This is a genomic window from Sphingobacterium anhuiense (assembly GCF_042686355.1).
Taxonomy (GTDB): Bacteria; Bacteroidota; Bacteroidia; order Sphingobacteriales; family Sphingobacteriaceae; genus Sphingobacterium; species Sphingobacterium anhuiense.
On sequence record NZ_JBHUPE010000001.1, the window covers coordinates 488,304 to 603,646 of the forward strand.

The following is a 115,343-nucleotide window of genomic DNA, read 5'->3' on the forward strand; positions in this document are numbered from 1 at the left end:
CTAGGTGTAAAATATGTCGCATTAGAAACACTCTTTATGGAATCTGATATCATATCGCTACACTGCCCTCTTACAGCTGACAACCATTATCTAATTAACAAAGAATCTATTGATAAAATGAAATATGGTGTCACCATAATCAATACGAGCAGAGGTAATCTGATTAATACCAATGATGCAATACAAGCATTAAAAACTAAAAAGATAGGCTTACTTGGTATCGATGTTTATGAGCAGGAAGAGAAACTTTTCTTTAAAGATTTATCGGCAACAATTATTGACGATGACACCATTCAGTTATTGTTGAGCTTCCCTAATGTTTTAGTTACTGCCCATCAGGCTTTTTTCACAAAAGAAGCATTAGAACAAATATCTCAAAGAACACTGAAAAGTATTGATGATCTGATAAAAAAAGGAACAACTGATCCAGAAGTATTACTATAATTGATGAGCTCCTGTAAAAAAATCCCAAGCCGCTTTCGCTATATCTGAAATAATACGTTCGTTCGTTTCCTGATTTTCTTTCGAATGGGTTACAAAGACACTGATCACAAAGTACTCACCGCTTGGAAGTAAAACAATTCCAACATCATTGAGTGCAGCCGTTATTCCAGTTTTCTTATTAGTTCCAGATGAGCCCGTCTTATGTGCTACAACTGTTTGATCAGGAAGTTGTCCTTTCAATTGTTTAAGACCTGTATTAGTAGACTTCATGGTTGTCCACAAAAAATCATACATCGGCATCGAAAGCAAATTATTCTTGTTCACATAATAGGTCTGCAAAATTCGATTCATTTCTTTGGGTGTTGACCAATTCAAAAACTGTTTATCCCAATTACTTTGCATCGTCTTTTCATTAATTTTAATCGATATGTCTTTAAATCCTTTTTTTGCGAAATAGCTTTCTACAACCTGAGGTCCACCGAGAAGTTTTAAAAGAACATCACATCCTACATTGTCACTTAAAGTGATTGTATATTCCAGAATTTCCTTTATCGTAAGCGTTGTTCCGGTAGGATATTTTTCCCGAATTGGACTCCAAATTTCTGGTGTAAGATCACGCTTCGTAATTTCTATCTTTTGATCAAGTTTAAAATTACCCTTATCGATTTCTGTTAACATGACAATCGCCAATGGAAATTTAAAAACACTTTGCATAGGAAGTCGTCTATCGGCATTTACACCCAATGTATCACTATGATTAATGCCGTTTATTGCTACACCAACAACAGCATCTTTGTTCTGCATGATCTGCTGAATATTTTTTCTTAAACCCTCTATACTTTGTGCATGGGCAGTTATAGTAAATAGTAATGAAAAGAGTGCAATTTGTAAGCGTTTTCCCATGGGATTTAAATCATTTATGTTCTGATATTTTAGGAAGAATAGATAACAGTTAATCTATATATCCTCATTCATTTTGATTGCTGACTATTGATAATAGTACGCAATCACAGTCGGTCGAGCAACTGTAAAGTTAAAATTATTTTTTACTAATCACTGTTAACATCAAGTCAGGTTATTAAAAAAATAAGCCGTCTACACGAATGCAAACGGCTTTACTTATTATATATTGAGTTAGCTTCAATAAAATAAAGAAACAACAATCATTTACAACAATCTAATATACAAATAATTAACAAAATCATCGCAAAATTTTCTCCATTTTTTTCCCTTTTGCTAATTCATCTATGATCTTATCGAGATATCTAACTTTCTGTGTTAAAGGATTTTTAATTTCCTCTACACGATAACCACAGATTACACCAGTAATAAGATTGGCATTAACATTAAGATTTGCATTTTCAAAGAATGTTTCAAAATTTACTTTCTGATCAATTTGACCCTGCAACTGTTGTTCATCAAAACCGGTTAACCATTTTATAACCTGATGCAGCTCCTCTTTTGTTCTACCTTTCTTTTCAACTTTTTCGAGATAATGAGGATAAACCGATGCAAATATCATTTTTGCTATTCGTTCATCATGTCCAGCGATACTTTTCATACTATTATTTTATTTGACGATGCTATTCAAGATCCCCTATGGGTTCCCAGAGTTCAATGATATTACCTTCAGGATCTAATACATGAATAAATTTTCCATAATCATACTCCGAAATTTCATCTACGATAGTGACATTATCTTTTTTTAATTCCTCAACCAGCGCAACAAGGTTTTCGACGCGGTAATTGATCATAAAGGGCTTTATAGAAGGATTAAAATATTCAGAATCACGAGGAAATGTACACCATGCTGTTGACCCCTTAACCGATGGATCATCAAGGTCGCGCCATTTAAAAGTTGCGCCATATTCACCAGCTTCCAAACCTAGATTTTTGGCATACCAATCGTTCATCTTTTGAGGATCCTCGCATTTAAAAAACACACCTCCAAGTCCAGTTACTTTTTTCATATTTAGGATTTCAAATAGGGATAAAATTTAAGAAATTATCGCTCATTTTATTAGAATAAATATACTAAAAAAATAGGTCCAATAATATGTTTCGTACTATTTCTTTACTCAAATTGATCTCCGTAATTTATTGCAAGCTGTATACTGCTAGCTCATGTTCGTACAATTATAAAAATTTTCCCTTTCTTAAAATATATCCAATTTATTCTATATTTCAATTTTGACCAATATCAAGATGAGAACCCAGAAGTTTTATTTAATGCTATCACCAACTATAACCACTTGTTGGAAGAGAATCATTTTTTTAAGAAAAATGAATTTTCACAAATTATGTTAACGCTACAAGAAAATAACCTCAAAAAAACAAATAACCTCTAATTTCTTAAATTGTTTTCAAACTAAATATTATAGGGAGGCTTCATATTTGCATGCTTCCTCTATCAATCGTTCTATATCGTTTCCGCATATAAATGACTGTAAATGTTTAAATTTCACCTCATCCCAATCATAAATTTTTAAATCACGCAATGCAATAATCGTATCCGATTGAAACCTAAACTTAATATGCTTTGCCGGATTTCCAGCAACAACACTATAGGGCTCAACATCTTTTGTAACAACAGCTCCTGAAGCAATAATAGCGCCCTCTCCAATCTGAATACCCGGAAGAATCATGGCACGCATCCCTATCCAAACACCATCACCAATTATAGTATCTCCTTTACTTTGATACGATTCTAGGATAGACTCAACAAAAGGATATAAACTAAACCAATCAGAACGATGCGTATTATTTCCCCCCATCAATATTACAGCTTCAGCCGCAATACACACATACGAACCAATATATAACTGATCTATAACCCAGGCAGGTTCCCATTGATTTAAACTGTACACATCTCCATATAAATAACGAACAACACATTCTTCAAAATTTCCAGTCCAGGCGTTACTGTAATAACTTGTGTTGCCCTTAATATGAATATTGGGATTGGTATGAGTTTCGTGCAAATATTCAACACGGGACCAATGCTTAATCTGATCTTGTTTTGTACTCATTCTAAAATCTTTTTATGCAATTTATAAAATATTCTCAAATAGGGTACGATATGAATATGATATAGGAAGTAGTTCTAAAAAAAAGGAGTATCATTTCTGATACTCCTTTTTTTAGAACTACGCTAAATTTTATCCCGCTAAAGCTGCTTCGACAACAGTAGTCAGCGAAGTTGTTGGACGACCGATCAAAGTAGATAACTGTTTTCCATCATCATACAAATCACCATTTGCAGCTCCTTTATCAAAACTTGCGATAGCAGTTGCTAATCCTTCAGGTAAACCTGCTTCTATTAAAGCTTTCGCATAATCTGACTCACTTAAATTTTTATAAGGAATAACTTTCCCTGTTTGATTTGAAATCTCTTCAGCCAACTCAGCTAAGGTGTAAGCATAGTCACCTGCTAGCTCGTATACCTTATTTTGTTGATCTGCACTGGTTAAAACTACTGCTGCAGCTTCAGCATAATCAGCTCTCGCTGCAGATGCTATTTTCCCCTCTCCTGCACTACCAAATAACGCACCATTTTGTAAGGCTGCAGGAACAGAAGCGGTATAATTTTCAGTATACCAACCATTACGCAAAATAGTAAAAGGCACACCCGATGACTTTAGAATTTCCTCCGTTAATAGATGTTCATTTGCCAATACCAGTGAAGATGTATCAGCATGTAAAAGGCTCGTATATACAATCCATTCTACTCCCGCCTCTTTTGCAGCCTTGATAACGTTTTCATGTTGCGCCTGACGCTGTCCAATTTCATTTCCTGATATCAATAATAAATGATTAATTCCTTTCAATGACTCGACCAAAGTATCCGGTTTATTATAATCAAATAAGCGTGCTTCGATACCTAAGTCACGAGCTTTTTGAGTGTCACGCACTAATGCAACTAAATTGCTGCTTGCAGTTCTTTCTTTTAATTTTTCCACTACCAGACGTCCTAGATGTCCAGTTGCACCTGTTATTCCTATTTTCATAAATTCTATATTGTAATAAATTTTGTTACATTTAAAAGCAAAAAAAAACTAACGAAATTTCTTCGCGAAATTTTCCAATGTCAGCCCTTTTAACGAATTAATCACCAATTGATCGGTATCAGAATAGAGCTGATCCAACTCCTTATTAATCTGTTTACCGACTGGACATTGCGGATTCGTATTCAAATTCTTTTTACCTAGCACTTCAGTATTCTTCACTGCCACATAGATATCTGCCAATGAAATTTGGCTACTCGGCTTATTTAACCGAGAACCTCCCTCTTTGCCCTTACGTCCTATGACAAAACCTGCATCTTGCAATGCACTTAGTTCTTTCCGCACCATCGCAGCATTCGTGTTAATACTACCTGCAATCCAATCCGAGTTCACCCAATTTTCTCCACTATCAGCCAGCAATGTTAATATATGTATAGCTGTTGAAAATCTTGTATTATTCATATCGTCAACAAAGTTAGGAATATTTTTTATATTGTAACAAGTTTTATTACAATTGAATTTGAAATGACAATTCCCCTGAAAAAATCATAAAAATAGCATGAGCTCCACAACAAGACTTAGGTCTAGATTATCCTAATGAAATATGATTAGCGATAACCCGTTGTGCATTTTAAATAGTGCTAATTTTTAAATTATTGATATTGCTCTTAAAACTCCCAATATTCTTTCGTAATTTGCGAATAGGTTATTCATTCTAAATCGTTTTTTCGTAAAAACAATTTACTGATTATCAGAGTAATGAACAACTTATTTATAGCCCTAAATCATAATGCACAACGGGTTTCTTTAATTTATTAAATCTGTTTCAAAGGTCGTACCTCCAGTTTACATTCACCCTGGAATAATGACACCTGATACCGCTCAAACCTTTATCTTACCCAAGTGCATACTGTCTGTATTACCACCACCATAGCTCTCTACAAAAAATATAAACACTTCATAAGTCACTTCCTTTTTATGTTTCGGGATTTTAACATTTTGTTTGCCAGATATTAAGCAGTCTTTCGAGTCGTTCATCAAAAGTGGATATTCAACCCCATTATCTTCTGCATTATACAGGATTAAGAAGGAATCGTAAGACCTGGTGTTAAACTTCTTCTCCAGATAGACATCATATTCCCAAGTAACGCGAATCACTTGATTTTCTTGATCGAAATCCATCGTGTAGGAAGTGATGGGATTCGGGCTTCCTTTGGCAATCATAAATTTCTGCCAGTCAACTACAAAATCGTCTTCTTTCTGAATAAGTGCTTCGTTCAAATTATAAGACATCGCCACATCATATGCCCGCTTAGGATAGCTGTATGCCTTATAACCAATATTGATAACGGAATTTAACATACTAATATGCGACCTCACAATTTTGAAGCGTGTTCTACTGAGCTGTTGCTCAGGTGTAGGTGCCCGTTTTTTAACACGAGGGAGAGAACGCACATAATTTCCTGTTTTCGTTAAGACAAACACAACAGAACCTGCTTTCCCGGAAACAGTCCCATTAACGCCATTTTTGATGATTGCCATAATTACCTGATTAGTTTATAGATCATTAAGATAAATTATAGATAATTAAGATAAACATTAAAACGGAAACATCCTAATACCAAATTTTAAGTAATAGCACTTTTTAATCAATTTTTATACAGTAATCAGTCATTATTGATGCAGTCTACACTGAGTGATCACTGAGCAAGCACTGAACAAACACTGAACAAATAATGTTAAAAAGTATAATTTGGTAATCATCTGATCTTCGTTTGCTGCACCTAAAAATTAAAGAGAGGAACCTCCGTTTGTGTAACAAAAATATTCTGGCTGAAACTCATTGCACTTAGCAAAACTGATGAAATGGAAGAAATAAGCATGAGCCTGCTCCGGCTCGCATGAAAAAACAGTTTACTGATTATCAGCGTAATGAACAACTTATTTATCTTATTTATAGCCCTATATCATAATGCACAACGGGTTAGTGATATATTAAATCAAACTATTTATATTTTTTTATCAAGAATTTTGGCAAAATTACCCAGTTGTTTTAGTTTAAATTTCAATTCATCGTTCCAAGGAAGCCCATAACAAAGCCTCATACAGCTATTATATTGATCTTGGAGGGTAAACATCCGTCCTGGTGCAATACTTATATTGTGTTTAAGTGCAAATTCGTACAGTTCGGCCGTATCTATGTTTTCATTAAACTCAACCCATAATGCAAGTCCTCCTTGTGGACGACTTATTTTAGTTCCTTCCGGAAAGTATGAAGCGATAGTCTGGGCATAATGCTGAAAGTTGTCAGATAGTGTACTTCGAAGATGTCTAAGATGATTGTCGTACCGTCCAGATTTTAAAAAGTTTCCTACAGCTTCGTGGACCACGGATGTTGAAGATATAGCATGTACGAGTTTTAACTTTAAAATCTGCTCTTTATACTTACCCGGAGCAATCCAACCTACCCGATAACCTGGTGCCAAAGTCTTTGAAATAGAACTGCACCAAAGCACATTTCCTTCTGTATCATAAGATTTACAGCATTTAGGTCTTGTAGAACCAAAATACAAATCTCCATATACATCATCCTCTATTATTGGAATATGATGCTTTGATAATAAATTAACAATTTCATTTTTATTACTATCGGGAATACAGCTTCCCAACGGGGTATTATAATTTGGTACTAAGAGACATACATGAATAACTGGTATTATTTTTTTTAACGACTCGATATCAATTCCTGTAATCGGATGGGTTGCCACTTCAATAACTTGTAATCCTAGACTTATTGCAAGCTGTAAAATACCAGGATAACAGGGACTTTCTAATGCTAAAGTATCACCCGGTTTAGTTAATGCCATTAAACATAAAGATAAAGCATGCATACCTCCATTAGTCGTTACCAAATCACTTTCTTGTAACTTCCCTCCCCATGCTAATGATCGGATAGCAATCATTCTTCGTAGTTTTAAATTTCCTTCTATTGGTTCATATTCAGTTCCTCCTTCCTTTAATGCCCTTGTAGCGAGAATAAGTTCTTTTTTCAATTTTGCTAATGGTAACAAATTACCAGAAGGAATGCCAATAGAGAATAGTGTCAGATCTGATTTTCCCATATTTGCATATACACGACTAATAAGTTCCTTTGGCTCGACATTGTCAATGCCTAGCGAAGTTTTACTTACTTCCGTTAATGGAATCTTTAGGTAAGACGCCGGACTAACAAAATAACCCGACTGAGGCTTGGATTGAATAAGAGACTGTGCTTCTAATTCAAGAAATACACGTTTGACAGTGTTCACACTTACCCCTTGCTCATGACTGAACGTTCGGATTGATGGGAGACGATCACCAGGTTGCAATAAGCCACTTTTAATTTGATTACTGATTTTACGAGCAATTTCATCGTATAAAAAATCTCTTTTCATAATATAAATATAACTGTATCCATTAAATAAATCAAAACTGATACTGTGCTCATAAATGATGTTCATGTACTTTTGATCAAATGAAAATTTAATGAAAAAAACAGCTATAAATTATGGAACAAAAATTCGATCTAACGGATGGATTAATGGCATTATAGGCGTATTATTATTCAGTGGCTCTCTTCCTGCAACAAGAATTGCGGTACTAGATTTAAATCCTATATTTTTAACTGTTTCCCGTGCCACAATTGCTGGGGTACTTGCTTTAGGCGGATTAATAATTTTCAAAGAGAGAAAACCTACACAGAAACAAATTATTCCTTTGTTTATAGTTGCAGTCGGTGTTGTAATTGGTTTCCCTCTTTTAAGCGCTTTAGCATTACAATATCTGACATCCGCAGATTCACTTGTATTTTTAGGACTGCTTCCACTTGCAACCGCTAGTTTTGGCGTGCTTCGAGGTGGTGAAAAGCCGAAACCTTTATTCTGGCTATTCTCAATAATAGGTAGCCTTTTTATAATAGGTTATGCTATTGCACAAGGAATAACAACCTCACCACTTGGTAATTCATTGATGTTAGTTGCCGTGATACTGTGTGGATTAGGATATGCAGAAGGGGCGAAACTCTCAAAAACATTGGGTGGCTGGCAAGTAATTTCCTGGGCGCTAGTCTTATCACTGCCATTTATGATACCCCTAGTATTTTTTTACAGACCATCATCATTTGCAAACGTAGACATAAAGGCATGGTTCGGGCTAGCATACGTCTCTATTTTTAGCATGTTTATAGCTTTCATATTTTGGTATAAGGGATTAGCTCAAGGAGGAATTGCATCTATTGGACAGTTACAATTACTTCAACCGTTTCTTGGACTAGCCGTAGCATCAATTTTTTTGAATGAAAAAGTAAGTCTTAATATGATAGGAATAACGATGGCTGTCATACTCTGTGTTGCAGGATCAAAAAAATATGCTAAATAATAAATCCTATTTAAAATAAAATTATGTTTATACCCAATAATTTTAAAATTGAGCATGAAGCTGAACAGATTGCTTTCATGAAAAAATATAGCTTTGCCACCATAATTACAGCAAAGAATAATATTCCAATTGCTACACAGCTACCTTTTGTTGTAAACGACACTTCGGATAAACTTATTCTTACTGCCCATTTTGCAAAAAATAATGAACAAATCGCGTATATTTCAAAAAATACTTCGCTAGTCATCTTTACCGAGCCCCATGCTTATATATCTCCTCTACATTATGATAAAGTAGAAAGCGTACCTACTTGGGATTATATTGCTGTTCATGCTTATGGAAATGCAAAAATTATAACAGATGAAGAAGCTAAAATCAACGCTTTAGAGCAAATGATTTTATTTTATGAAAAAGATTACTTACAACAGTGGAATAATCTTTCTGAAAAATTCAAAAAGGGAATGATGCAAGGTATAGTAATCTTCGAGTTAGAGGTAACTGAGTTACAAGGGCAGAAGAAATTAAGTCAAAATAAAACAAAAGAAGAACGTCAACGAATTATACAACAACTAAAAAGCAGTCCAAGTAAAATAGATAACGATCTTGCTTCATACATACAAGATACTTTATAATTGAATAATAGATAAATCGACAGGTCGTTACTATGAGCGGTTAGTTATACGAAACTAAATAATGAACTCAATGATTAGATTTCTTACATTTTATTAATAAAAAGGGTTGACTTTCATCAATTTCCTCAATCTCAAATAGCCCAACATGCTTAAACTCGGATTCAATAGCATGCTCATCATAGAAAAAAAGCTTTACTCCTTCGAATACTTCATAACGATCCTTATCAATATATCTTCCTTTTTTGTAACTATCAGCCTTCTTAGAAATTGCCGTAAAAAACATATATCCGTTGACATGGAGTTGATCATAACAATCCTGAATTAGTTTAATTCTTTCTTGGCTGTCCAATAAATGAATTAAAGCATAACAAAATATACCATCATATTTATTTTGATCAAAAGGCATATCAGTAACAGATCCATTAAAAATCAGCATATCCGATCCATAATGAGCCCTCGCCATCTTGATTGCTGTCTTCGATATTTCTATTCCCGTAACAGCCATACCCTTATCTTTAAAAACCTGAGCATTACGACCATACCCTATTCCCGGGATAAGTACATTTTTAACAAGCTCTTTGATAAAAAAATCAGCCGTTAAAACCGCTGTTTTTGCTGGTTCGAAACCCCACATTTCACTTTTTTCAACAAAAGCAGATTCCCAAAATTCTGCTTTTTCTTCTTTATTTTTCATTTCTATCATCTAAATACCTCCGTAACTTGAAAAATAATACGCAATCCCCAAGTGACCAAAAGTAAAGTAAGAAAATTCTGTTAAAACATTACTGTTTAGTGAATTTTGGATTAATAAACTCCCATTCTTTTATATGTGCTGGTTGATGTTGATGATCTACTATAGTATCAAATTTTTTAATTAGTTCTGGATGCTGAGCAGCTAAATCCTGCTCTTCCTTTCTATCATTTTCAAGATCAAAAATCATCCAAGGTGTCCTACTGTAGCCTTTCTTACGGACATCTAATTTAACAGCTTTCCATTTCCCTAAACGGATTGCGATCTGTCCTCCGTTTTCCGGATATTCCCAATATAAAAAATCATGATCTTGTTGTTCATCTGTTTTTCCCAAAAGTGTTGGCAATAATGAAATACCATCGGTATTTTCAATTTTTTGACCAGTGACTGCAGCTATTGTGGCCATAATATCATACTGCGCTGATGCAAAATCAGATTTCACTCCCGCCGAAATATTTCCTGGCCAAGATGCAATAAAAGGCACACGGATCCCTCCTTCGAATACATCCATTTTTAGACCTCTTAAGTCACCTACGCTTCTAAAGAATTTTGGATTTACACCGCCATTAAATGTCGTGCCATTATCACTAGAAAACATAATAATTGTATTCTCATCAAGACCTAGCTCCGAGATTCGGTTCATTATTTTACCGACCTGAGCATCCAAATAAGTAATCATTGCAGCGTATGTTGCATAAGGATATTTAGTAGCTGCATATCCTTGCTGTCCATAGTAAGGTTTTTCATCAAAAACACCTTTGTACATATCAATATATTCTTGAGGTGCCTGCAATGATACATGTGGTTGCGTAAATGGCAGATAAAGAAAAAATGGCTGTTCCTTATTCTCTGAAATAAATTTGAGTGCTTTTTCAGCCATTATATCAGTTGCATATTCCTTCCCTATATAATAGTCAAAATCTGCGTCTGTCGCTGTAGCTGGATTAAGGGCCTTATGCACATCCATTACAGGGTTGTTCAATGTTAATCGCACATCATTTTCCCATAAGTGAGTTGGATAAAAATTGTGAGCTTGTTTCTGATCTAAAACCGAGATATAATAATCAAATCCCTGTCTCAAGGGGCTGCCTGGTGTATTATTCATACCTAATCCCCACTTACCCGCCATAGCTGTACGATATCCGATCTGCTTCAGCATCTTAGGAATGGTTAATGTGCCTTCCGGCAGGGGCATCTGCCCACCTTCAAGACTATCAGGAAATCCACCAAGTTCATAATTACCACGAATATAAGCATGCCCACCATGTTTACCGGTCATAAGCATAGCACGGGATGGTGCACATACCGGTGTACTAGCATAATGTTGTGTAAAAGTCATCCCCTTCTCAGCTAATTTTAATAGATTAGGAGTTTTTATTTTCTGCTGCCCATAAGGCTCAATCTCACCATACCCCAAATCATCTGCATAAATATATATGATATTTGGTTTAGTACTTCTTTGTGCATAAATGTTTCCAATAGCAAAAAATAGACTTACTAAGGTGCATATGTTTAAATTTCTAATCATCTTTATGGTTTTTTTTACAAAAACTACATTTGTAAAATGTCGTTAAGTATTTAATATAAAAGGTATAATTCAAATTTATTATTATAGTCACAAAATAATAAAAAATGAATACTTCCACCTAAAATACTTTTACTTTATCCTATACGATCATCAATAAAAAATATCAACTTCAATAGTTATTAAAAAAAAATCAGAATGAAGCTAAAGAAAAGATGCAAATGATTAGAAAGAATAAAGATTATCGAACTAAGTTGGAATACTGAGATCAAAAAAAAAAATAGCCCTAAGGCTATTTTTTTCAAGTAATTCACTGTTAAAAAACATATATCAACGATTTCCAGTAGTAATTACAATTTCATTACTATTAACAAGATCATGGTGAGAAATTTTAAAGCCCTTTACTTTTTTCCCATCAATTGAAATACCGTTAATAAACCCTGCATCACCTTTACGATCCCTTCTGATAATCAACTTATCTTTACCGTGATGATATTTTGCATCTAAATGTATCGTCACCTTATCGAATACCGGAGTTACAACCGTGTACTCCGGCCTCCCTGGACATAACGGATATATTCCCATCATATTCATAGATGCCCAAGTAGACATTGTGCCTGTATCGTCATTACCAGGTATTCCTCCTGGAGCATTCTTAAAATGAGTTTCTAAAATCTCCGTTACTAATTTTTGAGTACGCCACTCCTCCCCCTCGATTTCCGAAAAGATATGCGGATAAAGCATATCAGGTTCATTAGTAACGTCAAAATATCCTTTATCAAAAGTGGCTTGAAGTTTTTCCACAAAATTACGCTTACCCCCCATTAATTTCACTAGTCCAGCAATATCATGTGGAATGGCAAAAGTATAATTCCAGGCATTTCCTTCATGAAAACCAGGATTTGGTTCGAAATTAGCACCTTGCAAAGGATCAAAAGGGGTTAGAAATTTACCATCAGGAAGTATAGGTCTAAAAGTTCCATACTCTTTTGAATAGTAGTGCTTATAACCTTTTGCCCGCTCAGCAAACATTTTAGCATCTTCTTTCTTTCCTAGTGAAGCCGCGAACTGTGAAAGGTTCCAGTCCGCAAGGAAATACTCAATTGAATGAGACACTGAGTTATCAAATTTGGCACGTAGTGGTACGTAACCGTATTTTACATAATCAGCATTATCAGGACGAATTTTATTGGTACTATCTATAGTTGTTGCTGATTTATAAAACGCCTCATATGCAGCTTCATGATCATAATCTCGAATACCTTTCATCCATGCATCAACGATAACGGGAATTGCGGGATCTCCATCCATGGTATAAGATTCGCGACCATAAAGCTCCCATTTAGGCATCCATCCGCTTTCTTTATAAATATCGATCATAGAACGGATCATCTCTGTTTGTCGGTCAGGAAACAATAGACTCATTAACGGTTGGACATTGCGGTAAGTATCCCATAGAGAAAATACAGTATAACGATTTCCTGACGTTTTTAATGTTTGACGGGTCTCCATAGCGGGATATTGTCCATTAACATCCTGAAGAATATTTGGATGTATTAGCGCATGGTACAATGCTGTATAGAAGACTGTTTTCTGATCTTCAGTACCACCTTCGACTTCGATTTTCGACAAATCTTCATTCCATCTCTTAGAAGCGGCTAATCTGATTTGATCAAATCCGCCTTTGGGTTGTTCTTGATCTAAATTTTGTCTTGCATTTTCAATACTTACGAAGGAGACTCCTACCTGAACTTCAACCTGCTCGTTTTCAGAAGTTTCAAAGCTTAAATAAGCACCAATATCATCCCCAGACATTTCGTTATGATATGCTGTAAAAACTTTATACTTTCCAGCATCCTTATTCCAATCGTTTTCCCAAACTTCTCCTTGCTTCTGAAATTTCCAGTATCCCTTTTCCGAAGGTTTCTTACTCAACCTTAAGACAAAATAAATCGGATATACAGCTTGATTATTAACATAACAAAATGATCCCAATAACTTTGAACCTTCAATCTCTCGATCGTTAACAAATCGCATCGTAGCTCCCGTTTCATTCGTTAACCCTTCACCTAAATTAAGTAAAATATGGCTTTTCCCCTTCGGAAAGGTAAATCTGGAAATTCCTGTTCGTAGTGTCGCTGTAGCTTCAGTTTTCACACCATATTTTTCTAAAAAATTGGTATAGTAACCCGGTGCGGCACTTTCATTTTTGTAAGTACTTCCATAATTCCGATAATCGACATCAAGACGGCCTGTTGTTGGCATCAGCAAAAGACTCCCCATATCTGGACATCCTACACCGCTCAGGTTAACATGAGAAAATCCCGTAAAAAACTTATTATTATATTCATAGGGAGTAGACCACCATTGTGCATCCTTATTAAATTTGTTCAAAGATGACCCCATGACATTAAAAGGCGAAACGTTCATCAGCCCCTGCGGAACCTGTGCACCCGGATTAGTCGTACCATAGTTAGTTGTTCCAATAAATGGATTAACATATTCTACTGGTTTTTTTTGCGCCAATGTCGCATGCGAAAGAAAGAGAAAAATAAAACTATGACCGAGACTACGCCAATTTATAGTTTTATTTAAATTAAGTACTGTTTGTCGTTCTGGTAGAGACTCTGTACAAATACGACCAAATTTAATGGTTTTGTATGTACTATTTAACCATGATTTGACAATTCTAAAATCTTTCAAAGTAACTAAGCTTTTTATTTTCATTTATTTTAATAAATTATTATTGCGCCATTTAAATAGGAATGTCACAATCTTTTTAGCATTTAAATTATCGATCTACGTTATTAATTTGAGAATTACCCTAATCTGTCTCCTTCCCACGGCTTACTTTTTCATTCAGGTTTCCAGATCATTATATCAATTTTAATCATCTACATGTCAAGAAAAGATGACCTTGAGCTCTCTTCTCATAGGAGTGATCGTAGCATTCGAATAATTTCGTATAAAAAATCAATTGAATCCACATCAGATGTGTAGACTTATCTGTGAAATATGGATGCGCGCTCATCAAAGATTAAGAATGCACCTATTCTCATCAAATAAAAAATAAGGATTATCCTAGCTACAATAATACATATAATTAGAAGATCATACAATACAGAGACATTCTTAAACGAAATTCAGCACATACTTCTTTTTATTTAAGATGGAGCAGTATTATTTTAATCTTTTCTCTAATTTAAATCTTCACTTTTACTATTCAATACGCGTGTTTTTATTTCTTGTCCTATGGCAAGCAGTGCTAAACAAAATAAAGCTATAATTGTTAAAATTAATTATTTGAAATAGAAACAAGTATGAACGGTTTACCGTCAGGATCTAAAAAAATAAACTAGATAACAATGGAATTTGCACACTTCACCAATTTAAAAAAAATGAAAGTACTAATAAAATTTATGCTTGCACTAGGTGTGAGTATAACTCTTCCCTTTATCATGGCCAAAGCTGCTGATAAAATTGCTGTAATAAATAACGTTACGCGAATAACTGAACAAAACGCCCCTTCTGTCATTTTAAATCAGCAAGGAAATATTGATTCATTAATCCAATATTTTCAATACACAACGAAATCATTAAAAGATGACATATCAGGATTAAGTGAAGCACAACTACAATTTAGTCCTGGAGAAGGAAAATGGTCAATAGGTCAATGTCTAGAGCATATCATACGCTCAGAAAGTCTGTTATTTGAAATGGCAAAAAAAGAATTGGGAAAAGCGCCACAGCCTAACCGGAAAAATGAAGTCAAATCAACTGATCAAGGTCTCATAAACATGATGACTGATCGAAGTCAAAAATTTCAGGCGCCAAAAGAACTGCAACCCACAGGAAAATATAAAAATAGCCAAGTAGCAATAAAAGACTTTCTAGCGGCTAGAGAGCCTGTTTTATTATACATCAAAAATGCAAATATAGATGACCTTCGTAATCACATCAGTGAGTACCCAACAGGCGTAGTTGATGGTTATCAAAACCTACTTTTTATCGCCGCTCACTGTGCTAGACACACCAAACAGATTGAAGAAGTATTAGCAGATCCAAATTTTCCAAAAAAATAAATCATGAAAAACCAAACATATCAAATCGATATTCACGCACCAGCTTCTGTAGTATTTCACAAAATGCTAGATAAAGAAACCTATAAATTATGGACTTCCGAATTCAACCCTACATCAGATTATGAAGGAGGATGGAATAAAGGTGATAAAATTTACTTTATTGGACAAAATAAAGATGGTAAACGTGAAGGTATGGTAGCTAAAATTTTAGAAAATATCCCTAATGAATTTGTTTCCATTTATCATTACGGTATATTGGATGGAGATATAGAAATCACAGAGGGACCTGCAGTCGAAAGCTGGGCAGGTGGTACAGAGAACTATCATTTTAAAGAACATAATGGAATAACAAATGTAACTGTTAAAGTAGATACCACAGAAGAATACCTATCTTACTTTGATGAAACTTGGCCCAAAGCCTTATCAAGATTAAAAGAAATTTGCGAATAATATATATACTATTGATTATGTTTGAAACAATTGAGAATTACTATCACAGTAAAAAAGAACCAATAAAAAGTTGTTTACTAGCATTAAAAGAAATTATTCTCAGATTGGATCCGCTTATAACAGAAACGCAGAAATGGGGCATGCCCTGTTTCTGCTATAAAAATAGAATATTTTGTTATCTGTCAATAGATTCAAAAAAAGATATTCCCTATATCATGATGGTAGAAGGCAGACATTTAGATATTCCAGCTCTTGAATCGGGAAATCGTTCTAAAATGAAAGTTTTTTATGTTGATCCCAACGCAGATTTCGATTTAGTTACGATCAATCACATCATGCAAGAAGCACTGAATCTTTATAGAACCGGATTACTGAAAACAAATACAAAAAATACATAAACAAAAATCCTCAACCATGTAGCTACCCTATTATAAAGAATAACAATAGGTTAATCTAGGATCATACACGATCAATTCTATGAGCACACCCCCCACCCAAGTACAACCCTAGGATCATACAACAGGGACTATACGATCACACTTGCACCGCACAAGGACTAGCCTAGTATCATACAACATGAACTATACGATGATACTAGATCCACTAAACAAACAGGCCTTCTATACCTTTTCTATGCACAATATGCACATATCAAATAGCCAATGTAGCTTATTATATACCTATACGTTAAGCTATGATACATCACATAAAATCGTAATGAAATAAAAATTTTACATATATAAAGTAATTGTTGGTCTATAAATTGATTGTATTAAGTTATGGCAAGATTTTTAAAAGTAATATTCTTATTAGCTATTATTGCGGTCTTCGGATGGTTGCTATGGTCTAAGTTTGAAAACAAAACTACAAAAGTTACAACACATCAACTTTTGATCGAGCGAATAGAAGCAATGGGCAAGCTTGAATTGGTCAAATATAGATTTAGCGATGTTGTTGAACATAAAAATATTACAACATTTTTACCCGACGCAAGTGTACTACTGATCATAAAAGCAGATGCCGTTGGATGTATCGATTTAACAAAAGTTAAACAAGAAGATATTGAAGTTTTTGGAGACTCTGTTTCTATGCGTTTACCTTTACCTGAAATTTGCTACATAAAGATAGATCATAAATCTTCCCGAGTTTACGACACCAAAATGGCATTCTTTCGAGAAGCTGACCTTGTAGATGAAGCCTATAAAAATGCGGAAAAGGAGATTGCAACCGAGGTAAAAAAATCAGACATATTGCAACAAACCCGAGCAAATGCGCTAAATGTTTTCACCCCTTTACTTAAAGGACTAGGTTTTAATAAAATTAGTTTGTCTTTTGAATAATACATCGATTAACATATTTTAATTGTAATCAATAAACGCGCAAATCGGAAGTTATGATTAAATCATAACATCATAATTAGATCAAAATTTCACATCAAAAAAAATAAAACGAATTATTTTTTTTAGGAATCAACTTCATAAATAGTCATGATTATTTATGAAGTCGATAAACAGTTCTAAAACTTAAAATGAAATCAATCTATTGATATGAACGATCTAAATGCAATGCCATTTGTATATTACAACGTTTATAAGGCGTATTTCGTCCTGCTATTTTTTGAAATCCTAATTTATGATATAAATTAATTGCTGGCTTTAAAATAGTATTACTTTCTAAATACAAATTTTGCGCTCCTAATTCCTTTGCCTTCTTTAATACCGCCTGCCCCAGTAGAAATCCAATATTTTTCCCTTGTGCGCTCGGTGAAACTGCCATTTTAGCCATTTCATAATCATAATCTTCTTGATGCATTTTAATCAAAGCACAAACCCCTACAGGCTTATTGTTATAAAGTGCGACCAATATTACCCCCCCCTTATCCAAAATATAATCTTGAGGATTATTTAACGCTTTATAATCAGCCTCTTCCATTTCAAAATAAGTAGAAATCCATTCTTCATTGAGCGACCGAAAGGCCTCCTGATATTCCGGTTTATACGGAACAATTTCTACAGCTTGACTTTCCCGTATTTTTTTTTGTTCATTTACTCGCTTAAGCAGAGACTTTTGTTCCAAAAGAAACTCCCATTCTTCTATTGCTTCCCAAAGATTATGTGTTGCTTCCTCGATTATCATTTCAATTGCCGCATCGACATCTTGACATGAAACCCGTACCTTATCGTTCAACTTCTTTCCTTTTTCAGTCAAACCTACAACATTTCGACGCTTATCATGTGTCAATAAGTTATCTTTGACCAATCCCGCAGAAGTCATTTCTCTTATTATTTTCGTAACGGAAGGTTGAGAATGTCCAATTTCATTTGCTATTTCAGTTATTGTTTTTTCGCCTTCTTCAGCCAAAATAAAGAAAACAGGAAACCATTTCGGTAAAAATTCCACGTGGTAAAGTTCGTATATCTGTGCAGCATCTTCTGTTACTTTATTGGTCAGCAATCGAAGCCTGCTACCTAAAGCCATTTTACCTGTCTTGTTAAAAAAATCCATTCTATTTGTTTGATTTATAATTTTATACTTGCTTATCGCTAATAACTTTCGCTTTGATTGGGAAAAGAAACTGATTTGACGTCCTCAATATAATGACGGGTAGCTTCAGACATTACCGTATGTAAATCTGCGTATCGACGTAAAAACTTGGGCGAAAATTCATCATTCATTCCCATAACATCCTGTATAACCAGAACCTGTCCATCCACTCCAGAGCCAGCAGCAATTCCAATTGTTGGTATTTTTAGCATATCTGAAATCTTTGTTGCAGTATGTGATGGAATTTTTTCACCACGATCTTTCATCTGTTGTAGCGTTCTTTTTGTGTTTTTAGATGTTTTCTTTAAATAGTTTGACATATTGACAAAATAAATACTAAACACTATAACCAATTACATAACTGATTATGCAAATATATTAAAATATTTATTTTTCTAAAAATTTTTTATTTGTCACCTCTTAATTTTCCATTTCAAAACCTACCTATTTAATGATTTACTTAACTTTACGAATCTCCTTCTATCCGTTACGATATTACTCAAACAAATAACTATAATCAGTACAAGAACTTACCTTCAAAAAATAACAATTATTAATACACAAAAAACAAAATGAATAAACGTAAAAATAACTTTTATGTCATCACAGGAGGGCCTGGAGTGGGCAAAACTACCTTGATTGATGCTTTAAAGTCTAAAGGATATTCTACAGTTGCAGAAGATGCCCGATCAATCATTAAACAGCAGATTTTAAGAAAAGGAGATGCTTTACCTTGGAAAAATAAAGATTTATATGCTTTATTACTGCTTAACGCATCAATAAAAAGCTATCATGCAATATCCAATAAGAACGATAACATTTACTTCTTTGATCGTGGTATAGTAGACACCATTTGTTATGCAGAAATGATTAACTTCAAAATTCCCACTGAAACGCTTCAAAATGCAAAAACCCATAAATACAATAGCACTGTATTTATACTTCCCCCTTGGGCGCAAATCTATACAACTGACGATGAAAGAAAACAATCATGGGAAGAAGCTCTCTATACTTTTGAAATTATGAAAAAAACTTATTTTGATAATGGTTATAATGTAATAGAAGTACCTATAGGAGCTGTTGATCTAAGGGTAGATTTTATATTGAAGCATATATAGACTTTTCCAGATCTCAATATTTCTGAGCAGTCCCTCAAAATAAAAAAATTCATCTCGATCATTTGTCAAAATGAAAAAAAATTTCAACGATCAAAATTCGTAATAATAGTGCAGTTACATTTGACCAATCCTTGATACCTATCCAAATTTTGGTTAACTTAGCCATATTGACAGCATAGAGATATTTTTTTTGAAAAATAGTTTCTAGTCATTTACTTATCGCAACAAAGCATAAGTTGTGTATCTTATTGGCTTTTGCCATCTATTTTAGAGATTATAAAAAAATCTCTTCATCTGCATACTCATTTGGAAGTATGGTCTAGAATTAAAAATTCGATTTTAAAGACGAATTATTGCACTCATCTATTTTAGATGAGTATACATGTTAATTATATTATATGACAAATTTTAAAGTTGGAATTATTGGTGCTGGCCCCAGTGGGCTAGCTATGCTACGAGCATTTGAATCGGAACAGAAAAAAGGTAATCCCATCCCAGAAATTAAATGCTACGAAAAACAGGACAATTGGGGTGGAATGTGGAACTTTACCTGGCGGACAGGTGTTGGTAAATACGGAGAACCCCTACATGGTAGCATGTACAAATACTTATGGTCAAATGGTCCAAAAGAATGTCTTGAATTTGCAGATTATACATTCACAGAACATTTCGGTCAAACAATATCCTCCTACCCTCCGCGAGAAGTACTTTTTGATTATATCCAGGGACGTATCAATCAAAGCAATGCCAGAGATTACATCCAATTTAATACCGTTGCAAGATGGGTGGATTATATTGAAGACAAAAAACAGTTTAGAGTTATCTTTGATAATCTAAAAAAGAATGAAACTTTTGAAGAATTTTTCGATTATTTAGTTGTAGGTACTGGTCATTTTTCCACCCCTAATCTCCCTTACTTTAAAGGAATAGAGAATTTCCCCGGCGCAGTTATGCATGCACATGATTTTCGAGGTGCTGACCAATTTAAAGATCAGCGCTTACTCCTTATCGGAAGTAGTTATTCCGCTGAAGATATTGGCGTACAATGCTACAAGCACGGAAGTAAATCTGTGACAATAGCTTATAGAACAAGTCCGATTGGCTGCAACTGGCCGGATGGCATAAAGGAGAAAGCAAAATTATCTCATTTTGAAGATAGTATAGCGTACTTCGAAGATGGCAGTCAAGAAGAGTTTGATGCGGTCATATTATGTACTGGCTATCAACATAAATTCCCATTTTTACCTGATAATATGCGATTAAAAACCAATAATTGTCTATATCCAGATGACTTGTTTAAAGGAGTAATCTTTAATCATAATGAACGTCTAATATTTTTAGGAATGCAAGATCAATATTATACTTTCAATATGTTTGATACACAAGCTTGGTTTGCGCGTGATTACATGCTAGGAAAAATCCCGTTGCCACCTAAAAAAGAACGCATTAAAGAAATCAAAAAATGGATGGATGATGAAGCACTTACAAAAACAGGAGAAGATCATGTTGATTTTCAAACAAATTACATCAAAGATCTAATGAGTTATACAAATTACCCAAACTTTAATGTTGACAAAGTGGGCAGCATGTTTAAAAATTGGTTAAAGGACAAAGAAAATAATATTTTAAATTATCGAGATCAAATCTATACATCGGTCATAGATGGAACTCAAGCAGAAACTCATCATACAGCATGGATGGATGAACTTGATGATAGCCTTGAGAACTATCTTGAAGAAAGTAAAGAATCTGCTATTTAATAAAATTTCTAAACTGATATTTGAATACATTTTAATAAAAGGAGGAAGCTAAAGCTTCCTTCTTTTATTAAAATCAATAGTTATTAAGACTAACATATACGCGTGTCAATCCAAAAATTATCACGCATTTTCAAAATTGATTCTGGAGTGACCCTATTTAAAATATAGGATTGTTCTGCGTTTAAAAGGTCTTTTTGATCCTGTTCATCTTCAACAAAAAGCATTCGCAAAATAGCATCATTTTCCACTGCTTCTATATCAGACTCCACTACTTTTGTATCATTCGATAGAAACCAATTTTTAGCTTCTTCCTTATTTAAAAATTTTAAATACATTAAACAAGAATCAAACTCTCCTAATTCTTTTACTACTTTTTCTGGATATTGATTTCGAATGTATTCTTCATATAGTTCACGTCTATTATTACGTAAAGCATAATTTCTTATTACCAATCGATGTGGATCACTCTCTATGCTAAATTTTTGAGGATTTTCTAAAAATCCGTAATGCTTATTGTATCGAACAACACGCGCATTCAAACTTTTTTTATCATTCTCCATAAAAATCTCTTCATTACTTATATACATAACAATCAAATGCTTATAGTGTTTAATTATTGTATATAGGAATTCAAAGCAAAGAAATCTAAGAATAAATAATATAATTTAAAAACGATTGTCAATACTACTTACAAGGCTCATAAGTAAGGAAAATGACATCTTTTACAAAAAAGTAAATTCACCTTTAAAAACTATTTCTTTATCTACTAAACTATAATTTTCATCATATTCAGCTTGATAAAAAATGACGTAAATTGGTTGTGTTAAATCTGTAACTGATATCAATTTATCTGCTTCCAAAATATCGATTTTGTCAATAGTACGATTCCCTGTCCAGCTTTTAGCAGTACCTTTCGCATTGGGATCAAACCGATGATCTTGAGCTGATGTAAAATACCAGTAACTTGGTACATCGTTACTCAACGTTAAAGTTTGATTTGGATTAAATTGCTCATCTGCCATTCCAGTATTTTCAAACCATGAAACTTCATGATCAATAATGCCCAATGCTGCGAGATAAACATCCTTATCCAATGTTGCCCCTATTAAAAAGCCTTCCATCCCTTCTGAGTTTATTTGAAAAGTGAATGGAGATTTAGCAAGTTTATACTGATCAAAAGTGTTGGAGATTATTTCCCCACCTTGGATGATACTAACTTCCAGTTGTTGACAAAAACTCATTATAGAAGTAAATAATAAGCCCAAAGTCATAATCAATCTAGTCATGTAAAACGTGTATAATAAAATTTTAAATTAATAACACAAAGTAAAGTAAATCCTAAAAGACTAAAACCCCTGTTTTCCGCTAATTTTGAATGATTACATAGATTAAAATAAAAAAACACGATTATCACTTAAAAGCTATTTTATAATCTCGTAATTTTAACAATCTTTTTGTACTCTTATTCTGTCTTTGCAAAAACCAAAATAAGTGTCTTTAACACAATACAGCTATTGATGAAATACATTCAACTATTCATTGCGTTTATGTTTGCAGCAAATAACCTATCTGCTCAAAAAAACATTACGATCGGACAAACTGATCAGATATACTCTACAATACTCAAAGAAAATAGGACAATAAACATATATCTACCAGAAGGATATCATGTTGCTGATACAATTAAATATCCAATAATTTACATATTAGATGGTGGCATAGAAGAAGATTTTATTCATATAGTTGGAATCGTTCGCTATTATACACAACCCTGGATTGCGCAGTTTCCAAAATCAATTGTTGTCGGTATCGAAAATACGAACAGAAAGAGAGATTTCACATTTGCAGTGTCCAACTTGGACTTCCTGGAAAAAGAAGGTTTTAAAAAAGAGAATTTTCCACAATACGGAAAATCTGAAGCTTACATTTCATTTCTTCAAAAGGAACTACAGCCCTATATGGAAAATAAATATAACGCTAATAAACACCGTACTGTTATTGGAGAATCATTAGCTGGTCTATTAGCGTCTGAAATACTCTTAAAACAACCTGATTTATTTACTAAATATATTATTATTGCGCCTAGTTTATGGTGGGGAGAGCAAAAGCTCTTATTTGAAACGGCAAATTTATTAAATACTAACATCAAAAAATCACTTAGCGTATATTTAGGAGTTCCAAATAAAGATGAAGATATAAAAATGTATAATGAATCAATAAAGTTTTCACAATCATTAAAGCAAAACAATAATATCAATTTATCATTTGATTACTTACCAACTGAATTACATGCAACGATCGTACACCAGGCAGTATATAATGCTTTCAAAAAATTATACCCTAAAAACTAAATAATATTAAAATCAATTTGTAATTTTTAGACGGTGCTAGTTCGATTAACTTTCAATTTTTTATAGCAAGTAATATCCTGAAAATATGTTAAATTTACTAGACTTTCAACATCAATACGATAATTGAGAAAGCGTCAATTATAAATTTCATCTCCTAAAAATCGGTTTATGAATACTATTTTGAGAAATTTATTAGCGATAGTGGCGGGCGTGGTCATTGGCAGTATAGTTAATATGATATTTATTACAATCAGTAGTTCTATCATACCTCCACCAGATGGTGCAGATGTAACCACGACAGAAGGACTAAAAGCATCAATGCATATGTTTGAACCAAAACATTTTATTTTTCCCTTTTTAGCACATGCCATCGGAACTTTAGTCGGAGCATGTATAACAACGTGGCTAGTAAAAGGCAAAAAGCTTAGTTTTGCTTTTATAATAGCTTTATTTTTCCTAGCGGGTGGTGTAGCAAGTGTCTTTATGTTGCCCTCTCCATTGTGGTACACAGTAATAGATTTAACCATAGCTTATATCCCAATGGCATACTTGGGTGGAAAATTGGGATTAAAACTAAAATCGCAGAAGAACTAATCCAGAAACTTTTATTGTAGTTTTTTTAAAGCACAAAGAAAAGAAACTTCCTACATAAACAGCCTACCAAAATATGTTATAATAGCATTTCGAATAATGTAAAAGAATTATTTTGATAATGAGCTGGCATATCAACAGCCTCTTTAATAGTAACTACATCAACAATTGTAAACCCACATTTCTCGTAATATTGATTCAAGCGTTCATTTCCTGCGGTGGTATCCATTCTAATAAAGCTTTTACGCTCTTTTCTGGCCAGGTCTTTAACAAATTCTATAATAATATTGACAAAATTCTGACCTCTAAACTCTGGATTTGTCGCTATACGGTGAATATAAATTGCCGGATCTTTGTCTTTCTCTTGCCATATAATAGGATCTGAAGCTGTCAATAAAAAGACACAAGCGATTTGATTATCCAGAACAATCTTATAATGTTGTCCATTTTTTATCTCTTCAAGTACAGCTCGAGCGTCAAATCCTTTCCAATTCACTTTTCCTAAAGCATGTTGATAGGCAATTGCCTGCTCATACAATTCCATATGTGCAGACAAGTCGTGAGGAGTACTTTTTTCTATAATCATGCAGTTAAAATATAGTTTTCCTTATAAATATAGATGATTAAACTACAATATTGTCCATTCATAAGTTTTTTCTGTCACATTATAGTTTTATCTTTGATGCATGACTATTGAAGAGCTAAAAGAATATTTTAATACGGTTTCATTACCAAATGAAATACAAATTACAGTGGATATGCATATCTTTGATTTACCTAAATTTCTGCAGGCAAACTTAGCGGCACTTGATCGCTGGAACAGAGAGTTAGAAAAATGTCCTTCCTATGTGCGTTTAATAAACTTAAAGAAAGCTATTGAAAATCAATAACCACAATGACAACATTTTAAGAATTACAAATCGTCTTATTGCTGCAACAAGCTATGTTGAGTTGCGGTAAAAATATTTCTGAAGACAATGTTCATTTCCTGTTCGCGTTGCGCCGCGACTATCCCGCAACCAGGAAATAATTCCACAGTATTATTTTTAATTACAGACACAAAAATCCGGCTTGCAACTGCGATCTTCTCATAAACATCCCGGTTTTCAAAACCCTGCAATATATTATCCCAAGATTGTTCTGTCAAACAATAAATCTGATTCTTACGTTCATTAAAATCGGATTGCATCTCGTCCAAACGTTTAAACAGATTTTTACCTTTGTCTTTTAACCAATCTACATCTTGAGATTTTACAATATAATACTTTTCAACAAGATCTATAAATCGGTTATACATCCCGATAAAATTACTCAGCAAGGTTAATTCCGCAAAAGGAATGAATGGATACCGATACAGAAGATCAGGCCAGGTACTTTCAGATTCATTAATCAAAAAACTACGAGAGTTTCCCACAAAATGATTTTCAACAGAAAAACTATGGCTAGCCGTGCATTCTAATCCAAAAGTATCCCAATCATAATGAATCAGTACATCATCCCGGTCAAAAAAGAACGAATGGATCATTTGCTGACCGTTTTTATCGAGCACAGGTTTACCATCTTCCGTAATGATACAATTTGCGGTAAAATGACTTAAATGCGGAGCTCCAGTAGCATATTTCCAATGGCCATGAATACGATATCCCCCATCCGCTCTTTCTGCATATCCAGATGCACGTCCACTTCCTCCTAAACAAACTGCCGGATTTTGAAAAATTTCTGTTCCTATTTTCGGATCAATAAAACCGACAAATAAATTAGCTCCCGAACATAAAGTTACCGTCCATGATAAACCACCGTCATGATAGGCTAATTCTTCTAAAAATTTCACTCCATCTAAAAGAGTTAATCCCAATCCACCAAGAGATTTCGGAACCCAAATTTTAAACCATTTTTCACTAATTGCCAAATCTAACTGCTTTGCAGTCATCTTTTTTAAAGAAATTGCCTCGTGTTGTTGGTCTTTTATCAGATTAATTTGATCTTGAGTAAGTATCATATGTTAGTTCACGTTTAAGAATTCTCTTCCAGTTAAAATAACCAAAGAAAGCCATCACAAATAAAAATACAGTCAATGCTGCGAATAGTAGTAAATCTTTATGATAAAGCAAAGGGATCGCCATGAGATTACTAATATTTAATAATATCCAATTTTCTATTTTCCGCTTTGCCAGCAACCACATGCCTGCCCATGCAGTACAAGATACCAAGGCATCCCATAGCGGAACATCTGAATCTGTAGCATGTAACAATCCGAAATAGAATACGGTAAATCCTATAATACATATCAATAAGACAATAATCCAGTCCTTACGTGATGCAGTCGATATGATATGTTGATGATTACTATTTTGTTGCCAGTAAATCCAACCATAAATACTCATTAATAAGTAATACATGTTTAAGGCAATTTCACCGTATAGTTTTGCGAAATATAAAACGTAAATGGATATCACAATACCAGAAATACCAAAAAGGTAATTAATAGGTTTATTAGACTTTGCAAACCAAACCTGCAATATACCAAAGCCTACTGCTAGCCATTCTGCGAGGGATGTAGCTTTAACCTGCTGAAAAAAATCGTTTAAAATTTGATTTAACTGCATTTAATATGTGTGTAAAATAAAAACAATACACACTTAGGGAGTCGCTATAAATGCACGATTTGTGAAATTAAAATCCCTACGCCAGCATTATCCGGATCAGGTATATAACAACAATTGCTCACTGTGATGAGCAATTGTTGTTATTGGGTATAATCTCAGCCTGTAACAGTAAATAATACTTCAAGCACCCCATAAGTATGGTGAAAAGAAATTAATCTTTAAAATTCTCTAATTTTAATGCTGTATGTGTACGCTTTCTAGTGGCTTCACACAGTTCAACATTATCATTTAATGATTGCCCATGTGAAGGAATCATTTCACGCAATTTCTTGCGATATTCGTCTGCTTTTGCACGTTCAGGAAAACATCTTTTCAGTAATTTAATCATGATAGCGACAGAAGTCGATGCTCCTGGTGAAGCTCCTAGTAAGGCTGCAATAGAACCATCTGCTGCGGATACAACTTCTGTTCCAAATTCAAGAACACCGCCATGTTTAGCATCTTTTTTGATTACTTGAACACGTTGACCAGCAACCTCAATTTTCCAGTCTTCTAATTTTGCCGTAGGCATAAACTGCTTCAAAGCATCCAATTTATCTTTTGGACTCTTCATCACCTCAGAAATCAAATATTTTGTCAAATCCATATTATCCCGACCTACGGATAACATCGGTTTAATATTCGACAACTTAATCGATGCAGGTAAATCAAAGTAAGAACCTTGTTTTAAGAATTTAGTAGAAAAACCAGCATATGGACCAAATAATAAGGCCTGCTTACCATCAATATAGCGTGTATCAAGATGTGGAACAGACATCGGAGGAGCACCGATAGATGCTTTACCATATACTTTAGCGTTATGATCTCTAATAACATCCTCATTCACACAACGTAACCACTGTCCACCAACTGGAAAACCACCATATCCTTTTGATTCGGGAATTCCAGATTTTTCTAACAGCAATAAAGAATGTCCACCAGCACCAATGAATACAAATTTAGCATTAATTGTTCTTTTCTCTCCAGTTTTCAAATCCTTAACTTCCAACTCCCAAGTGCCATTGTCATTGCGTTCAATGTCGCGGACTTCTTGTGTAAGATGTAATGTAATATTATCTTTTGCATCTAGATGTTGTACCAAATCACGCGTTAGAGCGCCAAAGTTCACATCAGTTCCTAAGATCATTTTCGTTGCCGCAATTTTATCATCAGCAGGACGACCTTTCATCATAAGTGGAATCCACTCATTCAAAACAGCTTTATCTTCGGTATATTCCATGCCTTTAAACAAGTTATTCTTGGATAGTGCATCATATCTTTTACGAAGAAAATCAATATCTTTTTCGCCAAAAACAGCACTCATATGAGGTACTGAGCGAATAAAATCTTCAGGTTTTGTTATGACCCCTTTATCAACTAAATAGGTCCAAAATTGTTTGGAAACCTCAAATTGTTCTGCAATGCTGATTGCTTTATCAATTTTTACAGAACCATCCGCTTGTTGTGGGGTATAATTCAACTCACATAATGCAGAGTGACCAGTTCCAGCATTATTCCATGCATCCGAACTCTCTGCTGCAACAACATCCAAGCGCTCTAAAATCTCTATTTTAATATCTGGGCTTAACTCATTGATAAGTGTGCCCAAAGTTGCGCTCATGATACCTGCGCCAATTAAAACGACGTCTACCTCTTTGGTATTTTTTGTTTTTTTACTCATGTCTTCGTGATTGATGCAAATTTAATATAGATTTTTATATTAACGCAATCCTTTTGTCAAAAAACTGTACTTTTTAAAATCACTTATTCAAAAATACCATACTATTATTAAGAATTCCCTAACACAGCCATTTTTATGAATAGCTGCCACATTACAAATAGTAGTATTATAATATCCTGAGGAATGTTAATTCAAATTATTATTTAGAATTAACGAATTAAATTGATCCGAGTGTTGCGATTGTAGTATACTTTTAACATTTTTGCAAGCACCCTTATTACATATAATACATAAGAATGAAACTACTTGAAGGAAAAACAGCTCTAATTACTGGAGCATCAAAAGGAATAGGAAGAAAAATTGCTGAAGTATTTGCCCAAAACGGTGCAAATGTAGCATTCACATATTTATCATCTGTGGAAAAAGGCCAAGCTTTAGAGCAAGAACTTCAGGCTTTTGGAACTACTGTAAAAGGTTATCGTTCAGATGCATCAAAATTTGATGAGGCTGAAAAACTCATCAATGATATTGTTTCAGATTTTGGAACTATTGATGTGGTTGTTAATAATGCTGGAATAACAAAAGATGGTTTGTTAATGCGTATGACTGAGGAAAACTGGGATGATGTGATCAATGTAAATTTAAAATCAGTATTCAATGTCACTAAAGCAGCTTCTAAAATCATGATGAAAAACCGTAAAGGATCTTTCATCAATATGAGTTCAGTAGTAGGTATACAAGGAAATGCTGGTCAAGCTAATTATGCAGCTTCTAAAGCTGGTATTATTGGTTTCTCTAAATCAGTGGCAAAAGAATTAGGCTCAAGAAATATTAGATCAAACGTAGTTGCTCCAGGTTTTATACGCACAGAAATGACGGATATTTTAGATCCTAAAATTGTTGCTGGTTGGGAAGCTGGTATTCCTATGAAACGTGCGGGACAAGCAGAAGATGTTGCAAATGCATGTCTATTTCTTGCATCGGACCTTTCAACATATGTCACAGGACAAGTATTGCCTGTAGATGGTGGTATGGTATAATATATATATAATACATATAAAAAGGTTCTTGATCAGCTCAAGAACCTTTTTTATTATAGAAGTTTTTATATATCTATATTTGCACTGAAATTTTAATCGTATGAACTGGAATCGGGTATTTGCTATTCAAAATGAAACAGAATTTAATGAAATTTGCTTGGAGACTTTTCATTTTCAAATGGAAAACACAAGCATTTACAGACAGTATGTGCAATATCTAAATAAGAAAATTCATACAATAGATCATTACACGAAAATTCCGTTTCTCCCAATCGAACTATTCAAATCTCAAGAAATTATAGCTGACAACTTCAGTCCTGAAATTGTATTCACAAGCTCAGGTACAACAGGAATCACCACAAGTAAGCATCTGGTGGCTAAAAAAGAAGTATATGAAGAAAGCTTTCGCACTGCTTTTGAACAATTTTATGGAAAAATAGACAACATTGCCATTTTGGCGCTACTTCCATCCTATTTAGAACGAACAGGCTCTTCATTGATCTACATGATCAATGATTTAATGCAACATAGTCAACAACCCGAAAGTGACTATTTTTTATACAATCATGAAGAACTTTATCAAACCCTTATAAAATTAAAAGCAAGAGGCACGAAAACCTTGCTATTCGGTGTGACATTTGCACTTCTTGATTTTATTGAAAAATATGAATTGACATTTCCGGAGTTAATCATTATGGAAACTGGGGGAATGAAAGGAAAACGTAAAGAAATGGTCCGTGAGGAAATTCATGATTTATTATGTAAAAGCTTTCAAGTTCCAGGAATACATTCGGAATATGGAATGACTGAATTGCTATCACAGGGCTATTCATATGGTAACGGGATATTCAGACACCCCAACTGGATGAAGATCTTAATTCGGGAAACAAATGATCCGCTAACTCTTGCTGAAAATAAAAAAACAGGCGCTATCAATGTTATTGACTTAGCAAATCGATATTCGTGTTCTTTTATTGCAACCCAAGACCTCGGAAAAATCTACGATGATGGATCTTTTGAAGTCTTAGGTCGCTTTGATCAAAGTGATATACGTGGTTGTAATCTTCTCGTTCAATAAGTTTTATTTTAAGCTGGGATCTTGAAAGGTATTTCCAGCTTGCATATCACCAGAATCATAACCTTTCTTAAACCAAGCTCGTCTTTGAGCTGAGGTACCATGTGTAAAAGAATCGGGTACCGCATAGCCTTGAGCTTGTGTTTGTAATTTATCATCTCCAACTGCTTCAGCTGCCGCCATACCATCTAAAATATCATTATAGTCAATCTCGATATCAGATAATTTATTAACATGATGTGCCCAAACTCCTGCATAAAAATCAGCTTGCAATTCGGTCATGACAGAAATTTTATTATTTTCAACTTCACTTAATTTTCCCCTCATGCTGTTTGTCTGAGGTAAAAGTCCCACTAATTGTTGTATATGATGCCCTACTTCATGTGCTATTACATAAGCCAGAGCAAACTCACCTTTAGCACCAAATTTGGTCGTCAACTCTTGATTAAAAGTTAAATCTAAATAGATTTTATGATCTCCAGGACAGTAAAAAGGTCCGTAAGATGCTTTTCCTATTCCACAACCATTGGTTTCGGTACCTCCATCATAAACAACTAAATTTGTAGGTTCATAATTTTTACCCAACTGAGTCTTAAAAAGATTTGTCCACACATCCTCAGTACTTGATAAAACGATACGCGAAAAGTCTGTTAATTTAGCCTCCTCTGCACTAATTTCCCGTGGCTGTCCAGTCTGCTCCGTCCCCGTCATATTTTGAGCCTGCTGCAATAATTGAGATGGATCTCCTCCCATTAAAAAACCAATTATTAAAACAATAATTCCACCTACACCGCCCAAAGTTAATTTTTGACCACCTGACATTCCTCTCCTATCTTCGAAGTTGTCACTTTTTTTACCTCCTTGCCATTTCATATTGATATCATTTAAGTTAGTTTCAATTAATATTAAATAAGATACACATTTTATCGTGTACAGCATCGCAAATTATATTCCAAATTATTAAGCATTTTTTGATTTGTTATGTTAACCTTTTATAATTATAAATATTCATTATGTTTGCACCTAAATCATTTGCAACTTATCCAAAATTTAAATGAAACTAGAAAATCAACTATTCGAGAGAGCGGGAAATAAATGTGAATTGAGTCAAGCAACTGATAATTTAACATTATATACATTGCCCCCTGACTTACAAGCTACAGCTGAAAACACGATTGTTGTTTGTCAGAAATGTGCCGATCAGTTAAATAAAACAACACAATTAGAAGCTGAATATTGGAAATTCCTGCCCGATACCATGTGGTCTGAAGTACCAGCAGTACAGGTAGCTGCGTGGCGCATGTTAAATCGTTTAAAAAACGAGGGGTGGGCTTCTGATGCGTTAGATATTTTGTATCTGGATGACGAAACATTAGAATGGGCAAAACAAACAGGAGATCATGAAAATGATGGATATGTCGAGTTTCATTTAGATAGTATCGGTCAACAATTATTTGAAGGGGATTCTGTAGTCCTTACGAAAACATTGGATGTAAAAGGATCATCTATCCGGGCGACTTTAGGTACAGTCGTGAAGAATATTAGACTTGTGTTCGATAATACAGAACAAATTGAAGGAAAAATCGATGGTCAGACGATTGTGATTTTAACAAAATATTTAAGAAAGCAAAACTAAAAAAATAAGGCTACAATTTGATTGTAGCCTTATTTTTTATTTCTGTTTCGGATAATCACGCATATGTGCAAATTCGTAATTTGGATGTAACTTCAAACTATCGATTAAATCACTTAACATTTTCTGTGCTTTTCTTGTCTGAAACATATCATCATGCATCAACAGAACAACGTTATTCTTCGAAAATGAGGTGCCGTTACGTAATCTATTATTTATCTGACGATATATAAAACTCACCGATTCGACTGGCATACCAGAAGGTTTACCCTTTTTCCATTCACAATCCCATCCCATAGAACGGTAACCATTTTGATATAATAAATCGGCCGTACTTGAACCACTTTGCATATCAATACGTTTACGATCTGCAAAGTACCAAATATTACGTCCTGGTAGACGGACAATCTTATGTTTAAGATTCAGTTCTTTTTCATTTTTATCAAAGTCCTCATACGCTGATTCTGCGTTGCTATAAAAATAAGTAAACTTATTATTTGCATGATTGTAACTGTGATTATAACAATCCACCAGCGGATTGTTCATATAACGTTCATAATATTTATGCAAACCCTTACTCATTCGGTCATGCTTTCCAATTAAAAAAGCATTAATCTTTATATTCTTAGCTGTAGCTATTGAATCAATAAATTGACTACCATTTAAAGGTCCATCATCAAAAGTCAAATAAATATAACGAGGAGACACAGAGTCGGTTAATAATTTCGCCGTATCAACTTCATGATGAAGAATACTCTTTTTACCCTTTACAGCAATTGTATCCTTTTTAATCTCTTTCTCGACAGTATCTTTATTTAAATCATCGATATCATCTATACTATCAACAGTTCCAATAGTAACCGAATCTGTCTTTTTACTCCCACCTTCATTGCACGATTGTAATGCAAGAGATGTTACCGATAATAATCCAAGGAACAACCCCAGATTGAATGCTTTCTTCATGTTATAATTCACTATTAACCCTACACATAAACCACTAAAGCTGCTATTTGATAGCTAATGATTTAAACGATGTAAAAGTAAGATTAAATTTAACAGAAATCCAATTTTATGAAACCTTTTTTCTTTTGGAATAAAAACATTTTTTCATCAAATGAGTCATATTATACTATTTGATCAAAGAAAATGCTTTCAAACCTTCATTTAAATAAGCTAGATAAGTAGTAGCATCATAATCAGCACCTTTTGGTTTAACCAAAACCTGACGGTTTGCAGGATTCATAAGCACATAAAAAGGTTGTGAATTGGATTCAAACTGACTCGATTGTAAATAACTCCACTTACTTCCAATTGTCTTCAACAATTTTCCCGAATTCGTTTTTTGTTGATCTTCAATAGCAAGCTCAGTGCGGTCATCAACATAAAGTTGGATGATAACCACATGATCTGTTAAAAAAGAGCGAACTTGAGGATCTGTCCAAACATTTGCTTCCATTTTTCTACAATTCACACAAGCATGGCCTGTAAAATCAAGCATAACCATTTTATGATGGGTTTTAGCATATTGTAAACCCTCCTCATAATCAAAAAACACATTTAAGCCAAGCGGTGCATGAAATAAATCTGAATATTTGCGTTTAGAAACGTCTGTTACATCCGATCCACTAATCAATGAGCCTTGATTTAAATCAAAGTCCTGCGTACTTTGTGGTGGTAAAAAAGCAGATATTGATTTTAAAGGAGCACCCCATAATCCAGGAATCATGTATACCGTAAATGATAGTACAATAATAGCTATGAAAGTACGGATTACTGACAAATGTGGCAGATTACTGTCATGAGAAAATTTGATTTTTCCAAGTAAATACAGTCCCATTAAACCAAATATAACAATCCATAAAGACAAAAAGACTTCACGGTCGAACCAGTTCCAGTGATAAGCTAAATCAACATTAGAAAGAAATTTCAATGCAAATGCCAATTCTAAAAATCCTAAAACAACTTTAACACTGTTAAGCCAACCACCTGATTTAGGCATGGCTTTCATAGCACTAGGAAATAATGCAAAAAGAGCAAAAGGTATAGCTAATGCAAAAGAAAATCCAAACATACCTACAGCCGGACCTAGCAAAGCTCCACTTGTAGCTGCCTGTACCAATAAAGTTCCGATAATAGGTCCAGTACAAGAAAAAGATACTAAAGCTAAAGTTGCTGCCATAAAGAATATACCAGCCCATCCGCCTTTATCAGATTTTGCATCCATCTTATTTACCCATGAACTTGGCAGATTAATTTCAAATGCACCCAAAAAAGAAGCCCCAAAAGCAACCAGCATCAAGAAAAAGAAAAAATTAAAGATACCGTTCGTTGATAATGCATTAAGGGCATCCGAACCAAAAATCATCGTTACCGCTAAACCAAGCACAACATAAATAACTATGATTGAAATACCATAAAACAAAGCACGAATAAAAGATTGCGATTTATTTTGATTTCCTTTTGTGAAGAAACTGACTGTGAGCGGTAACATGGGGAAAATACAAGGCATTAATAAGGCAGTAAAACCGCCTAATAATCCTGCTAAAAATATTCCAAGCAGAGATTCACTACTTGCATGCTCTTCTGTTGTGATTACAGCCGTAGTTTTCTTAAGATTCTGTGCAGTATCAATACCTGCAGAATCAATCGAAGTTTCAGAAATACCACCATCAACGAACTCCAGTTCGTCCATCTTTAGTAAAGTATCTGCCTCCTGAGCGTGCGCAAAAGCTGGAAGAAGAACTATTAAAAGTAATAATTTTATGATAAAACTTTTCATAAATAATTAAATTATAATGCCGAGTGACAGGTTACAAATTGGTTAAACCTAATTACAATGGGAGAAATCCCATTGTAATAGATTCTATTTAAAATAAACATAGTGCCTAATATGCGATTAGGCTGAAACAAACTTTATATCGATTCAGTATTAAAAAGAGATTTTGCTAACCTACTGATAGGTTTAAATCCAGTGAAAGAGAGATCTGTTGAAATATATCCAGCTGCTGCAGGTTGTTCTCTTACTAAATCTGTACTCAAATATTTCTTATTATCGTCGCATAATAAGGTGACAACAACAGCTTCTTCCCCTAATTGCTCTTTTAATTTAATTGCTCCAATCACATTCGCTCCTGAAGAAATTCCTACAGCTAAGCCCAATTCTTTTGCTAATTTTTGGGCCATTATAATAGAATCACCATCTGAAGCAGAAACGATCTCATCCAACTCGTCCATTTTCACAATAGCCGGAATAAACTCATCAGAAATACCCTGAATACGATGCGAGCCAACCTTATATCCAGTGGACATCGTTGGACTTTCAGCGGGTTCCAAAGGATGAATCTTTACACGAGGATTTAAGCTACGAAGATGACGGCCTACTCCCATAACCGTTCCTCCTGTGCCTACACCAGCAACAAAAGCATCTGCAACTAAACCTTGTGAGGCTAACTGTAAACCAATTTCACGACCAGTCGTTAATTCATGAGCTTCGGCATTGAATTGATTTTCAAACTGTCTGGGCAAAAAGACCCCTCCTTGCTGCGCTAGTTTCTCACTTAATTCAATACTCCCCAAAAAACCACCTTCTTCTTTACTAACCAACTGAATATCTGCGCCCATACTTTTTATAATATCGATGCGTTCTTTACTCAACCAATTGGGCATAATAATTTTCACTTGATGTCCTAAAGCTTTACCAATAGCAGAAAAAGAAATACCTGTATTACCGCTAGTAGCTTCTATAATAACATCGTCAGGCTGAATTTGACAATTCATGTAAGCTTTATACATAATATATAGCGCCATACGGTCTTTGATACTCCCTGTAAGATTATAATTTTCGCATTTCACATAAATCCTCCCAGCTTTCCCTTTATATGAGTATTGCAGCTCCAGCATAGGCGTGTTTCCTACTAAACACCATAAATGTTTAAACCTACTATCAAGCTCGGGTGACAAACATTTACTAAACATCAATTCGTTATTCATGATTTATTATTTTAAACAATATCAGTCCACAATCATTCGAAGACCTAACATTATCAGCAAAATTGACATAAAACAAAATAATATTCACTACATAATGATTAAATCAGTAAATTTTATCTAAATAATGATATATTTAAGAAATATTACAGAATCAACCAATTCATTACATTCATATCAATAAAAAATACAAAATGATGCTTGATGAAACCGACACCAAACTATTAAGAATTTTACAGCATGACGCTACACTTAGCAATAAGGAACTAGCATTTAGATTACATAAATCTATCGCCGCTATACATGAGCGTGTAAAAAAACTGAAACAACAAGGCTATATTAAAAAAACTGTTGCTATTCTTGACCGGCAAAAAATAAACATGGGTCTCATATCTTTTTCACAGGTATTCTTAAAAGCACATACAGCCGAGGTTTTAAATGAATTTGAAAAAGAAGTTGCTAAATTTCCGGAAGTTATGGAATGTTATCAGATGGCTGGATCCTATGATTTTATGCTTCGAATAGCAACTAAAGATATGCAGGCCTATCACGAATTTTTACGATACCGCTTAGCCGTACTCCCACATGTGAACACCGTACAAACCTATTTTGTTCTATCGGAAACTAAAAGTGAAACAGCTTATCCGATTTAAAAAAAGAGTTTTAATTAAAAAAAGGGAGAAAACTACAGCTTCCTCCCTTTCAATTAACATATAAAAAACTATTCACTATCTTCTTCCATGTCCCTCACCTCTTTCTGAGTGACGATCGTGGCCTCTTTTATCATTTTTCTTGTCAGATTTTCTATGCTCCGATCGATCTCTATGATTTTCATGTCGCTCGACACGATGATTATCATAACGGTCATTGTGACGTGGACGATCATAATTACTTCTATGGTCTCTTATACTTACCTGATTTCTGCGATGAGCGTAATGACCATAATCTCTTCTATACCGATCGTGATGTCTCCATGGATCTCTATCATTGACAACTACTTTATAGGTATTATAAAAATTAAAGTTACGGTATCGACTAGGCAAGCTTCTACTGGTAACCCATCTTCTACCATGATAATGCGTATACCGACGATTGATTACATCATAATATACATTAATTTCTGGAATATAGTAATACCTTACGTAATCATACCCCACTGGGCCCCAAGAAGGTTGATTACCAATGTTAATACTCACATTAACTTGTGCAGTAGCAGGTTTAACAAAAAACAAACCGCCAACTAAAACCGTCAAGTAAACTAATTTTTTCATACCTGCTCCTCCCTTTATTTATGTTTTTCAATTATTTATAGGTAGGACTCTATTTTTTATAATAAGATTAATGAAAGGTTGTTAATATTTGTTAATAACGTTAAAATAAACTCAATATCAACTTGTTAAAATATCAATTTAACAAGTTTAGTCCAGCTAAGAAATTCCTAAATATTTATATAAACACGATTCATTTAAAAAGAAAAAATCATTATTTACTTTTGTCCTATATTTAAATCTTAATACGTTGACAAAACAAAATACAATATGCCATTGTGGCAATTCACTTCCTTATGAAAATTGTTGCAAAATAATTCATTTAGACCAAAAAGAAGCTAAAACTGCAGAACAATTAATGCGTGCAAGATATAGCGCATTTGTTGTTCAAGATATTGATTTTTTATATACAAGCTTTCATTCTGAAACTCGTAAGTTGCAAAACAAAATAGAAATTGCAAGATGGGCAAAGGAATCAAAATGGATGCAGCTCCGCATTTTATTTAGTAATTCCAATATTGTCGAATTTGAGGCACATTACTTGGATTCGGAGCTGAATTTACAGATTCATCATGAAAGATCCACTTTCAAACAAGTGGATGGAATCTGGTATTATGTCGATGGTAAGTTTATTTCATAAAAAAGGGATCTTATACTTGTTATAAGATCCCTTTTCTGGCTTTTAAAAGATATAGCACTATCCCTCTAATTCCGGTTGGCCATGATCATCTCTATATGGAGCCTCTTCGTCAAACTCCCCCTCCCATTTAGCAACAACAACTGTAGCTAAACAATTTCCGATCACATTGACCGAAGTTCTGGCCATATCCATCAACTCGTCAATTCCTAATATAGCCGCAATCACAAATGTTGGTAAACCAAATTGATCTGCAGTAGCAATTAATATAATTAATGATGCTCTGGGAACTGCGGCAACCCCTTTAGAAGTAATCATTAATGTAAATGCGATCATTAACTGCTCTCCAAAAGTCAAATGTATTCCAGCCGCTTGAGCAACAAATATCGCTGCCAAAGATAGATACAATGACGTTCCGTCCAAATTGAAACTATATCCTGTAGGAATAACAAAAGACACAATCTTACGAGGTACTCCAAATTTTTCCATAGCAGACATAGCCTTGGGCAAAGCTGCATCAGAACTTGTCGTCGCAAATGCAATAGAAACAGGTTCTTTAATCGCATTAATAAACTTTAATACAGGGATTTTCAGATAAAGTGCAACAGGCAACAATACAAAAGTTAGGAAACCTAATAATGCTAAATACAAAGTTGCTAACAACATGAATAGATTTTTCAGAATATCTACTCCCAAATGACCAACTGTAAAAGCCATTGCGGCACCAACTCCGATTGGAGCAAAATACATGATTAAGTTCGTAAACTTAAACATTGTTTCTGAAAGGCTTTCCGTAAAATCAACCAATGGTTTTCTTTTCTTTTCATCAACCATTGCTAATCCAATACCAAAAAGAACTGAAAACACCACGATCTGTAAAACTTGATTGTCATACACTGCTTTTACAATATTTTCGGGAAAAAGATCTCTAAAAAATGCCATAAACTTATAGACAGGATGAACATGATCTGGTAAAGTTTCTAAAATCTGTGCGTCATTACTTATTTGCGTTTTTGGCAGTTCTTCATGAGGCATATGTGCAACATCAACACCAACCCCAGCTTTAGTCAGATTTATAGCCCCAAGACCAATAAAAATAGCGCAAGTCGTAGCACAAAAGAAATACAGCATAGACTTCCAGGCCATACGACCAACCTGTTTCAAATCAGAATGACCAGCAATACCATAAACTAACGTTGCAAACAAGATCGGTCCTACGATCGTCTTCACCAACTTAATGAAACCTTTACTTAGCGGTTGCAATGATATGGCAATATTTGGAAAATCTAAACCCACAAAAATACCCAAGATCATACAGGTCAAAATCCAAGTTGTTAGATTCTTCCGAACAAGAGCATTAACAATCAACACAGTAGCAACAATCCATCTTACTGCCATTAAAAATGATGGAGAAAAATTGACCCAACTAAATTCGTAACATATCGCAATAAGTGCAGCAATTGTCACCGAAACAAGGGTAATTAGCCCCATTTTTGATTTATACATCGGCAAACTTTTTATAAGGTAAAGTACAAAAATAAAAAAATACTAGGCTTTCACAAATATTAATATGGCGGATTATAATAACAGCAAATTTATTGGATACTTGAGGACATAAAAAAAGGTAGAATATGTTCATATTCTACCTTTTTCAAAATTTTATTTTAAAAGCGATGCTTTTATTCAGCGTGTAACCAGGCTTTCTTTGCTAATAGCTCCTCTTCAGATTCACGAACCTCTTCGTCATCTACACAGCAGTCTACTGGACAAACAGCTGCACATTGTGGTTCATCATGAAAACCAACACACTCTGTACACTTGTCCGAAACAATGTAATATACTTCATCTGATACAGCAGCTTGAGAATCGTCAGCATCTAACGTTACTCCATCTCCAAAATCAATAACTCCATCTAATGCCGTCCCATCTGAGAATTTCCAACTCACTCCAGCGTCATATATTGCATTATTTGGGCACTCCGGTTCACAAGCACCACAGTTAATACACTCGTCTGTAATTTTAATCGCCATTTATAACCTCAAAATTATGATAAAAAACTATTTTTGTACTATCATTTATACAATCAAATCATTTTACACGTTTAAATTAAGAGTAACTTGGTTTCGCTGATTGTATTAATAACACAAATATAATACAAATTTGTGTATACACGTTTATTAATTTTTACATTTTGACAAAGAAACAACGATTAGAAGGTTTTGCAAAACTTGCGAACTTGTTCATTAATGATCATGCAGAGCTGCAACATTTAGTTGCAACTGCTCATCATAAAAATGCATGGTATACCGCAGAACACGTTAATAAAGCCTTTACTTCTTGGAAAGCAAATTTAGACCTTGAGCTATTAGAAAATTGGTTATCGCCATATCCTGATATTGAAAGTGACAAAACTGTAGGTTTAGTCTTAGCGGGCAATATACCTCTTGTAGGGTTTCATGATATATTATGCGTATTGGTCGCTGGTTTTAAAGCACAAATTAAGGTTTCTTCAGACGATGCTCTTCTAACAACCTATGTGATTCAGAAATTGATAGAAGTTGAACCAAGATTTAAAGATCGCGTGCAACTAGTGGATAGATTAACTGATTTTGATTTAGTGATTGCTACGGGTTCTGACAATTCTTCGCGCTACTTTGAACATTACTTTGGAAAAAAACCACATATTATTAGAAAAAACAGAAACAGCATTGCCATCATTACAGGTGAAGAATCGCACGAGCAACTAAAAGCTTTAGGCCATGATATCTTTGATTATTACGGTCTGGGATGTCGTTCTGTATCTAAAATATTTATCCCAAAAAATTATGACATAAGTCATTTCTATGAAGGAATTGAATCTTTTAAAGATGTGAACACACATTATAAATACAATAATAATTACGATTATAACAAATCCATTTATTTAATAAATGGTGACAAGCATTATGATAATGGGTTTTTATTATTAAAACAAGATGACAAAATAGCATCACCCTTAGCTGTAGTTTATTTTGAAGAGTATGATAACTTAGACAATCTTTCTCAGCACTTAAACACCTTATCAGACCGGTTACAATGTGTTACATCAGAAGCACCTTTAACGATCAAAACACCAGCTTTTAAATTCGGTGCCGGACAAAATCCTGCTTTAGATGATTATGCTGATGGAGTCAATACACTAGAATTTTTATTTGCAAACCAGTAAGCATAGCCTTATATTCGTGGAAGGATTTTTTGAAATAAAAAGTACTAACTTTGTAAATAGATGTATATAATCAAAGTAAAAGGAGTTGCCAAAATCCCTGACTATGTTCAATTAAGAGATGATTCATTCACTCTTTTAGCATATTTTAGGGTTGATCGCCCCGACAAATCTTTGGACAAAATTGGTCTCGGAGACAAGTCAGCGTACATTATGCAAATGGTAAAGGATTTGCCATTTGGACAAATAAAAAAATTAGAATTATAGTTCAATGTCTGGAAATACAGTAATCACATTAAAAAGCGTCGATATCTACCAACAAAAACATTTGGTCTTATCGAATGTGAATTTGAATATCAATAAAGGCGAATTTCTTTACCTCATTGGTCAATCAGGAAGTGGAAAAAGTAGTTTGCTAAAAATAATCTATGGCGATTTATATATTGGTAACGGAGAAGGACTAATTGCAGGTTTTGATTTAAAAAAACTGCATGAAAATGATGTCCCCTACCTGAGACGTAAGTTAGGAATCGTTTTCCAAGATTTTCATTTATTATCAGATCGCTCTGTAGAGAAAAATTTAGAATTTGCACTTAGAGCCACCGGCTGGAAAGATAAAACGCAAATTGAACACAGAATGCTCGATGTGCTCGAAAAAGTAGGACTTCGCTCGAAATTAAAAAAAATGCCTCATGAACTTTCAGGAGGAGAACAGCAACGTATTGTTATTGCACGGGCACTCCTTAATAATCCGGAAATTATATTGGCCGATGAGCCAACAGGAAACCTTGACCCTGCTACTTCTGAAGAAATTGTATTGCTTTTACGGGATATCGCTTCTTCTGGAACAGCAGTTTTAATGGCAACTCATGATTACCAAATAATCCGTAATATGCCTGCACGCATCATCAAAACCGCTGATGGGGTATTGCTAGATCAAGTAGAAATATAACTGTCAATACTGACAGAAATCCTGATCATCCGACATTTTGTTAGTCCATTCTCCCGGTTACTGACAAGCTGTCGGATTTTTTCATTTTGGCAACAACTTTGACTGTAATTAGATTTTAGAGAAAGAACATTAGTTTCCCACATAGAATTAAGAAGAAATGAGCGAACAAGAGAATAATAACGAGACGATTCAAGATCCTATTGAGGATAATACAACGGAAAATCAAGAAGAGACGATTGAACTTTCTGTTGAAGAGAAATTAAGTGCTGAAGTAGCAGAGGCAAAAGATAAATATGTACGTTTATCAGCAGAATTTGATAATTACAGAAAGCGTACAAGTAAAGAACGTGTTGAATTAATTCAATCTGCTGGAAAAGATGTGATCACAAAACTATTATCAACAGTCGATGATTTTGACAGAGCTTTAAAAGCAATGGAAACAGCAACAGATGTTGAATCAATAAAAACTGGTATAGAGATCGTCAATAATAAATTCAGACAAACTTTAGAACACCAAGGTTTAAAAGAAATGGATGTAGTCGGTAAAGAGTTTGATGCTGATTTACAAGAAGCAATAACGGCTATTCCAGCTCCTACTCCAGATTTGAAAAATAAAGTTATTGATGTTATTGAAAAAGGTTACTATTTAAATGATAAAGTAATCCGTCATGCTAAGGTAATTATAGGTCAATAAGATAAAAAAGATGTCAAAAAGAGATTATTACGATATATTAGGTGTAGCTCGTGGTGCAGATGAAAAAGAAATTAAATCTGCCTACCGTAAACTTGCCGTAAAGTATCACCCGGATAAAAACCCTGGTGATCATGAAGCTGAAGAAAAATTTAAAGAGGCTGCTGAAGCATATGATGTATTAAGCAATCCTCAGAAAAAACAACGCTATGATCAATTTGGTCATGCGGGTAGCTCTGCTTCCGGAGGCGGTTATGGTGGTGGCATGAATATGGATGACATATTTAGCCAATTTGGAGATATATTTGGTGGAGGTGGTCATCCTTTCGAAAGTTTCTTCGGTGGCGGTGGCGGAGGCTCAAGAGGAGGCCGTCGTGTTGCTAAAGGAACAAATCTTCGCATTAAAGTAAAATTAACACTCGAAGAAATTGCTAAAGGTGTTGAGAAAAAAGTAAAAGTAAATAAACAAGTAAACTGTCATACCTGCGATGGTAGTGGTGCAAAAGATAAATCATCTTTCCACACTTGTAATACTTGTGGCGGCTCAGGATCTGTTCGCCGCGTAACCAATACAATCTTAGGCCAGATGCAAACTACAAGCACTTGTCCTACTTGTAATGGTGAAGGGGTAGAAATTACCGCAAAGTGTACTACATGTAGAGGTGAAGGATTAGAAAGAGGTGAAGAAACAATTGCGATCAACATTCCGGCTGGTGTAAGTGAAGGTATGCAGCTTTCAATGAGTGGAAAAGGGAACGCAGCTCCTCGCGGAGGTGTTGCCGGTGATCTAATTATCCTCATTGAAGAAATTCCTCATGAAGCATTAAAAAGAGATGGTCTAAATATTATTTATGACCTATATATTAATTTTGTAGATGCTACATTAGGAACAAGCGTTGAAGTTCCAACGATTGATGGTAAAGCAAAAATTAAAATTGAACCAGGAACCCAGGCCGGCAAGATATTAAGACTAAAAGGAAAAGGTATTCCTGAAGTCAATTCTTACCACAAAGGTGATCAATTGATTTACGTGAATATCTGGACGCCTAAAGCGGTCTCATCTGACGAAAAAGAGATTTTACAGAAATTGAAAGAATCACCGAATTTCAAGCCACAACCTGGTAAATCTGAAAAATCATTTTTTGAACGGATCAAAGAATATTTCGACTAGAAATATTAAATAATAAAATAATTATAAGACCATATGTCAGCACTGACATATGGTCTTTTTTTGTGTCATAATAAAAACTGACATTTTATCACAAAAAGTTAAATCAATATAAATATCAAAATATATTATAAATTATTTTTTCATAATGTCAATTTTTAAACCTCTGAAAACGTTTAAATTACGATTAACACAATTTATCAATACATTTCTATGACATTGAAAAATCAATTTGGTATCTATATTGATAATATCAATCAAATAGTCAAAAGGTTTGACTATGGATATTGTAAAAACAAACTTTAAAAAAAATGAAAAAATTATTACTTACTCTAACAGCAGTAGCTGGTCTAACTTTTGCATCTCAAGCACAAGAATTTGGTTTCAAAAAAACTGACTTTATTGTAGAAGGTAATTTCTCAGCAAACACAAAAAATAATAAAACAGCTGAAAAGAAAGAAAACTCATTCAACTTCAACCCATCTGTAGGTTATTTCGTATCTGATAAAGTTGCAGTTGGTTTAGATTTCAACTTTGGAAACTTAAAAGAAACAAACTATTCTGGTACAAACGATACGTACAATAAATCAAGCAACTTTGGAGTTGGTGCTTATGGTCGTTACTACTTTTTAGATTTAGGATCACGTTTTAAAACTTATGCGCAATTGGCAGCTGGTTATCAACAAAGAACTGGAGAAGTTAACAACGGTACAACAACTACAGACATTCCTAAAGTTAAAGGATTTGGTGCTGGCGCTGGTTTAGGGATGAATTACTTCGTTACTGAAAACATCGCGATCAACTTTGGTTTAACAGACTTATTATCTTTTGGTACAGCTAAAGAAGATGGAGGTAAATCTTCAAACGAATTCAATGCTAACATCAACAGTTTTAACAACTTTTTTGATACAGCTAAATTTGGTTTAACTTTCAAATTCTAATCATATTTGAAAATAAAGAAAGAAAGGTCCGTCTCAATATAGACGGACCTTTCTTTTTTAAACATAGCGCTTGATGATACGCAGCTTATGCGTGTATTTATTCCAATCCCTATTAAATATTCCCTCTTGATCCATCCTATCTATTCGAACACGGGAAGAAGCGTGAATAATGGTTTCAGAGTCCAGCATAATACCAACATGATTTATCCTACCTTCTTCATTATCAAAAAAAGCAAGATCACCAACTTGAATCTCTGACAAAAAGTCAACTGTCTGCCCTAATTCAACCTGTTGATAAGCATCCCTTGGTAAGGAAATACCAAAGGATTGATAAATCAATTGTGAGAAACCGGAGCAATCAATTCCAAATTTAGATCGCCCTCCCCAAAGATAGGGTACCTCCCAGTATTGCTTTGCGAGTATTGCAACCTGCTCGATGAAGTCTTCTTGCTCAAAATGCAGTTCAATTGCATTAAGCTCTACTAAATGATCTACTCCAATATAAGGAAAATCCTTTCGTACAATAGTTCCATGTAAAAGCTGTATACAAAGATCATTATTGATAAGATGCCCCCCAGCAAAACCGATCTTTATCTTACTTAACGACTGGTATTCCTCATACTGATCATCTGTTATTGCTAAAAATTGTCCATTCTGTATCCAACCGACATAAGAGTCCATTTCAGTACGAACTTTTGTCCAATCCTTTGATTTCGTCAGTATTTCGAAAGCTTCTCCAAACAGCAATTGTGAAACCATTTCACTCCGATGTGATTCCTCCGCCCGCAATGGTACAATTGTTAAATTACATATTCCAAATTCCATATTTCTAAAACAAAAAACCGTATATTCAAGTTATTAATATGTACGAATATAAACTTTAATATCAGAACCATGGATACCAATGTTGTAAAAATAACCAGAATATTAGTTGCTGTGGACGATGAACCATGTTCACATAAAGCGATTTCCTATGCTAAAGAAATGGTTAAAAAATTTGAAGCTTCAGTAGCTTTAGTGACGGTTACCTCTCCCACTTCTCCTGCCAGCTATGGTGCAGATCCGCTGTTAGGTCAACAACCAATCATCATACCCGAAGTATCGGAAATAGAGCAGCAGAATGCTCAAAAATACTTAGAAGAACTAGGACAAGAGTTTGAAGGCGCTAATGAAGTTTTCTTATTCAATAGAATAGGCTCGGTAAAAGAAGAGATATTGGCCACTTCTCATGAGTGGTCAGCTGATCTCATCGTAATGGGATCAAATGGTAGAACAGGGTTTGATCATTTTATCTCGGGCTCCGTTTCTGAAGCTGTAATTAGAAAAGCAACATGTCCTGTGCTCGTTGTACCGGGTAAATGTGAATAAGCTAATTCAAAGCTAATAGTTCTATCATAATAAAAGCCATTTGCGATATGCAAATGGCTTTTATTATGATAAATTTCTTATTTTATTAAAGTTTGATTAAACGAGCAACAAACATACTATCTGCCTTTTCATAATATCCTTTTAATACCTTATAAGAATGGAGACTATACCCCAGTTCTTTTTGGATATAAGCAATCACCTCCTCATTTTCTTTCTCAAAAACAGAACAAGTGATGTATACCAACGGTTTACCCACTTTCAAATGCAATGAAACATTTTTAGCAATTTCTTTTTGCAGTGTGGCAAACTCATCGATCTTCTTTGCATTAAAGTAACTCATATTTTCAGGGCTACGACCCCAAGTTCCTGAACCTGTGCATGGAGCATCTAAAATAATTCCATCAAAAAGCTCAGCACCCAAAATAGGCGTAGTATCTTTCGTTAAATCAACTATTTTTTTTCGATAAGCTTTTATACCTGCCCTTTCAAAACGTTCATCTAAATTGCGCAGAATACTCATACGAACATCTGAAACCAATAAATTAATAGTTGGATGCTTATCTAGAAACAATAAGGCCTTACCACCAGAAGCGGCACAGGCATCCCACCAATTTTCTTTCGGCAAAGCATCCATAAATTCAAGGGTGCGCTGAGAAGAAAGATCTTGCACTTCGATTACACCGTCGAGATCCTTAAACCGCTGTAGTGAAGTTCCATTTGCTAAAGCAACAGTTTGTTCCGTTATAAATTTATAACCGATCTGTTCCGCTTCAAAAATAGCTTTCACAAACTTTTCCTTACCTTTTCTAATCCGAATAAATAAGTCAGGTTGCAAGAATTGATTTTGTATAAAATCAACCTGATCTATCGCAGATGAAAGGTAATTTTTAAAAGGAAAAATGGTATCAAGCTCCAATAATTCTAATTTTTTTAAAAAAGCTATTTTTTCTTCCAGTGATAGGCTTAAATTCCAATCAGGTTCAAATAAAGCGACAAATGGACTTTCTGTTTCACATAAGTACTCCGCAATGATTAATCTTTTTTGTTGAGAAAGCTGCGTTGCCCCCTTACCCAATCGAAAATAATTATAACACAAACGGGAAGTCCATTTTCTGTCCTTTGACCCCATTTGCTTATTAAGTTTAAAAAAGGATGTTAGATAACGAGCAAACGGCTCATTCCCTTCATAACCATCCATTGCTCTTTCAAAATTACGAATTTGCTGCTGTACTCTTTTTTCACTAAAATCACTCATCTTTACTTCCTATCAAAACTATTATTACGATACACCATAAATCGAACCCCTCTATTTACATATCCCCACTCAGGAAAGTAATCAAAACTAAAATCACTATTTATTCCAGAATAGGTTTCCCTAACCAGATGTTGCGCGTAGTCATCGCCATACTTAGCAATTAAGCCTCCAAAATAAATAGCGGCATCGTAACCTTTATAAGAAAAATCTGACGGAATTACCTGAAACTTATTCTTATACTTTTGATTAAATCGTCTTGTTCGCTCAGCATTTTCATCCACTAATGTTGATGTCGTCACGGTCAACTCATAACGATCAATATTCGTGTAATCTTCAAAAGATAATTTTGCCCAATTTGGGTGACCATACAACTTAAAAGCATAACCCGACTCACTGCTTTGCACGTCCATATTTGCTAACAATGCTCTAATCTGATTTCTATTTGTAGTACCACAGACAATATGATTAGTCCCAGCTACAACTAAGTTTTCGTTTAATTCAGCTATAGAAGTCACAACTTTTATTTGCAGACTTTTATTATAGCCCAAAGCCTCAGAAGCAAAGTTATCCAAAAACTGTTTACTATCACCATCTTGTATATTGTAAACCAAAACCACGTCGCCGTAAGCATATTGCTTGGCTACATGCTTCGCCATAATTTCAGAGTGAGCACGAATAGAAGGTGTTAAAGACACTAGATTGGGAATCGCAAACTCGGAAGCCAAAGTTGCCGCTAAAGGTGAAATTTGTAAAATATTTTTCTCTTTAAAGGCTTGTGCAAATGCTTTAATCTCTTTTGGATAAACAGGTCCTACAATTAAATTGGCATTTTTTATAGACGCAGAAGCAGCTAAAGATGTGTTTCTAAAATTATCATCTTCAGAATCTATAACCTTTAAACTAAATTTACTTCCCTTTTCCCCTAATTCTTCCAACCCAAGTTGAAACCCTTGATAAAAATCTAACGCTAAAGCCGATCTTTTAACGTCTTCAGCCGTGGGACGCATACCTGCGATACGGTTTAATTGAAAAGGTAAGAGAAGAGCAATTGATTTTTGATTTTTAAGGTTTTCACTCGCTTTAGCAGCTTCGAGTTTTCTGGCTTCTTCAGCCTGTTCAGCAGCAGTTTTACCGCTATTATTAGAAACAGTACCCTGCTCACCTTTACTAGAAGGTGAGCGAAGTACGCCTATTTTTTTTGTCGTACAGCTTGCAAGACTTAAAGCCAATGCTACTGCAAGAGCAATTTTATTCCCACTCAATCGTCGCTGGTGGTTTTGAACTGATATCATATACAACTCTATTAATGCCTTTGACGTGGTTGATAATTTCATTTGAAATCTTTGCCAACAAATCATAAGGTAAGTGAATCCAATCTGCAGTCATGCCGTCCAATGAACCTACAGCACGTAAACTAACAACATGCTCATATGTACGCTCATCGCCCATCACGCCTACAGAACGAACAGGAAGAAAAATCGTGCCAGCTTGCCAAACTTTATCATACCATCCTGCTTCTTTCAAATTACGGATGTAAATATCATCAGCTTCTTGTACAATACGTACACGATCTTCAGTGATATCTCCTAAGATACGAATAGCTAACCCTGGACCTGGAAAAGGATGTCTGCCTAAAATAGCAGGATCTACACCCAATGTTTTACCAACACGTCTTACTTCGTCTTTAAATAAAGTCTTCAGAGGCTCTACTACTTTCAGCTTCATGTAGTCAGGTAAACCGCCAACATTATGATGCGATTTAATAGTCGCAGAAGGACCCTTAACTGATACCGATTCAATAATATCTGGATAAATAGTACCTTGACCTAACCATTTTGCCTCAATACCTTCAGGTAATTCCTTTTGAATTTCTTTTGCTGCCTCATCGAAAACATCGATAAAAGAATTACCGATAATTTTACGTTTTTGTTCAGGATCAGAAACACCAGCTAAACGACCAAAAAATAATTCTTTTGCGTTTATACCTTTAATGTTAAGTCCCATGTTTTTATATGAATCCAAAACCTGTTCAAATTCACCTTTACGTAACAAACCATGATCAACAAAAATACAATGCAAATTTTTGCCAATGGCTTGATGTAATAAAACAGCTGCAACAGTAGAATCAACTCCTCCTGATAATGCCAAAATTACGTGATCGTCACCTAACTCCGCTTTCAGAGAAGCAACACTTGTTTCAGCAAAAGCATCTGGAGTCCACTCTTGGGCACATCCACAGATCTCAACAACAAAGTTTTTCAATAAAACAACACCATCTGTACTGTGGGTCACCTCTGGATGAAATTGAATACCAAAAGTTCTTGTACCGATAATGTGATAAGCTGCTACACGTACTTTATCTGTACTTGCGATAATTTCAAAGTTTGAAGGAACTTCTTTAATAGTATCACCATGAGACATCCATACTTGAGACTGAACCGGTACACCCGCTAATAATTCATTCTCAGCATTCACAAATTGCAAATTAGCACGTCCATATTCACGGATTTCTGAAGGTAATACTTCACCTCCTGATTTTTGAGCGATATATTGTGCACCATAACAAACACCTAATAAAGGAAAACGCTCTTGAATTGATTTAAAATCAATTTGAGGAGCTTCCTCTTGTCTTACTGAATATGGACTTCCCGAAAGGATTACTCCTTTTACAGTCTCGTCAAATTCAGGTAATTTGTTAAATGGGTGAATTTCACAATACACATTAAGTTCTCTTACACGACGCGCGATTAATTGCGTGTATTGCGAACCAAAGTCAAGAATTATAATTTTTTCTGGCATGGCGCAAAGTTACGCATTTGATATGAATTTATAGAAAGGAAATTTGACTTAAATCTTCTCAAAATACTCATTCTGTATAAAAACACACCCTCTTTTTTATTGCAAAAAAATAATACCTTTTGATCAGGCTTAAATAACATTAATCACTAAAACAGTTTTCCCATGCTGCTTTAAATTTTGAAGAAAATCTATAATCTTCCTTTTCCAAAGTTTCTAGTAGCTGTTTTTTTGCCTCATATTTTGTCTTGATTTTAATGTCCTGAAATAAATCTTTAGACTTATTTTCTTTCCCATCAACGTGATATAAGACTGCTAGACCTACCAAAATATCAACCTCTGCAGGATCAGTAACAAGCGCCCGTTCAAACATTTCAATAGCTTTAGATATTTGATTCAATTCAAATAAAGCATAAGCATAGTTACTTAGAATCATTGTTTGATTTGGATTTTTACGTAAAACCAAATCATAATATTCAGCAGCTTTTGGAAAATTATTAAGAACATCATAGGTCAGTGCCAATGAAGCATATATATCTAGATCAGAATTTCCCAGACTAATTACTTTTAATAGGTCATTTTGCGCCTCTTGATATTTCTTTAAATCAAAAAAGATAGCATATCTATTTTCATAATAAACAGGATTATCACGATCCAATTCAATAGCTTTATCCAAATCCTTCTTTGCAGCTTCCAGCTTATTTAGATCTTGAAATATCAAACCTCTATTATTGTAATACATTGCTGCTTCTGGAGATTTTTTAATTGCGTTCCCAAGAAGCTCAACAGCTCTTAAATTATCTTTTTGACGTTGATAGGCCAAGGCTCCATAAAAGAAAACATCAGCTATAAATCGAGGTTCTTTGATATCTTCTCCACTTACCATGCTATTCTCGAAAAGCTTAAATACATTTATCAATTCATCATCCTTGCGCATCTAATTAAGTAGCTTCAAATAATTATTATAATAACGAGCATTATTTTTTTCCAATTGAAGCACCTTTTGATAATCAGATCTTGCTAATTCGGGTTTTAAATCAAAATAATAAGTATTACCCCTTATATCGTAAAACGAATGATTATCAGGATCTATTGCTATACCCTTCGTGGCAGTTTCAATAATAGCTGCATTTCTTTTCAGTGCAATTAAGATGTAGCATTTCACTTCGTAATAAGCACTAGTCTCCTTATTTTTAGCGATTAAGCTATTGATAACTTTTAAAGCTTCTTCATGCTGTTCAGACTTGTTAAGATTCCATGCTAATTCATACTTATCATCGCTAGAAATGGTCGAAGTATTTTCTTCGGTCTCTACTGCAGTCTCCGCCTCCTGTGCGTAGACCACACAGCCTGTCCCTAGCATACTTGCTAATAGTAGAGTACTCACTACATTCATTGTTATCTATTTTATATTTTAAATTTACAATTTCTTCTTTATGAATAATCACGATTAATCACTTAAATATATAAAAAAAAGCTTCAGACCTTTCGATCTGAAGCTTTTCAATATGCCGATATGTGAGAATTATCTAATAATTCCAGCCTTAATTAATTCGGCTTCCATCTCTTGTTGTAATTTCAAAGCCTCTTCTCTTGCTTTCTCCGCAAAATCATGTCCTTTTGAAGCATAGATAATACCTCTTGTGCTATTTACTAAAAGACCACAATCCTTATTCATTCCATATTGACAGACATCTTGAAGAGAACCTCCCTGCGCTCCAACACCCGGAACTAAAAGGAAATGATCGGGAGCATGCTCACGAATCTTAATAAAACCTTCACCACGGGTCGCACCTACTACATACATCAGGTTTTCAATTGTTCCCCATGTATTCACTTTATCAATGACTTGCTCAAATAACTGCAAACCTGATTCATTCTTAAAATTTTGAAAATCCAGACTTCCTGCATTTGATGTCAATGCCAGTACAATTGCCCATTTTCCATCAAAATCCAAAAAGGGAGTAACAGAATCATTTCCCATATATGGTGCTATCGTAATGGAATCAAAACCTAATCCCGATTGCTTTTCATCAAAAAATGCCTGTGCATACATTTTTGATGTATTTCCGATATCACCACGTTTAGCATCAGCAATACTCAAACAGTCTTTAGGTAAAGCCTCCCAAGTTTTTTGCAAAGACTGCCATCCTTTAATACCGTAACTCTCATAAAATGCGATATTCGGTTTGTATGCGACACACAAATCTGATGTAGCATCAATAATGGCTTTATTAAACGTATAAATTGGATCCTCCTCTGCCAGTAGATGCTCAGGTATTTTTGTAATATCTGTATCTAAACCAACACAAAGAAATGATTTTTTTATCTTAATCTGTTGAATAAGTTCTGCTCTAGTCATACCGGTTATTCTGTACTTATTTTTTTGTTAATTCAATTATAAAATCTGAAACTTCCTGGCGAGAATAATCTGCTAAACCTTCATGTTTAGTAGCAATCTCACCATGCTTATTGATAATCAATGTTGTTGGTATAGAACCACCTAACCATTCTTTAGGAATTTGTGAATTTGGATAATAAACAGGTAAATTTAATTGTTTACCCGCCATAAATTTATTTGCCTTCTCAGATTCCCCCTCAATTTCTACAATCAGAAAAACAACTTCACTATTACCTTTCAATCGTTCATATAACGTAGCAATAGAAGGCATTTCTGCAATGCAAGGAGGACACCATGTGGCCCAAAAATTAATGAATACAACTTTACCCTTTAGATCGTTCATGTGCACGATCTCCCCTTTATCATTTTTAAAAGAAATGTTATTATGAACAGAAATCTGCGAATCTAATTTTTCAGGTTCTTCCAATGTTGGTTTAAATAAACCAATTTTCATTAAGCCTTGTTGAAAATAAGCTCTACTTGTTGGCCACAAAAGCAAAAGAATGATAACGACAAATACTGAATTGCCAATTATTTTTTTTGTTTTCGGATTCATGATCGACATTTAAGAATCAAACTTTTCTAACTGTTTAAGCAAAGTCGCAAAATCCTTTGGATATGGGGCTTCAAACTCAAACTTCTTTCCATCAATTGTAAAGTCAACATACCGGGAGTGCAAAGCAAAGCGCTTCATAATTGGTAGTTCCTCTTCATTTTTAGCCAAAGAAAACCCACGTTTTTTAATCTGTGACAAGTATACCGGTTTTCCATGATACATATCATCCCCCACAATTGCAGCTTTCTGTGTGGCTAGATGAATACGAATTTGGTGCATACGGCCTGTAATAGGCTTACATTCGACTAAAGTATAGTGGTTAAAATAACGTATAGAATTAAAAATTGTAGTAGCCGCCTTACCTTTGGCGCGATCTATTGACACATTTTTGCTTCCTTGATTTAAAATGGGTAACTCAACTTTTAAATCCGTAAATGTATGTGTGCCTGCAATGATAGCATGGTATACCTTATTGACACGACGTCTTTCAAATTCAATAGAAACGGAACGGTAGGTCTCAGGATTTTTAGCAATCAGTAATAGTCCAGAAGTTTCCTTATCTAAGCGGTGACAAATCTGCGCATCTGCGTAATATTTTTTTGCTAATCGTAAAATATTGATCTCTCCTCCTTCACGTTCATCTAACGAAGCAATGAAAGGGGGTTTATTGATAACAATCAAATTATCATCTTCAAAAACAATTAGATCGGAAAATTTTGGAAATTTAAATAAGCGAGTTTCGTTTTCTCTCATCCTGCAAAAATAGTAAAATCAAAGCAATTTAATCTGCTAATTACCAAACTATCATTTTAAAATCAATAATTAATGACCTTAATTCAACGAATTTCTCTAATTTTGGTTAATTTAAACAAATCAGTAATGTCTGTAAATAAAGAAATAAAACGTATCACTACAGTACAGGTACAGGAAATGAAACATCGTCATGAAAAAATCGCGATGTTAACAGGTTATGATTTCACCATGGCAAAAGCACTTGATGAAGGTGGCATCGATATCATTTTAGTAGGCGACTCCGCTGCGAACGTATTTGCAGGCTATGAAACAACACTGCCCATCACCTTAGACCAGATGATCTACCACGCGGCATCTGTTGTAAGAGGTACAACTAGAGCAATGGTTGTAGTAGATCTTCCTTTCGGCGAATATCAGGGAAGTATCGATCAAGCCTATTTATCTGCAGTACGTGTCATGAAAGAGTCGGGAGCACACGCCCTTAAATTGGAAGGTGGTCTAGAAATCATTGACAACATTAAGAAAATTATAAATGCGGGAATACCAGTTTGTGGACATCTGGGATTAACACCACAAGCAATTAATAAATTTGGAAATTTTGGTGTTCGTGCTAAAGATGATAATGAAGCCGAAAAATTAAAGGCCGATGCGCTAGCACTGCAAGAAGCAGGTTGTTTTGCCATCGTGTTGGAAAAAATACCAGCAGCACTTGCTGCCGAAGTAAGTGCAAGTTTAGCGATACCGACTATTGGTATAGGCGCTGGTAACCAATGTGACGGACAAGTTCTAGTTGTCAATGATATGCTAGGTATGACAAAAGGCTTTAAACCTAAGTTTTTAAGACAATATGCACAATTATATCAAGAAATAACAGGAGCTGTAGGACAATATGTAGCTGATGTAAAATCAGTTAATTATCCAAATGATAATGAACAGTATTAACATATAAACTGTCATGACCAAAGTTATATTAATAGTTGGACTTATTTTATTTTTATTGTACTACATCAGTAAAAAGCTGTCCGCGTCATTTACCGCAACCAATAGTCCAGCTATTATTGTAAAAAATGGTTATCAAAAAATAGATACATCCAAAGTTGTCATAGCAGATACATCTCAAAAGGTAATGAAAAATGTAGGCATAGGAGCAATTTTATTGATTATTATGCTTGCCCTGATAATCAAAATAAAGATTTTACTATTTCTATTTCCAATATCAATATACATGATTGGTTATCTTTTTCTTTTTAAGAATCATTTAAAGAAAACGAGCAGTCAAGTAATTTGGTATAATAAGCAAACTGAAGATGTAATCATTGAATCTATGACAAAAGACCCTTATCACTTTAATTTGTTACGAGATGTTAAGGCAGTGCAACAAATTGAATCAATCCAAAATACAAAAGGATTATTATTTGGGTACTTTAGAATAAAAACACAAAAAGAGATTATAGAGATTCCTTATTTAGTTTTTCAAAATAATCCAAGCAATCATTTATTTTTTGATTCTCTACAAAAGAATTTTAAAATAGATATTCAAAAGAAGATATTTCCGATCATCTAAGACCAGTTATAAATCTGGTATATAATGAAGATCGAAAGAGCAATTTCTTAAAATGTATTATAAAAAAAGCTTCTATCCTATTTGGTTAGAAGCTTTTTTATCGTACTACGATAGGTTAAAAATCATCCTCAATAATCTCTGCAACTCGACCGATCTGCCCATCCATCAAGCGAACCTTAATCCCTCTATGATGAAACGGTGCTGATGTCAAAAGATCCTTAACAATACCTTCAGTAAGCTCTCCTGATCGCTGATCTTTTTTCAAGATAATGTTAACCAACATACCTGGTTTAATCGTTGCTCTTGTTTTTCCGTCCATAACTACAAATATCTAAAAATAAAAAGGGTCTTACAAATTAAGTAAGACCCTCCCTTGTATAAACTTTATATTGCTTACTTGAATAATTTAAAAATGTCATTTCCAAAAATAAAGACCATTAGAGCAAGTAAAATAAAGAAACCTACCATCTGTGCCTTCTCTAAGAATTTCTCACTTAATGGTTTTCCTTGAATCATTTCAATCAACAAGAAAACAACATGCCCCCCATCTAATGCCGGTATAGGCAATAAATTCATGAATGCCAAAGCCATAGACAACATACCTACTAATGACCAGAAGCGTACCCAGTCCACTTCAGTACCAAACAACTGCGCAATACCTACAGGACCTGATAAAGCTTTATCGGCACGAATCTCTCCCTTAAATATCTTACCAAATCCTTTTGCATTATCAGTAATAACCGTGAATGCTTTCTTTGCCCCCATTGGCAAAGACTCCATTAAACTATAATGGATCGTAAATGTTTTAATGGTTTGATCCGGATTAACATTGAAACCCAAAATCGCATCAGAAGGCACAACACCTTTTAAAGATTGTTCTTGACCATCTCGTACGATTTTCAGTTCAACTGGTTTTCCAACTTTCGCTTTCAATTGATCTTTAAGCTGATCAAAAAACTGAATTGGCGTATTGTCAACTGCAATGATACTATCGCCTTTAATAAAGCCCATTTTAACAGCTTCTGAACCTGGCTGAGTTCCTGCAACAGAAGTCATCTTCATCCGTGGTTCTATAAACTTCTCATCTTTTTTATCCGCAATAGTATTTAAAATATCCGCTGGAACATGAATTTTTGTATCTACACCAGCACGATTTACAGTCAGATCTACTCCTCCCATTAATAGTTTAGAGCTAATTAAATCTGAATAGTTTTCAATCTTAGTACCATCAATAGCCAAAATACGGTCACCCGCCTGCAAGCCAATTGATTTACCAATTTCTCCAGGTACAATACCATTCACCAATTGATCATTCTTGATATCCGTAGTGCCCATTTTAAATGTTAACATCCAAAACACAACAACACCGACAACGACATTAACAATGATACCACCCAGCATCACAATCAGACGCTGCCAAGCTGGTTTTGAACGAAACTCCCATTCTTGAGGCTCTCCACTCAATTGCTCAGTATCCATGGATTCGTCAATCATACCAGCAATTTTAACATAGCCACCTAAAGGCAACCAGCCAATACCATATTCACAGTCTTTATATTTGAATTTAAATAATTTGACACCCCATGCATCAAAAAATAAATAAAATTTTTCTACTTTAATTCCAAAAGCGCGTGCCGCTAAAAAATGGCCCAACTCATGCAATACGATCAAAATTGACAAGCCCAATATGACTTGTGCCACCATAATTAAAACACCCATGTATCTTCTTCTATAATTATTTACTTAATTGATTATTTCTTGCGCAACTCTCCTTGCAGCATAATCGGACTCAATATAGTCATCTAGACTTGGTCTCGCAAGATAATTTACTTTTTGCAATACAGTTTCAATCACATCACTCATTCCTAAGAAACTAATCTTATCCTTCAAAAATGCATCGACAACGACTTCATTTGCTGCGTTGAGTACACAGGCACTATTCCCTCCCTTTCGTAAAGAATCATAAGCTAATGCCAAATTTCTAAAAGTTTCCAAATCTGGCTTTTCGAAAGTTAATTCTGGATAATCCATAAAATTAAACCGTTCAAAAGTATTCTTTAAACGATTTGGATAAGACAGGGCATACTGTATCGGTAACTTCATATCTGGCAATCCGAGTTGTGCTTTTAAAGATCCATCTTGAAACTGTACAAGCGAATGTACAATGGACTGAGGATGTACAATTACATCAACTTGGTCTACTTTCAGATCAAAAAGCCATTTTGCTTCGATTACTTCAAGTCCTTTATTCATTAATGAAGCCGAGTCAATCGTAATCTTAGCACCCATTACCCAATTCGGATGTTTCAAAGCATGTTCCTTTGTTACGGAAGTCAATATCGAACGGTCCTTTCCACGAAAAGGTCCTCCAGAGGCAGTGATATATATTTTTTCAATCGGATTAGCTTCTTCACCGACCAAACATTGGAAAATCGCTGAATGCTCCGAGTCGACTGGCAACATCTTAACTTGATATTGAGAAGCTAAGCTCATCACCAATTCACCCGCAACAACCAGTGTTTCTTTGTTAGCTAGTGCGATATCCTTACCGCAGGAAATAGCCTTAACAGTAGGTCTGAGTCCAGCAGCACCTACAATGGCATTCAAAACAACATCAACCGACTCAAACTGTACCACTTCTTCTAAAGCCTGCATACCTGAGTAAACCGCAATTTGAGTATGTCCTAATTTTGATTTAACAAAATCAACTTGTTCTTCATTGATAATAACAACAGCGTCAGGCAAAAATTCTAATGCCTGCGCTACTAACAAAGTAGCATTTGAACCGCAGGTCAATACTACAACATGAAAAAGATCAGGAAAGGCGCGTACCACATCTAAGGTTTGTGTACCTATACTACCCGTTGAACCTAAAACCGCAATTCCTTTTTTATTCAAAATCAAAATTATTTATTAAAATATATTACTTAAAATACTCGGATCTTCACTACCCTTATATTCTTGAACCATATCTCGGTAAGCAACTGTATAGACAACAGAAGTTAACGGGATAATTAAAAATGAATTTATTAAACTAAATATAATTGCCATAATGGAATACTCCATATAAACACAATAAATATTTAATACACTAATAAAAGCTAAACTCAATAAAATTAAAAATAAACGAATTATATTTCCTTTCGTAATCGCCAGACTCCAACGCAAAGACTTCATGACACTAATTCCTTTATCAATAATAAAAAAAGGAAAGAATGAGATACGAAGCAATATAAAGAAGGATAAGATTGCTCCTACATTTGGTACGATCTCAAATGATACCACCTCCGTATCTATACCCATATAGATAAGGGGGAAACAAACAATCATAGCAAAAAAAAGAATCAATATAGAAGCTAATGTAAAAACGACAATTCCACCTAAAAAATTAATTAATTCTGCCCAGGAAGGCCATGTTTTAACAACACCCACATGCTCTTTATGATCCAATAAATTCAAAATAAATTTAAACAGAAACAATTGTAAGCCCAATAAAGTTACAGCAAATAACAGCATCAAAGGAATTTTGAGAAGTATACTTGAGGTCTCCAAATAAAAAGTTAATTCATGAGCAACAACAAACAATAAAAAAATAGACAATAACAATCCCCCTATTGAGAAATAATGTCCCTTTAGTATATGAATTGATCTGCTTAAAACTTCATTAACAGCAAAAGTGCTCTCCTTGAGAAACTGAATCATCGAAATAAAAATAAATTACACAAAGATGAAATAATTTTTGGTTATCAACAATTTAACAACTCAATATTTCATCTTTTTTTACACACAAAAGATAGCAAAACAAAAAAGCCTTCTCAAATAATATTCTGAGAAGGCTTTAGTTATAGGTACACCTCTATTTAAAGTCCTTTGGAACCGGTTTTTCTAATAAATACTGATAGTAAAAACGTACACGTTCTTTAAAATCATATGCATTTTTAGATCTTTCAAATCCGTGACGACTACCAGGATAAATCATCAACTCGAAAGGTACAGAACGATCGGTCAAAGCATCAACCAATTGCATGGTATTTTGCAAATGCACATTATCGTCCATATCGCCATGCATAATTCTCAAAACACCTTTGTAATTATCCGTATAAGTTAAGACAGAGCCATTTTTATATCCCTCTGCATTATCTTGTGGCGTATCCATCCAACGCTCTGTGTAATGGGTATCATACAACTCCCATGATGTCACAGGAGCACCAGCTATCCCAAAATCAAAAACATCTGCGGCTTTAGTCATTGCTAAACATGTCATATAACCGCCATAACTATGGCCAGTAATCAAAAATTTATTTTTAGCTACCCAAGGTTTTGCTTTAAACCATTTCGCAACGGTAGAATAATCTATAATTTCCCAGTGCCCCAGATTGCGATGCATAAGTGCTACGCCCTGTTTTCCAAATTGTCCAGATGCACGATGATCAGCCGACACTTGAATAACGCCCTCATTAGCCCAATATTGACTTCTTGTACCTTTCCATGTATCTTTCACAGTACCTGCGTCAGGACCACCATATATACTGAAAATAACAGGGTATTCTTTCGCTTCATCAAAATCCGTCGGATAAGTCACGACAACAGGTAAATCATACTGTCCATCATCAGACTTTATAGTAAAGTATTTTGTCTCACCAAATTTATAGGTATTAAAATCCGATGCTCTACTATCAGCCAGTTCTTTCACAATTTTACCCTTATTGTCAACTAGTGCTACCTTATTAGGTGTGCTTACGTTAGAATAATTAGTTATGAAATAATGTCCGTCAGGAGATACTTTTACATCATGCGAATAATCACCAAATGTCAGTCTTTTCATATTCTTACCTGAAAAGTCAACACGATATAGATCATAACGTGCCGAATTCTCTTTACGTGCCATGAAGTAAACTACTTTTGCCTTCTCATCGATATACTCTAATGAAGTCACCTGCCAATCACCCGATGTAATTGGATTTAATAACTTACCATCTAAAGTATAAAGATAATAATGAGCCCAGCCTGTCTTATCTGATTTTAATATATAGTGTTTGTTATCGGCCAGATAGGTGATGCGCTCTTCATGATCTAAATTAATCCACGAAGATTGTTTTTCATCATAAATTTCTTTCTTAGCCCCAGAATTAGGATCAACTTGATAAAATTTCAAATTATTCTGATCACGATTCATCCATTGAACCATGATGTTTTTACTATCAAAACTCCAATAAGGTTGGCCAAAATATTGATCATCCTTTTCGTTAAAATCAGACCAGGTCACTTCTCCACCAATAGCATTTACAAAACCGACCTTAACTTCTGGATTTGGATCTCCAGCTTTAGGATAACGCGTTTCTTCTAGATAACCGTGTTGACCTTTCGACACATAAATTGGAAACATAGGCACCTTTGTATCATCAAAGCGCATAAAAGCCAACTTCTTACTATCTGGCGACCACCAAAAAGCTTTATAATTAGTTGATCTTCCTAAGATCTCCTCATAATACACCCACGATGACCAACCATTGTAGATAACATCTGTACCATCGGTAGTATAACGAATTTCCTTGCCTGTCGTTAAATCAATCGCATACAAATCACTTTTACGTGTAAAAGCAACAAGTTTGCCATCTGGCGAAAGTGTTGGGTTTTGCTCTGCAACATCAGGCGAGCTTGTCAACTGTTTAGCAGCTTGACTACCGTCCTGAATAAAAATATCATTTTTTGAAATGTATACTTTGACAGATGATTTAGCCGGAATTACGTACAGTTCACGTTTACCACTTTTCAAATCAACTTGATACGTTTTACCATCTTGAGCATCACGCTCTAGATAAGCTACATTGTTTGCCCAGCCAGGATAGCCGTTCACATTTTGTGTTAATGAATTTCGATTTCCCCAAGATTGATCAAAATCCAATCGTTTTTGTTGCGCCTGAACTGTAGATTCTGATACCAGAATAAAAGCCGTAAGACTTAGCGCGGTAATTAATTTACTCATTTAAATATGAAGATTATCTAAGTTTGAGCACTAATATAGGAAATTGCCCCTATTTACAAGAAATTTAAGTTGTAACAAGGTGATTAGACAACTCGAATTTAATTAATCATCAAACAGAGACAATTGATAACCCTCGAAACGGTCATTACTTTCATCTCTAAAATTTGAAATCGAAATCCCCATTAGCCGGACCTTTTTATCAAACTCCAGCTTTAGCAACAATGAAAGTGCAACTTGATACATATCTTCTTTATGTTTAAAAATCTCTAAGATAGAGATACTTCTTGTCAACACCGTAAAATCTTCAAATTTTACTTTTAAAGTCAAAGTCCTCCCCCATTTACCACCTTTTTCAAGTCGTAAATAAAGTCGTGAATTTAAGTCTTCCAAAATTGATTTTAATTCATCTAACTGTCCAATATCATTAGGAAAAGTATCTTCAATACCAATAGATTTACGAATACGATTTGGTACAACTGCTCGATTGTCAATACCTCTCACAATTTGATAAAAAAAATCTCCCGATTTACCAAACCATCGCATCAAATCTACATGCGATTGCTTTTTTAGATCGAGACCTTTAAAAATACCCAAAGAGCGCATTTTATTTGCTGTTACTTTTCCAACTCCAAAAAATTTTTCAACAGGTAGCTCCTCCATAAAAGTTACAATCTTTGAAGGGCCTATGAAAGTTAAACCATCAGGTTTATTCATATCAGAAGCTATCTTTGCCACAAATTTATTAACCGACACCCCAGCAGATACTGTCAAATTAAGTTCGTCTTTTATTTCACGTTTAATTCTCTTAGCAATCTCTAGAGCCGACCCAATATGTTGTTTATCATGCGATACATCTAAAAACGCCTCATCCAAAGATAGCGGTTCAACCAAATCAGTATAACGATAAAAAATGGAACGAATATGATCGGACACCTGTTTGTAAACATCAAATCTAGGACGAGTAAAAATTAAGTGGGGACATAATTTTATAGCTTGTATAGATGACATAGCCGACTTAACACCATATTTTCTCGCCTCATAACTAGCGGTGGCTACAACACCACGTCCATCAGGAGATCCACCAACGGCGATAGGCTTACCCCTTAATTCTTCAAAATCGCGTTGATCAACAGAAGCAAAAAATGCATCCATATCTAAATGAATTATTTTCCTCTTCTTATTTAATATTGTATCATCCATCGTTTTTCAAAAAACAAATTTAGATAATATTATACAGAGAAGTCTCAACATTTACTATTTTGAATTCATCATTACCTAATGCAAAAAAATAAATACACAGATAAAGGATTGATTATAATCAGAATAACCGGCTCCTTTCAGCAAATAAATGCATTACTACATAATTACATTTTTAGACAACCAAAACCAGTATTAATTAAGGAATTATAAATACCGATATAAAAAAGATGGCCCAAAAATTGATTTAAGTATAAACGAAACTTTATTGTTCATCTAAACAATTTTACTTAAGTTTATTATAAAATTAAACTCAGATATGACTAATTCTACAGATACGCAACAAAAAAAAGGAGGTTTTAAAAAATTTTTATTTATCACCATCTTAGTTATTTTAGCAATTGGAGCTAGCATAACGTATTATAAATATTACTTCGTTTTTGGGGAAGGTGTTAAATCAGGATATTTAAACTATGCTGTCAAAAAAGGAAATGTTTTCAAAACATATGAAGGAAAACTTATTCAAGAGGGTTTTGGACAGATGAAAGCTGGTGGTGTAGCAAGCAATCAATTTGAATTTTCAATTGAAGACGATACCGTTTTTAAACAACTGGAATCAAATAGTGGAAAATACTTTGATTTGCATTATAAGGAATATCATGGAGCACTACCTTGGCGAGGAAATACGGTCTATATTGTAGATAAAGTAATCAGTATGAAATAAAAGAAGCACTGTTTTGTAAACAGTGCTTCTTTATTATAATCGTATATTCAAAAGTTATTAAAAAGGCGCATCGTCCGGCATGTCATTCATACGTGAAGGCATTGTAATACCACCAGTCATCCCGCCCATATCACTACCACTAAACATAGCTGAAGGATTCATTGCTGGAGAACTGAATGATGTTGGATTATTAAAACCATCCGCGGCGCCAATACCTGTGAATTCATCTTCCAAATCGACAAACTTCACATATTTACCGACAAAACGAAGTGGTACAATTCCAGTTTCACCATTACGATGCTTAGCAATAATAACCTCTCCTACACCAGCAGTTGAACGACCTTCTTCATCTTCAGTCATACCATAATATTCCGGACGGTATAAAAATAATACCATATCTGCATCTTGCTCAATAGATCCGGATTCACGTAAATCAGAAAGCATAGGACGTTTTGAATTTCCTGGACGAGACTCTACTGCACGGCTCAATTGTGAAAGGGCCAATACCGGAACATTTAACTCTTTTGCAACAGATTTCAATGCTCTTGAGATACTACCGATTTCCTGCTCACGATTACCACCACCTTTTCCTTCTGCCTTTCCATGCATAAGTTGTAAATAATCGACAATAACCATCTGGATATCATGCTGCGCTTTTAAACGTCGGCACTTGGCTCTAAATTCAAATACGTTTAATGCTGGTGTATCGTCAATAATTAAAGGCGCTTCAGTCAACCTTCCAATTCTAGAATGCAGTTGCTGCCATTCATGATCAGCTAAATTACCTTTCTTCAACTTCTCCTGTTCAATTTCTGTTTCTCCAGCTATCAAACGATTAACCAATTGCACCGAAGACATCTCAAGAGAGAATACAGCTACAGGCTTATTATGATCTACAGCAGCATTACGTGCTACAGATAAGACAAAGGCCGTTTTTCCCATCGCAGGACGAGCCGCAATAATTACTAAATCTGAAGGTTGCCATCCCGAGGTCATACGATCTAATGCCGTTAAACCAGAAGGAACACCTGTTAATCCATCTGTACGATCACGCAACAATTCCAAATTTGATATTGCTTCACGCATGATATCATCCATTTTCCTAGAATCTCTTCTTAAATTATTCTGGGCAATATCAAATAAACTCTTCTCTGCATGATCCAAAAGATCAAAGATATCCGAAGTTTCATCATAGGCACTATTAATAATCTCTGTTGAAACTTTAATTAATTCACGTTGAATATATTTTTGCGAAATAATACGGGCATGAAATTCAATATTAGCAGCAGAAACAACACGATCAGTTAATTGTGTTATATAATATGCTCCACCAACCATTTCCAGAGCTCCCATTTTTCGAAGCTCAGCAGTAACAGTTAATAAGTCAATAGGAGATGATTTCTGAAATAAGCTAAAAATAGATTCGAAAATTTTCTGATGAGCGTCTTTGTAAAAAGATTCTGGCTTAAGAATATCAATAACTTCACTTAAGGCATTCTTCTCCAACATCAGAGCTCCTAAAACCGCCTCTTCCAAATCTAAAGCCTGTGGAGGAAGTTTACCTAATCCACTGACTAAATTATTGAGTTTGGTTCTACGCTCTCCGAAATTGGTCTTCTTACCAGTTCCAGTATTACTATCTTCAAAATTATTATCGTTACTCATCTTATATGATATCCAAAAACTTGTGCATGTACGCTAAAAAACTGATAGCGGATAGCAAATGTAAAAAAAATAAGGTAGACATTTTTCAAGAGTTGTACACAGTCAAATTAGTTGTGAAAACAATCACCCCAAAAGCTTTTGATAAACATTGATTTACAACTCAAGTTTTCCACATTTGATGTTGAAAAAAATGTTGATAATAAAAAACAGCATCTAATTAACAAGATATTAAGTAACTGTTAACAACTTCCACCAATGTTAATAAAGTTACGCTATTTATCGCAACAATAGCGCAATCAAAAAAATAATAAATAATTAAAAATGTGTTCAAATCGTCACGCTGAATAAAGTATTTGCAAGAAAATTTTGCTATTTTGATTTTTCCTTTTCGATCATATTAAAGCTCAATCAGAATATTGTATCTTTGCTACTATGACAAATGAAGCATCATCATTAAAACCATACAAGGACGCAAAAGACGGTAAAAAAGAGCAAGTTGCAGATATGTTTAATAACATATCCAAAACTTATGACTTTTTAAATCATTTTCTATCCTTAGGCATTGATATCATCTGGCGTAAAAAAGCAATTAATGCTTTAAAATCCATCGCTCCGCAATATATGTTAGATGTAGCAACAGGAACTGGTGATTTCGCGCTGGAATCAATTAAAATATTGAATCCAAAAAAAATAATCGGCGTAGACATTTCGCAAGGTATGCTTGATGTTGCACAGCAAAAGATTAAACAAAAAGGTTTATCTGAGCAATTTGAAGTACAACTTGGTGATTCAGAACAGTTGCAATTTGACGACAACACCTTCGATGCTGTAACGGTTGCATTTGGCGTCCGTAATTTTGAAAATCTAAATCAGGGCTTAGCAGATATCTGTCGTGTATTGAAGCCTGGCGGAAAAGCAATAATATTGGAATTTTCTAATCCTAAAAAATTTCCAATTAAACAATTGTATAATTTTTATTTTAAAAGAATAACCCCAACAATAGGAAAACTCTTCTCAAAAGATTCGAGTGCATACTCGTATCTACCTGAATCTGTAGCTCGATTTCCTGATGGTGAAAAATTTGCGGAAATTACAAAAGCCGTTGGATTTTCAAACACAATAATTCGCCCGCAGACTTTTGGCGTTTGTACGATATATATTGCCACAAAATAGAGAACCAAATTTATTTTATTTTTAAATTAATTCAATGTCAAAAACAGTATTCATTACAGGGGCAAGTTCAGGTATTGGAGAAGCTTGTGCAGAAGTCTTAGCGCGTGAAGGATATAATTTATTACTTTGTGCGCGTCGTTTCCAAAGATTAGAGGAAATTAAGGATAGACTTAATAAACAATATCCACAAATTGCGATTCATATCTTTGAACTTGATGTTCGCAATTATGATGAGGTAAAATCTAAAATTGAGAACTTACCTTCAGAATGGAAAAATATAAATGTACTTATTAATAATGCAGGATTAAGCCAAGGTTTAGATAGCATCCAAGATGGCGATATCGGCGATTGGGATCGCATGATCGACACAAATGTCAAAGGATTATTATATGTTACAAAAGCCGTCATACCGCTATTAGAAAATCAAGAGGGGGCACATATTGTCAATTTAGGATCTATAGCCGCTAAAGAGGTGTATCCAAATGGAAATGTCTACTGTGCCAGTAAACATGCAGTAGATGCACTTAATAAAGCAATGCGAATTGACTTACTTCCGAAAGGAATAAAAGTAACCGGCATAAATCCGGGAATGGTAGAAACAGAGTTTTCAGAAGTGCGTTTTAAAGGTGATATCGAGCGTGCAAAAAATGTGTATAACGGAGTTGACGCTTTAACGGGAAAAGATATTGCTGAAACAATATCTTTTGTGATTAGCAGACCCAAGCATGTTAACATCAACGATCTCATTATTATGCCAACCGCACAAGCAACAGGAACGATTGTAAATAGAAAATAATAAAATTCAGTTTAATATGACTTTAGAGGAAAAAATAAATCAAGATATCAAGACCGCAATGATCGCAAAAGATGCGAACAAATTACGTGGCTTACGTGCTGTCAAAGCAGCTATTTTATTAACAAAAACGGAAAAAGGTCACAGCGAAGAATTGACAGAAGAAACAGAAATTAAAGTTCTTCAAAAATTAGTAAAACAACGTAAAGAATCCGCGGAAATTTACAAAACTCAAAACAGAGATGATCTGTATGCGATCGAAGTTGAAGAGCAAGAAGTAATTGAAGCATACTTACCAAAGCAACTCAGCAGAGAAGAAGTGGAAGCGATTATCAAAGAAATAATCAGCACAACTGGAGCTTCAACAGTAAAAGATATGGGCAAAGTAATGGGTGCTGCTAACCAACAATTAGCAGGAAAAGCCGACGGAAGGACAATTTCCGAGCTTGTAAAAAGTTTACTCGCTTAATTAGATATACTTAATATAAAAAGGGCTATAGTAATATAGCTCTTCTTTTTATGGAATTATTTTGGAAATATAAGACATTCTCTGAATTAACAACAGAAGAATTATATCGCATCCTCAAATTACGTGTTGATGTCTTTGTGAATGAGCAACAATGCTTTTATCCAGAATTGGATAATAAAGATGATCAGTGCGCCCATATTTGGGCAGAAATCAATAATGAAATTGTTGTTTATGCCCGAATTGTACCACCAGGTCTATCTTATCCGGAACCGGCAATTGGCCGAGTTGTAACAAACCCATCCTTTAGAGGTAATAATTATGGGAAAGCTCTTATAAATAAATCGCTGACCTGCATATCTGAAAAGTATGGTAGCACAGCGATTCAGATAGGTGCGCAAACCTATCTAAAGAAATTTTATGAAAGCTTCGGATTTGAACAAGTATCCGATGAATACCTGGATTATGGAATCCCACATATTGACATGATAAAACCTAAAACTTACTAATATGAATCATATTGTTATTATTACTGCCGCAATATTAGGTTCTACAGCCATTATGCTGGGTGCCTTTGGTGCACACGCTTTTAAGAAACTAATTAGCGAAGAAAAACTAACCTCTTTTGAAGTAGGTGTACGTTATCAAATGTATTCGGCTATTACCTTACTGGTCTTAGGGTTTAATTTACATTTCGACCTTTACAGTGAACGTTTTGTATTTTATAGTATAACGGCAGGAACTTTATTATTTTCTATCAGTATCTACCTCCTGTCTTTTGCTCAATATTGGAATAAAAATTTAAAATTCTTAGGCCCAATTACACCATTAGGGGGACTGTTAATGATCGCTGGCTGGGTTGCGTTAATCATTCGTTTTATTTAACTTTACCTATATCAAGGCAATGATGTCTGCCACTAACCGCTTTAATGAGCTGATGACGTCTACTTTTGCTGATACTTTTTGTATCCGCTAGAATCGTTTATGACAATAAGTAAGTAGACATGTCAACTAAAAGTAACACTTTATCAAAAATAGCACTTAAAGAGAAGACTTTTTGTGTTTTAAAATGGATAGCGATCGCCATTTCAGTTGGGTTTATTGTAGGGTCAATCTCAGCTTTCTTTCTCACGAGCTTATCCTGGGTAACAAATTACAGAGATCTTCATCCCGTCATCATGCTAGGATTACCATTAGCAGGTTTAATAATTGGATTACTTTATCACTATTATGGTGGAGCTTCAAGCAAAGGCAATAATCTCCTGCTTAAAGAATATTACCAAAGCGAACAGACCATCCCATTAAGAATGGCACCTTTGGTTTTATTCAGCACGTTGCTTACACATCTTTTTGGAGGTTCCGCAGGAAGAGAAGGAACCGCTGTACAAATAGGAGGTGCAATCGCCGATCAATACTCAAGAATTTTCAAGTTAACTCATGATGATCGAAAGATTTTAATCATTATCGGGATAAGTGCGGGATTTGCTTCTGTTTTTGGAACCCCCTGGGCAGGTGCATTATTTGGACTAGAAGTTATAACTGGTGGAAAGTCAAGATTAAAAGCACTTATACCAAGTATCATGACAGCCTTTATTGCCAACTATGCCTGTTCTTTCTGGAATGTATCGCATACACATTATCACATTCGAGAAATCATCCCCGCAATCAATCTGCAATATCTACTTTATACGGTCATCGCAGGTATAATTTTTGGATTAGTAGCTTATCTATTCACTGCATTCGGAGATATTTTCAGCTACATTTTCCGAAAGATTCAATACCCTCCCCTGCGTCCTTTTATTGGAGGTATTGTCCTTATTTTCCTAATATGGCAGCTGGGAACTACACAATATATAGGTTTAGGAATTCCTACGATATTAGCCTCTTTCGAAAGTCAATTAAATTCTTATGATTTTATTATCAAACTATTACTTACCACTTTCACCCTTTCCGCTGGATTTAAGGGTGGAGAAGTAACACCATTATTTTTTATTGGTGCAACTCTAGGTAACGTCCTATTTGGAATTATTCCGCTACCAATGGGATTATTGGCCGCAATGGGTTTTATTGCTGTTTTTGCAGGAGCAACCAATACGCCACTGGCTTGTATACTGATGGGGGTAGAATTATTTGGGTTTGAAGCCAGTATTTATTTTGCAATTGCTTGTTTTGTCGCCTATTTCTTTTCTGGAGCGAAAGGAATCTATACAACTCAGATCATCACAGGCCCTAAACATCACTTCTATCTCCACATAAAGAAAAGGCAAAATGACATCTACGAACGATTAAGGAATCTGTAATAAAAAAGTTCAAGGATTTGTCGCCAATAATCCATCCTTGAACTTTTTCAACTACAATTCTTTAAGGTGTTTATAGTTAGATTTAATCGTATCCAAAACTTCCTGCATTTTACCTCCAAGCATCAATTTAGACATTGACTTTGCCATTCCTACCATTTGATCAAAATCAACCTTAGGAGGCATAGCTAGCGCATTTGGATTCGTAAAAACATTTAATAGAATTGGACCAGGATGCGCTAAAGCAAACTCAACAGCATTCCAAACCTCTTCAGGCTTATGTACATTCATACCTTTAAAACCCATCGCCTCCGCTATAGCGGCAAAATCAGGATTTACCATATTAGTTTCGTTATCAGGAAGTCCGGCAACTTCCATCTCTAATTTGACCATACCAAGAGCCCGATTATTAAAAACAATTATTTTTACAGGCAGTTGATATTGATTAATAGTAGCTAAATCACCAAGCAACATCGACAATCCACCATCACCACATAATGCAATAACTTGCCGTTCTGGATGAGATAAAGCAGCTCCAATTGCCATTGGCATCGCATTGGCCATAGATCCATGATTGAAAGAACCGAGCATCTGCCGTTTACCAGTCCCTGAAATAAAGCGCGCCCCCCAGACACAGGTCATCCCCGTGTCCACCGTAAATATAGCATTGTCCGTAGCCAGTTCATTAATACAGTGTGCCAAATATTCTGGCTGAATTGTATCCTCCCCTCCTTTTTCTTGCATAAAACTACGCATATTGTCCTTTACTTTCTCATAGATCTTCAGCTGAGCTTCAAGGAAACTTGCATCTTCTTTTTGTTCCAGCAACGGAAGAAGTGCCTGTAAAGTATGTTTGATATCCCCGCACAATCCCATTTCCAATTTTGCGCGTCGTCCTAATCGTTCAACAGCAGTATCAATTTGAATAATCTTATTATTAGTAGGCATAAACTTATCATAAGGGAAATCCGTACCTAATAATAAAATCAAATCTGACTCATGCATACTTTGATAGGCTGCGGCTTGCCCTAGCAAACCAGTCATTCCTATTTCGTAAGGATTATCATGTTGAATCCCCATTTTACCTCTAAAAGAATACCCTACTGGGGCCAAAATCTTTTGAGATAATTGTACAATTTCAGGATGAGCCCCAGATGCTCCAATTCCGCAAAAAACGGTAACACATTTACTCGCGTTAATAACTTTTGCAAGAGCGTCTAATTCACTATCAGAAGGCCGAATGACAGGATTTACATAAAATAATTGGGTAGACACCGAAGAATCTTCAGCTTTCATTTCTGATACATCCCCTGGCAAACCGATGACAGCAACTCCTTTCTGTCCTATTGCATGCTGTATGGCAGTCTGAATAATTCGAGGAGCCTGTTCGGCAGTAGTTATTAATTGGTTGTAGCAACTGCAGTCATCAAAAAGCTTTACAGTATTTGTCTCTTGAAAATACCCCATGCCCATCTCCGAGGTATTAATTGTAGAAGCAATTACAATCATGGGAACGTGTGAACGATGAGCATCATACATGCCATTTATGAGATGGACGTGACCAGGTCCGCAGCTACCTGCGCAACATGCTATGCCATCCAGTTCCGCTTCAGCAGCCGCTGCATAAGCCCCAACTTCTTCATGACGCACATGAATCCATTTAAGTCGGCCATCTTTACGTATTGCTTCATTAAAAAAATTAAGACTATCTCCAGTAACCGCGTAAACGCGTTTTACACCTGCTTCCACAAGCATTTCAACCAACTGATCTGCTACAATCTTTGCCATATTAAATTATTTAAGTTAAGGGGAAATCAACACCCCCTATACTAAATAACAATGAAAAATAAAATCAGTTTTAAAATATTCTGTTAATAAAGGCTATAATAGCTTACCCGATAATAATAAGCCCGCAACGGTAAAATAAATAATCAATCCGGATACATCAACCAAAGTTGCGACAAAAGGTGCTGAAGCTGTTGCCGGATCTAAACCGAATCTGCGTAGTACAAATGGGATAACCGAACCGGATAATGTACCCCAAAGCACAACAAAAAGTAAAGATAAAGAAACACTTAGTGCAATATAAACCCAGTAAATACCATAATCATATATTCCCAGTTCTTGCCAAAGTAAAATTCTAAGAAAACCAATAGTACCCAATATACCTCCCAAAATCAGACCAGATGAAATCTCACGTTTCATGACATACCACCAGTCCTTAAGTTTTATCTCTCCCAAAGCCATGGCTCGAATAATTAATGATGCGGCTTGCGATCCAGAATTTCCGCCACTAGAAATAATTAATGGAACAAATAAAGCAAGAACTACAGCCTTTTCAATTTCTCCGTCAAAGTAAGCCATCGCTGAAGCTGTTAGCATTTCACTTAAAAACAAAATAATCAACCAACCAGCTCTTTTTTGAATCAATTTAAGTAGCGGAGTTTTTGTATAAGCAACATCAAGTTCATCCATCCCGCCAAAACGTTGGATATCTTCCGTATCTCGATCTTTTATCTGATCCAATACATCATCAAATGTCACAATACCGACCAATACACCATTATCCGTCGTGATAGGAAGCGCACTTCGATCGTATTTCTGGAAAATCTCAAATGCCTCCTCCATAGGAGTTGCGGCTCTGATAGCAACAAAATTATGATCAATCAGTTCTGAAATTTCAGTATCTGTATCGGCTAATAACAATTCACCTATTTTTAAATCATCAATTAGCACATTCTTTTCATCGACAACATATATAAAATTTAAGGTTTCAGCCTTCTTTCCAAAAAGCTTAATATGCTTAAAAACATGTTCAACAGTAAAATATGGTCTAACTTGGACATACATCGGGGTCATGAGATGTGCAATACTATTTTCATCATAGCCAATCAGCTTCAACGCTAACTGTTTTTCACGTTCATTTAACAAATTAATTAAGTACTTAATCAAATCATCAGGTAAATCAGAAAATAGCTGATTCCTAATATCAGGCTTTAAGTTGTTAAGTAATTCTTTCAGTTCCGATTCTGAGAGGGATTTCGCTAGGCGATATTGAACATCCTTTTCTAAAAAAGAAAATATCTCAAGTTGCAAGTCAAAATCATAATGATTAAATTGCTCATACAAAGCCTCTTTGTCTAATTTACTTAGATTTTCAGCAATATCTGCGGGATGTACTTTTATTTTTTTACTCATAAATAATTACTTTTTTAATCACCGCTAAAATCTAGAAGCTAAATTGCTAAAGTATTTTGTAAATATCTCAAAATTGAAGTTGACCAGGATTAAGCTCAATAGGATCTTTTCCTTGTTGAAATAATCGTGCAGACAGTACACCTTTCAATTCAATTTGACCATGCTCAACATGTAACCAGCTACCCTCTCGTAAACCCAACACAGCCTGACTGTTGAATTGATGAAATTCTTGGATTCTTGTCTCTCTCGTTTCACCTTTATGTGTAGAGTTAGGATCTGGATCAAGATAATGTGGGTTGAGATTAAAAGGTAAAAACTGTAACGCTTCAAAACTAGGGGGATAAACGATCGGCATATCGTTAGTTGTACCAATTGTCAAGCCCGTTAAATTAGATCCAGCTGAAGTACCCACATAACGTAAACCAGAAGCAACAGCCGATTTAATTTCACTAACAAGATCCAATTCATACAAAGTCTTGAGCAAAAGAAAAGTATTTCCTCCTCCTATAAAAATTGCTTTTGCTTTTTTTATTGCATCCTTTTGATCAGAAAAAGTGTGTAGACCTTTTACCCGAATTCCTTTATCTTTTAAAGCTTCCTGAACATGAGCTGTATATTCATCATAAGAAATACCAGATGGCCTTGCGTAAGGTACAAATATCAATTCATCGGTCTGAATAAAGTCAACCAAATCATTTTTTATATAGGTCAAAAAAGAACTCCCATGGATCGTACTTGTACTGATAACAAGCAATCTAAAATTATTATTCATATCTATCTATCTTACCACTCAAAATTCATTCAAATTTAAAATTTATTATGTTATTTCATCATTAAAAAAGCTAGTGTGAAAATGATTTTAGAAACCTTTACTTTCACACTAGCAACTCTCACATGTCAAATGCAATAAATCTCCATCAAGGATGTTAAACTAACAACAAACTACTCTGCTGATTTATCTGAAGTTGTTTTTATTTTTTTATCAAGTAAGCGCTTTTCTTCTTTCAACGCCTTATTCAATAAAAACTCTATTTGCCCGTTCACACTCCTAAATTCGTCGGCAGACCATTTTTCCAATGCCTTATATACATCACTATCAATCCGGAGCATGAAATTCTTTTTTTCCGCCATATTATTTATTAATAAAACTATTGATACAGGGTTCCCGTATTTAACACAGGAGATGCCGCCTTTTCCCCGCAGAGTACAACCATCAAATTACTAACCATTGCTGCCTTTTTATCATTATCAAGCTCAACTATATCTTTTTCAGACAATCTTTGCAAAGCCATTTCTACCATACCAACTGCACCTTCAACAATTTTAGCACGAGCGGCAACAATCGCAGTTGCCTGCTGTCTTTGTAACATTGCTCCGGCAATTTCAGAAGCATATGCTAAATGACTGATCCGCGCCTCTTTTATAATAATACCAGCTGGAGCCAAACGCTCTAATAATTCTTTTTCTAAGATATGATTAACAGTATCTCCACCTTCACGCAAAGTAATTGTTGCTTGATTATTAGGATCTATTTCCAAATTATCATAAGGAAAACTACCAGCCAAATGCCGCACAGCCGCTTCGCTTTGTGTGCGGACATATGAAGTATAATTTGTCACATCATAAGTAGCCTTATAAGTATCACCAACTTGCCAAACAATAACAGCGCCTATTTCAATAGGATTTCCCATTTTATCATTTACTTTTAAAGTTTGTCCCTGTAAATTATCCGATCGTAGACTAACATTTAAAGTAGAGTACAAAGGATTAACAAAAAATAACCCATTTTCTTTTACTGTACCAATATAACTTCCAAAAAAATTCAACACACGTGAATGATTTGGATTAATGATCATCAGACCCTTTAACAAGAACAGTGTGGTTAAAATAAATAAAATCCCCACCGCAATATACCAGGAAGAAGCTTCTGCTTGAAAGAAACATACGATTCCAAGTACAAAAAGAACAATAGCAATTAAAAGAGCTAAATAACCAGAAAGAGGTTTAATTAATTTTTCCATATTTTTTTAAGTTTTGATATTAGTTTGATATCAAATATATAGCATTAAGATTTCATTTCAAAATAAAATATGCCAGATCAAAAAGGATTCTTTATATTCGGCATAAATGTTTATTATCAAGATGTTTAAACAATCATTCTTACCCATTCAAAATAAAGATATTCAAGTATTAATATTGGGTTCTTTACCAGGAGACAGGTCCCTTCAAGCCCAAGAATATTATGCACATCCTCAGAATCGCTTCTGGAAATTAATCCAACGGATTTTTAATATAACTGACTTTCATTCTTATTCAGGTAAATTAAATATACTGCTAGAAAATAGGATCGGTCTATGGGATGTATGCGCACAAGCAAAAAGAAAAGGCAGTATGGATCTCGATATCCTTGAGGAAATTCCAAATGACCTCACTACATTCTTCTCCCAGCACCAACACCTCCATACCATCATATTTAATGGACAAAAAGCGCGTAAAGTGTTTGATAAACACTTTAAAAAAGCGGATCAATACCAGTATTACACACTACCCAGCACAAGTCCTGCAAATGCACAATACTCTTTAGAAAAATTACTTCTTGAATGGCAAGTCATATTTAAAAAAGATTAACAAATATTTACTACAATAAAAGCTTAAAATTCATAACGAATCATTATTTTTGCAGCAACATGTCAGATTTAAAATATAACCAAAGAGGTGTATCCGCAGGTAAAGAGGATGTACACAATGCTATTAAGAACATCGATAAAGGATTGTATCCAAAAGCTTTTTGTAAAATCATTCCTGATATTCTAGGTGGTGATGAACAGTGGTGTAATATTATGCACGCTGATGGTGCAGGTACGAAATCTTCCTTGGCCTATGTTTACTGGAAAGAAACAGGTGATATATCTGTTTGGCGCGGTATTGCACAAGATGCAATCATCATGAATCTTGATGACTTACTTTGTGTAGGCGCTACCGATAATATTTTATTATCATCTACTATTGGTCGTAATAAGAATGTCATTCCAGGAGAAGTTCTTGCAGAAATTATCAATGGAACAGAAGAAATTCTAGCAGAGCTCCGTGAGATGGGTATCGGTATCTATTCAACAGGTGGTGAAACTGCAGATGTGGGCGATTTAGTACGTACTATTATTGTAGATAGTACGGTAACTTGTCGCATGAAACGTGAAGACGTCATTTCTAATCACAACATAAAACCAGGCAATGTAATTGTTGGTTTATCCTCTTCAGGAAAAGCTAACTATGAGACCGAATATAACGGAGGAATGGGATCCAATGGATTAACTTCAGCACGTCATGATGTCTTTAATAAAAATATTGCAGCAAAATATGCGGAAAGTTTTGACCCAGCTGTTCCATATGACTTAGTTTTTTCAGGCAGTCAAAATTTAACCGATAAAATCACAGTTGAAACTGGTGAAGAAATTACAGCAGGAAAACTAGTTCTTTCTCCAACACGTACATATGCGCCGGTAATCAAAAAAATATTAGATCTTTACCGTTCTCAAATTGACGGAATGGTACATTGTTCAGGTGGTGCACAAACGAAAGTATTACACTTTGTTGATGCAGTACACGTTATCAAAGACAACCTCTTCCCTATCCCTCCATTGTTTGATTTGATTCAAAAAGAATCAAATACGGATTGGAAAGAAATGTACAAAGTATTCAACATGGGACACCGCATGGAACTTTATGTACCTGAAGAAATTGCATCAGAAATTATTGCAATCTCCGAATCTTATGGTATTCCCGCTCAAATTATTGGTCGCGTAGAAGCTGCTACTACAAAACAAGTAACAGTTAAATCTCCTTACGGCGAGTTTATTTACGAATAACTAAAACGTCATTAGACTTGGTATTTTATCAAGTCTAATGACTCCTTATAACCATGAAAGATAAACTAATTGTGGGTTGGAAAGAATCATTAGATTTACCGGAACTTGGTATTTTTAATATTGAAGCAAAAGTAGATACAGGTGCGGGATCATCTGTTTTACATTGTGAATCTTATGAAATCAAAATAATTGAAAATCAAAAGTGGATTATTTGCCATATTATCGTTAATTTTAAAACAAGAGAACTTCGCATATTCAAATTTCCTGTTTATCGAGAAAAAATTGTAAAAAGTTCATTCGGTCAAAAAGAAAAGCGTTATTACATATTAACAAAAGCCAAATTATATAATCAGTTTTTCGAAATTAAATTATCTTTTAGAAACCGTTCTTCCATGCGATATCCTATGTTACTAGGAAAAAGTTTCCTATCAAAAAGGTTTATCGTGGACGTGTCAAGATCTAACTTATCTCAAAAATCTGTTGGATAAAAAGAATATTCATAGACAATTGTTTATGAACCAACATTACAATTAAATCATTCTAATCATAGCAAAGTGAAAATCGCTGTATTATCAACAGTTAAAAGCTTATACTCGACACGTCGATTAGTAGAAGCTGCAGAAAAACGTGGACATGAATGCGTTGTCATCGATCATAGCAAATGCTATGTAGGAATTCAACAAGGCAAACCTAGCATCCACTATAAAGGTCAAGATATTTCAGATATTGATGCAATAATTCCTCGAATTGGTGCTTCGGTTACTTTCTATGGTTCGGCCATTGTGAGGCAATTTGAGGTAATGGACGTAATTTCAGCCAATCCAAGTCAAGCAATCACACGATCACGAGACAAACTTCGTTGTATGCAAATTTTATCTGGTGCAGGAATCGGTCTTCCCATTACTGGATTTGCCCGTACTGCATCTGATGTTGACGACCTGATTAGCATGGTCGGTGGTGCACCTTTAGTTATTAAATTACTCGAAGGAACACAAGGAATTGGTGTAGTATTAGCTGAAACGAAGAAAGCTGCCTCCTCAGTTATAGAAGCTTTCTATGGATTAGGAAATAATATCTTAATACAAGAATATATCAAAGAAGCGAAAGGAACAGATATACGTGCATTTGTTGTTGGAGGAAAAGTGGTCGGTGCAATGAAAAGAACAGCCAAAGAAGGAGAGTTTAGATCTAACATCCACCGTGGGGGGACAGCAGAAATTATCAGACTTACAAAAAATGAACGTGAGACTGCCATTGCAGCTGCGGCTTCCATGGGATTAACAGTTTGTGGTGTTGATATGATGCCATCAGACAGAGGTCCTCTCGTACTGGAAGTAAACTCATCTCCTGGATTAGAAGGAATAGAAAAAGCAACAAAAAAAGATATTGCTGGAGAAATTATCATGTATCTCGAAAAACAGTTTGAATTAAAGAAAGCTGCCAAACCAGAGATTCGTAAAAAGAAGAAAAAGCAAAGCGATTTATAAAAATTAAGGTTCCTCTAAAAAAGGAACCTTTTTTGTTTATATGAACTTCATATAATGATATGAAAAATCATCTGTTTAGAATACATGATAGAAAAGCCCAAAATTTCATTACCTGATTTTGACAATACTAAAACGAATAAATAGGATTATACGGTTACATTTGCCGATTATATTTTAAGATGCTATGAAGTTATTTCGCTACGGACCACTAAATGAAGAAAAAACAGGAATTTTAATCAATGAAGTTCACTATGACACTTCCGATTTTGGAGAAGATTATGACAATAAATTTCTCGCTAATGGTGGGCTCGAAAGATTAGAAGAGTTTGTGATAAATAACCGTACAAGCTTAAAGCCGATTCCTTCCGAGAGTCGTATCGGAACACCAATTGCAAATCCAACTAAAATTGTATGCGTAGGACTTAATTATTCTGACCATGCAAAAGAAACTGGATTAGCTCAAGAACAAGAGCCAATATTATTTTTAAAAGCTATTTCAGCATTAAATGGCCCCTTTGATAACATTATAATTCCAAAAAACTCATACCATACAGACTGGGAGACAGAACTTGCTGTTGTGATCGGAAAAAAGGGCACACATATTTCGACAGCGGAATCATCAGATTATATCGCTGGATATGTTATGATGAATGATGTAACAGAGCGTCATTTTATGAAACATAGAGGTGGTACCTGGGATAAAGGAAAGGGCTATAATACTTTTGCTCCTTTAGGCCCCTATTTTGTAACAAAAGACGAAATTGAAGACGATGGGAATTTAAGAATTTGGTTAAAACTCAACGGTAAATTAATGCAGGAAGGAAATACAAAAAATTTCATTACTCCTGTTAAAGAATTAATTTCCTATATTTCGGATTTCTTTGGATTATTCCCCGGAGATATTATTTCAACCGGCTCACCTGCTGGCACAGGTATAGGACATGTACCGCAACGATTTTTAGTAGAGGGTGATGAAATTGAATATGGAATAGAAGGTTTAGGTGTTGCTAAGAACACACTGATTAACTTCCAGAAAGAATCCAGTTAAAATCATTAAAAAAAGCACTTAAAAAATTAAGTGCTTTTTTTAATCTGCTCTAGTAGATTATTTATAATTAATTATTCCACCAGCCAATTTCTTCTCAGATTTATGTGCAGGTTTTCCATAAACTTCAATAACGCCACCCGCACGCGTTTTAGCAACAATAGAATCTTTTGCATATACCTCTGCTTGACCACCGCCATTGACCGTAACATTAGTTACATCTGTTATCAATTCTTTACCTTCATATTTACCGCCGAAATTAGACACAACATCTTGTGTGATACTTTTTCCAATAAGTGAAATTGTAGAACCTGAAGTAGGCTTAACATCTACCTTTTTAGCCTCCACATAAACAACCACTAAACCACCCTCTGCCGCGGAAACATTTAATTGATCGGCTACTATTTTCTCTTTTTCTCTATTAACAATCTTCGCTCCTTTTTTGGCAGATAAACTATTCAAAGATTGATAGTATACCTTAACACTGATATTATTTCCTTGAAGCGCATTTAAAGTATTCATTTTAATACGTAATGCACCGTTTTTGTTGATAACTTGGATATTTTCAGAATTAGCCCCTTCAGTAACAACCTCATTGGAATTGCCATGAATTAATTCAACCTGAATTTTATCTGTAACATCTACCGAATTAAACGTACCCACGTTCTGCTTTGTCTGAGCAATTCCTAATTGCGCAATAAAAAATAAAATAGCACCTAATCCTAATTTTTTCATATCAATATATTCTATTCGTATAACTATCCTGCAAAATATGCACCATTCCTGACTTTAAGATAAAATTTAGCAGATTTTAACAAAAATAAATAAAAAACACAGCCACAACAAAAAAGCGTACGAAGTGAAATTACCTCATACGCTTTTTAGTACTACTCAAATGTAGACTCAATCGATATTATAACTTGCTATTAACATCAATTGCATTCAATTCTTGGAAAGCTTGTTTCAAACGTGTAACGAAAGCTTCTTCTCCCTTACGTAACCAAACGCGGGGATCGTAGTATTTTTTATTTGGAGAATCAGCTCCTTCAGGATTACCGATTTGACCTTGTAAATAATCATGGTTTTTAGCTTCATACTCACGAACACCATCCCACATAGCCCATTGCATATCTGTATCGATGTTCATTTTGATTGCACCATATGAAATTGCTTCTGCAATCTCTTCAGGAGTTGAGCCCGAACCACCGTGGAAAACAAAATTAACAGGTTTATCAGCAGTTAAATTAAATTTCTCACGAATGAATTCTTGTGAGTTGTGTAAAATAACAGGTTGTAATTTTACATTTCCCGGCTTATATACCCCGTGTACATTACCAAAAGCTGCTGCTACAGTAAATTTATCAGACACCTTTGATAATTCTTCATAAGCATAAGCTACCTCTTCCGGTTGTGTGTATAATTTCGAACTATCAACATCAGAATTATCTACACCATCTTCTTCACCACCTGTTACACCCAATTCGATTTCAACAGTCATTCCAAGCGGCTTCATACGTGCTAAGTATTTTGCTGAAATCTCAATATTTTCTTCAATAGGCTCTTCAGACAAATCTAACATATGAGAAGAGAATAATGGTTTACCATGTTGTGCGAAAAACTTCTCACCAGCATCTAATAAACCGTCGATCCAAGGTAATAATTTCTTAGCAGCATGGTCTGTATGTAAAATAACTGCAACACCATAGTGCTCTGCTAATAAATGAACGTGTTGAGCAGCAGCGACAGCACCTAGAATACATGCCTTTAATCCATCATTATTTAACGTTTTACCAGCGTAAAATTGTGCTCCACCATTTGACAATTGAATAATCACTGGTGAGTTAACCGCTTTTGCGGTTTCCATCACAGCATTAATCGAGTTTGTACCAGTTACGTTAACAGCTGGTAATGCGAATTTGTGTGTTTTTGCTAATTCAAACAATTCTTGTACTTGATCTCCCGTCAATACACCTTTAAAATCTTTTAGGCTCATATTATAATTTGCTTTTGTTATTTATAATCTCAATATTTATGGACTAAGTTAAAAAAAAAATATTGTTCTACATAATTTATAAAGTGTACTTCTTACACTAACACAATGATCTATGCTCACTAAATAAAGAAGTTTACCCAATAGCATCTATAATTTAATATTCACCTATACGATATTGGATATCAATTACAATTTCTCTAAGTTTGAATTAAAATATAGAACAAATATGTTACACGTATACGGAATCAAAAACTGCAACACAGTGAAAAAAGCGATCAATTGGTTAGAAGAACATCAATTGCCTTATACATTTCACGACTATAAAAAGGAAGGCATCTCTGAAAATAAACTCGAGGAATGGGAAAAAGAAATCAGTTGGGAAAAACTGCTGAATAAAAAAGGAACCACATGGAAAAAACTTGATGTAGAAGAACAAGCGACCGTTACAGATGCACACACCGCTAACCAAGTTCTGATCAAAAACACAAGTATGATTAAAAGACCTGTAATTGAAGGAGGAAAGCAAATTTTGCTCGGTTTCGATGAACTAGAATACGCTTCCTCTCTAAAATAATCGTTACAATCTGACTATTTCTTCGAAAAAATTTAACAATACATCTTTTCATACTATATTTAGGCAGAACAATCCCTACAATTAAGTATGAAAAGATTACCCTTATTGTCAATAAGTATTCTGTCCTTATCATTATCAACTTCAAGTTTTGCTCAACAAAAAAGCAATTATAGTTATACTGAGGCATTTGCTCCTTTATTTTTTAATAATAATGGTGATGAATTTCGCTCAGCAAGTGGAAAACCAGGACCAGCTTACTGGCAAAACAATGCTGACTATAAAATTACAGCAACATTAGACGATCAAAAAAATACAATTGCTGGAAATGTTGAAATAAATTATAGCAATAATAGTCCAGATCAGCTGGACTATGTATGGCTTCAGTTAGACCAAAATATGTTCTCCAAAGAAGGTCGAGGTCAAGCCATATCTCCATTAACAAAAAGTAGATATGGTGATGCTAACGCAAGTTTTGATGGCGGCTATACGATATCTTCTGTCACCGATTTAACTGGTAAACCGGTTGATTATATCATCACCGATACCCGCATGCAAATTAGGCTAACTCAAGCCTTAGCAGCAAAAGGTGGTAAAACAGGATTTAAGATACAATATTCATACACAATACCAGAGTATGGTGCCGATAGAACGGGAATATTAAAAGCCGCCAAAGGTAATGTTTTTGCCATCGCACAATGGTTCCCTAGAGTGTGCGTTTACGACAACATTCGAGGATGGAATACAATACCTTATACGGGGCCTGGCGAATTTTATCGTGAATTTGGTAATTATCAGGTACAGATAACGGCTCCCGCGAATCACATTGTCGTTTTGGGGGGAGAACTTCAGAACCCACAAGAAGTATTTACGGCAGAACAGTTTAAACGCTATGAAAATGCCAAAAATAGTGACCAGACAGTCATCATACGTTCTGCACAAGAGGTCGCTCAAGCAAACTCAAGACCAAATAAAAAAAGCCTAACGTGGAAATACATTTTAAATAATGCGCAAGATATTGCATGGGCTTCTTCCTCTTCTTTTATATTGGATGCGGCGAGAATTAATTTGGTCAATGGAAAAAAATCACTTGCTATTTCTGCTTACCCAGAAGAAAGTAATGGTAATAATGCCTGGGAACGTTCTACCGAGTATACCAAAGCGGCCATTGAACATTACTCCAACAAATGGTTTGATTATCCCTATCCTGTAGCTGTCAACGTAGCTTCCAATGTTGGAGGCATGGAATACCCTGCATTATCTTTTTGTGGCAATAAAGCACGAGCTGGATCCTTATGGGGGGTAACCAATCATGAATTTGGCCATAACTGGTTTCCAATGATCGTATCCAGCAACGAAAGAGAATTTGGCTGGATGGATGAAGGATTCAACTCTTTCATAAATGAAATTGCAACCGAAAGTTTCAATAACGGTGAATATTTTAAACAAGTTGGAGATCCAAACAGTCAAGCAGTCCGATTTACAGATCCTCGCTTAGAAGCGATAATGAATACACCACAAAGCATGGATGAACGCAATATTGGTATATTGCTTTACTATAAACCTGCTTATGGTCTCAAATTATTAAGAAATGAAATTATTGGCGCAGAACGTTTTGATTATGCATTCAAAAAATACATTTCTGATTGGGCCTATAAACATCCGACACCAGAAGATTTTTTCCGTTCAATGGAAAATGGGACAGGGGAAAATTTAAATTGGTTTTGGCGCGGTTGGTTTCTAAACAACTGGCGTCTTGATCAGGCAATCAATAAAGTAACATACATAAAAAATGACCCTAAATTAGGTTCCGTTATTACGGTTCAAAATTTAGAAAAACTTCCTATGCCTGTAGTGGTTGAAGCCACAACAGTATCAGGAAAGAAAATTCGAAAAAAATTACCCGTAGAAATTTGGGAAAGAAACCAATCTTTTGACTTCAAAATAGATTCAAAAGAACCTTTAATATCAGTTCAATTAGATCCTGATAAAGTTTTTCCAGATCATGTTCCGGAAAACAATATCTGGACAGCAAAATAAAAAACAGAAAATCTCATATACAATCATATATGAGATTTTTTTATTAAAATAATTTCTTTTAAATACATTACTACTTATATTTATGTATTTTTGGTTATATAAAAAGGAAAAATGAAAACAGCATTCATACATAGTTTAAGCATATTGACACTTCTGGGAATTTCCAGTATCTTTAGCAATCTCAAAGCGCAGGAAAAAATAAAAGGAATTGCCATGGAATTGGTCAGTAGTCAAAAAATTGAAGGAGTTTCTATCAAAAATACCCGTACAAATAAAATTGTGCAAACAGATCAAGAAGGCAATTTTATTATTGATGCTCAATTGAATGATTATTTAGCGATAGAGGCTATCGGTTATGAAAAAGACACAGTTTTTGTCTATGATTATGGTGTTAAAAGAGTTTATCTAAATAGATTAAACTCAGTAATTGAACTAAATGAAGTCTATATTGAAAGAATGACAGATAGTAGATTAATTGCAGAAATCAATGCAACAAAAATCGCGGGAAAATACTCCGATGTTGGTCAACAACGTGGCGGTATCCGTCTCTCTCCTTCTCGACTATTTAGTAAAGAAGGAAAAAGAGCACGTCAAAACTACAAACTTTTAGTAGAGGAGCAACATAAAAGAGCTATCGATCGTAAATTCACAGATGACTTAATCCAATCCGTAACGCCTCTAAAAAATCCAGATTTGGCTCTTTTCAAAGAGCAATACAGACCGACTTACAAATTCATTGAGCAAGCCTCAGCAGAAGATGTTAAGCTGTATATTATAGATGCCTACAAAAAATACAACACGAAAAAAGGAAAATAGTAAATTCAACTTTATTATAAGTTCAAAAAAGCTTTAAACCAAAATATTTCACATATAAGGTTTAAAGCTTTTTCATTTTTAAAGCCTTTATACGAACATTGAATCATTAACGCGCAGATTCTTTACCATTCTATGTTCAAACTCCCAATACTTTATTTAAAAATTTCTTTCTTTTATTTTGAACAAGTTTAAATACGTTAGGCTATGTAAAAATACTTTACAACAGCTTTATAAACATTAATTATCATTATATCAAGAACAGAAACAAAAAAAACTTCCTCTTTTTTCATATAATAAACTATATTTGACTTTGAAAAGACAATCAATAAACATTAAAAAACAACCCACTTAAAATATATTTATGCTTTTTAAAAAATCGATTAGCAAATTAATCGCAGAAGCAGAGCTAAATGGCCAAGGTACATTAAAACGTACACTCTCCAGTTCTGGACTTATTGCATTAGGAGTAGGTGCCATTATAGGTGCAGGCTTATTTTCACTGACAGGTATAGCGGCGGCCGACCATGCTGGTCCTGCTGTAGTACTCTCTTTTATTATTGCGGCTGTAGGCTGTGGTTTTGCAGGTTTATGTTATGCAGAATTTGCATCGATGATCCCGGTTGCTGGATCTGCTTATACCTATTCATATGCTACGATGGGTGAATTTATGGCGTGGATAATTGGATGGGATCTAGTGTTAGAATATGCTTTGGCAGCAGCTACGGTATCTGTTAGTTGGTCCCAATACTTCAATCAACTTCTTGTAACATTAGGCGTCGAAATTCCAACTCAATTTCTACATGGTCCTTGGGAAGGTGGTATTGTCAATGTCCCTGCAATTATCATTGTTTGTTTACTATCACTACTTTTAATGCGTGGTACAGAAGAATCTTCTTTTGTAAATAACATTTTAGTTATTCTAAAAGTTGCTGTAGTTCTAATTTTCATTGTATTGGGTTGGGGATTCATAGATCCAGCGAATCACACACCTTTTATACCTGTCAATCATGGAGAAGAAATGGTGAAAAGTGGCCAGTTAAGCTTCTGGAGTTTTCTGGGTAGCGATGATTTTGGTCATTTTGGTTTTAGCGGTATCCTGAGAGCGGCTGGAGTTGTATTTTTTGCTTTTATCGGTTTTGATGCTGTTAGTACTGCTGCGCAAGAAGCTAAAAATCCTAAAAAAGGAATGCCAATCGGTATTATTGGTTCTTTGATTATCTGTACCTTACTATATGTATTGTTTTCATATGTATTGACTGGATTGGCACCTTACACTGAGTTTAAAGGTGATGCCAAACCTGTTGCCACTGCATTTGCAAAAACAGGTTATACCTTCTTAAACACAGCTTTAATCGTAACGATTATCGCTGGATATACATCTGTAATTTTGGTCATGCTTTTAGGTCAAAGCCGTGTATTTTATTCAATGAGTAAAGATGGTCTATTACCTCGAATATTTTCAGATCTATCAAAAAGACAGACTCCTTGGAAAACAAATTTAATTTTCATGGTATTTGTAAGTATTTTTGCCGGATTTGTGCCCGTATCCGATTTAGGCCACATGGTCAGTATTGGTACCTTGTTTGCATTTACATTAGTGTGCATAGGGATACTTGTATTACGCAAAACAGAACCAAACCTGGAACGTCCATTTAAAACACCATTTGTACCGCTTATTCCAATACTCGGTATTTTAGTCTGTGTATTAATGATGGCATCATTACCTGTTGAATCTTGGGAACGATTAGGCATCTGGATGTTGATTGGTGTAATAATCTACTTTGTTTATAGTAAAAAACATTCGAAAATAAGAAAAGAATATGCCGCTGAGCATAAGACAGAAGAATAACATAAAAAAGGCTGTTTCGATCTCGAAACAGCCTTTTTTATGTTATTCTAATAATTCAATATCCTAAAGAAAGGAAGCTTGGATTTAATTTTCTTCTTTTGGTTCGACCTCGGTTACAATATAAACATCCTCATTTTCTTTCTTCATTTTATATTTTTCACGAGCTATCCTTTGCACTTCACGTTGATCAGAGCGGATGTCTGTTATGGTTTCAATAATACTCTCATTTTCTTTCTCGTAAAACGCTTTCTCTCTCTCCAAGTTACTTTTTTGATGCTGGTAACTATATTGTGTTGCAAAATCATTACGATCAAAAAAACACATCCAAACAATAAAAGCTATACCAGCTAAAAAATATTTGTTTCGAATAAGTGCTAAAAATCTATCCATAGTACAAAAGTAATATTTAAGATCTATACATGCTAAATCTCAATTAAATATAAAAACATTTATCTGAAAATTAGCTAAAGTCTAATTATGAACACATTAATTATGGAAAAACTGCGTGATAATCATCTATTATAAAAGGAACCTGTAACTTTCTTCATTAGAAATGCGCAATCATCATCAAAAAATGAATCACCCATACTGTATCCATAAAACGATAAATCCAATATCATTACTTTTATATAAGCGCAATAATATTGCGGATCTAAGCAAAATTATCTAAGTTTAACCCTATTATTGAATAGAATCGAGCAAATGAAATATTATCTTATAGCAGGCGAATCTTCCGGAGATTTACATGGTGCAAACTTGATCAACGCATTAAAAGTCGAAGATCCAGACGCTACCTTCAAAATCGTAGGCGGCACGCAGATGGAAGAATCTGCAGATCAAAAGGCCTTAATACACACTTCGGAAATGGCCTTTATGGGCTTTGTCGAAGTATTAAAAAACTTAGGTACCATTTCAAAAAATCTAAAAAAGGTAAAAGAAGATATTATTAAAGAAAAGCCTGATTGTGTCATTTTAATTGATTTCCCCGGCTTTAACTTAAAAATCGCAGATTTTGCCAAGAAAAAAGGTATAAAAACATGTTACTATATTTCTCCGAAAGTATGGGCATGGAATCAAAAACGTGTGATTAAAATTAAACGTGTCGTCGATCACATGTTCTGTATCCTTCCCTTTGAAGTCGATTTTTATAAAAAATGGAAAATGCCCGTTGACTATGTTGGAAATCCATTACTAGATGCCATTTCATCTTACAAATTCAATCCTAATTTCATTACGGAACAACAGCTCAGCGAACGGCCAATCATCGCATTGTTGCCTGGTAGCCGTAAAATGGAAATAGAAAAGTTATTACCGGTTATGGCAAATTTAACCTACCTCTTTCCAATGCATCAATTTGTAATTGCGGGAGCACCAAATTTTGATAAATCATACTACCAGCAATACATTGGGGATCAAAATATACCAATTGTATTTAATGCTACTTACGATTTATTAAAGCATGCCGAAGCAGCAGTCGTAACAAGTGGGACAGCAACATTAGAGACTGGAATTCTTAAAGTACCTCAAGTCGTTGTTTATAAAGCCAATGCACTATCTATATGGATTGCTAAACAGGTCATTAAAGTAAAATTCATTTCGCTGGTCAATTTAATTAATGACTTCTTGTCTGTAAGAGAATTGATTCAAGACGATTGTACCACTTACGATATTGCACAAGAGCTAGATCAATTGATCAATAAAGCAGATTACCGGGCAAGTGTAATGGAAAATTATGAAACATTGGCCCAAAAACTAGGAGAACCAGGAGCATCAAACAAAACCGCTAAATTAATTGTTGAGTATTTGAAGTAGCGCATTAAACCTTCAAAAACGCTATTCGTCAAACAGATGTTGTTTAACATAAAAAACAAATAGCCATGAAAAAAATAATTACAATTTTTGCCCTTGTTTTTTTGGGATTTCAGTCATATGCACAAAGTAATGTTGAGCACATCAGCAAATTAGAAATTGGGAAAAAGGCTAAAAAAGTCTACAATACCAAATCCTCTGACTCAACGATTAATTTGCATATTGACACGTTGATAATGGGCGATAAAGCTTCCTTGATGTTTTACGCAAACAAAAATGTCATTTTAAATGTTGGTCACGCCATTATAGGTAATAATGCTTCTATTTCAGGGACAGATGGAAAAAATAACGGTTCCAATTTTGATATTCAAGCTAATATTCAAAAATTAGGGTCGCTGTATATAATAGCGAAGGGAGATAATGCCTTTAATGGAACAAAAACATTTCCAAATGGAAATGGTGGAAATGTTAAATTAACACTTTCAGAAAATAGCCTTGTACCGCAAAGAGAAAATAAAAAACAACCTAATTATTTGCAGATTGCAAATGAAGGTGGAGGTAAAAATGTCAATGCAACCAGCGATTTAAGATCTATTTATGATCGCGTAAGACAAGCTCCTGCTGGCTTGAGAGGACTTCCTCAAGGTCAGATCTATTCCGGTAGCCCGGGTACAGATGGCAAGACTGAGATTATAACGATTAAATAAGAAAAAGCGAGCAATGCTCGCTTTTTCTTATTTAAAATTATTTTAAAGGCATCCTTTAAGCTTTAATTCATAAGCTACGACAAGTCTCGTCATTCTATCATAGCGGGCCATACCCTCCTTTTGATTATTATGCTTCAAATAGCCATTATAGAAGATACCAAAGACTTTATTAGTCCAGCCAGTATAATTGCTCCAAAAAGTAGCTTCCTCCTTCAGATCCGCTACTACAAGTTGGGAAAGCCGTTTTTTATAAGTAGCAAACAATTCCACATCTATTCCCCTCAGCTCCTGTAGCATATATGATGTTGTTTGTAAATAGCTGGAATAGCGGTAAAAAAGCTCTGGATGATTTTTCAATCGCACATAGGCGATAAAATTTGCTTCGTCTTCAAAACCCACACCCTGTTGATGAGCCAATTCATGAACATACGTAAAAGGACTAGAAAAAACAGGCATTGCTGTATTCACATGTGCTTCATGTGTAAAAGGATTAAAATATCCTGACACACCAAAATAGGAGACCCAATGACTATTAAGGGGACCCTTTGCACCAACTAAAGTCGTTGAAAGAAAAGATTGAAAAGTCGTATCCGACTGTACTAATGCTATCATCTCTCTTTTTATCTTTTCATCCTGATGTTCCCATTGCTTTGGATTTATTTGGGACCGCAAAATATTTGTCGAATCGAGACATGTTTCCAGGACAACAAGATAATCCGCCAACTTTAGACTATCTGTGCTTAAACCTATATTTTGTACAATGGGTATCCGGTAATAGTTCATCCCCCAGCTTATGTAAAAAAACAAGTATAAGCCCAAAATTACGTTAATAAGATATACTAGGAATCTACCTGCATAAACATACCTTTTTTTAAATAGGTACTTAACAACATTAACGATTAGTAGTAAAAGGCAACAAACAGCAAAAAAGTAAAATAAGTCCCCAATACTAAAAGGTAAATAACCAAAAAGAGCTTGTGGTAAATATGAAAAAGAAGGATACCACATTCTTGAATAATAATGCTCAACAAAAAAAGTATTTCCTTCCAGAATGGTGATTATTGCAGTAATAAAACACAGTATTGCAAAACAGATAAGTGGTTTCTTTAACATAAACGTGGTTTAAATATTAGCTCTCATTCTCAAAATATAGCTTGTAATAATTCATCCCTTTTTCTTCATCAAATCCCTTTTCAATATATTCTCGTTTACCATGCAAATAAACATGAAAATTTTTATCCAGCTTTAATACGGTCTTATAAGATGCTTCCATTTTTTTAACCGCTTTGTCAGCGATATCAAAACTGCTTTGAAAAGGAGAATCAAATTCATCTTCAAATCCAGATCGGAAGTCATTAAACATTGTTGCTGCAATAGGATTACCAATTACTTCCTCCTCAAATTCCTCTTGATCAAAAGTCTCTTTTTCTTTAAAGTAATTCAATGATTTATTGAGCAGATCAATCTTATCAGCCTTTTCTAACTCAAACATATCATCCAATTTCTCATTTACAAAGTTTTTATAAACTTTCAAATAGTTACCCGTCTGATTAAAATCATCATTACGAATTTTTATCTTTAGAAAATCATCTTTCCAATAAACTGCCTCGGTTTTATTCGTTTGATCGACAACCAGCACCTTATAACCTTCCTCTTCTTCTACATTGACTATGATCACACCCTTATCCAATTTATTAATATTAATTGCTTCTTCCTCATAATCCAATTGAAAACCACCTTGATTCGGATATACTTTTAGATAAGTTTCCTTATTTTCTGATTTAAAAATTCCGACAGCATCATAATTCTCACCCTCAATCTGTACATTGTTCAATGAAACCACATACACCTCACCAGGCTTGATCTTCGGGTGCATACAAACTTCATATAAGTGTTTTGCTATCTGCTGAGAGTATTCATGAAAAGCTAATTGCTCCTTAAAGAATTGTTTTGTAAAGTGATAAATTTCATTTAACGCCAGTTCTCCATTGGGATGAAATAAGCGATAAACTTCATTTACCTTTGCAAAAGGACTCATAAAATATTGCATGAGCAGAGGGGGTAATACATCGTCATTCTCAAGTGGAACAGGTTGCTCTGATAATATATAAAACTCCTCTTGAGACTTGTTGCCTACACGATGGATAGAAAGTTGATCGAAAGTTGCATCTTGATGAAAAAACATATTTCCTATTTAAATCTTATTTTTAAAAATTATATAAATCGACAGCGATTTTAAATGTTTCGCAATGTGCATTAACAATATCTTTGATATGCAAAGAATAGCCTCCCCCCATACAAACTTGAACTGGAACCTGATATTGCAAACAATTTAACAGAACAAACTCATCTCTTAATCGACAGCCTGCTGGAGAAAGTTTCAATTTCCCCAATTTATCTGTCGCCAGAATATCAACTCCGGCCTGGTAAAAGACAAAATCTGGTTTGACTTTGTTGAAGAGATTCGGCAGATGCTGGCTAAGCAACTGCAAATATACATCATCAGTTATACCATCCGAAACAGGAAGATCCAAATCAGAACTTTCTTTGATAAATGGAAAATTTTTATCCCCGTGAATCGAAAAAGTATAAACATCTTGGTCGTCTTGAAATATATGAGCGGTTCCGTTGCCCTGATGCACATCGAGGTCGATGATTAAAATTTTTCTTGCTAGCTTATTTTTAAGCAAATAACGAGCGGCCACGGCTTGATCATTCAATAAACAAAAGCCTTCTCCAAAATCATAACCTGCGTGATGTGTTCCACCTGCAACATTAAACGAGATACCATATTGCTGCGCATATAGTGCGGACTTTATCGTACCATCTACCAGATAACGTTCACGGTCGACTAGACTCCCTGTTAACGGAAAACCAATTCTCCGAACCATCCTAGGATCTAATGTCAAATCAAATAAAGCCTGCACATAGTCGGGGTCATGCGCTAAACAAGCAATTTCAAATGACACAAGTACAGGTTCAAAAAAATTTTCCGTTTTCACTACCCCTTCGTGTAATAGCTGTAATGGAATCAATTCATATTTTTCCATCGGAAATCGATGGCCTGCACGTACAGGATGAATATATTCGGGATGGAACGCGATCTTTAACAAAGCTGTATATTTAAAACTTCACTAAGATAATAAAAAGGATATTTAATGGTTTTTATTGTGGATAATATTTAAAAATAATTGTTTCCCCCTCTAAAAAATAGCATATTTGATTTCAACTAATTAAATTTATGGAACTTAGCACCAAACCACAATTATCAGCCGAAGAGCAACGTGTATTAGGCTCTTTGATCGAGAAGTCAAAGGTCACCCCAGAATATTACCCGATGTCACTGAACGGTCTCCAAAGTGCCTGCAACCAAAAAACGGCTCGAAGACCTGTGGTACAATATTCCGATGAAACCATTATCAATACATTAGCCATACTGAAAAAAAAGGGTCTTATCGCGCATGTTGTAGGTGGAGGTAGCCGTGTGACAAAGTATAAACATAATTTTGCCATACAATTTCCATTAGTTCCATCAGAACTAGCAATCATCTGTCTTCTACTACTTCGCGGACCATTAACAGCCGGAGAAATAAATTCAAATTCAGGTCGTCTGTATGATTTTGAAGCCTTGGAAGACATTACAGAACATCTTGAAAAATTAGCATCTGAAGGATTTGTTAAAGCATTAGAAAAACAACCAGGACATAAGGAAGTGCGATATATACATTTACTCGGTGATATCGATTTGGAACAATTTGAGCAAATACATCCCCTTTCCGAAAATACGGTACTCCTTCATAAAAGAATTGAAACATTAGAACAAGAATTAGCACAATTGAAACAACAATTTCAAGAACTTTGGGATGAACTGCATTAAAATAGACTGCTTATTTTATCCTTCTTTCAATGTGATATATTAAGAATCGCGAGCGCACACTGGTAAGCTCAACTTCAAAAAAGATCATGTGATGTTAGATAAAAATAAAATCGGTTTACATTATTTAAATCCGCAGCTTCGCTTTACTTTTTATAAACAATATAAAACGGAATAACATGAAATTTGGACAGGTATCAAATCCACAAGAAATAGATTTTACGTTACCCCCTACTTCCCCGGATACGCTAAAATTATTAAAAAAGAATAAAAACAAGGAAGCATTTGCCATCTATGTCGGATGTGCTAAGTGGAATAAATCGGACTTAAAGGGCTTTTATCCGAAAGGAACGAAAGATGAACTTCCCTACTACAGTAGCCAGTTTAATAGTATTGAACTCAATGCAACCTTTTATAATGCACCATCAAAAGAGCAAGTTGAGACTTGGAAAAAAAAGACTCCCACAGACTTTAAATTTTTTCCTAAAATACCGCAATCAATAAGTCATTATAGCCGTCTATTAAACACTGATGAAAAAGTAAAGGAATTTACAGATAACATCGCTCTCTTTGAAGAAAAGTTAGGAATGATCTTCTTACAAATGCATGATAACTATAAACCTAAAGATATGGACCGCCTCCGTGAGTTTCTCTCTAAATTTCCGAAAGGACTACCACTTGCAGTAGAAGTTCGTAATGAGGAATGGTTTTCCAAAGCTGAAACAGCAACTGCATTTTACAAGTTACTTGAGGAATTTGACATTACAAATGTCTTAGTTGACACAGCAGGAAGACGCGACCTCTTACATATGCATTTAACTACTCCATCGGCATTCATTCGCTATGTCGGAGCCAATGATCCGTCTGATTACAGCAGATTGGACGACTGGGTTATGGTCATTAAACAATGGCGGGAAGCAGGTCTACAGAAACTATATTTTTTCATTCATCAAAACATCGAACTGGAATCACCACTTTTAGCAAGTTATTTCATCAAAAAGCTGAATAAGGAATTAAAACTTGATTTACATATCCCAGGTAGTGATAAATTATTTTAAAATTATCACTTAACAGTTTATGATGTAAATTGTAAATCTAATTTAGAATATCATGTAAAAAAAGAGGCATCCTTAAATAAAGGATGCCTCTTTTTAATATTTATTGCAAATTATTTTTTCGCAAAACGGAAGTTCTTTCCAATAAAACGAGCATTTGCACCTAATTCTTCTTCAATGCGTAACAATTGATTGTATTTAGCCATACGATCAGAACGTGAAGCCGATCCAGTTTTAATTTGACCACAGTTCAAAGCAACAGCTAAATCAGCGATTGTAGAATCTTCAGTTTCACCAGAACGGTGAGACATAACCGAAGTGTAGTTTGAATTCTGTGCCAAAGTAACCGCATTAATTGTTTCAGTTAAAGAACCAATTTGATTAACTTTTACTAAGATTGAATTTGCAGTATCTGTATCCACACCTTGTTGCAAGCGTTTTGTATTTGTAACAAATAAATCATCACCAACCAATTGGATAGTAGCGCCAATTTTTTCTGTTAACAATTTCCAACCTGACCAATCATCTTCCTGCATACCATCTTCGATAGATATAATTGGATATTTTTCAGTCAATTCTGCTAAATAAGCAACTTGTTCTTCGGAAGTACGGATAGCACCTTTATCACCTTCAAATTTTGTATAATCGTATTTACCGTTTACATAAAATTCTGATGCAGCACAATCTAAAGCTAGACAAATATCAGAACCTGGTTTGTAACCAGCTGCTTCAATTGCTTTTAATACAGTTTCAATAGCATCTTCAGTACCATCAAAAGTCGGAGCAAACCCACCTTCATCACCTACTGCAGTAGATAGACCGCGGTCATGCAAAATCTTTTTCAAGTTATGGAATACTTCCGTTCCCCAACGTAAAGCTTCAGAGAATGAAGGAGCGCCTACTGGCATAATCATAAATTCTTGGAAAGCAATAGGAGCATCAGAGTGAGAACCACCATTAATGATGTTCATCATCGGAATAGGTAATGTATTAGCATTAACACCACCAATATAACGGTATAATGGTTGACGAGACTCTTGGGCAGCAGCTTTTGCAACAGCTAAAGAAACACCTAAAATAGCATTAGCGCCTAAGTTTCCTTTATTTTCAGTACCGTCCAAATCAATCATGATTTTGTCGATTGCATTTTGCTCAAAAACATCAACACCTGCCAAAGCCTCAGCAATTTTAGTGTTTACATTTTCTACTGCTTTCAAAACACCTTTACCTAAGTATTTTGATTTATCACCATCACGCAACTCTACTGCTTCGTGAACACCTGTAGAAGCACCAGAAGGCACTGCAGCACGTCCAACGAAACCATTTTGTGTCGTTACATCTACTTCGATAGTAGGATTTCCGCGCGAATCCAAAATCTGACGCGCATGTACATCAATAATTAAACTCATTGTAATATTGGTTTAAACTTTTTATATAGTATTTTATACAATACTTAGTGTAATTTTTACACTAAAAAATTATATTCTGATTTAATAATCAAATATAAATAAAATTGAGCTTATTAAAAAACGTAAACCACAATTTTATGGCAAGAATGAATATATAAAGTGCAAAAAAAGAGGTTAGCAAATTGCTAACCCCTATCTTTATACTTATCGATTATTTTTTAATCAACTCAATGAAATCATCAAATAAATAACGTGAATCATGTGGACCAGGTGACGACTCTGGATGATATTGTACCGAGAACGCATTTTTGCCAATTACACGGATACCTTCAATCGATTGGTCATTTAAATTGATGTGCGTAACTTCAACTTTATCTGACTGTTCAATATCTTCTGCAACAACACCAAAGCCATGATTCTGTGAGGTAATCTCACAACGGTTAGCAATAATATTCTTAACCGGATGGTTGATACCGCGGTGACCGTTATGCATTTTTTTCGTACGGATATCATTTGCCAAAGCCAATATCTGGTGTCCAAGACAGATTCCAAACATCGGTTGGTCTGCCGCTAAGATATCTTTTACCGTTTGAATTGCGTAACTCATCGCTGATGGATCACCAGGACCATTAGAGATGAAATATCCAGCAGGATTCCATTCTTGCATTTCTGCAAAAGTAGTTTTAGCAGGGAATACTTTTGCATACACTTCTCTTTGAGAGAAATTGCGAAGAATATTCTTTTTAATACCTAAATCTAATACTGCCACACGTACAGGAGCATCTTCATTACCATAAAAATAAGGTTCTGTTGTAGAAACTTGAGATGATAATTCAAGTCCATCCATGGAAGGAACAGTAGCTAAAGTAGCTTTTAATGCTTCAATATCTAAGTTTTCAGATGAAATAATAGCATTCATTGCACCTTTATTACGGATATGACGCACCAAAGATCGCGTATCAATATCTGAAATACCAACTAAATTTCCCTCTTCAAAATAGCTCTGAATAGATTCGTCGGCCATTTTGCGACTATAGTTAATATTATAATTTTTACAAACTAATCCTGCGATTTGAATCTTACTAGATTCAGTATCATCTTCATCAATTCCATAGTTACCAATATGGGCATTGGTTGTTACCATAATTTGTCCGAAATATGAGGGATCGGTAAAAATCTCTTGGTAACCTGTAGTTCCGGTATTGAAACAAATTTCGCCAGTAGTCGTTCCAATTTTTCCCGCTGCTTTTCCGTGATAAACCGTTCCGTCTTCTAAAACTAAAATTGCAGGCAATTTGCTGTAGTTGGTCATTATTTATTAAATATAAAATTGTTTTTCCTAATTCCTTGCTTTATCGAAGTTTTGGTGTATAAAAAAAGCCCTAAATGGGCTAAATAATCAATTAACAATTGATTCAACGATAACGAAATTATCGTTTTTTACAACATTTGCGAAAGCATTTACTTCAATTTTCACAGGAGACAAAGGTATAACAAAATCATCAAAGTAAAAAGACTTTTTTTTTATATTATTGTGATATTCCAAAAATATAACGTTAAAATCACCAATCTTAATAAGATAATGAAGTGTTTATTAATCACTTTCAATTACATTGCCCGATGCATCGCGAAAATTTCCAATGACAATCATAACAAGATCAATAATATACCAGATACCACATCCGCCAAAGGTCAATAATTGAATAATCCCAGTACCGATCTTACCTACATAAAAACGGTGAACACCAAACGGTCCTAAAAAAATACAAAGTAATAAACAGGCTAACCACCTCTCATCTCTATTTTGATTATTAGATTGCTGGGTATAATACATCGGTTGACGAACACCACATGCTGGACATATTTCTGCCTTTGCATTAATAATAGCTCCGCATTCTACACAATATTTTTGTGCTGCTTGATTCATAATTTAATTAGTTTAGACACTAAAGTTACAAACTACCGTTCAATACAGGAGCTAAAAAATAAAAAAAGCGATTACATCGTATGTAATCGCTTTTTCTACAAAAAAACAATCAATTACATATTAATTGCTTTCCAAATCATATCCTTCAATTGCAAAATATTTTTTCCTGCAACAGATGATATAAAGATATACGGTAATCCTTCCGGAACTTCTTTTTCCATTTCTCTCTCCAATTCATCATCCAACATATCGGCCTTAGTAATCGCCAATAATTTTGGCTTATCACGAAGTTCTGGATTATAAACTGAAAGCTCATTTAAAAGAATATCATATTCCTGCTTTATCGTGCGCTCAGTATCTGCAGGCACCATAAACAGCAACACAGAATTTCGTTCAATGTGTCTTAAGAATCGATATCCTAAACCCTTACCTTTAGAGGCACCCTCAATAATACCAGGAATATCTGCCATTACAAAAGATTTCCCATCACGATAACTCACGATACCAAGATTAGGAACTAAGGTAGTAAAAGGATAGTTCGCAATTTCAGGTTTCGCAGCTGAAACAACAGATAATAGTGTAGATTTTCCCGCATTTGGAAAACCAACCAATCCCACGTCAGCCAATACTTTCAACTCCAGAATAATCCAACGCTCTTGTCCAGGCAAACCCGGTTGTGCAAAACGTGGCGTCTGTTGAGTAGAAGATTTGAAGTGCCAGTTACCTAACCCACCTTTACCACCCGGAGTTAAAATTTGTGTCTCTCCATCCTCGGTGATTTCAAATAAAACCTCTCCCGTTTCAGCATCTTTAGCCACTGTTCCTACAGGGACCTCCAAAATTTCATCCTTCCCTGAGGCACCTGTACTCGTAGCAGAGCTACCTGACTCACCACTGGAAGCAATGATATGCTTCCTATATTTTAGGTGCAATAAAGTCCATAATTGTGTATTCCCTTTAAGGATAATATGACCTCCACGACCACCATCACCTCCATCGGGTCCACCCTTCATGGTTGTTTTATCTCGATGTAAGTGCGCTGAGCCTGATCCTCCGTGTCCCGATCGACAACACACCTTCACATAATCGACAAAATTAGAACCTTGCGCCATAGAAATAAAATATATTTGTTATTAAAACGTCTCCGCTTTATTATTTAATAATTGTCAATAATAGCAGTCAATTCTCCAAAAATAAAATCGATATCACCAATACCGTTTACTTTGGACAATTTACCTTGTGCTTCATAATATGGTAACACATGAATAGTTTTTGTGAAATATTCATCAATACGTTTTACCAATTTATCAGCAGCATCATCCGCACGGCCAGAAATCTCCTGACGTTTAGCAATGCGTGTTTTTAATTCATCTTCATTTACATCTAAAGCTATAACTACAGAGATAGAAGAATTAATACCAGTTAAAAATGCGTCCAACGCCTCTGCTTGTGCCACAGTACGTGGAAAGCCATCAAAAATAAATCCTTTTGCGTCCGGATTTTTCTTCACCTCCTCTTCCAACATCGCAATCGTAACCGAATCAGGCACTAAGTTTCCGTCAGCAATAATCTGACTGACTTGTTGACCTAGAGCTGTCTGGTTTTGAATATGAGCTCTAAAGATATCACCTGTTGAAACATGAACTAACTGATATTTATCGATAAGCTTCTGCGATTGTGTTCCCTTTCCTGCCCCCGGAGGGCCAAATATTACAAGGTTTAGCATAGTAGTATTTAGAGTAATAGAGTAAAAAAATAAAAGCCTAATCGCTATATTGATTAGGCTTTTCAAATAGTGCGCTCAAAGGGAGTCGAACCCCTAACCTCCTGATCCGTAGTCAGGTGCTCTATCCAATTGAGCCATGAGCGCGTCAACCATTACGTCATCTTCATTGCTGTTCTTCCGTTTTGGTGATGCAAATATAGGCAAAATAGCACTGCCTCCAAATTTTTTTTTCAATTTTTATCTAATAGACTGATAATGAAACAAAATAAAAAATCATCAATCAAATACAATTATGCTTAATCATAATCAACAGATATAAAGAGCTCGCACAGGGCGAAATTCGACATATATAACCACAAAAGAAGAATTTTTAATCCCTAAATCACCCATTATACATATTCAAGTTATTTCATCTTTGAAAGGATTATCTTAAAATAATTAAAAAAAGTACCCCAAAACTCTTAAGCAATTTTTTCAGTTACTATATAAAATGCTGATTGCATTTGAAATACTCTACCTGCACATCCGTCAACGCATAAACTAGATCTTATTTTAAAAATAAAAGAAAATAAAAAACTTCTAACCAGGAATACTCATATAAAAAAACATAAAAGAAATATGGGATATTCTTTATTCCAAATCACCAAATTCAACATACAGCTGTTTGTGGTTTATAAAACTAACCGGTCGTTTAGTTCCCAAAATCATTGCCTTCGACTTACTCCAAGAAAAAGGAACACGATTCTCCCTTTCCTTCAAAACGAGCAGCTGATAGGACTTGTCTGTTTTTATCTGCTTAACATCCGATAACTTAACAGATAATACCTCATGAAAATCAGGTTTTCTACTGATCAAATGGCTCAGAAATTGTTCTTTCCTATTTCCGAATAAGATGTACTGCAAATTTACAGGCCTTGGTTTATCTTTATCAAACTGTTTATAATAGACAACCTGCTTGATTTTAAGAGAAATCGATTCTAAAAGTTTAAATCCTCCTCTTTCAAAATGACCTCTATATACATTTGCCTTAAATACTTTGGTATGATTAACCATTTCTGGCAAAACAAAAACTTCTGGTTCAATCGTATAAACAAACTCTTCGGGAAATGCTAAACAGCCAGTGCGATATTGCTCTAGATCGGCCTTAGAAAATTCAAGCTCCAGAATAATCTGATAGTCGTGTGGCTGATGAAACATAGGTAAATGTTCAGCATATATAGTCTCCATCCCCATCAATAACATTCCACGAATATTAGGCTTATCAGGATAATGAGCTTGCTGGGCAGATATTATTTTGAAAGTGAAGAGTAAAAAAAGTAGACAAATACTTTTATAATTCATTTTGGCGAAATTTAAATATAGCAACAAAAATAGCGGATAGTTAAATAAAGAGTTTAAACGGAGTGTCATATTGCTATCAACACCAATTAAACTATATGATGAAACCTTCTATTAATAATTTGGAATGGAACAAAAAAAAGCTTAGTCGTAATGAACTAAGCTTTCTAGTAGTGCACTCAAAGGGAGTCGAACCCCTAACCTCCTGATCCGTAGTCAGGTGCTCTATCCAATTGAGCCATGAGTGCATTTTGAGCGACTTTTATTTAAAGTCATACCCTTTTGTTTGGTGATACAAATATCGGGACTTTTTTCAATTCTGCAAACTATTTTCAAACTTTTTTAGACAAAAAAAGTAATATTTTTATTATCTTATTGATAGTATTACATTTACAAAGGTTATTTTTTTAATATTTTTTTTCACAAAGACGCACTTATGTCCAAAAAAGAAACGAAACTCAGCAAAATACGCATTGACGACATCAGCATTTCATATATGATAAGACCTAGTAAGACAGATAAAGCTGAAAAAACAGTTATCTTTTTACATGGTTTCCCTTTCAATAAAAATATGTGGCGCGCACAGATGCAACATTTAGACGAAAAATTTATCGGAATAGCAATAGATATTAGAGGACACGGACACAGCACGCGAGGTCATGGTTTTTTTAGTGTGGATGTTTTTGCAAAGGATTTAATCCAATTCATCACCCATTTAAATTTAAATAACGTTGTACTTTGTGGTGTTTCGATGGGAGGTTATATTGCACTGCGCACTTACGAATTAATGGGAAATACCCTTCAAGGACTTATCTTAAGTGACACCCATTCTTTTGCAGATAACAACACAGCAAAACAAAAACGATTTGATTCAATCCAGGCTTTACTAAAATATGGGAAACGTCCATTTTCAATGGGGTTTATTGAAACAGTATTTTCAAAAAAGACATTAACTGAAAACCCGGAGGCCATTGAAACAATAAAGAGTGCCATTCGGAGAAACGATTTACAAAACATCTGTGCGACACAGTTAGCATTAGCGGCTCGAACAGATACAACAGCAATGTTAGCAACTATAACAGTGCCTACTTTGGTCATTAAAGGAAAAGAAGATAAATTAATTACTGAGTTACAGACAAAAAACCTACTTGAGCATATTACTCATGCAAAGTATGTTGAATGTATAGAATCTGGTCATTTACCCAATCTAGAAGAACCCGAAAAATTCAATAGAGAGGTCAACTCTTTCTTAAACTCTTTCTAATTACAGACATAAAAAAATGCAGTGGATAAAAATCAACACTGCATTAAATTGGATGTACCAAAAGAAAACATTTCTTATAAACCACGGTATTTACTTTGTTTATATTTAAAGAAATCATTCAAATGTTGCAAGTTTTCTTTTCTTTCCTCCGATTTACGGTAAGAGATAATAGAATCCCATATAAACAAGGCAAACGCCAATATTGCAAAAAGAACAGGTATGCTCAAGAAACTACCCGTAGTACCCTGCATGATTAGCCAAGTTGAAACAACAACCGTTAATAAAAATTTCATAATAAATCCTAACATTTCGTATAATTTAAAGTGAATGAATAATACGCTGACTCTACCGCCACGCGCCTGAATAAAACCATTGATGCTGCATTTTGAAATCGCTAGCTTGCTGAAAAATATAAATAATCAGAAAACTAAATGGTGGAGAAGAACCAATATATTGATAAATCAAAATATCAGGTCAATTTTCAAAAAATCAATTGTGTATGGAGAAGATAAAACGGGTACGTTTTAATACTGATTTATATTTAAAAACTGACAAAAACTAAAAACTTTACAGTAATTAATTTCACATCAATCACAAATATACTATTTTTTTTAGATAAAACCAAGCACTGAACGGAAAATTTTAGCCAAATTGCATGTTACTTGAGATCATAAATAACTATAGGAAAAGCGAATAAAATAAATAAACTATCATTACCGCTATTAATTCACCAAAATTTCACTCATTAAAAGTTGCTTTTTTCGAACAAAAAATAGGATACGGAAATTATAATCTGTCATAAAAATGTACTAAATTTTAGGTGTTATACAATTTTTAAAAATCATTGTTACTTTTGCTAACACTGTTAACTAAAATTTTAAATATGGGTTTATCAGAGCGGAAATTGCGGGATTTAGAAAAAATTAGAGTACAGATAATTGAACAATCATGGCTTATTGTACAGGAGGAAGGTTGGCAAGCGCTATCCATTAGAAAAATAGCAGATGCCATTGAATATAGCGTTCCTGTTATTTACAAACACTTTGAAAACAAAGATGCAATTGTAGCCTATTTTACAAAAGTCGGCTTTTCTTTGATGGCAGAACAGTTAGCCTCGGCTGTAAATTCCAACAGAACTGCAGATATGAACTTATATCATCTCGCGACATCTTATTGGAAATTCGCATTCGAAAATAAGAAATACTATGAAATTATGTTCGGTTTGGGTATTCCCCAATGCGAAGTTGTGAACAGTATCAAAGAGATGAAAGTCGCATCAGATGTTATGTTAAACTGTATTTCCAGATGTATTGAAGAGAATCAAGTCAAGCAAATTGATCTATTTTTAAAATTCAAAACCTTTTGGTCTATTCTACATGGTATTATTACCATCGAATTCATATCAAACACAGCAACAGATCCAGAAGTAGTATCCCCTATCTTAACAGATGCTATTGAGGGATTTATTATATCACTAAAACACCACAATAAATAACATGAGTTTATTAGAAGATTTAAAATGGAGATATGCTACAAAAAAAATGAATGGCACTCCAGTATCACAAGAAAAAGTTGATTACATTTTAGAAGCGGCTCGTTTGGCTCCTACCTCTTCTGGACTACACCCTTATAGAGTAATTGAAATATCAAATAGCGAATTGAAAGCAAAAATTCAACCTATTGCTTACGGTCAATCTCAAATCGTAGACAGTTCACATATTTTAATATTTGCAGCTTACGATTCCTATACTAAAGAACGTGTAGAAGCACCCTTTGCACAACAGGCGGAAGAAAGAGGGTTGCCATTGGGATTTGCAGATGATTATAAAAACAATCTTTATACACAATTATCAGCGTTGTCCCAAGAACAGCAATTTAACCATGCGGCACGTCAGGCTTATATTGGCTTTGGATTAGCCGTAGCCGCGGCGGCAGAACAAAAAATTGATGCAACTCCTATGGAGGGTTTTAACAACCAACAGTTAGATGCCCTACTTGAGTTAGATAAATTAGGGCTTAAATCGGTTACAATCTTAGCCCTGGGTTACCGCGATGAAGCAAACGACTGGTTAGTAAACTTAAAGAAAGTAAGACCAAGTCACGAAGATTTCATTATTAAATTCAACTAAAATATATTTTCGGGAACTCAATTATTAGGAGTTCCCGATTCTTAAACATACATTATGAAAATAGAAATTTGGTCGGACATCGTTTGTCCCTTTTGTTATATTGGTAAAAAAAGATTAGAACAAGCATTAGCTTCATTTCCTCATCGTGATGAAGTTGAGATTATTTGGAAATCATATCAACTACACCCGCAATTCCCACAAGATGCAGCTGGTATTCCCGCAGTAGAGTACATTAAAAATGCGAAAGGTCTAACTAAGGAAGAAACTTTAGCTATGATGCAACAGGTTCAGTCTATAGGAAAATCTCTAGAGATTGATTTTGATTTCGAAAAATCACTAATTGTCAATACCCTAAATGGACATCGTCTTATACATTTTGCACAAGAGCATGGTCTTGGTAATATTTTAAAAGAACGCCTACTAAAAGCCCATTTCAGTGAAGGAGTAGACGTTAATGATACCAATATATTAGTAAACCTTGCTGCGGAAGTGGGGATGGACAAAAAAGAAGTCCAAGAAATGCTGCATTCTGATCGTTTTACTTACGAAGTCACTCAGGATATTCAAGAAGGTGTAAATCTAGGCTTACGTGGTGTTCCATTTTTTGTTTTTAATCAAAAATTTGGTATTGCTGGAGCACAACCTTTAGAAATGTTTGAACAGACACTCCGTCAAGCATATGAAGATGCTAAAACAGTTATTATCATGAATGATAATGAAGGACCTAGCTGCGACAGTGAAACCGGAAATTGCTAATAGTTTACTATTAGCAATTTTGATTGTCTGACATAACCAAAGAGTTAGCTAAACTTCTGCTCCCGAATCCCAAAATCGTGCAAATAAGTTGAACTTATTTCTTAATTTCGTTTCCTATTTAATGCAGAAAAATTGTAGTATAAATGCAGTTAACTAAACTAGAAATAAAAGGATTCAAAAGCTTCGGCGATAAGATTACAATCAATTTTAATGAGGGCGTCACGGCAATTGTGGGCCCAAATGGTTGTGGCAAATCAAATGTCGTCGACGCGATACGTTGGGTTTTGGGAGAGCAGAGTACACGTATGCTCCGTTCGGAAAAAATGGAAAACATCATTTTTAATGGAACGAAAAATCGTAAAGCGGCAAACCTGGCAGAAGTTTCACTCACTTTTGATAATAATAAAAACGTACTTCCAACGGCATTTACAACTGTCACTGTGACGCGTAAGCTGTTTAGAAACGGAGATAGTGAATATAGATTGAACGATGTAAAATGTCGCTTAAAAGATATTACAGACTTGTTTTTAGATACAGGAGTTGGAGCAGATTCTTATTCGATCATCGAACTGAGAATGATTGATGAGATCATCAATAATAAAGAAAACTCCCGTCGAAATCTATTTGAAGAAGCATCTGGAATATCCAAATATAAAGTCCGTAAAAAACAAACGCTAAATAAGCTAAGAGATACTGAACTTGACTTGAGTCGCGTAGATGATTTAATGTTTGAGATTACCAAAAATCTAAGATCATTAGAAGGACAAGCTAAAAAAGCAGAAAAATATACGCTTCTAAAAGATGAATACCGCCAAAGCAGTATCAATTTAGCCTATTACCGCATTGCTGATTTTAGCAGTGAACTGGAACGTCTTCAAGGTCAGGAATCCAAATTAAACAAGCAGAGTACCGACGCACAAGAACATATTAATAAAGCTGAAAATGCACTAAAGCAAATCCGAGAAGACAATCTGGAGCAGGAAAAAAACGTTTCCATACAACAGAAAGCCACCCAGGAATTTATTAATAAAATCCGAAATTACGAATCGGAAAAAAAAGTTAAAAACGAACAGCTTAAAAATCTTCAGGATAAAGAAAGCAGATTGAATTTTGAAATCAACAATGACAATCAGCAACTCAATCACGTTCTTTATACGATCAAAAGGTTAAATGAAGAATTATTTCATGAGCAACAGCAATTGGATAATTTCCAAGCAAACCTGGAAAAAGACAAATTTGAAGTTGAAGAGCTAAGAGGTCAGCAACAAACTGCCAAGAGCAAATTAGACAGCTATAACAAAGCAAGTACAACGCTACAGGACAATATCTATAAGCTTGAAAAGGATATTGCTGTTTTAAATATTCAAAAAGAAGCTTTATTACAAGAATCAATCCGAACAGTAACAGATACCGAATCCAAAGAAGCTGAATTAAATCAATTCAATATTACTGTAGCTGAATTAGAGGGCCGTGTAGAAACGCAGCAACAACAGTATGAGACCGCCATACAGATGGAAGAAGAATTGCAATCGCAAATTCAAAATCATACCGCAAATATAAATACCCTTAAGGAAGAGTTAAATAAAGAGTCGCGGTTGGCAGATGCTAAACAAAATGAATATAACTTAACAAAGTCCTTAATTGATAATTTAGAAGGCTTTCCTGATTCAATCCGATTTTTAAAGAAGAATGCAGGCTGGAAAAAGCAACCGCCATTATTTTCAGATGTGCTTTTCTGCGAGGAAGACTACCGCGTAGCTATTGAAAATTACCTGGAATCGATCATGAATCACTATGTCGTGGAAACACAGCAAGATGCGGTACAGGCGATTAATCTTTTAAGCGATGCTGCACGTGGTCGTGCAAATTTCTTCATATTGGATGCCATCCCATCCATAAAGACATCTTCATCGATTAATGATGATATCTTAACTCCAGCTTTGAATGTTATTACTGTTGATGACAAATTCAAGCCTCTTTGCGAAGTTTTATTACAAAATGTCTATATTTTGCAACGAGAACGCGACCATGAACTTGAATTACCACTGCCCGAGGGAGATATTGTTATTTTGCAAAAAAATGGTAAATTTTCGAAAAACAGGTTAGGTTTATCAGGTGGTTCTGTGGGATTATTTGAAGGTAAACGAATCGGACGAGCTAAAAACATCGAAATCTTAGCAAAGGAAATCAAAGCTCTTAATGAAAACATCAATAAGCTACAGGATCAAATAGCCGACGAATCCGGACGTTTAGCGGCATTACAGTCTAATTCCCAAAAGGAAATGATTGATGAGCTTCGTTTTCAATTAAACCGTCTAAATAATGAATTGATATCTGTCAAAACAAAACAAGAACAATATCAAACCTTCATTACTAATGCACTAAACCGCAAGAAGGATATTCAAGATAAAATAATAGCTATTGAAAATGATTTATTGATTGTCGAACCTCAAATTCAAGATTTCAAAAACGAACGTGAGCAGCAGGTAGGTGATCTGCAAGAATTTCAGGACCGATTTAATGAAATTTCAGAGATTTTAACTGAAAAATCCGCAAGTTACAATCAAGGAAATCTCGGATACCATCAGCAACAGAATAAAGTTTCAAACATCAATAAAGATCTCGAATTCCGCGAAACGCAGCAGGAGGATTTTCAATCTCGTATCGAACGTAATACAAAAGATCTCGAGGAAGTACAGTTATCTTTAAAAAATACAGCCCAATTTGTAGATGAAGAAGACCAAGATCTGGTGGAAATGTATACGCAGAAGGATGCACTGGAAAAAGGTTTAGAAGAATTAGAAAAGAGCTACTATGGTGTTCGTAAACAAATAAATGAGTTAGAAGAGCAAATTATACAACACCGTCGATCAAAAGAACAAGATGATCTCCTAATTTCTGAAATAAAAGATAAGAAAACAGCACTTCAAATTGATCTTAATACTTTAAAAGAACGCCTTTCGGCAGAGTTTAATATTGAATTAAAAGATCTATTAGAACAAGAAGAAACGCCAACAATCACAGAAGATCAAGATGTACTTGTCGCCAAGTGTACGAAACTCAAAAAACAATTGAATGAGTACGGTTCAATCAATCTTATGGCCAAAGAGGCTTTCGATGAGATGAATGAACGTTATAACTTCATCAATAAAGAAAAATCGGATCTATTGGAGGCAAAAGAATCTTTAATGGCAACCATTAAAGAGATTGATGATACTGCAGAGGTACAATTTATGTTTACATTCAATAGTGTTCGTGATAATTTCATCAAAGTTTTCCGCTCCCTATTTAACGAAGAAGATAGCTGTGATTTAATCCTTACAGACCCATCTAAACCGTTAGATTCGGATATTGATATTATTGCGCGTCCTAAAGGAAAAAGACCATTGTCGATCAATCAACTATCAGGAGGAGAGAAAACACTCACCTCAACAGCACTTCTATTCTCACTGTATCTTTCGAAGCCTGCACCATTCTGTATTTTTGATGAGGTAGATGCACCTTTAGATGATACTAACATTGATAAATTCAATAATATCATTCGTGATTTTTCTAAGAACTCACAATTTATTGTAGTTTCTCACAACAAAAAAACAATTGCGAGCACAGACATTATCTATGGAGTTACCATGGTAGAACAAGGTGTCTCACGCGTTGTTGCAGTTGACTTACGAGATGTCGCTTAAGAAATAACAGATCTTATTATTTACTAGATTTGCTATTATAAAAAAGGGAGTGATACAATGTGTATCACTCCCTTTTTTTATAATAATTATTCTGATGAGCTTATTTAGTCGCTACTAGAGAAACCTTAAAGTTTATCTCAGCAGAAATTAAATCATCTTTTTTACCTTCATAACTTACACCCCAATCAGCACGAACGATGTTAAAATCAGCTTCTGTTTTGATTGTTGTAGCATTTGATTCAATTACCTTAGCATCAAATGAGATATTTTTAGTAATACCTTTGATTGTTAAATTACCAGAAATTTTCACATCTTGTGCTGTAGCACCAGCTTCAGCTTTAGTCACAACAAATGTAGCTTCAGGAAATTTAGCAACATCAAAGAAATCCGCAGCTTTTAAATGGCCATCTAATTTCTCTTTGTACTCTCCTTCAAGATCTGTAGAACTAATTGTATTCAAATCCAATGTGAACGTACCACCAGTTAACACACCATTATTCACATTTAATGAACCTGATTTAATCGCAATCGTACCTGTATGAGCACCTGTCACTTTCGTTCCAGTCCATACAACTTTTGATTGTGTTGCATCTACATTAAATACCTCTCCAGCTGGAGTAGCAATTTGTTCTGTCGCAACAGAATCTTGCACTTCCGCTTTTTTTCCTTCTGGATTTCCAGCACAAGAAGACATAATAACAGCTGCGATAGCAGGTAATACTAATAATTTTTTCATAACTAACTTAATCTATTTTATATGTTTAAACACTTGATTAACCAAAGATATTATAAGATCTAAATAAAATCTACTAAAATACTATACAATATCAAATTATGACAATAACATGTTTTAGTGTCCTTTAGGAGCAACATCAACGCGACGAATATCAGCGCCTAATTTCTTTAATCGCTCTTCAATATTCTGGTAACCACGCTCTATTTGCTCGATATTATGGATAGTTGAAGTACCTTTTGCAGATAATGCTGCGATCAATAAAGATACGCCTGCACGGATATCAGGTGAAGTCATTTCAATTCCACGTAAAGGATACATTTTATTCAATCCGATTACAGTTGCACGGTGTGGATCACAAAGTATGATCTGAGCCCCCATATCAATCAATTTATCAACAAAGAAAAGACGGCTTTCAAACATTTTTTGGTGTATCAAGACATTTCCCTTTGCTTGTGTTGCCACAACCAAAACAATACTTAATAAATCTGGCGTAAATCCTGGCCAAGGTGAATCTGATATCGTTAAAATTGAACCATCAATAAAAGTATCTATTTCATATGAATCCTGCGCGGGAATAAAAAGATCATCACCACGCAACTCCATTTTAATTCCTAAACGTTGGAATACGGTAGGAATAATCCCCAATTCTTTGTAACAAACATCCTTAATGGTAATTTCAGAACCAGTCATAGCTGCTAAGCCGATGAAAGAGCCTATTTCTATCATATCCGGCAACATACGGTGCGATGTTCCACCCAAACGTTCCACACCTTCTATAGTTAACAAATTTGAACCAATTCCAGAGATATTAGCTCCCATTCTATTCAACATTTTGCATAACTGTTGCAAATAAGGTTCACAAGCTGCGTTATATATTTCAGTTTTACCCTTAGCCAATACTGCCGCCATAACAATATTAGCAGTACCTGTAACAGATGCTTCATCTAACAAGATGTAAGCTCCTTTTAATTGAGTAGCATCGACATTAAAGAAATGATTTTCCGAATCGTAGATAAACTTGGCTCCCAATTTTTCAAAACCCAAAAAGTGAGTATCCAAACGACGACGACCAATTTTATCGCCTCCTGGTTTTGGAATAGCTGCCTTTCCAAAACGTGCTAATAAGGGTCCCACAATCATAATAGAACCTCTTAAGCTTCCTCCTTTTTCTTTAAATTCTAACGATTGGAAATAATCTATATTGATATCTTTAGCTTCAAAAACATAAGTATCCTCGTCAATACGATTGACACGTACACCTAATGCTATTAAGAGATCTATTAATTTATTGACATCCTTAATGTTTGGAACATTACTAATTGTGATGGGTTCTTCAGTCAACAATACTGCAGACAAAATCTGTAATGCTTCATTTTTCGCTCCCTGAGGAATAATCTCTCCTTTTAATGGCTTCCCGCCATTGATTTCAAATGCATTCATGCGTACACCTATATCTTTTTATATTTTCCTTTGATGTTATAAGAAAAAAAGCAATTGAAAAGAAATATAAATCACTTCACAATTGCCTTATATCATACTTAAAGTATTAACAATTATCCTCTCTTATAACCGCTGTTACTATTGCTATTATTATTGTTGCTGTTATTATTATTTTGGTAAGGACGTCTATTGTTATTGTTACTACTTCCGCCACCTGAATTGCTTCTTTTTTGGAACGAATTTGTTCCCGAAGGTCTTCTGTTATTTGAGTTATTATTGTTGTTGCTCCGACTATGGTTATTATTAGAATGCCCGGAATTGTTATTAGTAGTTTGTGTCGGATTATTTCCTTTAACTCTATTTCCCGGAGGCGCACTTTTGAAATCTTGTTTGGTCAAAACTGTTCCTTCTGGCAATTGCAATACCTTGCTTGACAATTCTGCCAAATCTTGAATAATAAACTCGTCTGCTACCGCATCTTTATTCCATGTTGTATACGCCATCTTCATGAAATTAGCAATTGAAAGCGCCATTTTTTGACGTTTTTCTTCATCCGTAATGGAGATTGCTTTATTAATCATTTTCTCCACCGTAAAACCATAATGCTTGTACTTGATGTTATGTTGCGGATATGATAACAATTCTGGCTCATGCTTCACCAATTCTGGAGTTGCTTTAGGATATGGAGAATCCACGTCAATCTGGAAATCAGAAATAATTTGCAAGTGATCCCACAATTTATGCTTAAAATCTGCCACATCGCGTAAATGAGGATTTAACACCCCCATCATATCAATGACAACTTGAGCATACTTATTTCTTTCTTCTTTTGTAGGTAAATCACAAATATAGTTTACCATATTTTGCACATTCCTACCGTATTCAGCTAGGATTAGCTTCGGTCTTGTGCTGTTGTAGTCAAAGTTCATATAGTGAATTTCAGTACCAATACAACGTTGTATTCTGTACTTTGGTATTAAATTATTGAATAATTCTCAGTTTTGCAAATTTAAGCAACAATTGTTTCTGTCCCAAGTCTTTAAAGAAAATAGTTGCTTTTACTTCTCCCTTTGATCCTTCGAGGTTAACCACCTTTCCGAAACCAAATCTTTCGTGTTCCACTTCCATACCAACCTGCAAACTATTTGTGTCAGATGGAGTAAAACCAGCGGAAGGTGTATGCGCTTTGGGTAATATCGAGGTAGTTTTAAAGGGTTTCGGCTTAGGTTTCGAAAAACTATCCGTCTCTTTTTGCTGCCAGGCAATACGCTCACCTTGGAAACTTCCAGATTCTGCAGAAGAACTTTGTCTTGGTTTAAAATCCAGATCCAAACAAGATGGATTCAGTTCATCCAAGAATCTGCTTGGTTCACAGTTATTAAGTGTTCCCCATCGATATCTAGAAGTTGCGTACGAAAGTAATAATTTTTTTTCAGCTCTGGTAACTGCAACGTAAAATAATCTTCTTTCTTCCTCCAGTTCAGTCCTTGAATTAAGTGCCAACTGAGATGGAAATAAATTTTCCTCTAAGCCAACAATGAATACGACAGGAAATTCTAAACCTTTAGACGAGTGTATCGTCATCATTGAAACCGTATCCGCATTTGGATCTTTATCGTTGTCATCATTGGTCAGCAAAGCAATATCCTGCATATAAATGTCTAACCCACGTTCTTCAATATCCTCGCGTTCAGAAAATTCTTTAATACCATTGAGCAATTCCTGTATATGTTCGTATCTGGTTAAACCCTCAACAGATTTGTCTTCATAAAGTTCCTTTAATATACCTGAATGCTGTGCGATATGCATTGCCGTATCAAAAGCACTATTAGTTTTTGCTAGCGCCTGAAAACTCAAGATCATTTGACCAAATCCTCCAACAGAAGCGGCACTGCGTCCGTCCATAAACATTTGAGCATTCGCTACAATATCCCAAAGACGGTATTGATGTTGATCTGCGGCGATCACGATTTTCTCAACCGTGGTGTCACCAATACCACGACGAGGATAGTTGATCACACGTTTCAACGCCTCTTCATCGTTTGGATTAAAGGTAAGTCTAAAGTATGCAATTAAATCTTTAATCTCTTTTCGTTGATAAAAAGAAGTACCACCATATATTTTATAAGGGATATTTATTTTTCTCAAAGCTTCCTCCATTGCTCTAGATTGTGCATTGGTGCGATAAAGGATAGCAAAGTCTTTATAATTATACGATTTTAAAGACTTTTCCTGCGAAATTAATTCCGCAACAATTTTGCCTTCCTCATTATCAGAAAATGCACGGGAAACTTTTATCTTCTCTCCTTCTTCATTATCAGAAAAGACATTCTTTTCCAACTGATTTTGATTGTTAGCAATAACTGAATTCGCTGCGTTAACAATGATTTGAGTAGAACGGTAATTTTGCTCTAATTTAAAAACCTGAACAGTAGGATAATCTTTTTGAAAATTCAGGATATTCTGAATATTTGCACCACGGAAGGCGTAGATACTCTGCGCATCATCCCCTACTACACAAATATTTTCATTAACTGCGGCTAAACGCTTCACGATTAAATACTGTGAAAAGTTGGTATCTTGATACTCATCAACCATCAAGTATTTAAACTGATGCTGGTATTTATGCAGCACTTCAGGATGCTTATTTAGTAATACATTGGTCTTAAACAGCAAATCATCAAAATCCATAGCACCAGCACGATAACAACGTTGCGCGTAAGTCATATAGATTTCTCCTAACTGCCCTCTCCCATTCGAAATATCTTCCGCTTTTAGTGCTTCATTTTTATTATACTCCTGTGGCGATATGAGATTATTTTTCGCTTGAGAAATACGTCCATACACATGATTGACATTATAAAGTTTGTCATCTAAGTTCATTTCTTTCAAAATGGAACGTAGTAAACTTTTCGTATCATCCGTATCGTAAATCGTAAAATTACGCGGATATCCGATCAATTCAGCTTCTACACGCAAAATCTTGGCAAATACAGAGTGAAATGTTCCCATCCAAATATTCTTAGCCTCAGCACCAACCACCGACATAATACGATTACGCATTTCTTTTGCGGCTTTATTAGTAAAAGTTAAAACTAATATATTGAAAGGATCTACTCCTTTTTGTATTAAATGGGCAACGCGATAAGTAATGACACGTGTTTTTCCTGATCCAGCCCCAGCAACTATCATTACTGGTCCATCAGTTTGTTCTACAGCTCCTCTTTGAGAAGGGTTCAATCCTGCTAAAAAATCCAAAGCTTTCTCCTAATATTATATGTTATTTAAAATAGCTTATAAAAGTACGAAAATCATTTGGCGGATAGGCAGTCATCGTCACAAATAATAATTTTTTAACAAAATCTGCATCTTCTTATGAATATGTAAAAGACTGTTTTGCACTTCAGATAATAATGGTTAAATATTCTGTAAGATTTTCATAAGATTTAATCCAGCTTTAATAGAGGGTTTATAGTGTTTTACCTCTAGAAATCCTCTATTATCCCTTTAGAATATCTCTAAAAATAGTACCTTAGTATAAGGTATATATCAGTATATTTCCTATTAAATAGCAGCTCAACAACGTGGTATTTGCAAACTAAAATTTATCGTCATTTAAAAAGAATCAACTATACTTTTTAAGAAGCCGTAGTTCCAGATTTAAAAGCTACAAAAGAGGCAAAATTCAATTTTTTATGGAGCACATCAACAGAATTGAATCCTACTTTTTTAAGCAAATCAAGCTGATAAGTTAAACTCCGAGGTGTATCTTCATGTTCGATATAAGCAAAAACATGATCACGGTAAGATTCATCTTTCAAACTTGTAAGGTATTTACCATAGTAATTATTATAAATCAATTTTTGAATGGCATCATGATCATGAATCACCAGATCAAAAATCCAGATACTCCCGCCCTCTTTGAGTAAGCTGTACAGTTTTTTAAATGCATGCTCCCAATCTTGGTCATCACGAAGATGATGCAAAACAGCAGTTGCAATAATAACGTCATAATGATTTTCTTTTAGCTCGGCAGTTCT

At 34.7% G+C, this 115,343-nt stretch carries 116 protein-coding genes, 2 tRNA genes and 1 riboswitch (2 of these 119 cut by a window edge); of the genes, 51 read left to right on the forward strand and 67 right to left on the reverse strand.

The window, feature by feature from the left end; all coding sequences use genetic code 11:
- Positions 1-444, forward strand: the final stretch of a protein-coding gene (locus ACFS6I_RS02070; RefSeq protein ID WP_380917845.1) for a 2-hydroxyacid dehydrogenase. 549 nt of this gene lie to the left of the window's left edge; 444 of the gene's 993 nt are visible here — the last part of the coding sequence; its start codon lies off the left edge, out of view; it ends in the stop codon at positions 442-444.
- Here the strand turns inward: ACFS6I_RS02070 and bla are convergent.
- From bla to ACFS6I_RS02110, 8 genes are all read right to left on the reverse strand, one after another.
- Positions 439-1,347 carry a class A beta-lactamase, subclass A2 gene (gene bla, locus ACFS6I_RS02075; RefSeq protein WP_380917847.1) on the reverse strand — a complete coding sequence of 303 codons (909 nt, stop codon included), beginning with the start codon at positions 1,345-1,347 and terminating at the stop codon, positions 439-441. The two genes, ACFS6I_RS02070 and bla, sit on opposite strands and share 6 nt — an antisense overlap.
- A 298-nt stretch (positions 1,348-1,645) precedes the next feature.
- Positions 1,646-2,005: a DUF2200 domain-containing protein gene (locus ACFS6I_RS02080; RefSeq protein WP_380917849.1), complete on the reverse strand. Its 360-nt coding sequence runs from the start codon at positions 2,003-2,005 to the stop codon at positions 1,646-1,648.
- Positions 2,006-2,027: 22 nt separating this feature from the next.
- Positions 2,028-2,414, reverse strand: coding sequence for a VOC family protein (locus tag ACFS6I_RS02085; RefSeq protein ID WP_380917851.1), 387 nt, complete (start codon positions 2,412-2,414; stop codon positions 2,028-2,030).
- 405 nt (positions 2,415-2,819) lie between these two features.
- Positions 2,820-3,473 carry a CatB-related O-acetyltransferase gene (locus ACFS6I_RS02090; RefSeq protein ID WP_380917853.1) on the reverse strand — a complete coding sequence of 218 codons (654 nt, stop codon included), beginning with the start codon at positions 3,471-3,473 and terminating at the stop codon, positions 2,820-2,822.
- Between the two features lie 129 nt (positions 3,474-3,602).
- A complete protein-coding gene (locus ACFS6I_RS02095) occupies positions 3,603-4,451 on the reverse strand; it encodes an SDR family oxidoreductase (RefSeq protein WP_380917855.1) in 849 nt (282 codons plus the stop codon).
- Between the two features lie 48 nt (positions 4,452-4,499).
- On the reverse strand, positions 4,500-4,910 hold the full coding sequence (locus tag ACFS6I_RS02100; RefSeq protein WP_021189475.1) for an Rrf2 family transcriptional regulator: 411 nt from the start codon (positions 4,908-4,910) through the stop codon (positions 4,500-4,502).
- Between the two features lie 420 nt (positions 4,911-5,330).
- Positions 5,331-5,990, reverse strand: a complete 660-nt coding sequence (locus ACFS6I_RS02105; RefSeq protein WP_380917857.1) for a DUF6266 family protein — start codon at positions 5,988-5,990, stop codon at positions 5,331-5,333.
- Positions 5,991-6,457: 467 nt separating this feature from the next.
- Positions 6,458-7,882 (reverse strand): aminotransferase-like domain-containing protein, encoded by a 1,425-nt coding sequence (locus ACFS6I_RS02110; RefSeq protein WP_380917859.1) that lies wholly within the window; start codon positions 7,880-7,882, stop codon positions 6,458-6,460.
- 91 nt (positions 7,883-7,973) lie between these two features.
- Between ACFS6I_RS02110 and ACFS6I_RS02115 the strand changes: the two genes are divergently transcribed.
- Both ACFS6I_RS02115 and ACFS6I_RS02120 read left to right on the forward strand, forming a co-directional pair.
- Positions 7,974-8,864, forward strand: coding sequence for a DMT family transporter (locus ACFS6I_RS02115; protein WP_380917861.1), 891 nt, complete (start codon positions 7,974-7,976; stop codon positions 8,862-8,864).
- A gap of 23 nt (positions 8,865-8,887) precedes the next feature.
- Positions 8,888-9,496: an FMN-binding negative transcriptional regulator gene (locus ACFS6I_RS02120; protein WP_380917863.1), complete on the forward strand. Its 609-nt coding sequence runs from the start codon at positions 8,888-8,890 to the stop codon at positions 9,494-9,496.
- Between the two features lie 67 nt (positions 9,497-9,563).
- Here ACFS6I_RS02120 and ACFS6I_RS02125 read toward each other — a convergent pair whose 3' ends face one another.
- From ACFS6I_RS02125 to ACFS6I_RS02135, 3 genes are all read right to left on the reverse strand, one after another.
- Positions 9,564-10,190 carry a class I SAM-dependent methyltransferase gene (locus tag ACFS6I_RS02125; protein ID WP_380917865.1) on the reverse strand — a complete coding sequence of 209 codons (627 nt, stop codon included), beginning with the start codon at positions 10,188-10,190 and terminating at the stop codon, positions 9,564-9,566.
- A gap of 88 nt (positions 10,191-10,278) precedes the next feature.
- A complete protein-coding gene (locus ACFS6I_RS02130) occupies positions 10,279-11,775 on the reverse strand; it encodes an arylsulfatase (RefSeq protein WP_380917867.1) in 1,497 nt (498 codons plus the stop codon).
- A gap of 327 nt (positions 11,776-12,102) precedes the next feature.
- A complete protein-coding gene (locus tag ACFS6I_RS02135; protein ID WP_380917869.1) occupies positions 12,103-14,499 on the reverse strand; it encodes a GH92 family glycosyl hydrolase in 2,397 nt (798 codons plus the stop codon).
- A 671-nt stretch (positions 14,500-15,170) separates the two neighbouring features.
- Between ACFS6I_RS02135 and ACFS6I_RS02140 the strand changes: the two genes are divergently transcribed.
- From ACFS6I_RS02140 to ACFS6I_RS02155, 4 genes are all read left to right on the forward strand, one after another.
- Positions 15,171-15,854: a DinB family protein gene (locus ACFS6I_RS02140; RefSeq protein WP_380917871.1), complete on the forward strand. Its 684-nt coding sequence runs from the start codon at positions 15,171-15,173 to the stop codon at positions 15,852-15,854.
- Between the two features lie 3 nt (positions 15,855-15,857).
- Positions 15,858-16,304, forward strand: a complete 447-nt coding sequence (locus ACFS6I_RS02145) for an SRPBCC domain-containing protein (RefSeq protein ID WP_045754091.1) — start codon at positions 15,858-15,860, stop codon at positions 16,302-16,304.
- A 17-nt stretch (positions 16,305-16,321) separates the two neighbouring features.
- A complete protein-coding gene (locus tag ACFS6I_RS02150) occupies positions 16,322-16,702 on the forward strand; it encodes a DUF1801 domain-containing protein (RefSeq protein ID WP_380917874.1) in 381 nt (126 codons plus the stop codon).
- A 381-nt stretch (positions 16,703-17,083) separates the two neighbouring features.
- Positions 17,084-17,644, forward strand: coding sequence for a DUF4230 domain-containing protein (locus ACFS6I_RS02155; RefSeq protein ID WP_021190778.1), 561 nt, complete (start codon positions 17,084-17,086; stop codon positions 17,642-17,644).
- A 199-nt stretch (positions 17,645-17,843) separates the two neighbouring features.
- Here the strand turns inward: ACFS6I_RS02155 and ACFS6I_RS02160 are convergent, their stop codons facing one another.
- Both ACFS6I_RS02160 and ACFS6I_RS02165 read right to left on the reverse strand, forming a co-directional pair.
- Entirely contained in the window at positions 17,844-18,809 is a 966-nt protein-coding gene (locus ACFS6I_RS02160) for a bifunctional helix-turn-helix transcriptional regulator/GNAT family N-acetyltransferase (RefSeq protein WP_380917876.1), read from the reverse strand.
- Between the two features lie 38 nt (positions 18,810-18,847).
- The gene (locus ACFS6I_RS02165) at positions 18,848-19,168 is read right to left on the reverse strand and encodes a 3-methyl-2-oxobutanoate hydroxymethyltransferase (protein ID WP_380917878.1); all 321 of its coding nucleotides are present in this window, start codon (positions 19,166-19,168) and stop codon (positions 18,848-18,850) included.
- A 252-nt stretch (positions 19,169-19,420) separates the two neighbouring features.
- Between ACFS6I_RS02165 and ACFS6I_RS02170 the strand changes: the two genes are divergently transcribed.
- Positions 19,421-19,966, forward strand: a complete 546-nt coding sequence (locus tag ACFS6I_RS02170) for an AAA family ATPase (protein ID WP_380917880.1) — start codon at positions 19,421-19,423, stop codon at positions 19,964-19,966.
- A 398-nt stretch (positions 19,967-20,364) separates the two neighbouring features.
- On the forward strand, positions 20,365-21,726 hold the full coding sequence (locus tag ACFS6I_RS02175; protein ID WP_380917882.1) for an NAD(P)-binding domain-containing protein: 1,362 nt from the start codon (positions 20,365-20,367) through the stop codon (positions 21,724-21,726).
- 89 nt (positions 21,727-21,815) lie between these two features.
- On the opposite strand, the gene ACFS6I_RS02180 is transcribed toward ACFS6I_RS02175, so the two are convergent.
- Together ACFS6I_RS02180 and ACFS6I_RS02185 are read right to left on the reverse strand one after the other, a co-directional pair.
- Positions 21,816-22,286 carry a hypothetical protein gene (locus tag ACFS6I_RS02180; protein ID WP_380917884.1) on the reverse strand — a complete coding sequence of 157 codons (471 nt, stop codon included), beginning with the start codon at positions 22,284-22,286 and terminating at the stop codon, positions 21,816-21,818.
- Between the two features lie 162 nt (positions 22,287-22,448).
- Positions 22,449-23,012, reverse strand: a complete 564-nt coding sequence (locus ACFS6I_RS02185) for a hypothetical protein (protein ID WP_380917886.1) — start codon at positions 23,010-23,012, stop codon at positions 22,449-22,451.
- A gap of 231 nt (positions 23,013-23,243) precedes the next feature.
- Between ACFS6I_RS02185 and ACFS6I_RS02190 the strand changes: the two genes are divergently transcribed.
- Together ACFS6I_RS02190 and ACFS6I_RS02195 are read left to right on the forward strand one after the other, a co-directional pair.
- The gene (locus ACFS6I_RS02190) at positions 23,244-24,077 is read left to right on the forward strand and encodes an alpha/beta hydrolase (protein ID WP_132845412.1); all 834 of its coding nucleotides are present in this window, start codon (positions 23,244-23,246) and stop codon (positions 24,075-24,077) included.
- 168 nt (positions 24,078-24,245) lie between these two features.
- Positions 24,246-24,671, forward strand: coding sequence for a hypothetical protein (locus ACFS6I_RS02195; protein ID WP_380917888.1), 426 nt, complete (start codon positions 24,246-24,248; stop codon positions 24,669-24,671).
- 76 nt (positions 24,672-24,747) lie between these two features.
- Here the strand turns inward: ACFS6I_RS02195 and ACFS6I_RS02200 are convergent, their stop codons facing one another.
- A complete protein-coding gene (locus tag ACFS6I_RS02200) occupies positions 24,748-25,254 on the reverse strand; it encodes a GNAT family N-acetyltransferase (RefSeq protein ID WP_380917890.1) in 507 nt (168 codons plus the stop codon).
- Between the two features lie 100 nt (positions 25,255-25,354).
- On the opposite strand from ACFS6I_RS02200, the gene ACFS6I_RS02205 reads away from it, so the two are divergent.
- On the forward strand, positions 25,355-25,558 hold the full coding sequence (locus ACFS6I_RS02205) for a DUF6965 family protein (RefSeq protein WP_021190787.1): 204 nt from the start codon (positions 25,355-25,357) through the stop codon (positions 25,556-25,558).
- Positions 25,559-25,593: 35 nt separating this feature from the next.
- Here the strand turns inward: ACFS6I_RS02205 and ACFS6I_RS02210 are convergent, their stop codons facing one another.
- The 3 genes from ACFS6I_RS02210 to ACFS6I_RS02220 form a co-directional block, all read right to left on the reverse strand.
- On the reverse strand, positions 25,594-26,667 hold the full coding sequence (locus ACFS6I_RS02210) for an acyl-CoA dehydrogenase (protein WP_380917892.1): 1,074 nt from the start codon (positions 26,665-26,667) through the stop codon (positions 25,594-25,596).
- Positions 26,642-27,274 (reverse strand): nicotinamide riboside transporter PnuC, encoded by a 633-nt coding sequence (gene pnuC, locus ACFS6I_RS02215; protein WP_183914988.1) that lies wholly within the window; start codon positions 27,272-27,274, stop codon positions 26,642-26,644. The genes ACFS6I_RS02210 and pnuC overlap by 26 nt, the downstream gene beginning before the upstream one ends.
- A gap of 211 nt (positions 27,275-27,485) precedes the next feature.
- Positions 27,486-28,994, reverse strand: a complete 1,509-nt coding sequence (locus ACFS6I_RS02220) for a malate:quinone oxidoreductase (RefSeq protein ID WP_132845402.1) — start codon at positions 28,992-28,994, stop codon at positions 27,486-27,488.
- Positions 28,995-29,290: 296 nt separating this feature from the next.
- Here ACFS6I_RS02220 and fabG point away from each other — a divergent pair, with 296 nt between their 5' ends.
- Together fabG and ACFS6I_RS02230 are read left to right on the forward strand one after the other, a co-directional pair.
- Entirely contained in the window at positions 29,291-30,034 is a 744-nt protein-coding gene (fabG, locus tag ACFS6I_RS02225; RefSeq protein WP_132772767.1) for a 3-oxoacyl-[acyl-carrier-protein] reductase, read from the forward strand.
- Positions 30,035-30,134: 100 nt separating this feature from the next.
- The gene (locus tag ACFS6I_RS02230) at positions 30,135-31,112 is read left to right on the forward strand and encodes a LuxE/PaaK family acyltransferase (protein ID WP_183914989.1); all 978 of its coding nucleotides are present in this window, start codon (positions 30,135-30,137) and stop codon (positions 31,110-31,112) included.
- Between the two features lie 3 nt (positions 31,113-31,115).
- Here ACFS6I_RS02230 and ypfJ read toward each other — a convergent pair whose 3' ends face one another.
- Entirely contained in the window at positions 31,116-31,982 is an 867-nt protein-coding gene (gene ypfJ / locus ACFS6I_RS02235) for a KPN_02809 family neutral zinc metallopeptidase (RefSeq protein ID WP_168125881.1), read from the reverse strand.
- Positions 31,983-32,163: 181 nt separating this feature from the next.
- Between ypfJ and ACFS6I_RS02240 the strand changes: the two genes are divergently transcribed.
- A complete protein-coding gene (locus tag ACFS6I_RS02240; protein ID WP_380917896.1) occupies positions 32,164-32,745 on the forward strand; it encodes a PhnA domain-containing protein in 582 nt (193 codons plus the stop codon).
- A gap of 36 nt (positions 32,746-32,781) precedes the next feature.
- Here the strand turns inward: ACFS6I_RS02240 and ACFS6I_RS02245 are convergent, their stop codons facing one another.
- From ACFS6I_RS02245 to ACFS6I_RS02255, 3 genes are all read right to left on the reverse strand, one after another.
- Positions 32,782-33,705, reverse strand: coding sequence for a polysaccharide deacetylase family protein (locus ACFS6I_RS02245; protein WP_132772798.1), 924 nt, complete (start codon positions 33,703-33,705; stop codon positions 32,782-32,784).
- 166 nt (positions 33,706-33,871) lie between these two features.
- Positions 33,872-35,521 (reverse strand): protein-disulfide reductase DsbD family protein, encoded by a 1,650-nt coding sequence (locus ACFS6I_RS02250; protein WP_380917898.1) that lies wholly within the window; start codon positions 35,519-35,521, stop codon positions 33,872-33,874.
- Between the two features lie 134 nt (positions 35,522-35,655).
- A complete protein-coding gene (locus ACFS6I_RS02255; protein WP_380917900.1) occupies positions 35,656-36,732 on the reverse strand; it encodes a PLP-dependent cysteine synthase family protein in 1,077 nt (358 codons plus the stop codon).
- Between the two features lie 191 nt (positions 36,733-36,923).
- Here ACFS6I_RS02255 and ACFS6I_RS02260 point away from each other — a divergent pair, with 191 nt between their 5' ends.
- Positions 36,924-37,382, forward strand: coding sequence for an Lrp/AsnC family transcriptional regulator (locus ACFS6I_RS02260; RefSeq protein WP_021190798.1), 459 nt, complete (start codon positions 36,924-36,926; stop codon positions 37,380-37,382).
- 75 nt (positions 37,383-37,457) lie between these two features.
- Here the strand turns inward: ACFS6I_RS02260 and ACFS6I_RS02265 are convergent, their stop codons facing one another.
- Complete coding sequence (locus ACFS6I_RS02265; RefSeq protein ID WP_380917902.1) at positions 37,458-38,000, reverse strand: hypothetical protein; 543 nt, start codon at positions 37,998-38,000, stop codon at positions 37,458-37,460.
- A 247-nt stretch (positions 38,001-38,247) separates the two neighbouring features.
- Between ACFS6I_RS02265 and ACFS6I_RS02270 the strand changes: the two genes are divergently transcribed.
- The gene (locus tag ACFS6I_RS02270; RefSeq protein WP_380917904.1) at positions 38,248-38,637 is read left to right on the forward strand and encodes a YchJ family protein; all 390 of its coding nucleotides are present in this window, start codon (positions 38,248-38,250) and stop codon (positions 38,635-38,637) included.
- Positions 38,638-38,694: 57 nt separating this feature from the next.
- Here ACFS6I_RS02270 and ACFS6I_RS02275 read toward each other — a convergent pair whose 3' ends face one another.
- Together ACFS6I_RS02275 and ACFS6I_RS02280 are read right to left on the reverse strand one after the other, a co-directional pair.
- Complete coding sequence (locus ACFS6I_RS02275; protein WP_380917906.1) at positions 38,695-40,140, reverse strand: dicarboxylate/amino acid:cation symporter; 1,446 nt, start codon at positions 40,138-40,140, stop codon at positions 38,695-38,697.
- Between the two features lie 173 nt (positions 40,141-40,313).
- Complete coding sequence (locus tag ACFS6I_RS02280) at positions 40,314-40,664, reverse strand: 4Fe-4S dicluster domain-containing protein (RefSeq protein WP_021192235.1); 351 nt, start codon at positions 40,662-40,664, stop codon at positions 40,314-40,316.
- A gap of 161 nt (positions 40,665-40,825) precedes the next feature.
- Here ACFS6I_RS02280 and ACFS6I_RS02285 point away from each other — a divergent pair, with 161 nt between their 5' ends.
- The 6 genes from ACFS6I_RS02285 (at position 40,826) to ACFS6I_RS02310 (ending at position 45,588) form a co-directional block, all read left to right on the forward strand.
- Positions 40,826-41,839, forward strand: coding sequence for an acyl-CoA reductase (locus ACFS6I_RS02285; RefSeq protein WP_380917908.1), 1,014 nt, complete (start codon positions 40,826-40,828; stop codon positions 41,837-41,839).
- Positions 41,840-41,899: 60 nt separating this feature from the next.
- The gene (locus ACFS6I_RS02290) at positions 41,900-42,103 is read left to right on the forward strand and encodes a fructose-6-phosphate aldolase (RefSeq protein WP_168125875.1); all 204 of its coding nucleotides are present in this window, start codon (positions 41,900-41,902) and stop codon (positions 42,101-42,103) included.
- 4 nt (positions 42,104-42,107) lie between these two features.
- Positions 42,108-42,788, forward strand: a complete 681-nt coding sequence (locus tag ACFS6I_RS02295) for a cell division ATP-binding protein FtsE (protein ID WP_021192237.1) — start codon at positions 42,108-42,110, stop codon at positions 42,786-42,788.
- 157 nt (positions 42,789-42,945) lie between these two features.
- Positions 42,946-43,482, forward strand: coding sequence for a nucleotide exchange factor GrpE (locus ACFS6I_RS02300; protein WP_021192238.1), 537 nt, complete (start codon positions 42,946-42,948; stop codon positions 43,480-43,482).
- Between the two features lie 10 nt (positions 43,483-43,492).
- The gene (gene dnaJ, locus ACFS6I_RS02305; RefSeq protein ID WP_021192239.1) at positions 43,493-44,650 is read left to right on the forward strand and encodes a molecular chaperone DnaJ; all 1,158 of its coding nucleotides are present in this window, start codon (positions 43,493-43,495) and stop codon (positions 44,648-44,650) included.
- 308 nt (positions 44,651-44,958) lie between these two features.
- Entirely contained in the window at positions 44,959-45,588 is a 630-nt protein-coding gene (locus ACFS6I_RS02310; RefSeq protein WP_380917911.1) for an outer membrane beta-barrel protein, read from the forward strand.
- Positions 45,589-45,645: 57 nt separating this feature from the next.
- Here ACFS6I_RS02310 and ACFS6I_RS02315 read toward each other — a convergent pair whose 3' ends face one another.
- On the reverse strand, positions 45,646-46,413 hold the full coding sequence (locus tag ACFS6I_RS02315) for a C40 family peptidase (protein ID WP_380917913.1): 768 nt from the start codon (positions 46,411-46,413) through the stop codon (positions 45,646-45,648).
- Between the two features lie 69 nt (positions 46,414-46,482).
- Here ACFS6I_RS02315 and ACFS6I_RS02320 point away from each other — a divergent pair, with 69 nt between their 5' ends.
- Entirely contained in the window at positions 46,483-46,956 is a 474-nt protein-coding gene (locus ACFS6I_RS02320; protein WP_132772813.1) for a universal stress protein, read from the forward strand.
- 85 nt (positions 46,957-47,041) lie between these two features.
- On the opposite strand, the gene ACFS6I_RS02325 is transcribed toward ACFS6I_RS02320, so the two are convergent.
- The 8 genes from ACFS6I_RS02325 to ACFS6I_RS02360 form a co-directional block, all read right to left on the reverse strand.
- Positions 47,042-48,211 (reverse strand): RsmB/NOP family class I SAM-dependent RNA methyltransferase, encoded by a 1,170-nt coding sequence (locus ACFS6I_RS02325; RefSeq protein WP_380917915.1) that lies wholly within the window; start codon positions 48,209-48,211, stop codon positions 47,042-47,044.
- Between the two features lie 2 nt (positions 48,212-48,213).
- Complete coding sequence (locus tag ACFS6I_RS02330) at positions 48,214-49,503, reverse strand: ABC transporter substrate-binding protein (protein WP_380917917.1); 1,290 nt, start codon at positions 49,501-49,503, stop codon at positions 48,214-48,216.
- Positions 49,460-51,010 carry a glutamine-hydrolyzing GMP synthase gene (guaA, locus tag ACFS6I_RS02335; RefSeq protein WP_132772818.1) on the reverse strand — a complete coding sequence of 517 codons (1,551 nt, stop codon included), beginning with the start codon at positions 51,008-51,010 and terminating at the stop codon, positions 49,460-49,462. The genes ACFS6I_RS02330 and guaA overlap by 44 nt, the downstream gene beginning before the upstream one ends.
- Before the next feature lie 139 nt (positions 51,011-51,149).
- Entirely contained in the window at positions 51,150-51,926 is a 777-nt protein-coding gene (locus ACFS6I_RS02340) for a tetratricopeptide repeat protein (protein ID WP_380917920.1), read from the reverse strand.
- An 18-nt stretch (positions 51,927-51,944) separates the two neighbouring features.
- Complete coding sequence (locus ACFS6I_RS02345; protein ID WP_380917922.1) at positions 51,945-52,403, reverse strand: tetratricopeptide repeat protein; 459 nt, start codon at positions 52,401-52,403, stop codon at positions 51,945-51,947.
- A 129-nt stretch (positions 52,404-52,532) separates the two neighbouring features.
- Positions 52,533-53,369 (reverse strand): orotidine-5'-phosphate decarboxylase, encoded by an 837-nt coding sequence (gene pyrF / locus ACFS6I_RS02350; RefSeq protein WP_380917924.1) that lies wholly within the window; start codon positions 53,367-53,369, stop codon positions 52,533-52,535.
- A gap of 16 nt (positions 53,370-53,385) precedes the next feature.
- Complete coding sequence (locus tag ACFS6I_RS02355; protein ID WP_380917926.1) at positions 53,386-53,964, reverse strand: TlpA family protein disulfide reductase; 579 nt, start codon at positions 53,962-53,964, stop codon at positions 53,386-53,388.
- Positions 53,965-53,973: 9 nt separating this feature from the next.
- On the reverse strand, positions 53,974-54,717 hold the full coding sequence (locus tag ACFS6I_RS02360; protein WP_021192251.1) for an RluA family pseudouridine synthase: 744 nt from the start codon (positions 54,715-54,717) through the stop codon (positions 53,974-53,976).
- Positions 54,718-54,843: 126 nt separating this feature from the next.
- Here ACFS6I_RS02360 and panB point away from each other — a divergent pair, with 126 nt between their 5' ends.
- The gene (gene panB, locus ACFS6I_RS02365; protein ID WP_021192252.1) at positions 54,844-55,659 is read left to right on the forward strand and encodes a 3-methyl-2-oxobutanoate hydroxymethyltransferase; all 816 of its coding nucleotides are present in this window, start codon (positions 54,844-54,846) and stop codon (positions 55,657-55,659) included.
- A 13-nt stretch (positions 55,660-55,672) separates the two neighbouring features.
- The gene (locus ACFS6I_RS02370) at positions 55,673-56,281 is read left to right on the forward strand and encodes a hypothetical protein (RefSeq protein WP_380917928.1); all 609 of its coding nucleotides are present in this window, start codon (positions 55,673-55,675) and stop codon (positions 56,279-56,281) included.
- Between the two features lie 115 nt (positions 56,282-56,396).
- Here ACFS6I_RS02370 and ACFS6I_RS02375 read toward each other — a convergent pair whose 3' ends face one another.
- The 6 genes from ACFS6I_RS02375 to dinB all read right to left on the reverse strand — a co-directional run bounded on the left by ACFS6I_RS02375 (position 56,397) and on the right by dinB (position 63,467).
- Positions 56,397-56,600: a YwbE family protein gene (locus tag ACFS6I_RS02375; protein ID WP_021192254.1), complete on the reverse strand. Its 204-nt coding sequence runs from the start codon at positions 56,598-56,600 to the stop codon at positions 56,397-56,399.
- A 74-nt stretch (positions 56,601-56,674) separates the two neighbouring features.
- Entirely contained in the window at positions 56,675-58,000 is a 1,326-nt protein-coding gene (rseP, locus tag ACFS6I_RS02380) for an RIP metalloprotease RseP (protein ID WP_380917929.1), read from the reverse strand.
- 24 nt (positions 58,001-58,024) lie between these two features.
- Entirely contained in the window at positions 58,025-59,179 is a 1,155-nt protein-coding gene (locus tag ACFS6I_RS02385; protein ID WP_380917930.1) for a 1-deoxy-D-xylulose-5-phosphate reductoisomerase, read from the reverse strand.
- A gap of 15 nt (positions 59,180-59,194) precedes the next feature.
- Positions 59,195-59,983, reverse strand: a complete 789-nt coding sequence (locus ACFS6I_RS02390; RefSeq protein WP_380917932.1) for a beta-carotene 15,15'-monooxygenase — start codon at positions 59,981-59,983, stop codon at positions 59,195-59,197.
- A 154-nt stretch (positions 59,984-60,137) separates the two neighbouring features.
- On the reverse strand, positions 60,138-62,267 hold the full coding sequence (locus ACFS6I_RS02395) for a S9 family peptidase (protein WP_380917934.1): 2,130 nt from the start codon (positions 62,265-62,267) through the stop codon (positions 60,138-60,140).
- A 102-nt stretch (positions 62,268-62,369) separates the two neighbouring features.
- The gene (gene dinB / locus ACFS6I_RS02400; protein WP_380917936.1) at positions 62,370-63,467 is read right to left on the reverse strand and encodes a DNA polymerase IV; all 1,098 of its coding nucleotides are present in this window, start codon (positions 63,465-63,467) and stop codon (positions 62,370-62,372) included.
- A 316-nt stretch (positions 63,468-63,783) separates the two neighbouring features.
- Between dinB and ACFS6I_RS02405 the strand changes: the two genes are divergently transcribed.
- Positions 63,784-64,188, forward strand: a complete 405-nt coding sequence (locus ACFS6I_RS02405; protein ID WP_021192258.1) for a flagellar basal body-associated FliL family protein — start codon at positions 63,784-63,786, stop codon at positions 64,186-64,188.
- Between the two features lie 57 nt (positions 64,189-64,245).
- On the opposite strand, the gene dnaB is transcribed toward ACFS6I_RS02405, so the two are convergent.
- Positions 64,246-65,853 (reverse strand): replicative DNA helicase, encoded by a 1,608-nt coding sequence (gene dnaB, locus ACFS6I_RS02410; protein ID WP_380917938.1) that lies wholly within the window; start codon positions 65,851-65,853, stop codon positions 64,246-64,248.
- 432 nt (positions 65,854-66,285) lie between these two features.
- Between dnaB and ubiE the strand changes: the two genes are divergently transcribed.
- From ubiE to ACFS6I_RS02440, 6 genes are all read left to right on the forward strand, one after another.
- Positions 66,286-67,026: a bifunctional demethylmenaquinone methyltransferase/2-methoxy-6-polyprenyl-1,4-benzoquinol methylase UbiE gene (gene ubiE, locus ACFS6I_RS02415; protein ID WP_132772838.1), complete on the forward strand. Its 741-nt coding sequence runs from the start codon at positions 66,286-66,288 to the stop codon at positions 67,024-67,026.
- Between the two features lie 34 nt (positions 67,027-67,060).
- On the forward strand, positions 67,061-67,822 hold the full coding sequence (locus tag ACFS6I_RS02420) for an SDR family NAD(P)-dependent oxidoreductase (protein WP_380917941.1): 762 nt from the start codon (positions 67,061-67,063) through the stop codon (positions 67,820-67,822).
- 16 nt (positions 67,823-67,838) lie between these two features.
- Entirely contained in the window at positions 67,839-68,288 is a 450-nt protein-coding gene (locus ACFS6I_RS02425; RefSeq protein WP_380917943.1) for a GatB/YqeY domain-containing protein, read from the forward strand.
- A gap of 50 nt (positions 68,289-68,338) precedes the next feature.
- Complete coding sequence (locus ACFS6I_RS02430) at positions 68,339-68,794, forward strand: GNAT family N-acetyltransferase (protein ID WP_339423216.1); 456 nt, start codon at positions 68,339-68,341, stop codon at positions 68,792-68,794.
- Between the two features lies 1 nt (position 68,795).
- Positions 68,796-69,170 (forward strand): DUF423 domain-containing protein, encoded by a 375-nt coding sequence (locus ACFS6I_RS02435; protein WP_021192264.1) that lies wholly within the window; start codon positions 68,796-68,798, stop codon positions 69,168-69,170.
- A 6-nt stretch (positions 69,171-69,176) separates the two neighbouring features.
- Positions 69,177-69,239, forward strand: a riboswitch (Fluoride riboswitch).
- A gap of 50 nt (positions 69,240-69,289) precedes the next feature.
- Entirely contained in the window at positions 69,290-70,585 is a 1,296-nt protein-coding gene (locus tag ACFS6I_RS02440; RefSeq protein ID WP_380917945.1) for a voltage-gated chloride channel family protein, read from the forward strand.
- A gap of 51 nt (positions 70,586-70,636) precedes the next feature.
- Here ACFS6I_RS02440 and ACFS6I_RS02445 read toward each other — a convergent pair whose 3' ends face one another.
- From ACFS6I_RS02445 to ACFS6I_RS02465, 5 genes are all read right to left on the reverse strand, one after another.
- Complete coding sequence (locus ACFS6I_RS02445; protein WP_380917947.1) at positions 70,637-72,370, reverse strand: thiamine pyrophosphate-dependent enzyme; 1,734 nt, start codon at positions 72,368-72,370, stop codon at positions 70,637-70,639.
- A gap of 93 nt (positions 72,371-72,463) precedes the next feature.
- Positions 72,464-73,780 carry a magnesium transporter gene (mgtE, locus tag ACFS6I_RS02450; RefSeq protein ID WP_380917949.1) on the reverse strand — a complete coding sequence of 439 codons (1,317 nt, stop codon included), beginning with the start codon at positions 73,778-73,780 and terminating at the stop codon, positions 72,464-72,466.
- 67 nt (positions 73,781-73,847) lie between these two features.
- The gene (gene pepE / locus ACFS6I_RS02455; protein ID WP_206368135.1) at positions 73,848-74,552 is read right to left on the reverse strand and encodes a dipeptidase PepE; all 705 of its coding nucleotides are present in this window, start codon (positions 74,550-74,552) and stop codon (positions 73,848-73,850) included.
- A gap of 170 nt (positions 74,553-74,722) precedes the next feature.
- Complete coding sequence (locus ACFS6I_RS02460; RefSeq protein ID WP_021192268.1) at positions 74,723-74,911, reverse strand: hypothetical protein; 189 nt, start codon at positions 74,909-74,911, stop codon at positions 74,723-74,725.
- A 17-nt stretch (positions 74,912-74,928) separates the two neighbouring features.
- The gene (locus ACFS6I_RS02465; RefSeq protein ID WP_168125862.1) at positions 74,929-75,801 is read right to left on the reverse strand and encodes an SPFH domain-containing protein; all 873 of its coding nucleotides are present in this window, start codon (positions 75,799-75,801) and stop codon (positions 74,929-74,931) included.
- 121 nt (positions 75,802-75,922) lie between these two features.
- Here ACFS6I_RS02465 and ACFS6I_RS02470 point away from each other — a divergent pair, with 121 nt between their 5' ends.
- The 5 genes from ACFS6I_RS02470 to ACFS6I_RS02490 all read left to right on the forward strand — a co-directional run bounded on the left by ACFS6I_RS02470 (position 75,923) and on the right by ACFS6I_RS02490 (position 80,181).
- Positions 75,923-76,408, forward strand: a complete 486-nt coding sequence (locus ACFS6I_RS02470; protein WP_380917952.1) for a DNA-deoxyinosine glycosylase — start codon at positions 75,923-75,925, stop codon at positions 76,406-76,408.
- Between the two features lie 59 nt (positions 76,409-76,467).
- On the forward strand, positions 76,468-77,646 hold the full coding sequence (locus ACFS6I_RS02475; RefSeq protein ID WP_132772853.1) for an AIR synthase related protein: 1,179 nt from the start codon (positions 76,468-76,470) through the stop codon (positions 77,644-77,646).
- 53 nt (positions 77,647-77,699) lie between these two features.
- The gene (locus tag ACFS6I_RS02480; RefSeq protein ID WP_021192272.1) at positions 77,700-78,134 is read left to right on the forward strand and encodes an ATP-dependent zinc protease family protein; all 435 of its coding nucleotides are present in this window, start codon (positions 77,700-77,702) and stop codon (positions 78,132-78,134) included.
- A 66-nt stretch (positions 78,135-78,200) separates the two neighbouring features.
- A complete protein-coding gene (gene rimK / locus ACFS6I_RS02485; protein WP_021192273.1) occupies positions 78,201-79,133 on the forward strand; it encodes a 30S ribosomal protein S6--L-glutamate ligase in 933 nt (310 codons plus the stop codon).
- Between the two features lie 184 nt (positions 79,134-79,317).
- On the forward strand, positions 79,318-80,181 hold the full coding sequence (locus ACFS6I_RS02490) for a fumarylacetoacetate hydrolase family protein (protein WP_183915015.1): 864 nt from the start codon (positions 79,318-79,320) through the stop codon (positions 80,179-80,181).
- Positions 80,182-80,238: 57 nt separating this feature from the next.
- Here ACFS6I_RS02490 and ACFS6I_RS02495 read toward each other — a convergent pair whose 3' ends face one another.
- Together ACFS6I_RS02495 and fbaA are read right to left on the reverse strand one after the other, a co-directional pair.
- Positions 80,239-80,913: a head GIN domain-containing protein gene (locus tag ACFS6I_RS02495; protein ID WP_132772856.1), complete on the reverse strand. Its 675-nt coding sequence runs from the start codon at positions 80,911-80,913 to the stop codon at positions 80,239-80,241.
- A gap of 178 nt (positions 80,914-81,091) precedes the next feature.
- Positions 81,092-82,171, reverse strand: coding sequence for a class II fructose-bisphosphate aldolase (gene fbaA, locus ACFS6I_RS02500; RefSeq protein ID WP_021192276.1), 1,080 nt, complete (start codon positions 82,169-82,171; stop codon positions 81,092-81,094).
- A 226-nt stretch (positions 82,172-82,397) separates the two neighbouring features.
- On the opposite strand from fbaA, the gene ACFS6I_RS02505 reads away from it, so the two are divergent.
- The 4 genes from ACFS6I_RS02505 to ACFS6I_RS02520 all read left to right on the forward strand — a co-directional run bounded on the left by ACFS6I_RS02505 (position 82,398) and on the right by ACFS6I_RS02520 (position 87,447).
- Entirely contained in the window at positions 82,398-82,745 is a 348-nt protein-coding gene (locus ACFS6I_RS02505; RefSeq protein ID WP_021192277.1) for an ArsC family reductase, read from the forward strand.
- A gap of 87 nt (positions 82,746-82,832) precedes the next feature.
- Positions 82,833-84,782, forward strand: a complete 1,950-nt coding sequence (locus tag ACFS6I_RS02510; RefSeq protein ID WP_380917957.1) for a M1 family metallopeptidase — start codon at positions 82,833-82,835, stop codon at positions 84,780-84,782.
- 111 nt (positions 84,783-84,893) lie between these two features.
- Positions 84,894-85,598 (forward strand): hypothetical protein, encoded by a 705-nt coding sequence (locus ACFS6I_RS02515; protein WP_380917959.1) that lies wholly within the window; start codon positions 84,894-84,896, stop codon positions 85,596-85,598.
- Positions 85,599-85,959: 361 nt separating this feature from the next.
- Positions 85,960-87,447 carry an amino acid permease gene (locus ACFS6I_RS02520; RefSeq protein WP_380917961.1) on the forward strand — a complete coding sequence of 496 codons (1,488 nt, stop codon included), beginning with the start codon at positions 85,960-85,962 and terminating at the stop codon, positions 87,445-87,447.
- An 84-nt stretch (positions 87,448-87,531) separates the two neighbouring features.
- On the opposite strand, the gene ACFS6I_RS02525 is transcribed toward ACFS6I_RS02520, so the two are convergent.
- Positions 87,532-87,837: an FtsB family cell division protein gene (locus ACFS6I_RS02525; RefSeq protein ID WP_380917963.1), complete on the reverse strand. Its 306-nt coding sequence runs from the start codon at positions 87,835-87,837 to the stop codon at positions 87,532-87,534.
- 312 nt (positions 87,838-88,149) lie between these two features.
- Here ACFS6I_RS02525 and lpxB point away from each other — a divergent pair, with 312 nt between their 5' ends.
- A complete protein-coding gene (lpxB, locus tag ACFS6I_RS02530) occupies positions 88,150-89,259 on the forward strand; it encodes a lipid-A-disaccharide synthase (RefSeq protein ID WP_380917965.1) in 1,110 nt (369 codons plus the stop codon).
- Positions 89,260-89,324: 65 nt separating this feature from the next.
- Positions 89,325-89,963 carry a hypothetical protein gene (locus tag ACFS6I_RS02535; protein WP_380917967.1) on the forward strand — a complete coding sequence of 213 codons (639 nt, stop codon included), beginning with the start codon at positions 89,325-89,327 and terminating at the stop codon, positions 89,961-89,963.
- 42 nt (positions 89,964-90,005) lie between these two features.
- On the opposite strand, the gene ACFS6I_RS02540 is transcribed toward ACFS6I_RS02535, so the two are convergent.
- From ACFS6I_RS02540 to ACFS6I_RS02550, 3 genes are read right to left on the reverse strand one after another with little or no spacing between them, the layout of a single operon-like run.
- Positions 90,006-91,076, reverse strand: a complete 1,071-nt coding sequence (locus tag ACFS6I_RS02540) for a DUF3810 domain-containing protein (protein WP_380917971.1) — start codon at positions 91,074-91,076, stop codon at positions 90,006-90,008.
- Positions 91,077-91,092: 16 nt separating this feature from the next.
- The gene (locus ACFS6I_RS02545; RefSeq protein WP_380917973.1) at positions 91,093-92,148 is read right to left on the reverse strand and encodes a nucleoid-associated protein; all 1,056 of its coding nucleotides are present in this window, start codon (positions 92,146-92,148) and stop codon (positions 91,093-91,095) included.
- A gap of 22 nt (positions 92,149-92,170) precedes the next feature.
- Positions 92,171-93,076 carry a histone deacetylase family protein gene (locus tag ACFS6I_RS02550; RefSeq protein WP_380917975.1) on the reverse strand — a complete coding sequence of 302 codons (906 nt, stop codon included), beginning with the start codon at positions 93,074-93,076 and terminating at the stop codon, positions 92,171-92,173.
- A gap of 128 nt (positions 93,077-93,204) precedes the next feature.
- On the opposite strand from ACFS6I_RS02550, the gene ACFS6I_RS02555 reads away from it, so the two are divergent.
- Together ACFS6I_RS02555 and ACFS6I_RS02560 are read left to right on the forward strand one after the other, a co-directional pair.
- A complete protein-coding gene (locus ACFS6I_RS02555; protein WP_132843394.1) occupies positions 93,205-93,840 on the forward strand; it encodes a YceH family protein in 636 nt (211 codons plus the stop codon).
- Positions 93,841-94,016: 176 nt separating this feature from the next.
- The gene (locus ACFS6I_RS02560; RefSeq protein ID WP_380917977.1) at positions 94,017-94,895 is read left to right on the forward strand and encodes a DUF72 domain-containing protein; all 879 of its coding nucleotides are present in this window, start codon (positions 94,017-94,019) and stop codon (positions 94,893-94,895) included.
- A 110-nt stretch (positions 94,896-95,005) separates the two neighbouring features.
- Here ACFS6I_RS02560 and eno read toward each other — a convergent pair whose 3' ends face one another.
- From eno to ACFS6I_RS02600, 8 genes are all read right to left on the reverse strand, one after another.
- A complete protein-coding gene (eno, locus tag ACFS6I_RS02565; RefSeq protein WP_021192290.1) occupies positions 95,006-96,301 on the reverse strand; it encodes a phosphopyruvate hydratase in 1,296 nt (431 codons plus the stop codon).
- A 211-nt stretch (positions 96,302-96,512) separates the two neighbouring features.
- The gene (gene carA / locus ACFS6I_RS02570; RefSeq protein WP_380917980.1) at positions 96,513-97,613 is read right to left on the reverse strand and encodes a glutamine-hydrolyzing carbamoyl-phosphate synthase small subunit; all 1,101 of its coding nucleotides are present in this window, start codon (positions 97,611-97,613) and stop codon (positions 96,513-96,515) included.
- Positions 97,614-97,895: 282 nt separating this feature from the next.
- Entirely contained in the window at positions 97,896-98,228 is a 333-nt protein-coding gene (locus tag ACFS6I_RS02575) for a TM2 domain-containing protein (RefSeq protein WP_380917981.1), read from the reverse strand.
- Positions 98,229-98,341: 113 nt separating this feature from the next.
- Positions 98,342-99,340: a GTPase ObgE gene (gene obgE / locus ACFS6I_RS02580; protein WP_021192292.1), complete on the reverse strand. Its 999-nt coding sequence runs from the start codon at positions 99,338-99,340 to the stop codon at positions 98,342-98,344.
- Between the two features lie 44 nt (positions 99,341-99,384).
- The gene (locus tag ACFS6I_RS02585) at positions 99,385-99,954 is read right to left on the reverse strand and encodes an adenylate kinase (protein ID WP_132772880.1); all 570 of its coding nucleotides are present in this window, start codon (positions 99,952-99,954) and stop codon (positions 99,385-99,387) included.
- A gap of 70 nt (positions 99,955-100,024) precedes the next feature.
- A tRNA-Arg gene (locus tag ACFS6I_RS02590) sits at positions 100,025-100,098 on the reverse strand.
- Positions 100,099-100,584: 486 nt separating this feature from the next.
- On the reverse strand, positions 100,585-101,295 hold the full coding sequence (locus ACFS6I_RS02595; protein ID WP_380917984.1) for a hypothetical protein: 711 nt from the start codon (positions 101,293-101,295) through the stop codon (positions 100,585-100,587).
- Positions 101,296-101,466: 171 nt separating this feature from the next.
- Positions 101,467-101,540: transfer RNA gene (locus tag ACFS6I_RS02600), tRNA-Arg, on the reverse strand.
- Positions 101,541-101,728: 188 nt separating this feature from the next.
- Between ACFS6I_RS02600 and ACFS6I_RS02605 the strand changes: the two genes are divergently transcribed.
- Positions 101,729-102,556, forward strand: a complete 828-nt coding sequence (locus ACFS6I_RS02605; RefSeq protein WP_380917986.1) for an alpha/beta fold hydrolase — start codon at positions 101,729-101,731, stop codon at positions 102,554-102,556.
- A gap of 74 nt (positions 102,557-102,630) precedes the next feature.
- Here ACFS6I_RS02605 and ACFS6I_RS02610 read toward each other — a convergent pair whose 3' ends face one another.
- Positions 102,631-102,864 (reverse strand): hypothetical protein, encoded by a 234-nt coding sequence (locus tag ACFS6I_RS02610; RefSeq protein ID WP_380917988.1) that lies wholly within the window; start codon positions 102,862-102,864, stop codon positions 102,631-102,633.
- 575 nt (positions 102,865-103,439) lie between these two features.
- On the opposite strand from ACFS6I_RS02610, the gene ACFS6I_RS02615 reads away from it, so the two are divergent.
- The 4 genes from ACFS6I_RS02615 to smc all read left to right on the forward strand — a co-directional run bounded on the left by ACFS6I_RS02615 (position 103,440) and on the right by smc (position 109,127).
- Positions 103,440-104,051, forward strand: coding sequence for a TetR/AcrR family transcriptional regulator (locus tag ACFS6I_RS02615; RefSeq protein WP_380917990.1), 612 nt, complete (start codon positions 103,440-103,442; stop codon positions 104,049-104,051).
- 1 nt (position 104,052) lies between these two features.
- Complete coding sequence (locus ACFS6I_RS02620; RefSeq protein ID WP_380917992.1) at positions 104,053-104,685, forward strand: nitroreductase family protein; 633 nt, start codon at positions 104,053-104,055, stop codon at positions 104,683-104,685.
- A 54-nt stretch (positions 104,686-104,739) separates the two neighbouring features.
- Positions 104,740-105,441 carry a DsbA family oxidoreductase gene (locus tag ACFS6I_RS02625; protein ID WP_380917994.1) on the forward strand — a complete coding sequence of 234 codons (702 nt, stop codon included), beginning with the start codon at positions 104,740-104,742 and terminating at the stop codon, positions 105,439-105,441.
- Positions 105,442-105,584: 143 nt separating this feature from the next.
- The gene (gene smc, locus ACFS6I_RS02630) at positions 105,585-109,127 is read left to right on the forward strand and encodes a chromosome segregation protein SMC (protein ID WP_380917996.1); all 3,543 of its coding nucleotides are present in this window, start codon (positions 105,585-105,587) and stop codon (positions 109,125-109,127) included.
- Positions 109,128-109,227: 100 nt separating this feature from the next.
- Here the strand turns inward: smc and ACFS6I_RS02635 are convergent, their stop codons facing one another.
- From ACFS6I_RS02635 to ACFS6I_RS02655, 5 genes are all read right to left on the reverse strand, one after another.
- Positions 109,228-109,863 carry a YceI family protein gene (locus tag ACFS6I_RS02635; protein ID WP_183915049.1) on the reverse strand — a complete coding sequence of 212 codons (636 nt, stop codon included), beginning with the start codon at positions 109,861-109,863 and terminating at the stop codon, positions 109,228-109,230.
- Positions 109,864-109,977: 114 nt separating this feature from the next.
- Positions 109,978-111,303, reverse strand: coding sequence for a UDP-N-acetylglucosamine 1-carboxyvinyltransferase (murA, locus tag ACFS6I_RS02640; RefSeq protein ID WP_380917998.1), 1,326 nt, complete (start codon positions 111,301-111,303; stop codon positions 109,978-109,980).
- A gap of 113 nt (positions 111,304-111,416) precedes the next feature.
- Positions 111,417-112,232 carry a DUF4290 domain-containing protein gene (locus ACFS6I_RS02645; protein WP_183915051.1) on the reverse strand — a complete coding sequence of 272 codons (816 nt, stop codon included), beginning with the start codon at positions 112,230-112,232 and terminating at the stop codon, positions 111,417-111,419.
- Between the two features lie 52 nt (positions 112,233-112,284).
- Positions 112,285-114,561 carry an ATP-dependent helicase gene (locus tag ACFS6I_RS02650; protein ID WP_380918000.1) on the reverse strand — a complete coding sequence of 759 codons (2,277 nt, stop codon included), beginning with the start codon at positions 114,559-114,561 and terminating at the stop codon, positions 112,285-112,287.
- Between the two features lie 380 nt (positions 114,562-114,941).
- Positions 114,942-115,343, reverse strand: the 3' portion of a protein-coding gene (locus ACFS6I_RS02655; RefSeq protein ID WP_380918002.1) for a class I SAM-dependent methyltransferase. The gene runs 330 nt beyond the window's last position; 402 of the gene's 732 nt are visible here — the last part of the coding sequence; its start codon lies beyond the right edge, outside the window; the stop codon is at positions 114,942-114,944.

What these genes read in the sequence shown, in the direction of transcription:
- ACFS6I_RS02425 (WP_380917943.1), top strand. Translation starts at nt 67,839, where the DNA reads ATGACTTTAGAGGAAAAAATAAATCAAGATATCAAGACCGCAATGATC.
- ACFS6I_RS02280 (WP_021192235.1), bottom strand. Translation starts at nt 40,664, where the DNA reads ATGGCGATTAAAATTACAGACGAGTGTATTAACTGTGGTGCTTGTGAA.
- fbaA (WP_021192276.1), bottom strand. Translation starts at nt 82,171, where the DNA reads ATGAGCCTAAAAGATTTTAAAGGTGTATTGACGGGAGATCAAGTACAA.
- ACFS6I_RS02575 (WP_380917981.1), bottom strand. Translation starts at nt 98,228, where the DNA reads ATGAATCAAGCAGCACAAAAATATTGTGTAGAATGCGGAGCTATTATT.
- ACFS6I_RS02245 (WP_132772798.1), bottom strand. Translation starts at nt 33,705, where the DNA reads ATGAAGAAAGCATTCAATCTGGGGTTGTTCCTTGGATTATTATCGGTA.
- ACFS6I_RS02645 (WP_183915051.1), bottom strand. Translation starts at nt 112,232, where the DNA reads ATGAACTTTGACTACAACAGCACAAGACCGAAGCTAATCCTAGCTGAA.
- obgE (WP_021192292.1), bottom strand. Translation starts at nt 99,340, where the DNA reads ATGGCGCAAGGTTCTAATTTTGTCGATTATGTGAAGGTGTGTTGTCGA.
- ACFS6I_RS02620 (WP_380917992.1), top strand. Translation starts at nt 104,053, where the DNA reads ATGAGTTTATTAGAAGATTTAAAATGGAGATATGCTACAAAAAAAATG.
- ACFS6I_RS02125 (WP_380917865.1), bottom strand. Translation starts at nt 10,190, where the DNA reads ATGAAAAATAAAGAAGAAAAAGCAGAATTTTGGGAATCTGCTTTTGTT.
- ACFS6I_RS02355 (WP_380917926.1), bottom strand. Translation starts at nt 53,964, where the DNA reads ATGAATCCGAAAACAAAAAAAATAATTGGCAATTCAGTATTTGTCGTT.
- ACFS6I_RS02090 (WP_380917853.1), bottom strand. Translation starts at nt 3,473, where the DNA reads ATGAGTACAAAACAAGATCAGATTAAGCATTGGTCCCGTGTTGAATAT.
- bla (WP_380917847.1), bottom strand. Translation starts at nt 1,347, where the DNA reads ATGGGAAAACGCTTACAAATTGCACTCTTTTCATTACTATTTACTATA.
- ACFS6I_RS02390 (WP_380917932.1), bottom strand. Translation starts at nt 59,983, where the DNA reads ATGATTCAGTTTCTCAAGGAGAGCACTTTTGCTGTTAATGAAGTTTTA.
- ACFS6I_RS02525 (WP_380917963.1), bottom strand. Translation starts at nt 87,837, where the DNA reads ATGGATAGATTTTTAGCACTTATTCGAAACAAATATTTTTTAGCTGGT.
- ACFS6I_RS02105 (WP_380917857.1), bottom strand. Translation starts at nt 5,990, where the DNA reads ATGGCAATCATCAAAAATGGCGTTAATGGGACTGTTTCCGGGAAAGCA.
- ACFS6I_RS02515 (WP_380917959.1), top strand. Translation starts at nt 84,894, where the DNA reads ATGAAAACAGCATTCATACATAGTTTAAGCATATTGACACTTCTGGGA.
- ACFS6I_RS02300 (WP_021192238.1), top strand. Translation starts at nt 42,946, where the DNA reads ATGAGCGAACAAGAGAATAATAACGAGACGATTCAAGATCCTATTGAG.
- ACFS6I_RS02210 (WP_380917892.1), bottom strand. Translation starts at nt 26,667, where the DNA reads ATGATACTTACTCAAGATCAAATTAATCTGATAAAAGACCAACAACAC.
- ACFS6I_RS02195 (WP_380917888.1), top strand. Translation starts at nt 24,246, where the DNA reads ATGAATACTATTTTGAGAAATTTATTAGCGATAGTGGCGGGCGTGGTC.
- ACFS6I_RS02240 (WP_380917896.1), top strand. Translation starts at nt 32,164, where the DNA reads ATGAAACTAGAAAATCAACTATTCGAGAGAGCGGGAAATAAATGTGAA.
- ACFS6I_RS02465 (WP_168125862.1), bottom strand. Translation starts at nt 75,801, where the DNA reads ATGGAAAAATTAATTAAACCTCTTTCTGGTTATTTAGCTCTTTTAATT.
- ACFS6I_RS02535 (WP_380917967.1), top strand. Translation starts at nt 89,325, where the DNA reads ATGAAAAAAATAATTACAATTTTTGCCCTTGTTTTTTTGGGATTTCAG.
- smc (WP_380917996.1), top strand. Translation starts at nt 105,585, where the DNA reads ATGCAGTTAACTAAACTAGAAATAAAAGGATTCAAAAGCTTCGGCGAT.
- ACFS6I_RS02155 (WP_021190778.1), top strand. Translation starts at nt 17,084, where the DNA reads ATGGCAAGATTTTTAAAAGTAATATTCTTATTAGCTATTATTGCGGTC.
- fabG (WP_132772767.1), top strand. Translation starts at nt 29,291, where the DNA reads ATGAAACTACTTGAAGGAAAAACAGCTCTAATTACTGGAGCATCAAAA.
- ACFS6I_RS02190 (WP_132845412.1), top strand. Translation starts at nt 23,244, where the DNA reads ATGAAATACATTCAACTATTCATTGCGTTTATGTTTGCAGCAAATAAC.
- ACFS6I_RS02480 (WP_021192272.1), top strand. Translation starts at nt 77,700, where the DNA reads ATGAAAGATAAACTAATTGTGGGTTGGAAAGAATCATTAGATTTACCG.
- ACFS6I_RS02115 (WP_380917861.1), top strand. Translation starts at nt 7,974, where the DNA reads ATGAAAAAAACAGCTATAAATTATGGAACAAAAATTCGATCTAACGGA.
- ACFS6I_RS02475 (WP_132772853.1), top strand. Translation starts at nt 76,468, where the DNA reads ATGTCAGATTTAAAATATAACCAAAGAGGTGTATCCGCAGGTAAAGAG.
- rseP (WP_380917929.1), bottom strand. Translation starts at nt 58,000, where the DNA reads ATGGGTGTTTTAATTATGGTGGCACAAGTCATATTGGGCTTGTCAATT.
- ACFS6I_RS02560 (WP_380917977.1), top strand. Translation starts at nt 94,017, where the DNA reads ATGAAATTTGGACAGGTATCAAATCCACAAGAAATAGATTTTACGTTA.
- lpxB (WP_380917965.1), top strand. Translation starts at nt 88,150, where the DNA reads ATGAAATATTATCTTATAGCAGGCGAATCTTCCGGAGATTTACATGGT.
- carA (WP_380917980.1), bottom strand. Translation starts at nt 97,613, where the DNA reads ATGACCAACTACAGCAAATTGCCTGCAATTTTAGTTTTAGAAGACGGA.
- ACFS6I_RS02585 (WP_132772880.1), bottom strand. Translation starts at nt 99,954, where the DNA reads ATGCTAAACCTTGTAATATTTGGCCCTCCGGGGGCAGGAAAGGGAACA.
- ACFS6I_RS02120 (WP_380917863.1), top strand. Translation starts at nt 8,888, where the DNA reads ATGTTTATACCCAATAATTTTAAAATTGAGCATGAAGCTGAACAGATT.
- ACFS6I_RS02445 (WP_380917947.1), bottom strand. Translation starts at nt 72,370, where the DNA reads ATGGCAAAGATTGTAGCAGATCAGTTGGTTGAAATGCTTGTGGAAGCA.
- ACFS6I_RS02635 (WP_183915049.1), bottom strand. Translation starts at nt 109,863, where the DNA reads ATGAAAAAATTATTAGTATTACCTGCTATCGCAGCTGTTATTATGTCT.
- ACFS6I_RS02140 (WP_380917871.1), top strand. Translation starts at nt 15,171, where the DNA reads ATGAAAGTACTAATAAAATTTATGCTTGCACTAGGTGTGAGTATAACT.
- ACFS6I_RS02160 (WP_380917876.1), bottom strand. Translation starts at nt 18,809, where the DNA reads ATGGATTTTTTTAACAAGACAGGTAAAATGGCTTTAGGTAGCAGGCTT.
- dnaB (WP_380917938.1), bottom strand. Translation starts at nt 65,853, where the DNA reads ATGAGTAACGATAATAATTTTGAAGATAGTAATACTGGAACTGGTAAG.
- ACFS6I_RS02595 (WP_380917984.1), bottom strand. Translation starts at nt 101,295, where the DNA reads ATGAATTATAAAAGTATTTGTCTACTTTTTTTACTCTTCACTTTCAAA.
- ACFS6I_RS02290 (WP_168125875.1), top strand. Translation starts at nt 41,900, where the DNA reads ATGTATATAATCAAAGTAAAAGGAGTTGCCAAAATCCCTGACTATGTT.
- ACFS6I_RS02360 (WP_021192251.1), bottom strand. Translation starts at nt 54,717, where the DNA reads ATGAGAGAAAACGAAACTCGCTTATTTAAATTTCCAAAATTTTCCGAT.
- dnaJ (WP_021192239.1), top strand. Translation starts at nt 43,493, where the DNA reads ATGTCAAAAAGAGATTATTACGATATATTAGGTGTAGCTCGTGGTGCA.
- ACFS6I_RS02325 (WP_380917915.1), bottom strand. Translation starts at nt 48,211, where the DNA reads ATGAGTGATTTTAGTGAAAAAAGAGTACAGCAGCAAATTCGTAATTTT.
- ACFS6I_RS02265 (WP_380917902.1), bottom strand. Translation starts at nt 38,000, where the DNA reads ATGAAAAAATTAGTTTACTTGACGGTTTTAGTTGGCGGTTTGTTTTTT.
- ubiE (WP_132772838.1), top strand. Translation starts at nt 66,286, where the DNA reads ATGACAAATGAAGCATCATCATTAAAACCATACAAGGACGCAAAAGAC.
- ACFS6I_RS02275 (WP_380917906.1), bottom strand. Translation starts at nt 40,140, where the DNA reads ATGTATAAATCAAAAATGGGGCTAATTACCCTTGTTTCGGTGACAATT.
- ACFS6I_RS02540 (WP_380917971.1), bottom strand. Translation starts at nt 91,076, where the DNA reads ATGTTAAAGAAACCACTTATCTGTTTTGCAATACTGTGTTTTATTACT.
- ACFS6I_RS02510 (WP_380917957.1), top strand. Translation starts at nt 82,833, where the DNA reads ATGAAAAGATTACCCTTATTGTCAATAAGTATTCTGTCCTTATCATTA.
- panB (WP_021192252.1), top strand. Translation starts at nt 54,844, where the DNA reads ATGTCTGTAAATAAAGAAATAAAACGTATCACTACAGTACAGGTACAG.
- ACFS6I_RS02490 (WP_183915015.1), top strand. Translation starts at nt 79,318, where the DNA reads ATGAAGTTATTTCGCTACGGACCACTAAATGAAGAAAAAACAGGAATT.
- pepE (WP_206368135.1), bottom strand. Translation starts at nt 74,552, where the DNA reads ATGAATAATAATTTTAGATTGCTTGTTATCAGTACAAGTACGATCCAT.
- ACFS6I_RS02375 (WP_021192254.1), bottom strand. Translation starts at nt 56,600, where the DNA reads ATGGACGGAAAAACAAGAGCAACGATTAAACCAGGTATGTTGGTTAAC.
- ACFS6I_RS02395 (WP_380917934.1), bottom strand. Translation starts at nt 62,267, where the DNA reads ATGAGTAAATTAATTACCGCGCTAAGTCTTACGGCTTTTATTCTGGTA.
- eno (WP_021192290.1), bottom strand. Translation starts at nt 96,301, where the DNA reads ATGAGTTTAATTATTGATGTACATGCGCGTCAGATTTTGGATTCGCGC.
- ACFS6I_RS02100 (WP_021189475.1), bottom strand. Translation starts at nt 4,910, where the DNA reads ATGAATAATACAAGATTTTCAACAGCTATACATATATTAACATTGCTG.
- ACFS6I_RS02095 (WP_380917855.1), bottom strand. Translation starts at nt 4,451, where the DNA reads ATGAAAATAGGAATAACAGGTGCAACTGGACATCTAGGACGTCTGGTA.
- ACFS6I_RS02615 (WP_380917990.1), top strand. Translation starts at nt 103,440, where the DNA reads ATGGGTTTATCAGAGCGGAAATTGCGGGATTTAGAAAAAATTAGAGTA.
- ACFS6I_RS02295 (WP_021192237.1), top strand. Translation starts at nt 42,108, where the DNA reads ATGTCTGGAAATACAGTAATCACATTAAAAAGCGTCGATATCTACCAA.
- ACFS6I_RS02080 (WP_380917849.1), bottom strand. Translation starts at nt 2,005, where the DNA reads ATGAAAAGTATCGCTGGACATGATGAACGAATAGCAAAAATGATATTT.
- ACFS6I_RS02605 (WP_380917986.1), top strand. Translation starts at nt 101,729, where the DNA reads ATGTCCAAAAAAGAAACGAAACTCAGCAAAATACGCATTGACGACATC.
- ACFS6I_RS02255 (WP_380917900.1), bottom strand. Translation starts at nt 36,732, where the DNA reads ATGAATAACGAATTGATGTTTAGTAAATGTTTGTCACCCGAGCTTGAT.
- ACFS6I_RS02520 (WP_380917961.1), top strand. Translation starts at nt 85,960, where the DNA reads ATGCTTTTTAAAAAATCGATTAGCAAATTAATCGCAGAAGCAGAGCTA.
- ACFS6I_RS02315 (WP_380917913.1), bottom strand. Translation starts at nt 46,413, where the DNA reads ATGGAATTTGGAATATGTAATTTAACAATTGTACCATTGCGGGCGGAG.
- ypfJ (WP_168125881.1), bottom strand. Translation starts at nt 31,982, where the DNA reads ATGAAATGGCAAGGAGGTAAAAAAAGTGACAACTTCGAAGATAGGAGA.
- ACFS6I_RS02330 (WP_380917917.1), bottom strand. Translation starts at nt 49,503, where the DNA reads ATGATATCAGTTCAAAACCACCAGCGACGATTGAGTGGGAATAAAATT.
- ACFS6I_RS02345 (WP_380917922.1), bottom strand. Translation starts at nt 52,403, where the DNA reads ATGAATGTAGTGAGTACTCTACTATTAGCAAGTATGCTAGGGACAGGC.
- ACFS6I_RS02200 (WP_380917890.1), bottom strand. Translation starts at nt 25,254, where the DNA reads ATGATTATAGAAAAAAGTACTCCTCACGACTTGTCTGCACATATGGAA.
- ACFS6I_RS02310 (WP_380917911.1), top strand. Translation starts at nt 44,959, where the DNA reads ATGAAAAAATTATTACTTACTCTAACAGCAGTAGCTGGTCTAACTTTT.
- ACFS6I_RS02165 (WP_380917878.1), bottom strand. Translation starts at nt 19,168, where the DNA reads ATGTCAAACTATTTAAAGAAAACATCTAAAAACACAAAAAGAACGCTA.
- mgtE (WP_380917949.1), bottom strand. Translation starts at nt 73,780, where the DNA reads ATGAGTAAAAAAATAAAAGTACATCCCGCAGATATTGCTGAAAATCTA.
- ACFS6I_RS02220 (WP_132845402.1), bottom strand. Translation starts at nt 28,994, where the DNA reads ATGAGTAAAAAAACAAAAAATACCAAAGAGGTAGACGTCGTTTTAATT.
- ACFS6I_RS02405 (WP_021192258.1), top strand. Translation starts at nt 63,784, where the DNA reads ATGACTAATTCTACAGATACGCAACAAAAAAAAGGAGGTTTTAAAAAA.
- pnuC (WP_183914988.1), bottom strand. Translation starts at nt 27,274, where the DNA reads ATGCAGTTAAATCAAATTTTAAACGATTTTTTTCAGCAGGTTAAAGCT.
- guaA (WP_132772818.1), bottom strand. Translation starts at nt 51,010, where the DNA reads ATGCCAGAAAAAATTATAATTCTTGACTTTGGTTCGCAATACACGCAA.
- ACFS6I_RS02135 (WP_380917869.1), bottom strand. Translation starts at nt 14,499, where the DNA reads ATGAAAATAAAAAGCTTAGTTACTTTGAAAGATTTTAGAATTGTCAAA.
- ACFS6I_RS02320 (WP_132772813.1), top strand. Translation starts at nt 46,483, where the DNA reads ATGGATACCAATGTTGTAAAAATAACCAGAATATTAGTTGCTGTGGAC.
- ACFS6I_RS02440 (WP_380917945.1), top strand. Translation starts at nt 69,290, where the DNA reads ATGTCAACTAAAAGTAACACTTTATCAAAAATAGCACTTAAAGAGAAG.
- ACFS6I_RS02610 (WP_380917988.1), bottom strand. Translation starts at nt 102,864, where the DNA reads ATGTTAGGATTTATTATGAAATTTTTATTAACGGTTGTTGTTTCAACT.
- ACFS6I_RS02460 (WP_021192268.1), bottom strand. Translation starts at nt 74,911, where the DNA reads ATGGCGGAAAAAAAGAATTTCATGCTCCGGATTGATAGTGATGTATAT.
- ACFS6I_RS02110 (WP_380917859.1), bottom strand. Translation starts at nt 7,882, where the DNA reads ATGAAAAGAGATTTTTTATACGATGAAATTGCTCGTAAAATCAGTAAT.
- ACFS6I_RS02180 (WP_380917884.1), bottom strand. Translation starts at nt 22,286, where the DNA reads ATGGAGAATGATAAAAAAAGTTTGAATGCGCGTGTTGTTCGATACAAT.
- ACFS6I_RS02545 (WP_380917973.1), bottom strand. Translation starts at nt 92,148, where the DNA reads ATGTTTTTTCATCAAGATGCAACTTTCGATCAACTTTCTATCCATCGT.
- dinB (WP_380917936.1), bottom strand. Translation starts at nt 63,467, where the DNA reads ATGGATGATACAATATTAAATAAGAAGAGGAAAATAATTCATTTAGAT.
- ACFS6I_RS02435 (WP_021192264.1), top strand. Translation starts at nt 68,796, where the DNA reads ATGAATCATATTGTTATTATTACTGCCGCAATATTAGGTTCTACAGCC.
- ACFS6I_RS02230 (WP_183914989.1), top strand. Translation starts at nt 30,135, where the DNA reads ATGAACTGGAATCGGGTATTTGCTATTCAAAATGAAACAGAATTTAAT.
- ACFS6I_RS02145 (WP_045754091.1), top strand. Translation starts at nt 15,858, where the DNA reads ATGAAAAACCAAACATATCAAATCGATATTCACGCACCAGCTTCTGTA.
- pyrF (WP_380917924.1), bottom strand. Translation starts at nt 53,369, where the DNA reads ATGACTAGAGCAGAACTTATTCAACAGATTAAGATAAAAAAATCATTT.
- ACFS6I_RS02505 (WP_021192277.1), top strand. Translation starts at nt 82,398, where the DNA reads ATGTTACACGTATACGGAATCAAAAACTGCAACACAGTGAAAAAAGCG.
- ACFS6I_RS02420 (WP_380917941.1), top strand. Translation starts at nt 67,061, where the DNA reads ATGTCAAAAACAGTATTCATTACAGGGGCAAGTTCAGGTATTGGAGAA.
- ACFS6I_RS02150 (WP_380917874.1), top strand. Translation starts at nt 16,322, where the DNA reads ATGTTTGAAACAATTGAGAATTACTATCACAGTAAAAAAGAACCAATA.
- ACFS6I_RS02205 (WP_021190787.1), top strand. Translation starts at nt 25,355, where the DNA reads ATGACTATTGAAGAGCTAAAAGAATATTTTAATACGGTTTCATTACCA.
- ACFS6I_RS02495 (WP_132772856.1), bottom strand. Translation starts at nt 80,913, where the DNA reads ATGAAAAAATTAGGATTAGGTGCTATTTTATTTTTTATTGCGCAATTA.
- murA (WP_380917998.1), bottom strand. Translation starts at nt 111,303, where the DNA reads ATGAATGCATTTGAAATCAATGGCGGGAAGCCATTAAAAGGAGAGATT.
- ACFS6I_RS02260 (WP_021190798.1), top strand. Translation starts at nt 36,924, where the DNA reads ATGATGCTTGATGAAACCGACACCAAACTATTAAGAATTTTACAGCAT.
- ACFS6I_RS02250 (WP_380917898.1), bottom strand. Translation starts at nt 35,521, where the DNA reads ATGAAAAGTTTTATCATAAAATTATTACTTTTAATAGTTCTTCTTCCA.
- ACFS6I_RS02130 (WP_380917867.1), bottom strand. Translation starts at nt 11,775, where the DNA reads ATGATTAGAAATTTAAACATATGCACCTTAGTAAGTCTATTTTTTGCT.
- ACFS6I_RS02625 (WP_380917994.1), top strand. Translation starts at nt 104,740, where the DNA reads ATGAAAATAGAAATTTGGTCGGACATCGTTTGTCCCTTTTGTTATATT.
- ACFS6I_RS02170 (WP_380917880.1), top strand. Translation starts at nt 19,421, where the DNA reads ATGAATAAACGTAAAAATAACTTTTATGTCATCACAGGAGGGCCTGGA.
- ACFS6I_RS02430 (WP_339423216.1), top strand. Translation starts at nt 68,339, where the DNA reads ATGGAATTATTTTGGAAATATAAGACATTCTCTGAATTAACAACAGAA.
- ACFS6I_RS02470 (WP_380917952.1), top strand. Translation starts at nt 75,923, where the DNA reads ATGTTTAAACAATCATTCTTACCCATTCAAAATAAAGATATTCAAGTA.
- ACFS6I_RS02555 (WP_132843394.1), top strand. Translation starts at nt 93,205, where the DNA reads ATGGAACTTAGCACCAAACCACAATTATCAGCCGAAGAGCAACGTGTA.
- ACFS6I_RS02370 (WP_380917928.1), top strand. Translation starts at nt 55,673, where the DNA reads ATGACCAAAGTTATATTAATAGTTGGACTTATTTTATTTTTATTGTAC.
- ACFS6I_RS02185 (WP_380917886.1), bottom strand. Translation starts at nt 23,012, where the DNA reads ATGACTAGATTGATTATGACTTTGGGCTTATTATTTACTTCTATAATG.
- ACFS6I_RS02085 (WP_380917851.1), bottom strand. Translation starts at nt 2,414, where the DNA reads ATGAAAAAAGTAACTGGACTTGGAGGTGTGTTTTTTAAATGCGAGGAT.
- ACFS6I_RS02175 (WP_380917882.1), top strand. Translation starts at nt 20,365, where the DNA reads ATGACAAATTTTAAAGTTGGAATTATTGGTGCTGGCCCCAGTGGGCTA.